Below are 115,343 nucleotides of genomic sequence, written 5' to 3'. Positions count from 1 at the left end.
GCATCGCTGCCGCAGGGCTGGCAGCCATGGACGCGTGTCGCCCGCTGGCCGCAAGCCGGCGAGACGTCCGGCGGGCGCCCGGTGCTGCGTCTGATGCTGGCGCTGCCGCGTCCCGCATCCGGAGGCGAAACGCTGCGGATGATGGTGGCGGGGCGCCTTGCAAGCGGTGGCGCCTCCGGGGCCGGCGTCCAGGTATCGGCCGCGTGCACCGGCCGCGCGTGCGCCGGCAGGAACGATGTGCAGGAACTGACGCTGACGCTGCAAGCCGGCGCACGCGAGGTGGCGCTCGAACTGCGGCCGCTCGACTTCAACGCGCCGGAAGACGAGAAGTACCGCCACCTGCGCGTCTCTGGCGGCCGGGTAAGCTGGCAGGCGCTCGCCCTGACCGACACCGGGGCCTATCCCGCCCGCGCTCCCGCATCCGCCCCGGCGCCGGTGCGGCTGGAAGACCGCAACGGCACGCCGCTGTGGAACGACGGCGCCCCGACCCAGCCGGCCATCGATGCCGGCCTGGCGCCGTTGCTGGGCGTCGGCCCTGAGCACGCCAACAGCGTCGCCGGCATGCTTGCGCGGCTGCCGTCGGCGGGCGCGCAGGTCGACGCCAGGCTCACGCTCGACCTGCCGTTGCAGGCGCTCGGCCAGCGCATCCTGGACTGCGTCGGCATGCGCCAGGGCCGCTGGGATGGCAAGGGCTGCATCGGCGGCCAGGCCGCGCCGGAAGGCCGTCATGCGGGACTGGTGATCCTCGATACCGAAACCGGTGACGTGCTGGCGGCCGCCGGCGCCGGCGCGGGAGAGCTTAACAGCGGCAACTGGGCCGAGGTGCGTGATTTCGACCGCACCAGCCCCGCGCGCAGCCCCCTGCGCCTGCCGGCTTTGCAGCACGACGGCGGCGCCCATCAAAGTCCGGGTTCAACCTTCAAGGTGGTGAGCGCGCTGGGCCTCGAAATGGCCGCCAAAACCGATCCGCAGATCGATGCGCTGCTAAGCGGCATGCCGCTGCCCGCCATCAATCGCCTGGCGTCGCAGCGGGGCTTCGGCTTCCAGACCGACGCCGCGATCTATCCGCTCAATCCCAAGCTGGCGCACATTACCAACTATCGCGAGCAGAGCCTCGACCGGCGCGCGCAGGAGGGCCGTCTCGGGCTGGCGCAGGCGCTCACCTACAGCCTCAATACCTGGTTCGCCTGGTCCGGCGAGTTGAGCGACCATAGCCTGTTCGGCCGTCCCGACGGCGGCGCGCCGGACCTGCAGGCGCTGGACGCGGACGCCCTCGATGGCGTGCGCCCGATCGTGGCGGCCGCGCACCGGCTCGGCTTCGAGCAGTCCATGCGCCTGGACGGCGGCCTGCTGCCGGCGGATTTCAACTGGCGTAACTGGGATGCGCTGCAAGCGACGCCGGCCCACATCGACACCATCCACACCCGCCATGAGCTGCGGCAGATGGCGATCGGCCTGCGCATGCAGGTCACGCCGCTGCAGATGGCGCTGGCGTCGGCGGCGGTCGGGCAGGGCAAGCTGGTGGCGCCGCGCATGCTGCTGTCGCTCGATGGCAAGGATAGCGTGGTGCCAGCCATGAGACCGATCGGCATTCGCCTGGACCGCATCAAGGCCGGCATGAAGGGAGTGGTCGATGTCGGTACCGGGGCCGGCGCCTTCGGCGGCGCGGCGCTGGCCGGCCTGCGCTCCGGTTTGTACGGCAAAACCGGCACCGCGCCCACCGGCGACGACACGGCCACCGTCTGGTTCACCGGCTGGCTGGAACCGGGCAGCCTGCCCGGCCAAACCCACCGGCTGGCGATGGCGGCCTTCGTCAGCCATTCCGACGTCACCGGTGGCGCCCACGCGGCGCCGGTGGTCGCGGCGGTGCTGTCCACGCTGGCGGGGCAGCAGCGGGAACAGAAGCGGGAACAGAAGGGGAAATAGGCTTGTAAACGGGATAATGAAAGCGGTCCGTCTGTGGCATCATTTACAAGCGTGAGCCATAGCGCCCATTTTTGTTTTTCTATCATTTACAGGACCTTATGCGGTTGCCAGGAACCCGGTATCAGGAGCACGGCTGGGAACAAGTGCGCAAGCTGTTGGGACACTGCTCGTTGCAGGCTTTCCGGCGGATTGAGATGCACCAGATGCTCGAACCAAGCCCGCACGCGGAGCTGCTCGACAGCTATACCGACGCGGTGGCGGCGGCCCTGCACGCGGGCGCGCGGTCGGCGCGTGGCGAGGCGGAGGGCAACAGCTATGGCGAGAGCGTCTACGAGCTGTCGCTCGGTTTGTTGTATGAACTGCAGGCGCATCCCGGCTTCTGGCAGGCCTTCGTGGCGACGGTGGCTGTCGAACACGCGCGCAGCGGCGCCTTCTGGCTCGACGCGGCGGCCGATGGCGTGATGCGCAAAAAGGTCAACGACATGTACGCCGGCCTGCGCGACAAGGTCGATGCCGACAACTACATCGTCACCACGGGGCGCGACTGCTCCCCCAACAAAATCTACACATACCGGATGCTGGACACGGCCTATCGCGAGATCGCCAGCTTGTTCGCCGCCTGGAAGGAACATGAGTCCCAGGTGGGGGCGATATTGGGCCGTCCGCTGGAAGGCAGCCCTATCGAAGTGCGGCAGATGAAGTCCATCGGCGGCTGCAGGGCGGAGTGGATCATCCGCTGGAGCGAATCGCTGGAACGCTTCGGCGGCGCTCCCGGTCCGCTGCATACCCGCTCCAAGCGCTTCGCCAGCCTGAAAAACAGCCCTGACAAAATCGCGGCGATGCTGGCTGAAATCGGCGACTATGAGGAATTGTCGTCGAATATGGACCGGGTGGACGACTGGCAGGGCGAAGCCGGCGAGGCGGCGTTGTGGCTGGAAGACTACTGGCGCGTGACGGGCGAATCCGAGCGGATCGAGGCGCAAGGCGGCTTGTTCGACGAGGATCGCATACTTGCCGCTGCGGCGCCGGACGGATTCGAGGCCGAGGACGAGGAGGATGCCGCTCCGGAGGGCGACGGGAACGGCCCGCCGATCCCGGATCCGGCCGTTCTGGCGGTGGAGCAGGAGGTGGCCGGCGCGCTTTCCCTGCCCCCCCGCTACATGGAATTGGCGCGGGCCGCGCAGCAAACCGGCAGCTGGATGTTGCGCGTTCTGCGCGACGAGTCGCTGCCGATATGCCTGGCCGTTTATCACAAGCTGCTGGGCGCCGCCGACGACACCTACCCGGATGTCTGGCTGGACCCGGCCACCGGCGAGCTACCGACATTGCAGCAGTTGGCGGCGTTGGACCGGATTTCGATGCCGACGCTGCGCAAGCGCCGCAACGAAGCGATCGACAAGCTGCATGCCGCCAGTGCGGAAAAATGAAGGAGAACGAATTGAATTCAGCACAAGATGAGCAGGACGCCAAGGCCCTGGATGCGCGGCTGCGCGAGCGCGCGCTGTTGGCCCGCGCCGTGCCGGACGACCGGCTGATGCTGGCCGATACGACGTTGCTGGCGGCGCTAGACGGCAGCCGTGTGCTGACGCCGAACGAGCGCCAGGCGCTGGCCGCGTCGCCGCTGACGCTGCGCCGCTTCCGCCAGTTGTCGCTGGAACGCCGAGCGGCGGTCGTCCCGGCGGCCAACGACGCGCAGTGGTCGGGCAGCACCGGCATGCTGCGCGCGGCTTCCACCACGGCGGCGCTGGAGGCCCTTGTCACCGACGACAATTACTGGACGCTGCACTTTTTGCCGCAAGATGGCGGCTGGCAGGTGATCCTGTCGCTGTCGGCGCAAGCGCCTTTCGCCGCGCGGCTGTTGAGCGAACAGCCACAGTTGCGCGTGATCGACGGCGGCGGCGCCATCGTGCTGCAGGGCCGGCTCGATGCCGACGGCGAGTGCGAACGCGCCTGGCCGTTCGACACCGCGCCGGCGCCGCATTTTCAGATGTACGGCGCTGGTTTCGCCGTCGAGCCGGTCGCGTAGCGGATCATGGGTTTTTTCACGCGCCGCCGCAAACAGGCCACCGATACCGGCGGCCTGGGAGTGGGCCTGATCGCGCTGCGGCTCGACGAGGGCGACGTCGCGCCGGCCGACAGCACGGTCGTGGTCTTCAATGCGGCGGGCCATGCGCGGCGCGCGGCGCCGGGCAAGGTGGCGTGCGAGCAGGGCAAATCGGTATTCTGTTTCCATCCCGGACCTTACACGGTGGACTTGATACCGTTTGCCGCCGCGCCCGAGTGGGGCCTGCGTTTGCGTTTTGTGATCGACGCGGCCAACCCGCGCGTGTCGCAGCAGCGCTTCGACCTGTATTTGTACAGCGAGACATCGGGGCGGCTGCAACTGGCGGGCTTCGGCGCGTCGGTGGAGGCGGCGCTGCAGGCGGAGCTGGCGCAAGGGGCGCTGGATCTGCCGCCTTGCACCTCGCTGGATGAGTGGCATGCGTTCCGCGCCGGGCTGAATCAGCTGATGTACACGCGCTACGGCGTGACCGTCGACGACTGCGTGCCGGTCGACTTGGGCGGGCAGGTCGATTTCGCCGATATACTCAAAGCCCGGGCCATGCGCGCGGCCGAAGCCGCACGTCCCGCGGCCGTCGAGATTCACGTGCTGGACGAGCAGGCGGCCGACTTGCCTTCCGCGCCAGCCGCCACGCCACCGCAGCCGCAGCCGCAGCCGCTGCCACCGTTGCCGCCCGCCGCGCGGAACGATGCGCAAGCCCTGCGCCGGCTGTTCCTGGAATTGCCCGCCCTGAGCCGCGAACTGCGATTGCTGCAACTGCCCGAAGGCTTGCCTGTCTTCGAGCGCCACCAGGCGTTGCTGCTGCGCCTTGGCATGGCAAGCCTGAACGTCACGACCATGCCGGCCCTGGCCTGGGCCGCGCCGGACCAGCCGCTGGCGGAGGAAGACCAGAATCGCCGTAGCCGCCACACGCTTATCGCCTGCGACGCGCTGGATGAGGCCTGGTCGCTGTTGGCGCGCCTTCAACTGGCGGGCCACGAACAATGGCCGCAATTGCTGGACGAAGCGGACCGCGTCTGCGCCAATCTGGAAACGGGACTGTCGCTGCGCCGCGCGCCGCGCGCGGAACGCGTGGAGCCATCGCTATGACGATCCTGTCCATCGCCGCCACGCCGACCATCGCCGAATGCCGCAGCATCCTGGCGGACGGCCGTGTCCTCACCATCACCGCCAGCCGCCGTCCGCGCGCCAATCGCGCCGAGGTCAAATGCAGCGTCCCGGGCGCGCCGGCGATCGCCGAGCGTATGCAGGAGGTGGTCCGCCTGGCGCGGCACACCGAAGTGCGTTTCGATAGTCGCGACCAGGTGGTTCTCAGCATGGATATCGCGCCGGGCGACGCGGAGCGCGACTGGGAGCTGGCGGCCGTGTTGGCCGACCGTTCCGTGCGTGGCCTGTTCCAGCCCGCGGCGGGCGTGCAAACCATCGCCCATGGCTGGTCCGACAGCTGGCATCTTGGCCAACTGTCCGGCCGCGCCGATGGCGGCAGCGCCACCGTCGGCACGATGCAAGTCACCCACCTTGGGGCCTTGACCGGCCACGCCGACCCGTCGGCCGCCGTGTCGACGGTGCGCGCCTGGTTCCCGCTGCACAGCGGGGGCGTCAACGACGAGCTGGCGTGGGTCGAGGTCAGCGTGTTCCCGATCGACGCGGACCCGGCGGCCATCGACGTATCGGCCAACGCCACGCACACCGCCGCCGCCAACAGCGAGGAGGACACCATCGCCGCGCCGGGGCTGGACCTGAGCGCGCAGCAGGACATCCGCCAGACGCTGGCCGGCGCGCGCCACTTCGACGGCAAAGGGCTGGGCCGCTGGCGCAGCGTGGTGCGCTTCGGCCAGCCGCGCTTCCAGGGCGGGTCGTACCAACTGGCGCTGGTGATGGCCGACCGCCTCGCGCGCGGCCGCGAATTCGTGCCGCGCGGGCGCATCATCGCGACAGGCTGCTCCAGCGCCTGGCACGCCGGCCGGGTCGACACCGTCCAGGGACGCGAGCCGAAGCTGGAGTTGATAATGAGACAAGTTCACGCGGGCGACCGGGTGCTGCTGCCCAAGGCCTGGGAGGAGGTCCTGCCGCCCGGATTCAGGGCCGATTTGCGCCAAAAAGGCGCGACTTTGGCCTGTATAGACCGTATTGGCATGATTTAAGCTAGCGCTGAATCGTGCGCAAGAATGAAACCGGCTTGCCCTGCTAAAATCGGCGAATGACAGGGTGGCACGGAAGATGAATCGAAGAAGGAGTCTGACATGTTCCAAATGTTTGGTTTTGGGAGCGTTAAATGCCCGCGTTGCGAGCATAAAAACGATGACCAGTCGGGCTACTGCAAGCATTGCGGTTTGACCCTGGGCGCGCCGCGCAACGAACCGGTCCTGCGCGACAACCGCTGGATTCCCGGCGACGACGAGCTGGCGGTCTATTTCGGCGTCAGCGCCCTGTCCGGCATCTTCACCAAAACGCTGCGCGTCCCGGCCACTTCGCGCGCCTACATCCTGCAAGCCGACAAGGCGACCGAAGTGCCGCAGGGCGAATACGAGATCGAAGGCTTCTTCACCCGGCTCAACCATCTGCTGCGCAACCAGAACGCCGAAATCCTGATCACCCGCAGCGCGCCGTTGCCGGTCGAGTTCTCATTCAGCGACCTGGAGACGGCGGAGCACTTGAAGATATCTGCGCGCTTCACCGTCGCCATCCGCATCGAAAACGTGCCGGCCTTCGCGCAGCACTTCATGACCGTGCCGGGCGTCGTCAGCACGCTGCACCTGCACGAATTGCTGTCGCCATCGGTGCGCCAGCTGGCGGCCGAATTTGTCGGCGGCCGTTCGATGCGCGACATGGCGCAAAACGCCGATCTGCGCCTCCAGCTGGACGAACGCCTGCAAGCGGCGCTCAAACTGCGGCTGGCCGCCTACGGCCTGGCGGTGGAACGGGTCGAGACGGCGGCGCTGCGCCACGATAAATTCGACCATAACCGCGAGCGCATCGGCACCCTGTGGCTGGTGGCCGACGAGCGCCATGTGCAGCTCGAACATGTCAAGCAGCTCGACCAGATCTACGACGAGGAGGAATGGCAGGCCATCTGGCGCGAAGAGCAGAAGATGCGCTCCGACTTCCGCCGCGCGGAGCTGCGCCAGGACGCCAGCGTCAACAAGGCCGAGCTGACGTTGAAGGAAAGCGAACGCATACAGTCGCTGCGCGCGCGCGAGGTGGAGCTATACAGCCGCGTCATGGAATCGAAAACCCGCAAGGTTGCCCTGGACAAGGGCGCCGGCACCATCCTGGCCGACCTGGAACACGAACTGGCGAAGAGCAAGTCGCACCGTGCCGGCGAGCAGGCGGATTGGGAACATGTGCGCCAACTGGCCCAGATCAAGATGCGCACCGAGCTGGAAGTGCTGCAGCAGACCGCCGCCGAGCAGCGCCAGTTGGCGCAGCAACGCCTGTCGCACCAGCTGCGCCAGCAGGCGATTGAAAACCAGATCGCGCAGGCGCTGTTGATCGAGGACGAGTCGCACCGCCGCAACGAGCTGGCGGCGCTGCGCCAACGCGAGAAAGCCGAGAAGGCGCGCGAGCTGCAAGTGGAGTCGGAAGCCCACGAGGCGCGCATTCAGGGCATGACGCTGGCCGGCGCCGCCCGCCGCCGGGAGGCCGAGCGGGTACAGGAATGGGAAGACCAGCTTGCGTTGGCGCGCCAGCGCGAGCTGCTGCGCGGCGACGCCGTCAAGGACGCCGCCAACGCGGTGCAGGTGGCCGAAATCAACCAGAAGATCGAGGAGTTGAAGCGCGCCGGCGCGCAGGCCGACTCCATCGCGCAGTACGAAAAGCTGCTGCGCACGATCGAGGCGGACGGCATCCACGCGCGCCAGAACCAGGCAAACAGCAAACAGGCCTTGCTGGACCAGCTGGCGGTCGACGAGCAGCGCCAGATCCTCAAGCAAAAGGAGCAGGAGGCCGAATGGCAGCGCGAGCTGAAAAAGCTGGAGCACGAGCGCGAAGAGAAGTTCGCGCGCTGGAAGGGCGAGTACGACGTGCTGCTGGCGCAGCAATCGCATGAGATCAAGCGCATCGAAACCATCGGCGGCTTGAGCGACACCGGCAAGGTGGCCACCGCCGCCGAGCCGAACGCGCAGGCGTTGTCGCAGATCATGAAGATGCAGATCCAGGGCGGCATGTCGGCCGAGCAGATACAGGCGCTGGCGCAGGTGGTGGCGGCCGAACATGGCATGACGCCGGCGGAGGCGTCGCAGCAGGCCTACGAGCGGGTGCTCGAGGAGCGCGCGCACCGCGACGCGGAACTGGACAAGGATCGCCGCCACCAGCTCGACCTGCTCAATGTGCAGAACGCCGCGAGCGCCAGCGCGCTGACGACCCAGAGCCAGTTGGGCATCGGCGTCGCGCGCGCCGGCGTGCCGCTGCCGGCGACGCCGAAGAGCGTAGGCTACTGCGTCAACGGCCACCCGACGCGGATAAACCACCCGGACGACAAATTCTGCGCCCAATGCGGCGTCCCGTTAACGTAGGGCGGATTAGGCGGAACGCCGTAATCGGCCATGCATGGGCCGTCGGTATGCATACATGGCCGATTACGCTGCGCTAATCCGCCCTACGTGATTTAGATGAGCGCAGGCGCCGATAGCCCGGCGTGGGTCCTAAACGCCAAACAGCAGGAACGGTTACACTTCAGTCAATGATGCAAACGGCAAGAGACAAGATCCGCGAACTGCGGGCCTTACATGATGACGGTCTGTTGAGCCTCCAAGAGTTCGACCGTCGCAAGAACGCCATCCTGGATGCGGAGTATGCGCCGCCGGGAGGCAGCGCCACGCCTGTCCAGATGCCGGTGCGCCAGGGCACGGAACTGGGCCTGATGTCGGGCCAGGAGATCGGCCCGCAAAACCGCCGCTACCGGCTGGAACGCCTGATCGGCATGGGCGGCATGGGGCAGGTGTGGCAAGCCACCGACCTGGCTACGCACGCGGAGCTGGGCCACAGCGAAATGGTGGCGCTGAAAATCCTGCCGCCGCAGCTTACGCAAAGCGCCACCCACGCCAAGCTGTTGATCGAGGAGGCCACCCAGGCGCGCAAGCTGGCGCATGAAAACATCGTCCGCGTCTACGAATGGGCGCAGGACCCGGCCACCTCCAGCTACTTCATCATCATGGAATACCTGGAAGGCCAGGACCTCGATGCCTATCTGGCCGCCCAAGGACCGCTGCCGCTGGAAGCGGTCTTCAAGCTGCTGTCGCCGGTCGGCGACGCGCTGCAGTACGCGTGGGAAAAGCACAAGCTGGTCCACCGCGACATCAAACCCGGCAACGTCTTCCTGACCCAGCGCAGCGAAATCAAACTGCTCGATTTCGGCATCGCCTCGCGCGCGCGCAGCGCCGGCAGCAGCCTCGGCTTGCAGACGCCCAACGCCGGTACGGCGGGCTATCGGGCGCCGGAAGCCGGCACGCATCAACGCCAGCCCGCACCCAAGCTCGATGTGTACGCGGTGGCCGTGATGATCTACCAGCTGCTGGAAGGCCGGATGCCGTTCGACGACATGCGGCCCGCCGACTTTCATCCATCGCCGCCGCACGGCCTGAACGAGCGTCAATGGCAGGTGCTGCAAACCGGCTTCGCGTATCAGCAGGAGCGGCGGCCGGCGTCGGTCAACGAGCTGCTGGCGCAGCTGCGCCGGGCAACCGGGCCGACCGACGAGGAACTGGCCGCGCAGGCCGCGCAAAAGGCCGCGCAACAGGAGAAGGAGCGGCAGGAGCAGCTGGAGCGCGAGCGCCAGCGTAAGAAGGAACTGGCGGCGCAGGCCGAGCAGGCCCGCCTGACCGAACAGAAACGGCAGGCGCAGGCGGTGGAAATGGCCGCGCGCCGCGAGGCCGAGGCCAAGGCCGCCGCGCTGGAAAAGGTGCGGCTGGACCAGCAGCGCCGCGCCTTGGAAGCCAAGCAGCGCGCGGAAGCGGAAGCCGCCGCGCTGGCGCGCAAGCAAACCTTGCGCGAGCAACTGCAGGCGCGCCGGGACGCCGACGCCAAGAAAGCCCGTGACGAACGCGAAGAGCAGCAGCGCAAGGCCGCGCAGCTAAAGGCGGAAGCGGCCTATCGCGCGGAGCAGGAGCGCCACCGCAAGCAGCTGGCCGAGCGCAACGCCGCCGAGCTGGCCGCGCTGATGCCGACGGCGGGCAGCCCCGTGGCGGACCCCAGCGGCGTGCTGCGCGACCGTTTTATCGACGGTACCGGGGTCGGTCCCGATCTGGTGCTGATCCCCACCGGGCGTTTCCAGATGGGGTCCCACGAACACGAACACGCGGTGGCGATCAAGGCGGGGGCGCAGAAAAACTGGCTGGACCGCGAGACGCCCCAGCACTGGGTCGGCATCGAACAGCCGATCGCGATGGGCCGCTTCCCTGTGACGGTGGGGCAGTGGCGCCAGTTCGTCCGCGCCACCGGCTGGGAATCGCAGTCCGATACCGATTGGCGCGCGCCCGGCTTCGCGCAGGACGACGACCATCCGGTGATCGGCGTCAGCTGGATGGACGTGCAACTGTATCTGCGCTGGCTATCCGAAAAGACCGGCCAGACCTATCGCTTGCCCAGCGAATCGGAATGGGAGTACGCCTGCCGCGCCGGCACCAAGACCGCCTTCAGCTTCGGCGACAGCATCACCACCGAGCAGGCCAACTACGACGGCAACTACACCTACAACGGCAGCGCGCGCGGCGCTTTCCGCCAGGGGACCAGCAAGGCCGGTACCTTCCCGCCCAACCCCTGGGGCTTGTTCGACATGCACGGCAACGTGTGGGAGTGGACCCAGGATGTGGTCCACGACAGCTATGTGGGCGCTCCGGTCGACGGCAGCGCGTGGGAAGAGGGCGGCGATCCGGTACGGCGGATACTGCGCGGCGGCTCATGGCTGTACAACCCGCGCTACCTGCGCTCCTCGGTGCGCAACGGCTACTCGGCGGTGCTGGCCAACGATATCGTCGGCTTCCGCGTCGCCCGCAAACTGGTCTAGACATGGGACTGGGGTGTATACTGCCGCCTTTTGCGGTACAACCACCAGGACCAACGATGAGCGCTTTGCCCCCATGCCCGAAATGTAATTCCGAATTCACCTACGAAGATGGCGCCCAGCTAGTGTGCCCGGAATGCGCGCACGAGTGGAGTGCGACCGCCGCCGACGCCGCCGAGGAAGGCGCGCGCGTCTATCGCGACTCGGTCGGGAACATTCTGCAGGATGGCGATACCGTCACCGTCATCAAGGATCTGAAGCTCAAGGGTGGCGGCGGCACCGTCAAAGTGGGCACCAAGGTCAAGAACATCCGCCTGGTCGACAGCGACCACGATATCGACTGCAAGATCGACGGCTTCGGCGCGATGAGCCTGAAGACGGAATTCGTCAAGAAAGTGGTGTGACGGTTCCCCGTTTAGGGGAGGCGAAACTCTCCTAAACGGTGTAAATTGTGGGTTCTGATTACCGCCCACAAGGAACACGGAATGACTATCAAAGTACTGCGCGATCAATCGCTGCCGATGCGCCACATCGTCCATGTGCGCAACCACATCGTATCGACCGACGGTTCGGTGGAAGAGGGCGGCAGCGACGCCGGCCCGTCGCCGCACGACCTGTACGACGCGGCGCTGAGCGCCTGCAAGGCGCTGACGGTGGTCTGGTTCGCCAAGCGCAAGAACATCCCGCTCGAACATGTGGAAGTGAGCATGGAGCGTGACGCCAGCGAAGAGCGCCAGGGCGTCTACCGCCTGGCCGCCACGCTGCACCTGACCGGTAATCTGAGCGACACCCAACGCGCCGAACTGCTGGCCGCCGCGCAGAAATGTCCGATCCACAAACTGATGACGTCCGTGACCACCGAAGTCACGACCGTTCTGGGATAAGCCGATGACGATCTCGAATCTGTTGAAGGGCCATGAAAAGGATCTGGGCGGCGGCTTCGTCGTGCGCCGTTATCTGCCGTCCGCCATCAAGCAGGCCGTGGGCCCGTTTATTTTCTTCGACCATTTCGGTCCGGTCGATGTGCCGCTCGACGCCGATCACGACGTGCGTCCGCATCCGCATATCGGGCTGGCGACGGTCACGTATCTGTTCGAGGGCGCGATGGATCATCGCGACAGCATCGGCACCTTCCAGCGCATCGAACCCGGCGCGATCAACTGGATGACGGCGGGTCGCGGCATCGTCCACTCCGAGCGCACCCCGAAGGATTTGGTCGGCAAGCCGCACCGCACGCACGGCTTGCAGCTGTGGGCCGCGCTGCCGGTGGCGCACGAGGAGGACGAGCCGGGCTTTTGTCACACGCCCGCCGCCGACATTCCGGAGCTGACGGTCGATGGCGCCCGGGTGCGGGTGCTGATCGGCACCGCGTTCGGCAGAACCTCGCCGGTCAAGACCTTTAGCCGCACCTTGTATCTGGATGTGATGTTGAAGGCGGGGCAGGAGCTGGCCTTGAGCGGGTTGCCGGAGGAAGCGGCGATCTATCCGGTGGGCGGCGATCTGGAGATCGATGGCACGCCGCTGGAGAAAAACAATATGGCGCTGCTCAGTACAGGCAGTACGCAGCTGGTGAAGGCGACGTCGGAGGCGCACTTTGTGGTGATCGGCGGCGAGCCGCTGGATGGGCGGCGCTTCATGTCGTGGAATTTCGTCTCGTCGAGCAAGGAGCGCATTGTGAAGGCCGGCGAGGATTGGGAGGCGCAGCGTTTTGACAAGGTGCCCGGCGAGACCGAGTGGATACCGCTGCCGGCCAAGAAGCCGGCGGGCGGGCAGTACCTGTAAATCGTGCGGATCGCCCGTAGGCCGATTTATCGCGGAGGCACGTCCGCCCTACGTGTTTCCGATGTCTGCTGGCGTTTGCTATGCACGGCCCGGAACGATGCGCTCCGCCTTCAACCGCTCGAACAAATCAAAAAACGCGTCCGGCGTGCTCTGATAGGCCAAAAAACCCGCCTTGCGGCTCTTGGTCATATCCGCGAGGACTTCCATCGGCCGGCCCAGATCCGCGTCGGTATGCCACCACGACGCCAGCTTGCCAATATCCCCCTCCGCCAGCCCGTGCCTGGCCGCTATCTCCGCCCACGCTCGCGGTGCGTCATCCATCCTGCCCTCCAACGGCTGCACCACCCCGTCGAACGGCGCCGCCTCGACGCCAAAATACTCCGCCAGCTTGGGCCACAGCCACTTCCACCGGAACACGTCCCCGTTAACCACGTTGAAGTCCTCGTTGGCGCCCGCGGTGCTGGTCGCCGCCCATTCCAGATGCGCCGCCAGCAGACGCGCATCGGTCATATCCGTCAACCCGTTCCATTGTGCCGCCGACCCCGGGAACACGAACGGCGCGCCGGACTCCTTGCACAGCGTCGCATAGACGGCCAAGGTCAACCCCATATTCATCGCATTGCCCACCGCGTAACCGATCACCGTATGCGGACGATGCACGCTCCAGCTATACCCGCCGCGCGCGGCCGCCGCGAACAAACGGTCTTCCTGCTCATAGTAGAAATTGTCGACCGGCTTGCGTCCTTGCTCCTCCCTGAACGGCGTCTCGGGCACGGCGCCGGTGGCATACGCCTCGAATGGCCCGAGGTAATGCTTCAAACCCGTCACCAGCGCCGCATGCTTCAAGGTCGCCGCGTCCTGCAAAGCGTCGAGCACATTGCCGACCATCGCGCCATTGACGCGGATGTTTTCCTTTTCGTTGGCCTGGCGCGCCCACGCGGTGAAGAACACATGGGTGACTGCACGTCCGGCGAGCGCCTGCGCGACATCATCGCGCGAGGTCAGGTCCGCGCGTACCGGCTCGACGCCGGCCAGCAGCGGCGTGCGGCCACGTGACAAGCCCAGGACCGACCAGCCGTTGCCCAGCAGCCGTTCGGCCAGCGCGCTACCCGTGACGCCGCTGGCGCCGACGATCAATGCGATGTTTTTCATGCGAAGACTCCTTCAATTAAGCGATAAGTCATGATAAGCGCGAAATGAATTCGTATTTACGATAAGATTTCAATCAATTCATGAATTTTATTCCGCTACTCGACCAATGCACGCCTCCGACCATCTCAAAGACATCGCCTACTTCGTGCAGGCCGCCGACGCCGGCAGTTTCACCGTGGCCGCCGCCCGGCTGCAGCTGAGCAGCTCCGCCGTCAGCAAAAGCCTCGCGCGGCTGGAGGCGCGCCTCGGCGTCAAGCTGTTCGAGCGCAGCACCCGCAGCCTGACCCTGACCGACGCCGGCCGCAAATACCACGAGACCTGCCGGCGCGTGCTGATGGAGCTCGGAGAGACCGAAGCCGCGCTGGCGCAGGACGCCGAGCCGGCCGGACGCCTGGTACTCGGCTTGCCGGCGACCTTCGGCCGCATGCGCGTCATGCCGGAGCTGCTGCGCTTTTGCGGACAGTATCCGAATCTGCGGCCGCAGGTCACCTTCACCGACCGTTTTGTCGACGTCCAGGAGGAGGGACTGGACCTGGCGGTGCGCATCGGCGGCCCGGCCCACTGGCCGGCGTCGTTGGGGCACGTTCACCTGGGCGACGAACGCCTGATTTTCTGCGCCACCCCGGCCTATCTGGCGCGGCGCGGCACGCCGCACTCCATCGCAGACCTGGCGCTGCACGATTGCGTTGTCTACGGGCGCGCCGACGGCACCGCTAGTCCATGGTTGTTCGCGTCGGCCGGCGGACAGACCGAGCGCCGGACCATGGAACACCGGATCATGGCCGGCGATGGCGAGGCGCAGATGACGGCGGTGCTGGCGGATATGGGCGTGGCGCAGCTGGCGACGTGGCTGGTGCGGGAGCATCTGGCATCCGGCGCGGTGGTGGAGGTGATGGCGGAGCGGGCGATCGACGGGCTGCCGCTGCACATCGTCTGGCCGCTGGCGCGCCCGATGTCGCCCAAGGTCGCGGCGCTGCTCGATCAGTTGAAGACGGAGCTGAAAATACGCTAGGCGGTATGCATGTCGTGCGCGGCGACGGTGTTGTACATGTCGGCGGCGCCGGTGCGGATGATCCAGTGCTCCGGATACGGATCGCTGGCGAAGCGGCTGTGGCGCGGAATGCGGCTCAGTTTTTCCAGCGACACGCCCGGGGCCAGCGCGGTTTCCTTGCCGGTCAGCTGGTCGAGGTGCCAGAAGCCGCCGTCGCGATGCAGCAGCAGCGGCAGCGCGGCCGCGTGCGGCGCGGCGGCAAACGATTTGACCGGATAGCCGGGATGCGTTTCCGGCATCAGCACGTAGAAGCATTCGGCGTTCGCGCCCTGGTCGATGCGGTGCAGGATCACGCCGTGCGGCATGATGGCCGACACCGACAGCACGACGATGCCCTTGATGCTGGCGCTCAGTTCAATGCGCATGCCGAGGCGCAGCGTGGTCGGCTTGTGCTTGCCCGGCCAGACGCCGTCGAGCAGGATGCCGTAGCGGGACACGTCTTCGATCTCGAAGCCCTGGCCGCAGCGGCGGATCACAGCGTGGCGGCCGGACAGGCGCCGCGTCAGGCCGTTGGTGTCCTGGCCGTCGGCGGTGTAATGGGTCAGCATGACGTCGGATTCGGGATCGACCAGCTCAAAGCGTCCCAGCACGCATTCCTCCATCGCGAACAGGCGGATCTGGCGTTGCGCTCCGCTCTCCGGCGCGGCGTTGACGAAGCTGGCCGCGCGGCTGGCGTGCGGATGCACGGCGTTGGTGACGGGGATGTCGATCTCGATCAGGTCCTCGTCCCAGGCGATGGTGGTGAAGCCCAGGTCCACTTTGCCGGCCGGCGCGTTCAGGTCCAGATGCGCGATGCCGGCGTTGCGGGCGGTGACGTCGATATCCAGGCTGTCGCCGCCTTGCGCGCTGACGCGGGCGATGGAGGCGTCGTCCGCCATCACGCGCACATTCTTGTGGGTGCTCAGGAAGATGCGGTGGATCTCGGTCAAGGTCGCGTCGAGGCGCGGCACCAGGATGACGAAGGTGCACACCCATTTGCGGGCCGCCATGCCGGTGTGCTGGCTAAGCAGCTCGATGCTGATCTGGTACTGGCCGTGCTCTTTGCCGCGCGATGAAAATTCGGCGAACACCGGGCGCCATTCGCCATTGGTGGCGCGCACGAACTGCTGGCGCGCGGCGCCGTTGGGGATCAGGTCCGATTGCAGTTGCAGCGTCAGTTGCGGCGCGCAGGCGTCGGGCATGCCGCGCAGTTCCATCTTCAGCGTTTGACGGCCGCCGGCGGCGCGCGGGTCGAAGCCGCTGATATGCAGCTGCGGGCGCTCGGATTGCGCGCGTTGCAGCGGACGGGCGTAGCCCGATGGCGCGGTGGCGGCGGCAGCGGAGGTGGGCGGGGTGGTGATGCCGGTCGCGGATGCCTGCGCGGCAGCGAGCGTCGTCGCCGGACCACTGGCGCGGGCGCTGCGCACGGCACTCAGCAGGTCATAGCTGGACGGCTCGGCTTGGGCGTGACCGCCTTCGCAAGCTTGTTCTCCAGACATGACCCAGTAGGTGCAATGCGGATGCTGGGCATTACTGCATTTTTTCATGGCGTACCGACCGATGGAATACCTGTCAGTTTATGCGGTTTACGCCATCCTTGGCAATCAAACCCGCATCCGATCGGCATATTTTTGCCCTAAGGCACATGCGGCGATCAAGACGCAACACTTACCCCTCGCCGTACCTCAAAAATGCGGCGGGATTGATGCGGCCGGCAGTGCCGTTTCGTCAAGATTGCGGCCCTCCGGCGGCGGCGTTGGTTGTGCAAATCGCAGCACGATGGCGGTGACGTTGTCGATGTGGAGGTTGGCCGGCGGATGGTCGGCATAATCATTGAACAACGCATCGAGCGCCGCGCCGGCGGAGTGTCCCGGCCGAACCATCAGCGCCGGCCAGCGCGCGGTCCAGGGCAGCGGCCGGCCGCACGACCAGAAGCCGTCGGTGGCGAGCAAATAGGTGGCGTCGGCGCGGACCCGCACCGCGCGGCGGTCGGACAGGTGCCGCAGGAACGGCGGCAGGTTGGCCGCGTCCAGCGGCAGCAGGCCATCCTCCAGCACCTGCGGATTGGCGAACGCGTTGCCGAGGATGTAGGCCTGCGAGATTTGCGGGCGGTGCTCGCCGTGCACCTGCTGCCACCATTCCTCCTCGCCCAGCAACCCGTGCATCGCGAAGCAGGTGGCCGGCACATGGTCCACCGTCAGCGGTTGGACGGTTTGCGCGGTGATCTCGTATAGCCGCGAATCGCCGGCGTGATACAGCATCGGCGCCTCGCCGGGCGGGATTTCCAGCAGCGTGAGCGTGGTGCCGGGCCGGCGGAAGCTGTCGGTATCGCCGGGCTGGCGGAAGCGTTGTTGGAGTTCGTCGTGCAGGCGGTCGAGGTGCGCGCCCAGTTCCTCCAGCGTGCCGCATGCGGGCACGCGCAGCAGGCCGGCGGCGACGGCTTCGGCGGCCTCTCGTCCGTGGCCGTGGCCGCCCATGCCGTCCATGACGGCGAGGCGCACATGGCCTCGCGGCCAGCCCTCCAGCGTCGCCGACTGGCTGGTTTGGTCGCGCAGGAATACCGCGCGTCCGGTGGCATCGACGACGAGCAGGTTGTCCTGGTTTTCCGGCACTTGCAGTTTGCTGATGCTGGCGCTGCTGCGGGCCGCGATATCGAGGCCGGGGCCGAAGTCCAGCATGTCGGTGATTCTTGTCATCGTGGCGGGCGGCGCGGCGCGGAGTCCGAAAGGCCACAGCTTAGCTGAAAAACCCGCCGCTGCGGAAGCGGGTGGTGAAGCGTGCGCGGATGGGAACGAAGGCTCGCTGCGTGGATGCGTCATTCGCCGCCCCGGCGCAGCCACAAGCTGCTGACCCAGCCCGTTTGTTCTCGGCCGTTGGCGCTGGTTGTGACCTGCCACCAGTCGCCTTCGCGCACGCCGGTGGGGGTGACGGTGGCGCCGGCCGGCACGGTGACCAGGCGCGCCGAGTGCACCCCGGCGGCGGCGCGCACGTTCAGGTCGCGGTGCACCTGGAAGGGCCGGCCGGCGATGATGTTTGACGAGAGGCTTGCCGGCGCGGATGCCGCCGTCGGCGTGACGGCCGACGACCGATCCGTGGCGCCTTCCAGCGTGCCTGCCGCAACCGGCCGCGTACCCTGGGCCGCGTACAGGATCAGGCTACCGATACCCCATGCGCCTACCACCATGATCAGCAGCGCGCGCGCGTTGGCGCGGCGCCACCATTGATTGGGCGTCAGGTAGGCGGCCAGGAATAGCGTGATTACCAGTCCCGCCGCGAACGCGCAGGCCGCGTAGAGTTGTGCCGTCTCCATCGCCGGTCCCCTCAGGCGTCGAAGCGCAGCACGTAGTGGCCGGCCACGAGATGATGACCGGCCGGCAGCAGATACGGCGCGTCGGCGCCCGTATCGCCGATGCTGGCGACGAACTCCATCTTTTCGTTCAGGTGGTACAACCCCTGGGTGGCCGCCAGCCGCCCGATCTTGTAGCCCCCGGAGGTCGCTTCAAAACTGAAAGCGTTGCGCGACAGGCCGATGCGATCGGCGCTGGCCGCGTTGACGCCGTCGGCGCGTTTGATGAAGCGGGGCGAGTCGAGCAAACGCAAGGCCGACAGCATCGGCGAATTGCGTCCGAAGGTAAAGCGCGCGCCGCCGGCGACCGCCGCGCCGACAGGCTGGGCGAGACAGAGCAGGGCGCGATAGCGGTCGGCCATTTCCGGCGCCGCCGGCAGCAGCCGGATCGCCCGCCCGTCGACCGGCGAGAACGTGGACGGCGCGTTGATGCGCTGGCGGCCTTCGGCGGTGCAGGCATACAGATCATCGGCCGCGTCGACCACGAAGCTGATGACCGGCGCCGCGTCGGCGGACAGGGCCAGCGCGCGGTCGAAAGGCAGCTCCAGTGCCTGGGCGCCGGTGTCGCGGTAGCGGCTCAGACGGGGCAGGGCCAGCGCCACCAGGTTGACGCGCTGCTGCGAGACCGGCGCGTAGGTGGCGTCGCTTTCCCCCGGCTTGTTGGCCGGCTTGTGGCTGACCGGCACCGCGGTCAGTTCCAGCGGAGCGCCGTCCGCGCGGCTCTGCCAGACCGCCGGCTTGACCGGAGTGGCATGGGCCGCCGGCGCCGGCGCCTGCATGGGCGCCGGATTGATGCTGATGCCTTCACCGGCGCTGGGCTGCATTCCAACGGGGGCGCCCGAGGCACGGGCGATCTTGAGCATCAGACGGGGGCTGCCGCCGGGCGCATCGCGCAGGGATTTGATGGTGTAGTAGCCGCTGCGCGGATCGAAGCGGCATTCGAAAGCGTCCTTGGGACGCATCTGCACCACCGGCGCCGCATCGGGACCGTCGTTGATGATCAGGATCGCGCCTTCGGGGCCGAACGGCCAGCCGCTGGCGGTCACGCTGGCCGTGCCGCCTTCGCCGCCGATCAGCGCCAGGCGCTGGTTCGGATAGATCGGGCAGACCGGGTGCCAGATCGCGCTGTCGCGCGAGACGCTGACATTGAAGAGGATTTTTTCGTCGGCAGCGGGCAAGTACACCGCGTGGCCGAACTTGACCTCGATCTCGCCCGGCGCCAGCGCCTCGGTGCCGATCACGTCGTAGCGCACCTGGTCGCCGCCGAGCAGGTCGCCGAAGTCCTTTTGATGCAATGCCGTCAAGGTCTGCGCCAGGTCGCGGGCGCGTGCGCCGCGCGTGAGGTGGTAATCGTCGTCGACATCCTCCTGGGGCAGCATCAGCGTCACATGGGAGAAACAGCGGGTGGCGGCGCGGCCTTTGTGTTCGCGCGGGCTGCGTTCCAGCAGGTCGCGCAGCAGTGGACGGCGCGAGAACAGCGCCAGACCGGGAGCCTGCCAGATCGCCTCGCCGTTGAAAACGTCGGGAATACGGCCCAGGACTTCGTGTTGGACATAGATCGGCATGATTCAGTCTCCTTCTAAAGATTGCGCGCTGATGGCACTAAACGCTAGCAGGGGGCAAAGGAAAAACAGCAGATGGCTGCCGCCGGCGGACAGAAAACTCATCGGCTGCCCCATGATCGGGAAGATCGCCAGGTTGGTCCCCCATGACAGCAGGAAGTGTCCGAGCACGAAGGCGCCGCCGCCGCACAGCGCGAAGTAGCGGAAGCGGCCGGACCAGGCCTGGCGGAAGTTGCGCGCCGTGGCGCCGACATGATGGGCGCGCAGCGCGGTCAGCACGATCCCGGTCAGGAAGGCCGCCTGCACGCTCCACAGCAGCAGCGCGCCGGCCAGGCCGTGGCGGTTGATGAAGAAGGTGGCCGCGAAGTCGTCCTGCACGGCGGGGATCTGCACCACGCCGCCGGCCGATTGGCCGAGCGCGCGCAGGCCGAGCCAGTGGTCCGCCCCCAGCCAGCCGCCTTCGCCGATGGCGCGGGCGCCCAGCAGCAGTTGCTGGCCGGTGTGCGGATGCTCGGCGGGATTGAGCCAGACCAGGAAACGGTCGGCGTAGAAGCCCCAGCGTATCAAATCATCCGTGCCGGCCAGGCGCAGGTAGACCACGGCGGCCACCGCGACCAGCGCCAAAGCGATCAGCGCGGCGGCCAGCACGCGGTGGCGGGCGGCGAGGGCATAGGCGAAGGCCATGGCGGTGCTCCACACCAGCAGCAGTATCAGCGGCGAGAAGTCGTCGATCTGCACCAGCGACAGGCCGAGTAGCGCGATGAAGAGCAGGGCCGGCGCGATCAGTTGCAGCCAGCGGGCGCGGTGGTCTGCCGGATGGCGGGTTTCGCTATGCCAGCCGAAGCGCAGCGCCAGACAGTGGGCGGTCAGCGCGGTCAGGGCCAGCTTGGCCAGTTCCACCGGTTGCAGGTCGAAGACCCCGGTCTCGTCGCCCCATAGCACCTGCGCGGCCAGCGCCGCCAGCGCGATGACGGCGAATATCGCCAGCATCCATTCGATGGTGCGTTGCCGCAGATGCGCGGTACGCGCCGCCTGGTATTGCGCCCACAGGCGCAGCAGGCCGCCCAGGCCTTCGCCTATCGCCAGCATCGCGGCGCTTTTCTGGTAATAGCGCAGCCAGGAGGTTTGTGGGGCGCCAAGGCCTAGTTCCAACTGGGCCAGCAGGCCGACGGAAAGCAGCAGGACGCCGGCGGCGGTCAGCAGCGTGAGACGCCCGGGCAAGGCCAGCCAAAGCAGCAGCGCGCAGGCGCCGAGCATCATCGACAGCGCGGCGCTGGGCGGAAGTCCCGCACGTTGCGAAATCAGGGCGGCGACGCCGGCGATCAGCAGGATCGTCGTTCCCAGCAGCTTGGCGCCGGCGGCCGCGCGGCGAAGCCACGGGCCGGGCGGGGACATCGCGCACGCCGCGCCGATGGCGACGCAGGCCAGGCAGCCGGCGATGGCGAACCACAGGACGTTGGCATGGCCGCTATTCCACAGCGAGCGCTGTTGCCACTGCCAACTGATCGCCTCCGGCAGCTTCAGATCCGGAACGCTGAACAGGCTGACATGACGGCTGGGCGTCAGCGTCAAGTGGTCGCGGCCTGGCGTCAACTGAAAACGGGTGTGGCCGACGATCATCGCGTTCACCCCGGCCAGCGACGCCTCCTGGCGGCGCAAATCGGTCTGGACGCCGGCGCCATGCACCAGCACCGAGGCGCGGTCTCCATCCGGGTTGCCGGCCGAGAGCTCCAGACGGCCGTTGGTGCGCGACAGTTGCGCGGCGCCCGGCGTGGTCTGCGCCAGTCCGAGGCGGTTGCCGCAGTATAGATTGCCGCCGAAAGCCAGCGGACGGGCGATCGTCAGCAACATCGGCACCGCGCGGTTCCACAGCGAGAGCGCTCGCCCGGACAGGCGCGCGTCCGGGCAGCCGGATTGGGGGCGGCCGTCGCGGTACAACACGGCGCCGTCGTAGCGCCACTCGTGGCCGTCGCGGGTAAAGACGATGGTGTCCGCATCCGAGGATGCGACGTTAAAGACGGCGCCATCGATCTGGAAGCTTTGCCGGGCGCGCAGCGCCACGCTGCCCATGCGCTGCTCGCCGCTGTCGCGCAGCAGGATGACCTGCTTGGACGGGCTGATATTGCGCAGCAACCAGCCGTCCTGCGGATCGCGGCGCAACGACAGGTGGCTACGGTCGGTCTGCGGCGCGGCCAGTTCCCGCTGGCCCAGCGTGATGGTCTCGCCGGGCGCCAGTGTGACGCCGATGGTGGCCGGCAGCCAGCTTGCGGGCGCGCGCAGAAGGGCCAGGGCCTGCAAGCCGAAAAGGGCGGCCAGCAGGGCAAGGGTGGCGGCGAGGCCGATGTTTTGCGCGGCGAAGCGTGCCAGCCGGGAGGCGGCATCGGCGATGATCGCGCCCGGGGGCCAAGCCGGCAGCCAGGACAGCGGCGGCCTTGCGCCGGAAGGCCCGCGCGCCGGCGCCTTGTGCAAACGCAGTGGTGTCGCCATCACGCCCCCTGGATATGGCGCCAGCCGTTGCTGGCGCTGGGGCGACGCATGGCATGAATCGGATCCGCCGGATTAAAGGTGCCCCGTGCCGGCTTCACCCCCTGGATCGCGTTGAGCATGCGGCTGATCTGAATCGCATGGCGCGGACGCTTGGCCGGATCGACATGCAGCAGCGCGCGCAGCAGCTCCAGCGCCGGATCGCGCGCCTCAACCGGTACGGCGAGGGCGAAGCGCGCCTCCTCCTCCGGCTGCAGGGCGCCGGGAATCGCGCCGCCGTGCATCTGGCGCAGCAGGTCGGCGCCGGCGGTGTGGTGCTCGCGGTAGGCCTGGCCGCAATCGGCGCAAAAGCGCAGCGGCAGGCCGCCGGTGACCATAAAGTAAAACATCGCGCCCAGCGAAAAGTAGTCGCTGCGCGGACCGGTCGCGTAGCCGCCGCCGTCGGCGGGGAAGAACTGTTCCGGCGCCTGCCAATTGGCGGTGCCGGCATACGAGTGGGCTTGCAGGCTGCCCGAATGTCGATTGGTGCCGAAATCGGCCAGCTTGACGGTGTGCGGATGCCGGTCCAGTAGCACGTTGGCCGGTTTCAGGTCCAGATAACGCCAGCCATATTGGTGCACCTTGGCCAGCGCCTGATTGATTTGGGCGATCCAGCCGAGCGCCATCGGCAGCGGCACGGTTTCTTCGGCGCTCTTGAGGGCCGCCATGTGCTGGCCCAGATCCGTCGTCATCAGCTCCAGCGCGAGCACCGGCAGGCCGTCATGCCAGCCGCTATCGAGCAAGCGCACGATATGGCGTTCGTCCCACGGCTCCAGCGACTGCAGGAACGCGATCTCGTTGTTCGCGCAGTCCACCCAGCGGTCGCGTTGGGCGGGCAGGGCGCGCGCCATCTGCTCCTGGTTGATCAACTTGATCGCGACGTCGCCGGTGGGGCCTGGGCCGCTGGCGCGCCAGATGATGCCGTAGGCCGAACCGCCGATCTGCTCGCGCAGTCGGTAGTGTCCCAGTTCCAAAGCGATGATTGCGTCTGTTGTCGTCATGATTTCCCCTCGGCGCAGGCCGTCACGGCTAGCTAGCGGAGGGAGACGAAAAACAACGGATGAAAAAAAAGCCTGTCGGATGACAGGCTTTCTATGTTGGCTACAAATTAACGGTCGTAGCGGTCATGGCGGTGGCCACGGTCGTAGCGGTCGCCGTAGTAGTACTCACGGCGCGTTTCGCGGTAGTACGGACGGGCCGGTTCCACATACACCACCCGTGGAGGCGGCGCATAGTAGCGCGGTGGTGGCGCGTAGTAGACCGGGGCCGGCTCGTAGTAGACCGGCGCGGGCTGCGAATACACGCGGGTTTCGACGTAGCGGCCGTCGCGGTAGCCGCGATGGCGGTCGCCCGAGCTGATGCTGTTGCCGACCGCCGCGCCAACCAGGCCGCCGACGATGGCGCCGTCACGGCCGCCGGCGCTATTGCCGATCGCGGCCCCCACCACAGCGCCGGCCACCGTGTTGAACCCACGGTCGCTCGCGTAGACCGACGATGATACTGTCGCTGCGGCCACTAACGCTACAGCCATAAATTTTTTACTCAACATGGTGATTCCCCTTGCTGCGGCTCGGGATCGGAATGATCCGTTGGCCAGTGATCTCACTATAAACGTCCGGGGAAAAACCGCCATTTGTTATACACATCCTTACAAAGGGGCCGTTTTGGTAATGGCTTGTAACATTTAGAGATCAAGGCGCCGGGCTTCCCACTCCGGCCGCAGCAGGCTGAATATCTGCACGTCTTGATACCGGCCGTTGATGAAGAAGCTCTGGCGCATCATGCCTTCGGCCGTGAAACCGCATTTTTGCGCGACCCGGATCGAGGCCACGTTCTCCGGCGTGGATAGCAGTTCCAGCCGGTGGTATTGGTGGACGTTGAACAGATAGTCGACCAGCAGCCCGCACGCCTCGGTGACATAACCGCGTCCGGACAGCTTGGCGTCGAACAGCCGGTAGCCGATTTCGCGCGTGACCGGCGTGCGGCTTTTGAAGTGGGTGATGACGCCGACGATGTGGTGCAGGCTGTCCTCGATGACAAACAGCTCGCTGTCGTCGGTGACGAAGCTGTTCTGCATGAACTCCTTGCGCAGCGTCTCGGGCGATTTGAAATGAAGCGAGAAATGGTCGCCGCGCGAGGGCAGGTCGTTGACCAGCGCGATGAAGGTGTTCAGATCGGTGCTGACCAGGTGGCGCACCGTGCAAATTCGACCCTTGAGCATAGGCGCTTTCTGGAGGTGTGAGGGTACATGGTAGTGCAGCGGCGATGACAAATCAACATGGATGACAAGTGCGCCACGATCGGTTATCGTTTGATTCGTTCTTGCAATTCACTCACTCTTATACAGGACCCGCATGAAATCCGCCTTTCCGTTCAAACTGTCCATGACCATCCTTGCCGGCTGCATGTTGAGCGCCGGCGCGATCGCCGCCCCGGCCAACGATCCGGCGACCCTGGCTCAGATCCGCGACAGCGCGATGAAGGAGGACTGGGCCTACGCCCGCCTGGCCGACCTGACCGATCTGGTGGGGCCGCGCCTGTCCGGTTCCGCCGGCGCGGCGGCGGCCGTCGAGCAGGTGGCCGAGGCCATGCGCAAGATCGGCGCCAAGGTCACGCTGCAGCCGGTCAAGGTGCCGCACTGGGTGCGCGGCGCCGAGACGGCGGAACTGGTCGACTACACCGGGCGTCCGGCCGGCGTGACGCAGAAGGTGGTGCTGACGGCGCTGGGCGGATCGGGCGCCACGCCCGCCGCCGGCCTGACCGCGCCGGTGATCGTGGTGCGCGATTTCGACGAGTTGAAGGCGCGCGCGGCCCAGGTCAAGGGTAGCATCGTGCTGTTCGACGTCGCCTTCGACCAGGAGATGGCCGAGCGTGGACACGCCGGTCCGGCCTATGGGCGCGGCTCCAATTTCCGCGTCAACGGCCCCAAGGTGGCGGCGGAGATGGGCGCGGCGGCTGCGCTGGTGCGTTCGGTCGGCGGCGCCGATTACCGTATTCCGCACACCGGCGTCACCGGCCTGGTGGACGGCGCGCGCATTCCGGCGGCCGCCGTGACGGCGGAGGACGCGATGCTGATGACCCGTTTGTCGGCGCGCGGTCCGATCAAGATGCATCTGACGCTGACGCCGCAGAATCTGCCGGACGCCGACAGCTACAACGTCATCGCCGACCTGCCGGGCAGCGACAAGGCCGACGAGGTGGTGATCGTCTCGGGCCACCTCGATTCGTGGGACCTGGCCACCGGCGCCCATGACGACGGCACCGGCGTCGCCGCCGCGATGGCGGTGATCGACACGTTGAAAAAGCTGAACCTCAAACCGCGCCGCACGATCCGCGTGATCGCCTGGATGAACGAGGAAAACGGCACCCGGGGAGGCAAGGGCTACTTCGAAGCCAATAAAGACAAGGTGGAGCGGCACTTCGCCGCGATCGAGTCGGACAGCGGCGGTGGACGTCCGTTCGGGGTGATCGGCAGCGTGCGGCCGTCGGTGGTGAAGTACTTCGCGCCGCTGCAAAAATCGCTGGAGCCGATCGGTGCGTCGATGTTCGACCGCCGCGACGTGACCGGCGCCGCCGATACGGGGCCGCTGGAACGCGCGGGGGTGCCGGTGTTCATGCCGCTGGTGGACGCCAGCAGCTATTTCAGCTACCACCACACGCCGGCCGATACGCTGGACAAGGTCAATCCGCTGGAGTTGAAACGCCACGTGGCGGTGATGACGGGCCTGACCTGGTATCTGGCCAATATGGATGAAAACATCGGCCGCACGCCGAAGCGCGACGACTGAGGTAGGACGCGATTCAACGGTCCCACGGTGACACGTAGGGCTAAGAGTGCACTAGAAGGCGTTCAGCGGTATCTTCAGATACCGCACGCCATTCTCCTCGGCCTCGGGCAGCTGCCCGGCGCTGATGTTGACCTGGATCGCCGGCAGTATCAGCACCGGCATGTCCAAGGTCGCGTCGCGCTTGGTGCGCATCTCCACGAACTGTTCCTCGGTCACGCCCGCGCGGATGTGGATATTCTTTTCGCTTTGCTCGGCCACCGTCACTTCCCAGCGCGCCTCGCGGCCCGCCGGCGGATAGTCGTGGCACATGAACAAACGCGTTTGCGGCGGCAGGTCGAGCAGCCTGCGCACGGAGCGGTACAAGGTGGCCGCGCAGCCGCCGGGGAAGTCGCAGCGCGCCGTGCCCACGTCCGGCATGAACATGGTGTCGCCGACGAAGACGGCGTCGCCGATCTGGTAGGCCATGTCGGCCGGCGTGTGGCCCGGCACATGCAGCGCGCGCGCCTGCAAGGCGCCGATGTCGAACACCTCGTCGGGCTGGAACAGGTGGTCGAAGCTGCGCTCTATGCCGGGCCGCTGCGGGAAGACGCGGGCGAAGGCTTGCTGCACGACCGAGATCTCGGCGCCGATGCCGGTGCGTCCGCCCAGTTGCCGCGACAGGTACGGCGCGGCCGACAGGTGGTCCGCGTGGGCGTGTGTCTCCAGTAACCAGACGACATTGAGGCGGTGCGCGCGGACGAAATCGACCACCAGATCGGCGGAAGCGGTGGCCGTGCGGCCCGATTTCGGGTCATAATCCAGAACGGAATCGATGATCGCGCAGTCGGAACCGTCATTTTCGTACACGATATAGGTGACGGTGCCCGTGGTTTTGTCGTGGAACGCTTGTATAAGTGGCTTCATGAGTTCATTATAATAAAAAATCATAACGATTACCCTAAGTGCATGTTTTTTATCTGAAGATCCTCAGGCGTGCGCATAAGCGCTATCTCTTCATGATAGTCTGTCCGAAAACAAGGAGTCAGTCATGGATAAAATTCACTACAAGGGCTGGGAAATTATTCCAACGGCCTTGCCAACCAGCGACAACAAATGGAGCGCCAGCTGCGACATCGAACGTGCCAACGCCAACGGCGTCGAGGTGTTCGAGGGCGCGACCATGCAATTCGTCCGTGAAAGCGAGGACGAGGCCATCGCCGCCGCCTGCGACGAGGCGATCCGGCAAATCGACAATATCATCGCCAACCCATTGGTGCGACTGGCCTGACTGGCCGATGACGACACTTTAGCATCCCGGGCGGCTTGTGATACCATAGTCGCATGACCCTGCTCCGAACCTTCATCGTATGGCTGCTGCTTCTGGCGCTCCCCTATCAGGGATATGCGTCGGCGGCCATGATGCTATGCCTGCCCGCCGCTCCGGCGGCGGCGGAGCAGATGTCGATGCCGGCCGGTTCGCACGACCACGCGGCGATGATGGCGGCCATGCAGGATCAACACCAGGAAGCATCTTCCGACCAGTCGGCCCATGCGGGCCACTCCCACGGCGGCATCAAATGTGGCGGCGCGGCCTGCTGCGTCGCCGGCGCGCCGTTCATGGCGCAGACGATCGCCGTGCCGGTGCTGCCGGCGGTATCCTCCGCCATTCCGTTCCACTCCGAAATCCTCCGCGCGGTCGATCTGGCCCACCCCGAACGTCCCCCTCAAGGCAATTTAGTCTGACCCCGCGACAGCTCCGTCCACGAGCTGCGCAACGCATCCCATTTCTAAATTAACCTGAGGTGTTAGACATGAATTGTCTGCATAAACTCGCCGGTGGCGCCAGCATGGCGCTGCTGCTCGGCGGCTGCGCGTCGCTGTCCGGTGACGGCGGCTTCGGCGCCGCCGCCGGCGTTAGCGAACAACGTACGGGCCTGAGCGCCAGCGTCGCCGGCCGCCTGCCGCGCAACGACGACGACGCCCGCGCGCTGGCCGCCGTCATCGACAAAAAACTGGGGCAGCCGCTGGCTGTCGACGAAGCGGTGCATATCGCGCTGCTGAACAACCGCGGGCTGCAAGCGAGCTATTGGTCGCTCGGCATCGCCGAAGCGGACCTGGTGCAGGCTGGCCGCCTGCAAAATCCGGTGTTAGATTTCAAGCGCAGCCACGGCGGCGGCGAGATCAGCATCGAACGCACGCTGACCTTCAATCTTCTCAGCCTGATCACGGCGCCGCTGGCGGGCCGCATCGAGGGACGCCGCTACGAGCAGACCAAATTGCTGGTCTCGAACGAGGCGTTGAAGGTCGCCGCCGACACCCGCCGCGCGTGGGTGGAGGCCGTGGCCGCCAACCAGAGCGCCGAATACGCGGCGCAGGTGGAGGAATCGGCGCAGGCCAGCGCCGAACTGGCGGACCGCATGCGCAAGGCCGGCAACTGGAGCGCCATGGACGTGGCGCGAGAACAGGCCTACCACGCGCAAACGGTGGCCGACGTCAGCGCCGCGCGCAAGGCGGCCGTCGCCGCGCGCGAAAAGCTGACACGCCTGATGGGGCTGGGCGGCGCGCAGACCGCGTACAAGCTGCCGGACCATTTGCCCGAGCTGCCCGCCGCGCTGCGGGAGTTGGGCGACATCGAGCAGATCGCCGTCAACGAGCGGCTGGACATCCAGGCCGCCAAGCTCGATACCGCGCACACGGCATCGACGCTGGGCCTGACCAGGACCACGCGCTTCATCAACGTGCTCGATCTGGGCGTGGTGGCCAACAGCGAAGGGGCGACCAACACGCGCGGCTATGAGCTGTCGCTGGAGATCCCGCTGTTCGACTGGGGTTCGACGCGGGTGGCGCGGGCCGAGGCGACCTATATGCAATCGGTCAATCTGCTGGCGCAGGCCGCCATCAACGCCCGCAGCGAGGCGCGCGAAAGCTACGCCGACTACCGCGCATCGTACGAACTGGCGCGCCACTACCGCGACCAGGTGGTGCCGCTGCGTAAAAAGCTGGCCGACGAAACCCTGTTGCGCTACAACGGCATGCTGATGAGCGTATTCGAACTGCTGGCCGACGCCCGCGAACAATCGGCCGCCGTCAACGGCTATATCGGCGCGCTCAAGGACTACTGGACCGCGCAAGCCAATCTCGAAGCCGCGCTTGGCGGCCGCCTCCCAACCAACAAAGGAGTAACACCATGACCACCCGCAGATCATTCCTCAGCGGCGCAGCCCTCATCGGTGCCGGCATGGTCACCAAGGCCGGCGCGGCCTCGCTGCCGGAGGCGCCGGTGCAATCGTCGGCCGCCACCGCGCCGCCGCTGGTGCCGCCCAACGGCCGCCCGTACAATCCCGTCGTCACGCTCAATGGCTGGACTTTGCCGTGGCGGATGAAGGACGGCGTCAAGGAGTTCCATCTGGTGGCGGAACCGGTGGTGCGCGAACTGGCGCCCGGCATGACGGCCAACCTGTGGGGCTACAACGGCCAGAGTCCCGGCCCGACGATCGAGGTGGTGGAGGGCGACCGCGTACGCATCTTCGTCACCAACAAGCTGCCCGAGCACACCAGCGTGCACTGGCACGGCCAGCTTCTGCCGAACGGCATGGACGGCGTCACCGGCCTGACGCAGCCCGGCATCCAGCCGGGTAAAACCTTCGTCTATGAATTCGTCGCGCGGCATGCCGGCACCTTCATGTACCACCCGCACGCCGACGAGATGGCGCAGATGGCGATGGGGATGATGGGCTTCTGGATCACGCATCCGAAAGATCCGAAGCAGCACGCGGTGGACCGCGACTTCGTCTTCCTGCTGAGCGCCTACGACATCGAGCCTGGCAGCTACACGCCGAAGATCAACACGATGCTCGACTTTAACCTATGGACGTTCAACAGCCGCGCCTTCCCCGGCATCGACCCGATGGTGGTGCGCAAGAACGACCGGGTGCGCATCCGCGCCGGCAATCTGACGATGACCAACCACCCGATCCACCTGCACGGCCACACCTTCGAGGTGACGGGGACGGACGGCGGCTGGGTGCGGCCGTCGGCGCGCTGGCCGGAGGTGACCACCGACGTCGCCGTCGGCCAGATGCGGGCGATCGAGTTCATCGCCGACGCGCCCGGCGACTGGGCCTTCCATTGTCATAAATCTCACCACACGATGAACGCGATGGGGCACGACGTGCCGACGATGATCGGCGTCGACCACACCGGCGTGGCCGAGAAGATCAACAAGCTGGTGCCGGGCTACATGGTCATGGGCGACAAGGGTGGTTCGATGGACGGCATGCAGATGCCGCTGCCGGAGAACACCTTGCCGATGATGAGCGGCGATGGTCCGTTCGGCGGAGTCGAGATGGGCGGGATGTTCACCACGGTCAAAGTGCGCGAGGGGCTGGCGCGTAACGATTACAAGGACCCTGGCTGGTATCAGCATCCGAAGGGCACGGTGGCCTACGAATGGACCGGGGACTTGCCGCCGGCGCCACGCGCACCGGGCGCGCCGCCGTCCAAACCGGCGGAGGCGATGAACGTCAAGCGCGACGCCAAGCATCACCACTAGACCGCGCTTGTTTTAAACCCGCACGGCGCGCCGTTCCGGGGGCGGACCCCGCATGGGGGCCGACCCCTCTGGTGCGCCCCAGCGGGTTCGGCGGCAGCGATGTGCTCGTGTAGAATTGGTGGACCTGACCCCGGAGTTGCCACTGGCTGCATGAAATTCTCTCTTTATCCCGAACAAACAGCATTGCTGGCGTACGTCGCCAAGTGGGCTTGTATCGCCGGCGCGATCGCCGCGCTGAGCGGCACCGCTTCGGCCTTCTTCCTGTTCTCGCTCGATTACGCGACCCGTTGGCGCGAGACGCATGCCTGGATCATCTGGCTGCTGCCGCTGGCCGGCTTCGCCGTCGGTTGGCTGTATCTGAAGACGGGCAGCAGCGTGGAAGCCGGGAACAACCTGCTCATCGACGAAATCCACGATCCCCAGAAAGTCGTCCCGCTGCGCATGGCGCCGTTGGTGTTGGTCGGCACCGTCGTCTCGCATTTGTTCGGCGCCTCGGTGGGCCGCGAGGGCACCGCCGTGCAGATGGGCGGCGCGCTGGCCGACCAGTTGACCTATGCGCTGCGCCTGCGCCACGCGGACCGCCGCATCGTGCTCATGGCCGGCATCAGCGCGGGCTTCGCCTCCGTCTTCGGCACGCCGCTGGCCGGCGCCATCTTCGGCATGGAGGTGTTGGCCGTCGGCCGCCTGCGCTACGACGCCATCTTCCCTTGCATCGTCGCCGCCGTCGCGGCCGACCAGGTGGGCATGGCCTGGGGCGTGCACCACACCCACTATGCCATGGATACGGTGGTGGCGATCGGCTTCGCCAGCGTCGCCGCCGTGCTGGTCGCGGGCATCGTGTTCGGCCTGGCCGGCATGGCCTTCGCCAAATCCACGCACGCGGCGTCGGCTTTCATGAAGCGTCATGTTTCGTACGCGCCGCTGCGGCCGATGATCGGCGGTGTGGTCGTTGCCGTCGCCGTTTGGCTGCTCGGCACGCGCTACATCGGCCTTGGCATCCCGGTGATCGTCGAGGCGTTCCAGCAGCCGCTGGCACCCTGGGATTTCTTCGGCAAGTTCGCCTTCACGGTCGCTTCCCTGGGCAGCGGCTTCAAAGGCGGGGAGGTGACGCCGCTGTTCTTCATCGGCGCCACGCTCGGCAACGCGCTCGCCCCCTTGCTGCATCTGCCTTTCCCTTTGTTGGCGGCGCTGGGCTTTGTCGCGGTGTTCGCGGGAGCGGCCAATACGCCGCTGGCGTCGACCATCATGGCGATCGAGCTCTTTGGCCCGCAGATCGGTCCCTTCGCCGCGATGGCGTGCGTGGTCGCCTATCTGTTCTCGGGCCGCTGCGGCATCTATCGTTCGCAGAAATCCGGCATGGCCAAGTACCGCGTGCCGCCGGTGCCGCGCGACCGCCTTCCTCCGCCTTCAGCCAAATGACGCCAGGCCGCCGCCCAATCCCAGCTTGTCGATCAGGCTGCGCGCGTCGAATGGCGCCCGCACCTTGATGTCGTTGTCGAAGTAGCAGTAGACGTCGCGTTTCGCGCGCGCCGGCGGCGGCTTGTCCGAGATGAGTTTTGCGTCATCCGGTTGGCCGCCCGTGCTCCAGGCGCGGATGCGGGCGGCCCAGCGCTCCAGCGCTTCGTCGTCGTAGCCGCTGGCATAGAGTTCCTCGGCGCCGTGCAGCCGCAGATACATGAAGTCCGACGTCACATCCTCGTAGTAGGGGAATTTCCCTGCGGTGTCGGCCACCACCAGCGCCACTTTGTATTTACGCAGAAGCGCGATGAACGCGGGATCGATGAAGCTGTCGTGGCGGATCTCCAGCGCGTGGCGCAGCTTGTGGTTCGCGTCGATGTCCAGCGCGACTTTGCCGTTCATGCGCGGTTCGTGCTCGCGCGCCAGGCGCTGCGCCTGTTCCAGGTCGCGCGGCAGCAGGCTGAAAAAGTGCTCCAGCCGTTCGGCGTCGAAGCGGAAGTTGGGCGGCAGCTGCCACAGGAACGGTCCCAGTTTTTCCCGCAGCGCGAACACGCCCGAGGCCATGATGTTGGCCAGCGCCTTGTCGATGCCGTCGCCCAGGCGCAGGATGTGGGTCAGGTAGCGGTTGCCCTTGTGGCTGAAGACAAAGCCGGGTGGCGTGGCCTCGTACCAGGCCGTATAGCTGGAGGGGCGCTGCAGCGAGTAGAAGGAGCCGTTCAGTTCTATCGTCGGCAGCGCGCGCGCGGCGAATTCCAGCTCGCGCGCCTGCGCCAGCCCGTCCGGATAGAACACGCCGCGCCAGCCCTGGTAGCGCCAGCCCGAGATGCCGATATAGATTTTTCCCATGACTAAATATAGCCAAATCCATCGGCTTGCGAGGCACTGTTGCCTTTCGGCAGGACTGGCCAGCCGTGAGCCGATATAACAAAAATGCGATATCTGCTTTCCCGCCAGGGCCGTTTCTTCTTTCGTACGCGGCCGTTACCATCGATCTCGTCTCTGGCACACCAACCTCACGAACGGAATCAGACATGGCGAATTACAAGAAACAGGATGCGCGCGCCTGGGCGCGGGATCATTTGACCGGCTGCAGCGCGGTCACCATTCCGAGTTACTCGGCCGACCTTAAACGGCTCAACGAGCGTGGCATCCGCCACGACATCGCGTTGGCGGCCGAATTCGGCTACAGCTACACGCTGCTGTGCTCCGAGGTGGCGATCACGCCGGAGGAGAACGCGCAGTTCACCGCCTGGGCGCGCGACACGGCCGGGCAGGGCATGGGCCTGTTCTTCCACGCCGCCTTCGGCACCCTGCAGGAGAACATCGCGGCGGCCAGGCTGGCCGAGAAGGCCGGCGCCGACATCGTGCTGCTGTCTTACCCGCCGCAGTTCTGGCCGGCGAACGAACAGCAGATCTACGACTACACCAAGGCCTTCTGCGACGCCACCGAGCTGGCGGTGATGCTGTTCCCGATTCCGTTGTGGGGCTTCGAGCGCGTGCATCCGGCCGGCATGCCGGTCGCTTTCGTGCGCAGGCTGCTGGCCGACATCCCGAACATCGTCGCGATCAAGTCCGAGCAGGGTTTCCCGCTGGTGTCGGGACTGTGCGAGATGTGGCACCACTTCCGCGACGAGGTGGTCATCAGCTGCCCGATCGAGGGCGACGCGATTCCGATGATGAGCATGATGGACCTGCAGTTTTCCGGCACCAGCAACACCCAGTGGATGCAGGACTACTATCCGAAGGCATTCCAGCTGGCGCGCGAGGGTAGATGGGAGGCGGCCATGGAGTTGTACTGGAAGGTGCATCCGGCGCGGCTGGCCAACAGCGCGGCGTCGGCCAGCTACGCGGCCGGCACCGGTGTGCTCAATCGCACGCAGTGGAAGTACCAGGACTGGCTGGCGGGCTTCAACGGCGGTCCGCTGCGGGCGCCGGCGATGCGTTGCCCGGACCGCATCATGCGGCAGCTGCGCGAAGGCCTTCGCGCCTCCGGCGTCACGCCGACCACCGATGCCGACAGCGAGTTCATGGTCGGCCGCCATCCCGCCTGAGAAAAGGAAGAACCATGCGACATCCTGAAGTGGGCAAGGCGCCCAAGGGCCTGTACATCAACGGCCAATGGCGCGACGCGTCGGACGGCGCCACCTTCGAGGTCTTCGATCCGGCCACGGAGGAGGTGTTGGCCGCGGTGGCCAGCGCCTCGATCGACGACGCGCTGGACGCGGTGGCGGCGGCGCATGCGGCTGGCCGTGCCTGGGCGGCCACCGCCCCGCGCCGGCGCGGCGAGATCCTGCGCAAGGCGTTCGAGCTGTTGATGGCGCGCCAGGAGGAGTACGCGCGCCTGATCGTGCTGGAAAGCGGCAAGGCGCTGGCCGAGGCGCGGGGCGAGGTGGCCTACGCCGCCGAGTTCCTGCGCTGGTATTCGGAGGAGGCGGTGCGCATCGTCGGCGAGGTGTCGACCGCGCCCGGTGGCGCGAACCGGATCCTGGTGGTGCGCCAGCCGATCGGCGTGGCGGTTTTTGTCACGCCGTGGAACTTCCCGGCGGCGATGGCCACCCGCAAAATCGGCCCGGCCCTGGCGGCCGGCTGCACGGTGGTGCTCAAGCCGGCGTCGGAGACGCCATTGACGGCGCTGGCCATGGCCGGCCTGTTCGAGGAGGCCGGCGTGCCGGCCGGCGTGATCAACGTGGTGCCGTCGCGCCAGTCCGGCAAGATCGTCAACGCCATGCTGCACGATCCGCGCGTGCGCAAGCTGTCGTTCACCGGCTCGACCGGGATCGGCCGCGTGCTGCTGTCGCAGGCGGCCGACAAGGTGGTCAAATGTTCGATGGAGTTGGGCGGCAACGCGCCGTTCATCGTCTTCGCCGACGCCGATCTCGATGTGGCGGTGGCGTCGGCGATGGTGGCCAAGCTGCGCAACGGCGGCGAGTCGTGCACGGCGGCCAACCGCTTCTACGTCGAACGACCGGTGGCCGGGGAGTTCGCGCGGCGCTTCGCGGCGGCGATGGCGGCGGTCAGGCTGGGGCCGGGCTTGGACGAGGGCGTGCAGCTCGGGCCGCTGATCAACCGCGACACGCTCGACAAGGTGGCGCAACTGGTCGAGGAGGCGGTCGGGCAGGGCGCGACGGTGCTCACCGGCGGCAAGGCGCGCGGCGGGCCGGGTTACTTCTACGAGCCTACCTTGTTGACCGATGTGCGCGCGGACGCCCGCATCCTGAAGCAGGAGATTTTCGGGCCGGTCGCGCCGCTGTGCGTGTTCGATACCGTCGAAGAGGCGATCGCGCTGGCCAACGACACCGAGTTCGGGCTGGTGTCGTTCGTGCACACGCGCGACCTGGCGAAGGCGTTGGCCGTGTCCGAGCGCATCGAGGCCGGGATGGTGGGCATCAACCGTGGCGTGGTGTCCGATCCGGCGGCGCCGTTCGGCGGCTGGAAGCAGAGCGGCGTCGGCCGCGAGGGCGGCCATGACGGCTTGCTGGAATATCTGGAGTCGAAGTACATCTGCGCCACATGGTAGCGGAACACCAATTACAAAAAGGAGCTAACATGATCAAGACCCTGGCCGCGATCCGCCGCAAACCCGGCATGACGCAGCAAGAATATTTCAGCTACATCCGCGACGTGCATGGCGCGCTGGCGCGGGCCAAACCGTTGGCCATCCGCCGCTACGTGCAAAACCACGTCGTCGACAGCGCCTATGGCGCCGAGGGCGATCCGGCCTACCAGGGCCTGTTCCACCGCGACTCCGTCACCGAATTGTATTTCGACGACGTCGAGGGCATGCTGCGCTCATTCACCGATGCCTATGTGCGCGACGTCGTCGGCCCGGACGGCGCCAACTTCAGCGATATGTCGACCGCGCTGGCGATGTTGGCGCGCGAGGTGGAACTCGACGTCGCGGCGCCCGCCGACGCCCCGGCGAAGGTGATGTACTTCCTGCGCAAACCGGACGCGCTGACGCCGGAGCGGTTCGCCGGGGAGCTGCGCGGCGCCGTCGATGCCGCGTTGGGCGGGATGCCGCAAGCGGCCGCCGTGCGCCGCGCCGTGCTGACCCTGGCCATCCCGGACGAAACGGGCTTGATGGCCTATTTCGGGGCCAGGGACATGCCGGGCTACGACGCGGTGGTCAGCCTGTGGTTCGACGAGGGTGAGGCGCTACCGGCCTTCCGCGCCTGGCAAAAGGTCTTTCTGGGCGAGAGCGGCCAGCCCGCTTTCCATCAGCCGTCGCAGGCCTTCGTGCTGGTGGCGCGGGAGGTGGATATTATTTGACACTCGGCGGCAGACCGGCGGACGTACAAAACGTCGCACATCGCACCGGAAAAATGCGACACTACGAGGATCGCCTTCGCCATACAACTCGATTCATCCACGGGGTACCCGCCGCATGCCGCCGATTCTCGATCCCCGCTGGGGCCTGTTCGCCAAAGTCGCCGAATTGGGCAGCCTGACCCGGGTCGCCAATGCCCTTAACAGCCCGCAGTCCGCCATCAGCCGCCAGATCGCCCAGCTGGAAACGCAATGCGGCGGCAAGCTATTCCGCCGCACCGGGCGCGGCGTGGTCCTGACCGAGTTCGGCGAAGCGATCCACGCGCGCATCCTTCCCTTGATCGCCGAAGCCGACCGGCTGGCCGACGACATCCTCACCACCAACAGCATCCCCATCGGCGAAGTGCGCGTCGGCCTGCTGCCGAGCAGCGTGTCCATGTTCGCGGGCGAGCTGTATCGCCGCGCCAGGGAGCAGTTCCCGCGGGTCCACCTGCACCTGGCCGAAGGCTCCAGCGCTCAAATGGAGGAATGGCTGGGCACCGGGCGGCTCGATCTGGCGCTGCTGCTGCGCGAGGGCCCGGTGACCGATCCCGGCGAGCCGTGCCTGCGCACCGTCGCGCTCGACCTGGTCGGGTTGGCCGACGATCCCGCCATCGCGCCGCGCCGCATCGCTTTCGCCGCGCTCGAGGGCCTGCCCCTGATACTGCCGGCCGAACCGCATGTGCTGCGCCGGCGGCTCGACGTGCTGGCGCGCGAACATGGCATTCAACTGGCGGTGGCGATCGAAGCCGACACGATCCAGCTGCAAAGGGAGCTCGCCGCCGCCGGCGCCGGCTATGCCATCGTCGCGTCGGTGATGGGGGAGGGGGGCGGGCGGGCCGACATCGGCGCCGCCCGTATCGTCCAGCCGGAACTGGTGCGCAACATCGTGCTGGGCACCACGCGGCACCGCCCCCATACGCTTGCGACGCGCGCCATCACGCGGCTGATCATCTCCTTGTTCGCCGGGCGTTAAGCGCGGCTCTCCGCTATCCGCATTTGTGAAAGCTGTTATGCCGGCGGCGCGCTTCCCCGCCGCCGCCGTGGTGGTTACCCTGTCTCGATCATAAGCCTGAAGGAGTTTGATCGATGACCGCAACCGCAATCGCCACCGCCGGTGGCCCGCCGCTGTTCCTGACCGACCATGACGTCGGTGAACTGCACAACTGGAAGGACGCTATCGAGGCGCTGCGCGCGGCCTACGCCGCCCCGATCGACGACGCCATGGTGCCGCCGCGCTCCATGGCCCGGGGCGATGGCGTCTGGCTGCGCGGTCTGAGCGCCATCTCCTCCGGCGGCCACATGGGCTGCAAACTGATCGCCGCCTCGACGCGGGCGCGCCGCGCCAGCTACCTGATCTCGTTGTTCGACCAGCAGACGACGGAGCTGGCCGCCCTGATCGACGGCAACCAGATCACCGCCATCCGCACCGCCGCGACGGCGGCGGTCGCGGTGGACGCGCTGGCGCCCCGGCGGCCGCTGCGCGTGGCAATGATCGGTTCCGGTTTCGAGGCGCGTTCGCAACTGAACGCGCTGCATGCGGCCCGCGATATCGCTTCGGTCGCGGTGTTCAGTCCGACGCCTGCCAGCCGCCAGCGCTTCGCCAGCGACTTCCAGCGCCTGCTGGGTATCGAGGTCGTCGCCGCCGACACGGCGCAACAGGCCATCGAGGGCGCCGACGTCATCGTCTGCGCCGCGCGCTCGCGCGACGAATCACCGGTGCTGCGCGGCGAGTGGCTGCGGCCCGGCGCCACCGTGGTGTCGATCGGCTCGACCTTGCCCGAGCAGCGCGAGGTCGATGTCGATGTCATACGCCGGGCGGGCCTGATCGTCGCCGACATGGTCGACGAAGTCGCGCACGACACGGGCGACATGCTGGCCGCCGCGCGCGAAGGTGTGGACTTCGGCGGCAAGCTGCATTCACTGTCCGATCTGATCGGCGGGCGCCTGCCGCCGCGAGGAGCCAACGACATCGCCGTCTACAAGTCGGTCGGCTCGGCCTTGCAGGACTTGGTGACGGCCGAAATGCTGCTGAAGCGCGCCAGGGTCGCCGGCTTGGGAACCTTGCTGCCGGTGTCGATCGCGCCGGTGCAAAAATAAGAATGGAGACTACGCCATGATCAAACTAAATATCTGCGCCGCCCGTGTGCCGCGCATGACGCACGCCGAGTATTGCCGCTACATGAAGGACACGCACGCGCGTCTGGTGATGGGTTCCAGGGCGATGTCCGGCCTGATTCGCGCCTACATCCAGCAACACGTCTTCGACGCCGCCTACGGGCCGCTGGCGACGCCGTCGCGCTACGATTCCGTCAGCCATATCATGGCCGACACCGTCGAGGACCATCTGGCGGCCACCAAAACGCGCGATTACCAAGAGGTCATCGCACCGGACGAACCGAATTTCGCGGATGGCCGCACGGCGGTATTCACAATGCTGGAGGAGAGCGCGCTGGCATTGCCTGTGGCCGGCGCCTCGCCGCATCGCCTATTGTATTACGGCGTGTGCAAGCCGGGTATCGAGCGCGTCGAGTTGCAGGAAAGCTGGATAGACGCCCATGCGCAGGTGGTGGCCGGCGACCCGAGGGTGGTGGGCTCGGTGCGCCACGCGGTGCTCAATCGGGTCAAACCCATGCCGGATGCCCAGCCGGCGTTCGACGCGATGGGCGAGCTGGGATTCCTCGATCGTAGCGACGTGCCGGCCATGCGCGATTACGTCGCGATGATGGAGGAGCGGCTGTCAAACCTGCTCGACACGGACCGCAGCTTCATGCTGCTGGCCGACGCGGTGCCGGTGCGCGGATCGTTGTAGTCGCCGCTAGCGCCGGGCGGGTTTGCATCCGGCGCTGTGTTCATTTCCGGACAGTCGGTGTTCGGGAATGGGCAACGGGCGCTCTGGCAGTCGCGAAAAAGGCGCGAAAGCCGACGATATGGGCATGGCCCGGACCTTGCTATGTTCCGGACATGCACAAAAATCTCCTCCTCGCGCTTGTCGCCACGCTCGTCCTCCATAACTTTGCCAACGCGGCCGATCTCAATATCGTCGAACAGGCTGCGGAGGGCGGCGCTGCCATTGTCGTCACCCTCGGTTTGTCGATATTGTTCCTGGCCGTCTCGATCGAGCGGCTGATGCACTTCCGCGCCCGGGCCATCGTGCCCGGCGGGCTGGTCGAACGCGTCAAGCCGTTGTGGGCGGCGCAGGATTTCACCAGGCTGCAACAGCTGCTCGCCGAAGACGACAGCACCTTGGCGCGCGTGATCGCCTACATGGTTGCGCACCGCCAGCACGGCTACGCGGTCGTCAACAGCGGCGCCGGCGACATCGCGTCGATGGAATTGCGGCTGCATCAGCAAAAGGCGTATGCGCTGGCGATTGTCGCCACGGTGGCGCCCATCGTCGGTTTGCTCGGCACCGTGGTCGGCATGATAGACGCCTTCCACGTGATCGCGTTCTCCGAGGGCATGGGCAATCCGGCCCTGCTGGCAGGCGGCATTTCGAAGGCGTTGATCAATACCGCCGCCGGCTTGTGCGTGGCCTTGCCGGCGCTGGGGATGCACCATTTCCTCAAGAACCGGCAGGCGTTTTTCGGCCTGAAGCTGGAAAGAACGATCAATAACCTGATCAACGACTGGTTCCTGCAGGGTGACGCGGCGCCGCAAAACCTGCACGTGGTGTCCCATGCGCATTAACCTGGCGGAGGACGAGCAGCCGGAAATCGGCCTGATCGCGCTGATCGACTGCATCTTCTTTCTGTTGATGTTCTTCATGGTGGCGACGTCGTTCAAGCAGCCGGATAACCGCAAGCCGCAAAAGGAGTTGCCGGTGACCTTGCCGACGTCGCAAATCAGTCTGGAGCGCGACGAGGCCGGCCCCGCGCCGCTCGTCATTGGCGTCGACAAGAACGGCAAGTTCTTCCTCGATGGCGAGCCGGTGTCGACCCAGACCCTGCACGGACGCCTGAAAACGGAGGCCGCCCGCGATCCGGGCCGCCGGATACGCATCGACGGCGACCAGCTGGCGAAATACCAGGACATCGTGCACGCGCTCGATCTGTGTCAGTTCGAACGGCTCACGAACATCTCCATGCATACGCGAAGCGCGCGATGATGTTCGGCCGGCTCGATGAATGGCAACCCACTGCCCGCCGCGAGGGTGTTCGGCGGTATGGCTTCGTGCTGGTTTCGCTGGCGGTGCACGCGCTGTTGATCGTGCTGCTCTATTACTTCGGTGCCTATCAGGTGCAGATGGCGAAGCAGCGCGAATGGGAGAGCGCCAATGCCGCTGTGGCAAGGCAGTCCGGCATCGAAAAACGCGTGATGGACATGGAGAAGATCAAGGACTTGCTGGATCAGAGCCGCCCTGGCGCGCCGCCCCCCGATGGCACCGGCGCCGTGGACGAGCCGGACTTTCGCGCCACATCGCTGCCGAAACCGCCCGAACAACTGCTTGCGGAAGCCAGGGCGCTGTCGGCCGCCATCGCGGAGGTCGAGAAGGAGCTCAAGGCGACCGAGTTGGCGAGGATCGAGAAGATTTCGCAGGCAGAGGCGCGCAAGCGGATGGCGTCGGCGCCGGAGGCCACGCCGCCGTCCCGCTCCGCGCCTCCGCCGGACGCTGCGCCGCCGGACGGCGCGCCGCCGAAATCCACACCGCCGAAATCAGCGCCGCCGAACGCCGCGCCGCCGCCAGGCGCCACGCCCGGGCAATTGGCGGCGGAAATCCAGCAGCTCGAAGCGAAGGCGCGCGCCGCGCTGGCGCAGCGGCAGCAGGATCTCGCGCGCCAGCGTAACGGCGTGAACGTCAAGAGCGGCCAGGGTGAAACCGACCAGGCCAAGGACAGCGACAGCGAGCCCGGATCGGGTATTGGCGGTGGTGGCGCCGGGGAGCAACCGGGCGGCAACGGCCTCACCAGCACTTCGCCCGGGATCAACGACAACGCCATCGAGCAGCGGATGGCCGCCTTTATCGGCCGTGATGTGCTGCCGATCGGGGCCGTCCGGAACTACAGGCGCGCCGGCGAGCCTATCTTCAATCCGGGCACCGGCCATATTCCGCCGGTCGACGCGCGCACGATGACCAAGGGCGCCGGCCGCGTGCTGGGCCGGGGCGGCGAATTTGCCGATCGTATCTATGTCAACAGCTGGTATTTGATCGGTCCGTTCGAGGGCAAGCATGGCAGCGGGCTGTTTTCCAACCATCGCTATCCGCCCGAGCAGGGCGTGGTGCTCGATGCCGTATATGCCGGCAAAGGCAACCGGCCGTTGAAGTGGCGCTATGTGAAGGCCGCCAGCTATCCGCTGGTGCCGCCGGAACCGGACGAAGACGCGGTGTACTACGGCTACACCGAAGTGATGATGGACCGCGACCAGGAGCTGACGATGTGGATAGGCGCCGACGACGACGCCCAGATTTGGCTGAACGACGTGCAGGTTTGGGCCGGCGGCAACATCAATAAGCTGTCGTTCTGGCCCGCGCTGTACGACGTTCCCAACACCCATGCGCGCGATTACAATATGACCGAGGGCAAGCGCAAGGTCCGCTTCAGGAAGGGCCGCAACAAGATCTTCTTTAAAATGGCGAACGGGCCGACGCGCCTGTTTTTCTCGTTGGTGTTGACGAAATAAGGCACGGGCGATGGCGGCCGCGCATCAACCGCGATACAGAGGGTTGCTTGCGACGTAGACCGTCACGGCGCCCGTATCGACGCCCTCGGGTGCGATCTTTTGCAGCTCGAATTGATCTTCCGCCCGCAGCGTGTCGAAATGCCAGGTGAAGGTCGTGCCGTTGACATTGAATGCCACGGTTTCGCCGTTGTTGACGTTTACCCATTTCGTGCCGGGCTTGATCATGATCTCGCGGTCGGCGAAGCCACCGCTGGCCGCGCTGCCGTAGTTGGCAAGCGTGCCGGGAGCCGCCTGTGCCAGGCCGGCGCCGACGATGGCGGTGCAAACGATCATGGTGCGCAGTGTCTTAAACATGGTATGTCCTTTTGGTTGTTGAGGGGAGACAGGACCAGTTTAAGGAGCGCGCGCTGACGGGAACATGACGCTTGAATGACAGATTTGTAATGACCCGTCTCCGGGCAGGCCGATGCGCGTTTTTTCCTTCAGCCCGTCGCCGCACACGCATATTGTCAATCATCAATTCGCTTTCACTAGTTGCTGGTTAGAATGTTCGTTATTCGTTGGGCTCCCCAATGTTTTTGGAGGAAACGACATGAATCCACGCTGCTTCGGGGAGTTTCATTGATGAGAGCCGTCTACGATGGCAACGCTGGTCGGCAGCGCGGTATTGCAGCCGTTGAGTTCGCGATCATTTTGCCCTTTCTCGTGTTGATGCTGATAATGCCGTTGTATCTAGGCCGCGTTTTTTGGCACTACACCACCATCCAAAATGCCGCGCAGGACGCCGCGCGGTACTTGTCCAAAGTTCCTGCCGCGGAGATGAGCAACCCTGCGCGAGCGCCCGCGGCAGCGGCGGTCGCGAATGCCATGGTGGCAATGGAACTGGCGGAACTGTCGCCGGGCCCATATGCGTATGCGCTGGTGATAACCTGCGATGGTAGCGCTTGCGTGGGATTCTTTAGGCCTAACACGGTTCGCGTCAATGTCTCGCTTTTAGTGCAGGACGTATTTTTCGGTGGTGTCAACCCGATGGAAATTCCGTTGGTCGCGGACGTTACTTATCCCTATATGGGGAGATAGCGCCGGTTTGTATCCGTCTCGCTGGGGGCAGCATCGCCCCAACGATGCCCCGCTGTGCGCCCAAGCTGCCGAGCCATGTCCTTGTTGACATGCGCATTGGGGCATTATTTGTGTACCGTGAAGTCGCATAATTTAATCGACTCATCCTCCCGCTCAGTGTAGATGAGGACTTTTTTAACGTAAGTGGCAAAATCTGCCCGAGCGGCGGCCTTGTGGTCCGTGCAGACAAACACCTCGCCGAGCGGCAGCTTACGCACGCTATAGCCGAACTCTCTCAACGCTACCAGCTCCCGACCGGTGACTGTCAATTGTCCCGCGAAGTCCCCCACTGAGCAGCGTATATTGCGTCTTTCTCGCGGCGAGGCCAGGTGAAACTCGGTGAACGAGTGTATTCCGCCAATGAGGAATGCGTCATTCACCAAGAGGCTCCACTTCTCGGTGTACATGATTGAGCCGCCAGCTTGGCGCTCGTTCATCTTTAATAAATTCGTACGCATGAGATCATCGATCCCTGCGGTAAGTTCGGTATTCTCAGCGACCATCCGCCCTAACACAAGCAAGTTCAAGTGGGCTTGCTGGGCACCTTGGTAGATCTTCCAGGCGATTTCGATTTCGTTGAGGGACGCGGCGTCGTAAGGCGGATTGCATGAAAAAACCGCTGCTTTGAAAGCTGTAAGGTTCGCGTACATATTTAAATATTCAAGAAGTTGAGTTCAAATTGATCAGTGCGATAGCGAACCGTTCACTGAGCGAATACGTTGACGCCGCCGCTTATCCGCTTACTAGCCATGTTTTCCGCCGCCATCGTTTTTTTTCGCGACGAATTAGACATACGGAGTGCTTCGCTGAATGGATGCGGATTCCACGTTTTTTCGATGAATGCTCGACTGGATGGGGCGTGTGGGCGAGGATGGCATAAAAAGACTGGACGAAAAAAAAGCCCACTTCCGTCTATTCTCATAGAGGGAAGTGGGCTTGCGATGCTTTATCGACTTTCGCGGTAATTTGCAAAATCAACTAAATATGGCGGCTGGTGCTCCGAGCCGGAATCGAACCGGCACGCCTTTCGGCGGCAGATTTTAAGTCTGCAGTGTCTACCAATTTCACCATCGGAGCGGCACAGCCCGATATTATGCCATGAACATGACATAACTGCCATACCGGAAGCCGGGTCGCGCCCGATGGCGCCGCCGGTCAGACGGCGGACGCTGCTTCCCCGGCCAGGCGCCGCCACGCCGGCACGTCGGCGCCCTTGATCAGCAGATACAGGCAGAACGCGCTTTCGCCGATGAACGACGGCAGCAAAATGACGGGGAACAGCATGTCCTGCAACGGCGGGTAGAGGATCATGGCGAAGCTGTTGACCAGGTAGCAGACGCCGGCCAGCTGCATCAGCCAGCCGATGGCCTTGGGGATGTAGCCGGATTTGCGGATCAGGTGGCCGACGATCAGGCATTCGACGCCGAAGAAGATCAACGCCAGGCCGAACGCGTGGGCGTGGGCGACGACCGATTGGTAGGCCAGCAGGTGCAGTTGCTGCGGATCGATCACCTTCAGGTACGCCGAGCCGGACAAGGGCGTGAGCACCGCGTGCAGGTGCAGCGCGCCGACGCTTTCGACCGCCAGCGAGACCAGGCCGAAGAAGGCCACTGCCATGGCGAGGTGCGGGTTGACCGGGCGCAGCAGCACGTACCAGATCAATGTCAGCCCGACGGCGCACAGCAGCAGCAGGTCCTGGCCGCCGACGCCGAGCCGCCATAGCCATTCGGCGGCGAGGATGGCGCGGGCGGTGGCTTCGGGGTCGCCGGAGACGACCAGCTTGCCCCGGATGACCGATTCGCCAACCAAGCCGATGACGATGATGATCAGGTAGAGCAGGCCGCCGAGGCGGGCGTAGGCTTTTATGTTGGTGGGACTGGCTGGTTGGCGCTGTTCCGACATCTTTTCTCCTCTGGACCGGGGGCCGCCGGCTGCCGCGCAGCCGGTTCCTCCTGTGGTCAGGAGATTATCATGTTGTTATGGGGGCATCTTCATACATTCTCACTTATTCATGGGCCGTCGGCGGAGCTTGGCCGATTACGCTGCGCTAATCCGCCCTACGTGGTTCCGGATGGGAGCCTGGTTTTTTGGCCAGGCTTTGTGTCCCTTTAGTCGAGCTTTAGCGCCTTGGCGACGTCTTCCCATGCCACGTACTTGAAGTTTTGCGGGCCGTCCGGCAGGCGCTTGTAGCCGTCCTGGATGACCAGCATGCCCTTCGCATAGGGGCCTCCGAAGTTGGCCGAGCTGACTTCCAGGCCGTCAGTCTCCGATGTGCCGTCGATGCCGGCCGTGAGGTTGTAGCCGACGCGGAAGCTGCCGCGCACGCGGTAGGGCGCCTTGGCGTCGAGTACCAGGTAGCTGTTGTCGCCCTGGCTGGAGACGACCAGGTAGTCGCTCTTGTCGCCGTGGTACAGGCCCATGCCTTCGACGTCGGCCACCAGTTGCGGGCCGACCGGCATGATCATCGTGAGCTTGGCCGGGGCGTCGCCGCGCGCCGCGACGGTCCAGACGCCGCGCTTTTCCTCGCCCAGGAACAGCCGATCGTTGCGGTCGTCGACGACGCAGCCCTCGGGCTGGCTGGCGACCTTGAAGCGGCGCAGCAGCTTGCCCGACATGCCTTTGCCGTCGGCGCCGGCCTCGATGCGGTACTGCAGGAAGCTGCCGTCCTTGTCGTTGATGAACGCTTCCAGGCCGCCGTCCGCCGGACGGTACAGGCACATGCCGTAGATGTCCTCGAGCCCGGTGGCGAAGGCGCCGGCCGGCGTGACGGTGCCGCCGGCGTCGATGGCGAACAGCATCACGCTGTTGTCGTCGCGCTGGGTGGCGACGGCCACGTCGAGCGTGCGCCCGCCGACGGTCACGCCCTGGCGCACGTCGACGTTGTTCAGCCGGCCGACTTCCAGCAGTTGCAGCTGCTTGCCGTTCAGGTCGTACACCAGCAGCCCCTGTTTCTTGTTGGTGCCGAGGATGCGCGCGCCGGCCGGGTCGGCCGGGTTGCGCCAGATGGCCGGGTCGTCGGCGGCGTCGCCCTGGCGCGCCACCGGCTCGGTCTGCGCGCGCGGCTCGACGATGGCCTTGGCGGTCGCCAGCGGCGGCGTCGCCGCCTGCCATGGCAGCAACCGCACCTGGCCTTTTTTGACGGCGTCGCCGCGCTGGACCAGTTTGCGGCGCGGTCCGCCCTCGGCGTCGGCGTCATAGGCCCACACGCCCATCTTCTCCTCGTTGACCAGCAGTTGATGCGTGGCGTCGTCGGCGCGGCAGTGCTTGACGTGCGGCGGCAGGGCCAGCCTGCGGACCAGCTGGCGCTGGTCGCCGTGCATCAACCATTGTTCGGCCTGGCCATCCTTGCCGATCATGAACAGATGGTCGATGCGCTGGGCGTCGCGGTACAGGCACGACGATTCGATGCCGAACGGCGGCGCCGGGAACGGCGTTTGCGCCGACAGGGTGCCGGCCTTGAGGTCGACCAGGACCGGCAGCACGTGCTCGGCATTGGCGTCGAGCACCACGGCCAGCACATCGCCGTTCGGACCTAGCGGACGCAGATCGAGCTGCTTGGCGCGCACGGCCAGCCGGGCGCGCTCCTTGCCGGCGGCGTCGAGCAGGCGCAGGCCCTGTTTGTCGATGGCGAGCCAGCCGCCGTCCGGCAGGGCGGCCAGTTCGCTGGCCTTGGCGGCGAGACCGGGCAGGGCGGCCGCGCGCGCCGCCGATGGTGCCGCGTGTGCCGTCTGCGCCAGCACGCCGCACGAGACCAGCGCGCCGAAGAGAATACCGTTGAAGATCGTTGTTTTCATTATCAGAACATGCTCACTTTGAGGCTGACTTTATAGGTGCGGCCGTATTGTTCGTATTGCGCGTTTTGGGCCTTGCTGCCCAGATAGACGTAGTATTTCTCGTTGTTCAGGTTGGCGGCCTCGAAGTTCAGCTGCACCTGTTTGCTGATCTGGTACGACAGCGAGAAGTCGACCTGTTTCTGGGCGTCGACGATGCGGTCCTGGCCGGCGTCGAGGATGTCGTCGCCCATTTCCAGCAGGTACGGCGACTTGTAGTTGAGCGCCAGGCGGGTGCTCAGCGGTCCCTGCTCGTAGCCCAGCATCAGGTTCAGCACGCGGTCCGACTGGCCCGGCATGTTGATGCTGCGCGAGCGCGTGCGGCCGGCGTCGATGTCGTAGCGGGCGATGTTGGCGTCCGAGCGGGTCAGGCTACCGTTGGCGCCGACGATCAGGCGGTTGAACGGTGCAGGGAGCATGCGCAGCGGCTGGCTGTAGGCCAGTTCGATGCCCTTGACGGTGGCCTGGTCGCCGTTGGCGTAGGACACGGCCGAGCTGTAGTCGGCCCACTGGCCGCTGCCGGCCAGGTTGGTGGTGTAGGTGAAGTTCTTGATGTCTTTGTGGAACACATAGGCCGACACGCTGCCGTCGTCGCCCAGCACGCGCTCGATACCCAGGTCGAGGTTGGTGGACTTGAGCGGTGCCAGGTCGGGGTTGCCGATGGTGGCCTCGGTGTCGCTGGCCAGGCTCACGCCCGGCGCCAGCTGGCTGAAGTTGGCGCGCACCACCGCGTGGGTCCAGGCCGCGCGCACGCTGGTTTTCGCGTCGAGGTCGTAGCGCGCCTGCAGCGACGGCAGCCAGTTGGTGTACGAGCGCTTGCGGTTGACGGCATCGAAGCTCTCTTCCTCCTCGTTGACGCGCGAACCGGCCGCGTCGAATTTGGTGTGCTCGGCGCGCACGCCGGCCAGCAGGTGCCAGGCGTCGATGTCGAAGCTGTTTTGCACGTACGCGGCGTCGATGTCCTCGTGCATGCGGTAGTCGTCGATGGTCGAGTCGACCAGCAGCCGCGCGTCGGCGCGCTTCAGGCCGGCCACCAGGCGGCGGATCGCGGCCGGATCGATGGCCTTGCCGATGCGGCCCAGCTTGTAGTCGAGGTCGTTGCCGGTGACGTAGTCGGCCAGCGCGGTGCTGGCGCCGCCGATCTGCTTGCTGCTGTACGACCACGCCTCGGTGTCGTTGGATTTTTCGCGGCGGCCGGCCTTGGCGCCGAACTTGAGCGTCGAGCTGCCTTCGCCCAGGTCGAACTTGTGGCTCAGGTCGAAGCGCACATGGTGTTCCTTGTCGGTGGCGTCGCCCTGCTTGAGCGCGATCGAGTTCAGCTTGTAGTTGGCGGCGTCGTACAGGCTGGCCGGGCCGGTCAGGCGCGGGATGTCGGTGCCGGTGAAGCCGACGCCGGCGAAGTCCTTGCTGCCACGGAAGCGGGCGTCGTTGATCGATTCCGGCGCCTCGTCGGTGGCGCGGCTGGTGCCGCCGGACAGGTCGAGCTTCCAGCCGTTCCATTTCTGTTCGGTGCCCAGCACGACCGAGCTGATGGTCTGGGTGTACTTGCGCTGGCGCAGGCGGCGCTCGCCGCGCGCCGTGGCGGTCTGGCCCTCGGCGAGGCCGTCGCCGGCGATGTTGCTGATGGTCAGGCGGTCGCGTACCTCGCTGTCACTGAAGTCGCTGATGAAGCTGCGCACGAAGTACTTGCTCAGGTTGTCGGCGTGGTAGTCGAGGTTGAGCGCGGCGGCGCGGCGCTTGCGCGTCGGCAGGTAGTCGCGCAGTTCGACGCCGGTCAGCTTGCCGTCTTCCCAGGCGCCGCCGGTTTCGACGTTGTCGGAGCCGAATTCACGCTTCTCGTAGCTGACGCCGCCGGCCACGCCCAGTTTGCCGTTCAGGAAGCGGTCGGCGAACAGCACGCTGCCGTTGGGGCTGGTCTTGCCGATGTTCTGGTCGCGGCTGGCGCCGACGGTGGCCGACAGCAGCTTGCCCGGCAGGTCGAAGGCCGACAGCGTTTTGACTTCGACGGTGCCGCCCAGCGAGTTGGCGTCCTGGTCCGGCGTCAGGGTCTTGCTGACCGACAGCGAGCGGATCAGGCCGGCCGGCAGCACGTCCAGCGCCACCGCGCGCCGGCCCGATTCGGGCGAGGGCACCAGCGCGCCGTTGATGGTGACCGAGTTCAGGTCCGGGCCGAGGCCGCGCACGCTGACGTAGCGGCCCTCGCCCTGGTCGCGCTGCAGCGACAGGCCCGGCAGGCGCGCCAGCGCTTCGGCGGCGTTCTTGTCCGGCAGGCCGCTGATGTCGTCGCTGCTGATGACGCTGACGATGTTGTCGGCCTGCTCCTGGGCGGCGATCGCATTGCGCAGGCTGGAGCGTTGGCCGGAAATCACCACGCTGTTGGCGCTGGCCGCCACGCTGGCGGCGGCGCCGTCGTTGGCCTGGGTGGTTTGCGCGCTGGCTTGCGATTGCGCGCCCAGCATCGACAACATGGACAGCACGCCGAGGCTGAGCACGGACAGGCGGCAGCCATGGCCTTGCTGCGCGGGTTGTTTGGACATTTTGTATTGTGTGGTTTTCATTCTGTGCCGTCATAGTAGGTGGAGGACGGGCGGATTCTAAGTAGTCAATGTGTCAATTGCATGACAGCTTGCCCCGACGGACGGCCAAAAGCCCGTTGGCAAGGCCGAATCCGGGCGGGATGAGCTGGATTGACCCGCTGGATGGACCCGGCACCACGGCAGTCGGTGCCGCGGCTGGAACCGCGGTGGGGGCAAGACAGCGCGACTCCGTCGGGGAACCGGTCTCTTTTGGCTGTCTCTTTCTGTCGGTTTTAGTCTCTTTCGGTCTCCTCGTCGCCCCAGAGCGTACTGGAGTAGAAAAGAGACAAAAAGAGACCGAAAGAGACAGCCGAAAGAGACGCGTTCCCGCACGGAGCGGGGAGGCATCGTCCACCATCTGTGAGCCGTTTGCACCTGTTGTTGCGTTGACGGGTGTTGCCGGGCGTCGCGGGCCGATGTCACGACGTTGTCATAAATCTCCTCTATGCTGCGGCGGCACTACCGACGCCGTCACGATGAGCCCGCCCATGCTGCAACTACACCGTTCCACCCTGATCGCGGCCGGCCTCGCTTTGCTGGCCTGCCTGTTCCTGTACGCCAGCCTCGGCGTGGCAAAATCGTTCGAACACTGGAAATGGACGGACATCGTCAGCGAAGGCGGCACCGCCGTCATGGCCGGCAGCTGGGTACTATTTACATTGAGCAGCCGTCCCGGCGGCCTGGTCACGCGCCTGCTGGCCGGCGGCCTGGCGCTGATCATGATCGGTTCCTTCGCCGATTGCATGGACGAGTTCTTCACCATCAGCAAGACGGCAAGGTGGGATCACTGGCTGGAGGGCATGGTGCCGGTCGGCATGCTGGTGGTCACGATCGGCATGTATTATTGGCGGCACGAGCAGTTCCGCCTCAACGAACATCTGCAAAAGCGCGAACGGCTGTTCCGCGATCACCGCGCCTTCGACCGCATCACCCAGTTGGCCAACGCCGACTATCTGCGGCGCCAGATCCGCCACGAGCAGGCGCGGCGGCCCGGACAGCCTTGCGCGCTGGTGCTGCTGGACATCGACGGCTTCCACCTGATCAACCGCGAATTCGGCCAGCCCGAGGGCGACCGCGTGCTGCAGGCGGTCGGCCACATGCTGTTGCTTAACCTGCGCAACGACGACTTGCTGTGTCGCTATGCCGGCGACCGCTTCGCGCTGCTGCTGCCCAACACCAGTGTGGAAGAGGCCGCGCCGCTGGCCCGGCATCTGGCGGCCATGGTCGGCCAGATGCGCCACCACGCCAAAGGCGACCGGGTCGGCATCAGCCTGCGCCACGCGTGCTCGAACGCGGATGCCGCGCCGGACGTGCTGCTGGCCGAGCTGAGCCGGGCGGTGTCGCAACCGGCGGCGGCTTGCCCGATGGCCTCGACAGCCGTGGTGGCGGCCGCGTGATCGCCTACCGGCAAATCGGCGACTGCTTCATTCCGGCGCGGCACCAGCCGGCGCTGATACTCGACTACGCCCGCAGCCGCGAGCTTGACGAGCAGGGCGACAAGGCCTTGCGCGGCACCGGCCTGCGCGGCTGGGCGATGCCGGACGCCGACATCGCCCTCAGCCCGGCGCAATACCTGCAATTGCTGGCCAACGTCATGCGCGAGCTCGACAGCCCCGACACCAGCTTCATGCTGGGCCAGCAGATGCTGCCCGGCCACTTCGGCGCGTTCAGCCACGCCTTGCTGCAGGCGCAGAACCTGCGCCAGGCGCTGGAGATCCTGTGCGCCGGCGCTGCCCGTTTGTGTCCGTTGTTGACGCCGCGCCTGCGCGAGGAGGGCGGCCTGGCCGTGCTGTACTGGACCGACGGCTTCGGCGCGCCCAGCCAGTTGCCGGCGCTGGTGGAGATGCACATGACGGCGGTGACGGCGATGTGCCGCTGGCTGGCCGGCGAGCGCCTGCCGTGGCGTTACTGCCTGAACCGCAGCGCGCCGGCGCACGTGGAACAGCACGAGGTGCACCTCGGCGGCGACCTGCGCTTCAACTGCCATCTGGACGCGATGCTGATCAAGCCGGAGTGGCTCGACAAAGCCTGGCCGCGCGGCAACGCGATGGCGGCGTCGGTGGCGCTCGACAGCGCGGCGGCCGAGGCGGGCGCCGACAGGCTGGCGCTGGCGCCGAGCCTGTTGTCGGCGCTGTATGACCACTTGCTGGCCAACATACGGCTCGGGCCGACCCTGGAGCTGAGCGCGGCCGCGTTCGGCGTCAGCGCGGCCACGATGAAGCGCCATCTGGCGCGCCACGGCAGCCATTTCCAGGCCGAGCTGGACCAGGTGCGCGCGCATGTCGCGATCCACCTGTTCCAGGCGCGCGGTTACGACAACGAAGCGGTGGCGCAATACCTCGGCTTCCACGACGCCACCAACTTCCGCCGCTCGTTTAAGCGCTGGACCGGCCTCACGCCGAGCCTGTTGCGCGACGGCCTGCTCAGCGTGCCGCTGTGATGCGTAGCCATCACGGCGTGTGCACCGGCTCCTGCACGAACGTCCCCATTCCCGCGCCCAGATAAAAACTCGGATGCGGCGGCTGGTTGTACCCCGCGTTCTGCGCCGCCACCTGCGCCCGGTACTGCGGATTGTGCATCAACGTCGGCAACCTCGTGGTCGTCGGCGCCGTGGTGCTGTAAATTAACAACGCCGTATTCGCGCTATTCCTCCACACCACCTCTTCACGCCAATCGCCCAGCAAATCGGCGCTCAACACCGGCGTCGCTTTGGTGCCGTTGTTGGAAGCCGCACCGGCATCGGCCGCGTTCACCAGCACAGTCGAACTGCTGGTCGACGGAGTCCACTTGCTGATCTGCGTGCCATCCAGCGCCTCCCGCAACAAATCCCCATCCCACCACGCCGCGAAGTTCATCTGGCTCGGCCGGTTGGTGCCGATCTGCACCCCGGTCGCGCTGCGCAGGCCGCCGCGACTGCCCCAGCATTCCTCGCCCGGATAGGCCGGATCGATGTCCATGCACACGCCGCGTCCCACGTCCACCCCCTCGCCGCTGGTGCCCCAGAGCAGCGCGCCGGTGGCCGCGTCGTGCATGCCCGTGCCGCTGCTGCCGTAGCAGCTGGGCGTCTCGTGCACCATATACACCTGCAACCCCGCCAGGTTCGGATTGAATTTCCCCACGTGCAAAGCATCGCCATGGCACAGCCCCGTCGTGTACAACAACTGCCCGTAGCTGTCGATGGTGGCCGCGCCGTAGACGATGTCGTCCTTGCCGTCGCTGTTGACGTCGGCCACGCCGAACCAGTGCGCGCCCTGGCCGCGCGCGGCGCTGCCGGCGACGTCGGTGTCGAACACCCAGCGGCTGGTCAGCGCGCCGTCGCGCCAGTCCCAGGCGGCGATGACGGCGCGCGTGTAGTAGCCACGCGAAAACACCGCGCTCGGGCGCGCGCCGTCCAGGTTGGCGACGCCGCCGAGGAAGCGGTCGACCCGGTTGCCGTAGTTGTCGCCCCAGCTCGAGACGGTGCCGCGCGCCGGCAGGTAGTTCGTGGTCTTCATCGCCTTGCCGGTCTGGCCGTTGAACACGGTCAGGAATTCCGGCCCGGTCAGGATGTAGCCGGCGCTGTTGCGGTGGTCGGCCGAGGCCGAGCCTAGCGTCGCGCCGGTGCCGTCGACGGTGGCGTCGGCCGTCTTCATCATGACCTCGGCCTTGCCGTCGCCGTCGAAGTCGTAGGCTACCATGGTCGTGTAGTGGGCGCCGGCGCGGATGTTGCGTCCCAGGTCGATGCGCCACAGCCGCGTGCCGTCGAGTCTATACGCGTCGACCAGCGTGTTGCCGGTGTACCCGGACTGCGAATTGTCCTTGGCGTTGGTCGGCTGCCATTTGACGATGAGCTCGTAGGCGCCGTCGCCGTCGAGGTCGGCCGGCGTGCCGTCGTTGATCTCGTAGGTGTAGGCCACGCCGTCGGGCGTGGTGCCGCCGGCCGGGCGCTGCACCGGCACCGTCTTGTACGGCGCCGTCCAGGTGGCGCCGGCGCCGGCGCCGCTTTGCTCGGCGCCGTTGACCACCGCGCGCACCGAATACGCGCTCGCGGCGGTGCCGGCGGCGTCGGTGTAGTTGAGCTCGGTGAGCGGGGTGCTATTGAGTTTGGTGCCGCCGCGGTAGACGTTGAACGCCACGCCGCCCGCGTCCGTGGCCAGCAGGCGCCAGCCGACGAACACGCCGCCGGACGTCTGGATAGCCACCGCGCCCCGGTCGAGCAATTCGATCTGCTTGCCGGGGGACGTGACGACGGCGCCGACCTGCGCGCAACTGGCCAGGGCCAGCGTGAAGAAGAGGGCGGGAAGCTTTGAGGAAGTCATGGATTTCACCTTTCAGTGTGGGGGAAGACAAGCTCGGCAGGCTAGGTTAGCGCAAAGACATTCATTAAAAGCATGTCCGGTATGCGATCCGATGATTACTCATCAACATGAGTAATGCGTCGCATTCCCACCACCATCGCGGTCCGAGTTAGCAAGTAATTAAGGGAACATGTAGACACTTTATTAAAAATAAATGATAATGATTCGCATTCAGCAGTTACCTTAAAATTAATCGTGCTGATTTAACCAATGCGGAGGTCCTTGATGTCGATGGAATTGCAACAAACGGTCCTAGGGGACATCTTTATCGAACACCGGGCGCAGTTGCGCCGCATCGCGCAGAAGATCGTCGGCACCTCGCACCTGGCCGACGAGGTGATCCAGGACGCCTACCTGAAGGTGGTCGAGATGACGGGCGTGCGCGACATCCTCAAGCCGTTTTGCTATTGCTGCCAGGTGGTGCGCAACATGGCGCTCGACCATTGCCGCCGCCAGGCGGTCGAGTCGTCGTACCGCATCTATCCGGACGACGGCGAACTGCCGCAGGTGTCCGGCGGCAGCATCCCCGACCACCAGCTGCACGGCATGCAGGTGATCGACGCCATCGACCGCATCCTGTGCGGCCTGCCGTCGCGCACCCGCCAGGTGTTCGAGCTCTCGCGCCTGGGCGGCCTGACCCAGCGCGACATCGCCCAGGAGATCGGCTGCTCGGCCACCCTGGTCAACTTCATGCTGCGCGACGCCACCCAGGCCATCGCCTGCTGCCGCGAGCTGGTCGACATCGGCTAGGCCACTAAACAAATCACCCGCTGTCGCGTCTTGAATAAGAGCGACCAGCATGCCGGCGCAGGAGCCGGCACCGCGAGAGGTCGCGTTCATTCACAGCACGAGGATGCGCATGACGACCAGTTGTTTTGACCGCGAAAACGAAACTTTCATTGTTCTGATCAACCACGAAGAGCAGTACTCCATCTGGCCCCATTGGAAGGCCGTGCCGGGCGGCTGGAAGGCCGTCGACGGCGTCAAGGGCGACAAGCAAACCGTGCTCGATTACGTCGAACGCGCCTGGACCGACATGCGTCCGCTGTCGCTGCGCCAGTGGATGGCGCAGCAGGGCCAGGGCGGCGACGCCAACGCCGCCGCCGTCCAGTGACCACCGCCATGGGATCGCCGCCGATCGACCTGCTGGTGCTGCCGTGCGCCGGCGCCAGCGCCACCATGTATCTGCGCTGGCGCCGCCTGCTGCCCGCATGGGTGCGCCTGGTGCCGGTGGAGTTGCCGGGCCGTGGCGGGCGCATCGGCGAACCGTACGTCGAGGATTGCGCCACGCTGGTGGCGCAATTGTGCGACGAGCACGCCGCGTCGATGGCCGGGCGCTACGCGCTGTTCGGCCACAGCATGGGCGCGCTGCTGGCGTACGGCATGGCGCAGCGGCAACGGGCGCTGTCGCGGCCGCTGCCGTGCGCGCTGTTCGCCTCCGGCAGTCCGGCGCCGTCGCGCCGCGATCCGGAACGCTACGCCGACAAGGGCGACGACGCCGCGCTGATCGCCGACCTGCGCAAGCAGGGCGGCACGCCCGAGGAGGTGTTCGGCAGCGCCGAGCTGCTGCGCCTCACGCTCGACACGCTGGGCGCCGACTACCGCGTGTGCGACAGCTTCCGGCACGCGTCGCCGGCCGGCCCAGGTACACCATTGCCCGCGCCGCTGCCGCTGCCGCTGCACGTGCTGGCCGGACGCGACGACGATATCGCCGCCGAGCGCATCGAGGCCTGGCGCCGCGAGGCCGGCGCCGCCTTCACGCTCGACTGGTTCGACGGCAGCCATTTCTTCATCCGCCAGCAGGAGGCGCAGGCGCTGGCGGCCGTCACGCGCGCGTTGGCCGACCAGCGGCGGTTTTCCGGAGTGCGCCATGCGGCCGCCGCGATCGCCTGAGGGCGCAACCGAGGAATCATCATGAATGACGCGATACAAAAATTTGAACGCAAGGCGCCGCCCGGCTCGGAGCTGCCGGTGCTGATCACCCCGGCCCACCCCGGCGAGCCGCTGCTGGACGCCTTGCCGCGCCTGCGCGAGGCGATCGAGGCGCATGTCGCCACCGTCGGCGGCGTGCTGCTGCGCGGCTTCGACGTGCCGTCGGTCGACGTGTTCCGCGGCTTCGCGGCCGGCTTCGGCCATCCGTTGCTGAGCTACGAGTTCGGCTCGACGCCGCGCACCGAGGTCGGCGGCGGCGTCTACACGGCCACCGAATACCCGTCGCACCAGTCCATCCCGCTGCACAACGAGCAGGCCTACACCCGCATGTGGCCGATGAAGGCATGGTTCCATTGCGTCACGGCGGCCCTCGAGCAGGGCGAGACGCCGATCGCCGACAGCCGCGCGATCTACCGGCGCATGCCGCCGGCCATCCGCGAGCGCTTCGCCGCCGGCATCCTTTACGTGCGCAACTACGGCGAGTTCGACGTGCCGTGGCAAAGCGTCTTCAACACCGAGCGGCCGGCCGAGGTCGAGGCGTTCTGCCGCAAGGCCGGCATCGATTGGGAATGGAAACCGGACGGCGATCTGCGCACCACCCAGCTGTGCCAGGGCGTCGAAACCCACCCCGTCACCGGCGAGAAGGTCTGGTTCAACCAGGCGCACCTGTTCCACGTCTCCAATCTGCAGCCGGAGGTGCGCGAATCGCTCGAGGACATGCTGGCGATGGAGGACCTGCCGCGCAACACCTACTTCGCCGACGGCTCGGTGATCCCCGACGGCCTGCTCGACGAGGTGCGCGCCGTGCTCGACGCCGAGACCGTGTCGTTCCGCTGGCAGGCCGGCGACGTGCTCATGCTCGACAACATGCTGGTGGCGCACGCGCGTGCGCCGTTCAAGGGACCGCGCAAGGTGGTCGTGGCCATGGCCCAATCGCACAGCAATCTGAATAGCCTTTAACTTTCTACCTTAGCGAGAGAATCCGATGACGACACCTACCGTGTCGCAGGGGGAGCTGTTTGCCCATCCTGTGAATTTTGTCGACTGCCTGAGCCGCCTGGTGGCCGAACGGCCCGGGGACACCGCGCTGATCGTCGTCACGGAGCGCGACGGCCAACTGGTCGAGACGCCGCTCACCTACGGCGCCTTCGGCGCGCGCGTGCGTTCGCTGGCGGCCGCGCTGCAGCACCGCTTCGCGCCCGACGAGCGGGTGCTGATCATGCTTGACAACGACGAGCACTACGCCGTCGGCATGTTCGCCTGCTTCCACGCCGGCGTCATCGCGGTGCCGGTGTTCCCGCCGGAGTCGGTGCGTCCGCAGCACCTGGCGCGGCTGGCCGGCATCGCCGCCGACGCCCAGGCGCGCGGCGTGCTCACGACCACCGCGCTCGAGGCGCTGGTCGGCGCGGCCGCCGGCCAGTTCGGCATCGAGTCGGTGGTGCTGGTCGACCAGATATCCGCCGAGGGCGAAGACGGGTGGGCCCCGCGCCAGCCGGCCGACGGCGACGTCGCCTTCCTGCAGTACACCTCCGGCTCGACCTCCACGCCCAAGGGCGTGATGGTCACCCACGGCAATCTGATGGCGAACGAGCGGGCCATCCGCGAGGCGCTGTCGATCGACTCGCGCGACAAGTTCGGCGTGTGGTCGCCGCTGTTCCACGACATGGGTCTGATCGGCGGCCTGCTGCAGCCGTTTTACAGCGGCATCTCCTGCGTGCTGTCGTCGCCGCGCTTCTTCCTGGAGCGCCCGTTGCGCTGGCTGGAGATGATCTCGCGCCATAAGGTAACGATCAGCGGCGGCCCCGATTTCGCCTACCGCCTGTGCCTGGACCGCATCAAGGACGCGACGACGGCGGGATTGGACTTGTCCAGCTGGCGCGTGGCCTACACCGGCGCGGAGCCGGTGCGGCATGACACGATGGACGCCTTCACCGAGCGTTTTTCGGGGATCGGTTTCAACGCCGGCGCGGTGTATCCGTGCTACGGCCTGGCCGAGGCCACCTTGATTGTCAGCGGCGGCGCGCGCGGCGCCGGCATGAAGGTGGCGCGCTTCGGCGCCGCCGCGCTGGCCGCCGCCAGGGCGGAGCCGGACGAGGAGGGCGCGGCGCTGGTCGGCTGCGGCGCCGTGCCGTCCGGGCACCGGGTCATGATCATCGATCCGCCGAGTGGCGCGGTCGCGGCGGCCGGCGGCGTCGGCGAGATCTGGGCCGCCGGCGCCAGCATGGCCGCAGGCTACTGGAACAAACCGCAGGAAAGCGCGCAGGCCTTCGTCGAGCGCGACGGCCAGCGCTGGCTGCGCACCGGCGACCTGGGATTCATGCACGACGGCCAGCTGTTCGTCGCCGGGCGCCTCAAGGACATGATCATCGTCCGTGGTCATAATATCTATCCGCAGGATGTCGAACGCGCGATCGAGTCCGAGGTCGAGGCGGTGCGCAAGGGCCGCGTGGCCGCCTTCGCGGTGCAAATCGACGGCCGCGAAGGCCTGGGCGTGGCCGCCGAGGTCTCGCGCGGGCTGCAAAAACTGGTGCCGCCGCAGGCGCTGGCCGACGCCCTGGGCGCGGCGGTGAGCGAACAATGCGGCGAGGCGCCGCAAGTGGTGGTGCTGCTCAATCCGGGCGCGCTGCCCAAGACTTCCAGCGGCAAGCTGCAGCGCGGCGCCTGCCGCCAGGGCTGGGCCGACCGCTCGCTCGACGCCTATGCGCTGTTCGAGGGCGGCACGATGGTGGTGGGCGCCGGAGCGGATGCCGCCACCGTCGCTTTGCAGGACGAAACCGCGCGTGTGCTGGCCGACTTGTGGCGTGAAGTGCTGGGGCACGACGCCACCCGTTCCTACGCCGGCGACACGCACTTCTTCGGTGCCGGCGGCAACTCGCTGGCGGCCGTGCAGCTGGCGGCGCGCATCTCGCGGCAGTGGGGCGTGGATTTCCCCGTGCGGCAGGTGTTCGAACAAGCGCGCCTGCAGGGCCAGGCGGACGCCGTCCGCGCCTGTCTGAGAAGCGGCGCCCGCGCCGAGCTGGCCGCCATCCCGGTCTTGCCGGCAGAGCGGCGCACCCTGGCTTTGCCGCTGTCCCCGGCACAGCGCCGCCAATGGTTCCTGTGGCGGCTGGATCCAAATAGCAGCGCTTATCACATTCACGGCGCCTTGCGCATCACTGGCGTCCTGCAACCGGAGGCATTGCGCCTGGCGTTGAACGGCCTGGCCGCACGTCACGAGTCGCTGCGCACCGTGTTCCCGGCGCGTCCGGATGGCGAGGCGGAACAACTGGTGCTGGCCGAAGGCACGCTCGAGCCACTGATCGCCGACCTGCGCGACACCCCGCGAGAACAACGCGAGGCGCTGGCCGCCGGCACGCTGCGTACGTTGCACGCCCAACCCTTCGATTTGAACAACGGACCGCTGGCGCGCGCCGCGCTGGTGCTGCTGGACGATCAGACGCAGATCCTGGCGCTGGAGCTGCATCACATCATCTCCGACGGCGCCTCGATGCAGGTGCTGCTGGACGAACTGGCGGCGTTATACGCCGCCGCCGTTGCGGGCACACCGGCGCAGCTGTCGCCGGTCCCACTGCAATATGTTGATTACGCGGTCTGGCTGCACGATCAACCGCAGGGTGGACATGAGCGCGAGCTGGCGTACTGGCGCGCGCGGCTCGAAGTGCCGGCCGGCGAGGCCCACCCCGTGCTGGCCTTGCCGACCGACCGCCCACGTCCGGCGGAAGCGCGCTATCGCGCGGCGCGGCATGGTTTCACGCTGTCCGGCGAGCTGGTGGCCGGCCTGCGCGCGCAGTCGGAGGCGCAGGGCGCCACGCTGTTCATGCTGCTGTTGGCGGGATTGCAGGCGGTCCTCTACCGCTATACCGGCCAGCCCGACATCCGCGTCGGCGTGCCGGTCGCCAACCGTGCACGCGCCGATCTGCGGCAGGTGGTCGGCTTCTTCGTCAACACGCTGGTGCTGCGCAACCGCATCGGCGGCCGCCTGTCGCTGACAGAGGTTCTGGCGCAGGCGCGGGAAGCGGCGCTGGGCGCCCAGGCGCATCAGGAGCTGCCTTTCGAGCAACTGGTCGAGGCGCTGCAACCGGAGCGCAGCCTGGCCCACAGCCCGCTGTTCCAGGTACTGTTCAATTATTTGACCGAAGACTATCGCGCCCTGCAACGGGTGGCCGGATGGACGGTCGAAGGCGAACCTGCGGTGGACGGCGACGCGCAGTTCGAACTGTCGGTCGAGGTGCGCGAGCGCAGCGACGGCGGCGTGCGCATCGATTTCGTCTATGCGCGGGAACTGTTCGACGCCGCCACCATGGAGCTGCTCGGCGTGCATTACGTCGCCATGCTAGACGCGCTGGCCGGCAGGCCCGCCCAGGCGGTCGGCGACGTGGCTTTGTTGACTGCCGCCGAAAGCGCGCGCATCGCCGCCTGGAGCGACGGCGGCGCCGCTCTCACCGATGTCGCCCCGGACGAATTGGTGCACCGCTGGTTCGAGCGGCAGGTGCTGCGCGCACCGGAAGCCCAGGCGCTGCGCTTCGGCGCCGAATCGCTCAGCTATGCGGCGCTGAACGCGCGCGCCAACCGACTGGCGCATCATCTGACAGGTATGGGCGTGGCGCCGGGCGCGGTGGTGGCGATCGCCATGGAGCGCTCGATCGAGATGGTGGTCGCGTTGCTGGCGGTGCTCAAGTCCGGCGCCGCCTACATGCCGGTCGATCCGGACTATCCGCGCGACCGCATCGCGTACATGCTGGACGACAGCGGCGTCGCGCTGCTGCTGACCCAGAGCCATCTGCGCGCCCGCCTGCCGGAGCGGGATGGCCTGGTGCTGCTCGATCTGGACGGCTTCGCGCCGCCGCCGGGCGCCGACCACAACCCGGACGTGGCGTTGCACGGCGAAAGCCTGGCCTACGTCATCTACACCTCCGGCTCCACCGGACGCCCTAAGGGCGCGGCCAACCGCCACCGCTCGGTGTGCAACCGGCTGGCGTGGGGCCAGCGCCACCAGCCGCTGGACGCTGGCGACACGGTGCTGCAAAAGACGCCGTTCAGCTTTGACATCTCGTTCTGGGAGTTTTTCTGGCCGCTGACGACCGGCGCGCGCCTTGCGCTGGCGGGACCTGGCGACCATCGCGATCCGCAACGCCTGGTGGCGCTCATCGCGCAGCATCGGGTGACGACGATCCACTTCGTTCCGTCGATGCTGCAAGCCTTCATGGCGTTTCCAAACATCGGCGCCTGCGAAGTCGTGCGCCGCATCATCTGCAGCGGCGAGGCCTTGCCCGCCGAGTTGCAGGCGACGGTGCTGCAGGCTTTCCCGCATGCCGGCCTGCTCAACCTGTACGGCCCGACCGAGGCGGCCATCGAGGTGACCTACTGGGATTGCCGCGACGAGGGCGCACTCGCAGTGCCGATCGGCCGTCCGCTGGCGGGGCTGCGCACCCACGTGCTCGACGAAGCCTTCAACGAGGTGCCCCGCGGCGTCGCCGGCGAGCTGTATCTGGGTGGTATAGGACTGGCGCGCGGGTATTGGCGCCGTCCGGGCCTGACGTCCGAACGTTTCATCGCCGATCCCACCGGCGCCACGGGCGAGCGCCTGTACCGCACCGGTGACCTGGTGCGCTGGCGTGCCGATGGCCAGCTGGATTACCTGGGCCGCATCGACCACCAAGTGAAGATACGCGGCTTCCGCATCGAGCTGGGCGAGGTGGAGGCGCAACTGCGCATCGACCCGGCCGTGCGCGAGGCGGTGGTGGTGGCCGAGGGAGGCCCCGCCGGCACCCGGTTGCTGGCCTACGTCTCGCCACGGCGGGGCGGACAGCTCGACATCGCGCGCTTGAAGGCGTCGCTGGCGGTGGCGCTGCCCGACTACATGCTGCCTTCGGTGATCACAGTGCTCGACACGCTGCCGCTCAACGCCAACGGCAAGGTCGATCGCAACGCCTTGCCGGCGGCGTTGCAGACGCACCAACGCACCTACGAGGCGCCGCAGGGCGCTATCGAAGAGTCGCTGGCCGACCTGTGGACCGAGCTGCTGGGCGGCCAGCGGGTAGGGCGCAACGACAATTTCTTTGAACTTGGCGGCCATTCTCTGATGGCGATGCGGATGGCATCGACCCTGGCCAGCCGCCACGCGTGCGAGATCCCTGTGCGCACGGTATTCGAGGCGCCGACGCTGGAAGCGCTGGCGGCCCGCCTGCGGGCGGCCGGCATGCCGGCCGGTGCCGAGCCGCGCGAGCGGCAGGACCGCCTGGCGCGGATGGACGATTTAATGAGTGAATTCGAGGTCTGACGCAATGAAACTGGATGAGCAAATGCTGGCCCGCCGCTTCGCGGCCCTGACTCCCGAAGCGCGGCGCGGCTTCCTTGGCAAACTGCGCGACGCTGGCCTGAGCTTCGCCGAACTGCCGATCGTCGCTGCCGACCGTGCCGGCCCGCTGCCGCTGTCCTATGCCCAGCGCGGTCTGTGGCTGACCTGGCAGCTGGACCCGGCCAGCCCGGCCTACAACATGCCCGGCGTGTTGCACTTCAGCGGAGCGCTGAACGCCGACGCGCTGCTGGCCGCGCTGCGGCGTCTGGTGGAGCGGCACGAAACCCTGCGCACGGTCTTCCCCGTCGGCGACGGCGGTGAACCGGTCCAGGCGATTTTGCCGGCCGACGCCTTCGTCGCGCAAACGCAGGATTTGACCGCGCTGCCGGAAGCGGCACGCGCCGCCGAACTGGCGCGGGTGTTGCAGGCGTTCGCCCAGGCGCCATTCAGCCTCGATAGCGAGCCGCCGCTGCGCGCCGTTCTCTGGAAAACCGGCGGCGACGAGCATGCGCTGGGGATCGTGTTGCACCACATTGCCGGCGACGGCGCTTCCGTGCGCATCCTCATCGACGAGCTGCTGGCCCTGTACCAGCGGGAGTGTGGCCAGTCCACGGCGCCACTGGAGCCGTTGCCGGTGCAGTTCGCGGACCATACGGTCTGGCAGCGCAACTGGTTCGAAGCCGGCGAGAAGGACCGCCAGCTCTCTTATTGGCGTGGACGCCTGGGCGACGCGCACGCGCCGCTGGAATTGCCGTTCGACCGCAGCCGGGGTACGTCGCAAGGGCCATCCGACGCCGGCCGCCACGTGTTCAATCTGCCGGCGGATGTCAGCGCCGGCCTGCGCACGCTGGCGCGCGAGCAGGGCGCTTCGCTGTTCATGGTGATGCTTGCGCTGTTCAAGCTGGTTTTGTGCCGCTACAGCGGCCAAGCCGACATCCGTGTCGGCGCCCCGGTCGCCAACCGCCAGCGCGCCGAGACGCATGGCATGCTCGGCTACCTGACCAATGTGCTGGTGCTGCGCACGCAAGTCGATCTGTCGGCCGGCTTTGCCGATCTGCTGGGCGCCGTCAGGGAAACCGTCCTTGACGCACACGCCGCCCCCGATCTGCCGTTCGACATGCTGGTCGAGGCGCTGCAACCGGAGCGCCAGGCCGGTGTGCATCCGCTGTTCCAGGCCAAATGCACGCAGCAAGACGACCTGCCCGCCGTATGGCGCCTGCCGAAGCTGGACGTGCGCATCGAGAGCTTGTCGGCCGGCGACGCCCACTTCGACGTCAGCCTCGATTTCATCGACAAGGCCGGCGGCATCGAGGCGGTCCTGGTGTATTCGGAAGCCCTGTTCGACGCCGCCACCATCGAACGCTTCGCACGCGCCTATGCGGCGCTGGCGGGGCAGGTCGTGCAGGGGGCTCCTTTGAGTTTGGCGCGGCTGGACATCGGCGAACCGTTGGCGGTCCTGCCGGGCGCCGATCATGCGTGGCCCCACGCGGACGTTATCGATCTGTGGAACGAGGCGGTGGGCCGCTGGCCGGACCGCAATGCCGTCACCAGCGAGGGCCGCTCTTACACATATGCGCAACTCGACGGCCATGCCGACGTCTTGGCGGCGGACCTGCTGGCGCGCGGCCTGGCGCCGGAGCGCAATGTCGGCGTTCTCGCCGGCCGTTCCTGCGAATTCGTACTGGGCTTGCTGGCCGCGCTCAAGGCCGGCATGGCCTGCGTTCCGCTTGATCCGGCCCTGCCGCGACAACGGCTGGCTTACCAGATGGAGAACAGCGCGGTGGCGGTGGTGCTGGTAGCTGGCATCCCAGGTTGGAGCATAGGACTGCCGCTGATCGAATTGTCGTTCGACGTCGCGCCGCGCGCATCGGCGCCGGTGCTGTCCGTGCCGCATCCCTCACAGGCGGCGTATGTGATTTACACCTCCGGCTCCACCGGCCAGCCCAAGGGCGTGGTCGTCAGCCGTGGCGCGCTGGCCAATTATGTGCAAGGCGCGTTGGCGCGCATGGACCTGCCGGGCGAGGCGCGTAGCATGGCGATGGTCTCGACCGTTGCCGCCGACCTGGGTCACACGGTGTTGTTCGGAGCTTTATGCTCGGGTCTCGAATTGCACCTGATGTCGGCCGAATGCGCGTTCGACCCGGACGCCTTCGCCGCCTACATGAGCCGTCACCAGGTGGACGTCCTGAAGATAGTTCCCAGCCATCTGCAAGCGCTGATGAACGCCGCCCGCCCGCAGGACGTGCTGCCGGCCAGGCGGCTGGTGCTGGGCGGTGAGGCCACCCGTTGGCCGCTGCTCGAGCGCATCGCCGCCCTGAAACCGGCCTGTCGGGTCCTTAACCACTACGGACCGACCGAAACGACGGTCGGCATCCTTACGCAGGAGGCGGATGCTGCCTTGCGCACGGCCGTCACGCTGCCGGTGGGCCGACCGCTGGCCAACGCCCAGGCCTATGTGCTGGACGACAGCCTCAATCCGGTTCCTGCCGGCGTGGCCGGAGAGTTGTACCTGGGCGGCGCCGGCGTGGCGCGGGGCTATCAGGCGCGTCCTGGTCAAACTGCGGAGCGTTTCGTCGCCGATCCTTTCGTCGACGGACGCCGCCTGTACCGCACCGGCGACCGCGCGCGCCTGCTGGTGGATGGCAGCCTGGAATTCCTGGGCCGGATGGACGATCAGATCAAAGTGCGCGGCTACCGGGTCGAGCCGCGTGAAGTGGCGCAGGCTTTGCGCTCGCTGGCGGGAGTCGCCGAGGCCGAGGTGATCGCGCGCGAGGACGATGGAGGAAATCTCCAGTTGCACGCCTACGTGGTGGTCATGGCCGGCGCGGAAGTCGATACCGGCCGCCTGCGGGATGAACTCGCGCTGCTGGTGCCCGACTACATGGTGCCGGCCGCGATCATGCGCCTGGACGCCTTGCCGCTGACTGTCAACGGAAAAATCGACCGCAAGGCGCTGCCGGAGATGGTCCGGCCCGAGTCGCGCAACGCGGACGCGCCGCAAGGCGAAGTCGAACAGGCGCTGGCCGAGATCTGGACGCAAGTGCTGCGGGTCGAAAGCGTCGGACGTCTGGACAACTTCTTCGAGCTTGGCGGGGATTCGATCCTGACCTTGCAGATCATTGCGCGGGCCCGCAAACGCGGGCTGCGCTTTACGCCCAAGCAGTTGATGGAGCGTCAGACCATCGCGGCGGTCGCCGCCGTCGCCAAGCTGGATGCAGGTGCCGCAGCTACCGACCCGGTGCCGGCGACCGAGATCCATTTCGCGCCAACGCCGGTTCAGGCCTGGTTCTTCGAACAGCGGTTCGAGGACAGCCATCATTGGAACCAATCACTGCTGCTCAGCGCCACCGAAGTCGTCGATCCTGCGCTGGTGGGGCAGGCCATCGACCTGGTGGTGGCCCATCACGACGCGCTGCGCACCCGTTATCAGCCAGGTAGCGGCGGCGCGTGGGCGCTGTCCGTCCAGGCTCCCGGCAAGTCGGTCTTCGAGCGGGTTGACCTGAGCGCGGAAAGCAATACCGCCGCCGCCGTCACCCGCGCCGCCGATCTCGCCCAGCGCGGTCTCACTCTGCAAAACCCCTTCCAGGCCCTCTGGATGGACCTCGGCGCGGGCCGCGCCGGCCGGTTGCTGCTGGTCGCGCATCACCTGGCCGTCGACGGCGTGTCGTGGCGCGTGATCCTGGAGGATCTGCAAACCGTCCATCGCCAACTGGCGCAGGGACAAGCACCCGCACTGCCCGTAGCCACCACTTCCTTCAGGGATTGGTCCGCCGCGCTGACGCGTTATGCCGCCAGCGCGGAACTTGCCGCCGAATTGGACCACTGGCGCGCCGTGGCCGGCGCAGTCGAACCGACGTTGCCCGGCAATGCCGCAGGCAGCAATACGATGGCCGACGCGCGCACCATCGCCACCTCGCTCGACGAGGCGCGCACGGCGGAATTGCTCGGCGACGTTCCGCAGGCATACCGCACCCGCATCGATGAGTTGCTGCTGGCCGCGCTGGCGCGCACGCTGTGCGCCTGGGATGGACGCGACAGCGTGCTGGTGGAGCTGGAAGGCCATGGCCGCGAGGAGCATCTGTTCGACGGCGTGGACCTCAGTCGCAGCGTCGGCTGGTTCACCACCCTGTATCCGGTCCGTTTGGCCCCGGCAGGCGGGGAGGACGTCGGCGCCAGCCTGAAGGCGGTCAAGGAACAGCTGCGTCGAGTGCCCGCGAAGGGCCTGGGCTACGGCGTTCTGCGCTATCTGAGCGATGCGGGGCGCTCGCTGGCCGATCTGGCCTACCCGCAGGTCACCTTCAATTATCTCGGCCAGCTCGATCAAAGCTTCGAAGCCGGCTCCGCGTGGCGTCTGGCGCACGAGAGCACCGGTGCCGAACGCGCGCCGGCAAGCCGCCGCCGCACGTGGCTGAGCGTCGACGCCGATGTTTATCGCGGCGAGCTGCGCGTGCGCTGGACCTACAGCGCGAACGTGCACGACGAAGTCACCGTGCGCGGACTGGCACAAAGCTTCCAGGATGAGCTGCAAGGGCTGATCGCGCATTGCCTGAGCGGAGCGCGCGGAATCACGCCGTCCGATTTCCCGCTGGCCGGGCTGACGCAGGAACTGATCGATCGCCAGCCGTTGCCGCTGGATCGGCTGGTGGACCTGTATCCGCTGTCGCCTATGCAGGCCGGGATGCTGTTCCACAGCGTATTCGATCCCTCGGGTACCGCTTATGTCAACCAGTTGCGGTTGGATCTGGAAGACCTCGACGTCGCCCGCTTCAGGGCCGCGTGGCTAACCATGATGGAGCGTCACGAGGTACTGCGTACCGGTTTCCTGCAAGGCGAAGTGCCGCTGCAATGGGTGGCGCGCTCGGTTGATCTGCCGATCGACGAACTGGATTGGACCGTCCGAGAAGACGCCGCCGTGTCGCTGGGCGCGCTGGCGCGGGTGGAACGCGAACGAGGCTTCGACCTGGCGGCACCGCCTTTGATGCGACTGACGCTGGTGCGTTGCGATGAGCGCCGCCATCATCTGATCTGGACCCGCCATCATCTTCTGCTCGATGGTTGGAGCAGCGCGCGCCTGGTCGCCGAGCTGCTGTCCTGCTATGCCGGACAAGTTTTGACGCCACAACGCGGACGCTATCGCGATTACATCGCATGGCTGCAAGAGCGGGATGGCGCTGCGCCGGAGCGCTACTGGCGCGGTTTATTGGCGGAGCTGGATGGGCCGACCCGTCTTGCCGCATCCTTTGCTGGCCAGGCCGATGGCGCGGCTCATCTCGACGGACATGTCAAACGCGTCCAGGTATTCGATGCCGCCGCGACAGCGCGCCTGTCGGACTTCGCGCGCAGCGAACGGGTCACCGTCAACACCGTGATCCAGGCGGCTTGGGCGCTGTTGCTGCACCATTGCACCGGCCAGGCGGGAGTGTGTTTTGGCGCGACCACCGCCGGCCGCCCGGCGGAGCTGGCGGATGCGGGCGAGGTGCTTGGACTGTTTATCAATACCTTGCCCGTGGTGGCAAGCCCCCGGCCGGATACGGCGGTCGGCGACTGGCTGCGCGAACTGCAGACGCAAAATATCGCCTCGCGAGAGCACGAACACACGCCACTGGTCGACATTCATCGTTGGACGCGCAGCGATGGGCAAAGCCTGTTCGACAGCATCATGGTGTTCGAGAACTACCCGGTGGACGAAGCGTTGAATGTCAAGGGCGAGGGCGCCTTGCGGATCGCTGGCGTCGAAGTGCTGGAAGAGACCAACTACCCGATGACATTGACGGTTCAGCTGGCGCAGACGCTGACCATCGGCTACGCCTTCCACCTGCGCGACTTCTCCGAGACGCAGGTGGAACGCCTGGAATCCTATTTGCGTAACCTGTTGCAGTCTATGTGCGCCTCCGGGAACCAGTGCCTGGGCCGGATCGGGATGCAAGACGCGCGGGAACGCGATCTACTCCAACAGTGGGGTATGACCTCGACACGTTATCCGGCGGAGGAAACAGTGCACCGGCTGATCGAGCGTCAGGCGCAGGCCAATCCGGAGGCCACGGCGCTGATTTACGGCGACGAGTCGCTAAGCTACGCGGAACTGAACCTGCGCGCCAACCGCCTGGCGCACCATCTGATCGAGCGGGGAGTGCGGCCGGACGTGAAGGTCGGCATCGCGGTTGAACGCTCGATCGGGATGATGGTCGGGCTGCTGGCGGTCCTGAAGGCCGGCGGCGCCTATGTGCCGCTGGACCCCGAATACCCGGCCGACAGGCTGGCCTACATGATGCAAGACAGCGGCATCCAGTTATTGCTGACGCAAAGCGCGATCAAGGATAGCCTGCCGTCGCCCGAAGGACTTCAAGTGCTGGAAATGGACACGCTGGACCTGTCCGGCGCGGCGGAGCACAACCCGCAAGTGGCCGTGCACGCCGAGAACCTGGCCTACGTGATCTACACCTCCGGTTCCACCGGCAGGCCGAAAGGCGCGCAGCTATCGCACCGCAACGTCACCCGCCTGCTCAAGGGCACCGACGCTTGGTTCAAATTCGGCGTTGACGACGTCTGGACCATGTTCCACTCGTATGCCTTCGATTTCTCGGTATGGGAAATCTTCGGCGCGCTGTGCACCGGCGGCCAGCTAGTGATCGTGCCGTTCTGGATCAGCCGCTCGCCGGAAGACTTCCTGCAGCTGCTGCGCCGCCACAAGGTGACGGTGCTGAACCAGACGCCGTCGGCGTTCGGACAACTGATGCACGTCCCGGGCCTCTACAACGAGCGCCTGGCGCTGCGCGCGGTGATCTTCGGCGGCGAGGCGCTCGATCCGCAGCGTTTGAAACCGTGGATGGCCCATTGGGGCGATCAACAGCCGCAGTTGATCAACATGTACGGCATCACCGAAACGACGGTGCACGTCACCTACCGCCGGATCACCGAGGCGGACCTGGACAGCCAGCGCAGCCCCGTTGGCGTGGCGATCCCAGACCTGGGCCTGCGGGTGCTGGACGGTGCCCTGAGTCCGGCGCCGGTCGGTGTGGCCGGCGAGCTGTATGTGGCCGGCGACGGCTTGGCGCGCGGTTATCTCGGCCGCCCCGGCCTGAGCGCGGAGCGCTTCATCGCCGATCCGTTCGGCGCCGATGGCGAGCGGTTGTACCGCACCGGCGACCTGGTTCGCTGGAATCAGGAAGGCCATTTGGAATACATGGGCCGTATCGACCACCAGGTCAAGATCCGTGGCTTCCGCATCGAGCTGGGGGAGATCGAGGGCCAACTGCTGGCGCAGGCCGGGTTACGTGAGGCGGTGGTGCTGGCTATCGACGGTCCGGCCGGCGCGCGCCTGGTGGGTTACGTCTCGGCGCAAGCCGGACAAACAGTGGTCGCGGCCGAACTGCGCGGGAAACTGGGCGAAACGCTGCCCGACTACATGGTGCCGTCGGCCATCGTGGTGATGGACGCGCTGCCGATCAACGCCAACGGCAAGGTTGACCGCAAGGCGCTGCCGGAACCGGGTTTTGAAAGCGCCGGCGAGTACGAGGCACCGCAGGGGGACATGGAAGTGGCGCTGGTCGCCATCTGGGCCGACATTCTGGGCGTCGAACGGATCGGACGTCACGACAACTTCTTTGAGCTGGGCGGCCACTCGCTGCTGGCGTTGCGCTTGCAAAGCGCGACGCAGCAACACCTGTCGCACCATCTTCCGCTGCGCACCTATTGGGAGCACCCGACACCCGCTTCGCTGGCCGAGTGGATGTCTCAATCATCCGATACCGCCGCCGAGGCGAATGATATCGAACAAATGACCACGCTTTTAGAGCAGTTGGAGTATTGAATGGCAATCAGCAAACATGACATCGCGGTGAGATTTTCCAGCCTTCCGGCCGAAAAGCAGAAGACTTTTCTAAACGCGCTGAAAGCGCAGGGCATCGATTTCGGCCAATTGCCTATCGTGCCCGCGCGGACGGCTGGCGGGAAGGCGCTGTCCTATGCTCAAATCCGCCAATGGTTCCTGTGGAAGTTGGAGCCCGATAGCACTGCATATCACGTCAGTGGGGCGCTGAGGCTAAGCGGGGAACTCGATATCGACGCGCTCAAAAGCGCGTTCGACGCGCTGGTCGCGCGGCACGAGTCTCTGCGCACGGTGTTCCGTGCCGGCGAGGGCGGCAAAGTCGAGCAAGTCATACAGGCCGCGGCCGGAGCGCATCTGGAACAGATCGACCTGAGTGGCGTGTCGGGCGATGAGCTGGCGGCACGGGTGCGTGACGAAGTGGCGCGTTTGCACCAGACCACATTCGATCTTGAGCGCGGGCCATTGCTGCGCGTTGGACTGATACGCGAAGCCGCCGACAGGCACGTGCTGGTCGCGGTGATGCATCACATAGTCTCGGACGGGTGGTCGATGGGGATCATCATCAACGAGTTCGTGGCACAGTACCGCGCCACGGTGGAAGGCTCGGTGTTCCAACTGCCAGCGTTGCCATTGCAGTACGCCGATTACGCCGCATGGCAGCGCAACTGGCTCGAAGCCGGTGAAAAGGAGCGTCAACTGTCGTATTGGAGCGCGCAGCTTGGCACCGAACACCCCGTGCTGCAACTCTCGACCGATCATCCGCGCCAGCCCGGCGGGACGTATCGCGCGGCGCGCCACGCCATCGAGCTGCCGGCGGATTTGACGCAAAGCCTGCAACGACGCGCGCAAGCACACGGCGCGACGCTGTTCATGGCGCTGCTGGCGGGAGTGCAGGTACTGCTGTCGCGGCACACGGGGCAGTCCGATATCCGGGTCGGCGTGGCGATCGCCAATCGTCACCGTGCCGAGACGGCGGGCCTGGTGGGCTTCTTCGTCAATACCCAGGTGCTGCGCAACGTCATCGACAGCAGGGAGAGCCTGACGCAAGTATTGGAGCGGGCCAGGGAGGCTGCGTTGGGCGCGCAGACCTATCAGGATTTACCTTTCGAGCAGTTGGTCGAGGCGCTGCGGCCGGAGCGCCAACTTGGCGCCAATCCCCTGTTCCAGGTCATGGTGAACCATCAGCGGCAGGAACAGGCGCTCTCGCGGCAGCTGCCCGGCCTTACGCTGGAGGACTACCCGATGGGTGGGCAGGGGGCGCAGTTTGAACTCACGGTCGATACATCCGAGGATGCCGATGGCCGGGTGCGCGTGAGCTTCACCTATGCCCGCGAACTGTTCGAGGCTGGAACCATCGCGCGCATGGGCGATCATTACCTGGCCGTGCTGCGGGCGCTGGCCGACAGCCCGGAGCAGGCTTGCGGCCAAGTGACGCTGCCGGCAGCCGCTGAACAGCGGCAACTACGGGAGTGGGGTGTGAACCCGCAGCGTTATCCGCACCTGGAACCGGTACATCGCCTGATCGAACGGCGCGTGCTGGAGACGCCACAAGCGACGGCATTGCAGTTCGGGGACGCCTCGCTGAATTATGCCGACATGAACCGGCGCGCCAACCGGCTGGCGCACCACCTCATTAAATTGGGTGTGCGGCCCGATGCGAAAGTCGGCGTCGCCCTTGAGCGCTCATTGGACATGGTGGTGGGACTGCTCGCGGTGTTGAAGGCGGGAGCGGCCTATGTGCCGCTGGACCCGGAGTATCCGGTCGAGCGCCTCGCCTACATGCTGGAGGATAGCGGCATCGCGCTGCTGCTGACCCAGGGCGCGGTGCATGAGGCGCTGCCGCCTGTGGCGGGATTGCGGGTGCTGCGTCTGGACGCGCTTGATCTTGCCGGCGAGCCGGAAGAAAACCCCCGGGTCGAGACCCACGCCGATCATCTGGCCTATGTGATTTATACCTCCGGCTCGACCGGGCGGCCCAAGGGCGTGATGGTGCGCCATGGCGCCTTGAGCCATTTCATGACCAGCATGGCGGTGGCTCCGGGCATGGCGGCCGACGACATTCTGGTCGCGGTCACCTCGCTGTCGTTCGACATCGCGGCGCTGGAACTTTATCTGCCGCTGCTACAAGGCGCACGCGTGGTCATCGCCTCGCGCGACGTCGCGCGCGACGGCGAGGGATTGGCCGGGTTGATCGCGCAAAGCGGCGCCACCGTGCTGCAATGTACACCGGCGAGCTGGCGCATGCTGCTGGCCGGCGGCTGGCGCGGTACGCCGGGACGGCGTTTCAAGGGCTTGTGCGGCGGAGAGGCGCTTCAGCAGGATCTGGCGCGGGAACTGGCGGGCATCGGTGTCGATCTGTGGAATATGTACGGTCCGACCGAAACAACGATCTGGTCGTCGGCCGGTCCGGCAGCCGATGGCTTGAATATAGGGCTAGCCATCGCCGACACCCGGCTCTTGGTGCTCGATCCCGCGCTGCAGGCGGCGCCGATCGGCGTTCCCGGCGAACTTTATATCGCCGGCGCGGGCTTGGCGCGCGGCTATCTGCACCGTCCCGGCTTGAGCGCGGAGCGCTTCGTCGCCGACCCGTTCGGCGGCGACGGCGGGCGGCTTTATCGCACGGGCGACCTGGTACGCTGGACCGGCGCGGGACAATTGGAATATCTGGGGCGCTTGGACCACCAGGTCAAGATCCGGGGATTCCGCATCGAGCTTGGCGAGGTGGAGACGGAATTACTGGCGCAGCCCGAGGTGAGGGAGGCCGTGGTTGTGGCGTCGGGCGGTGCGGGCGGCATGCGTCTGGCGGCCTATGTGGCGATGACGGCCGGTCAGGTCGTCTCGGCGGGCGAGTTGCGCGAGCGCTTGGCACGGGCGCTGCCCGACTACATGGTCCCTTCGGCGATCGTGGTGCTGGAAAGTCTGCCGTTGAACGTCAACGGCAAGGTGGATCGCAAGGCGCTGCCGGATCCTGGCCACGAGAACGCCGCCTGCTACGAGGCCCCCCACGGTGATGTGGAGGAAGCGCTGGCTGCGATTTGGGCCGAGGTGCTGGGCGCCGAACGCGTGGGGCGCCATGACAACTTCTTCGAACTGGGTGGCCATTCGCTTCTAGCCCTGAGCGTGCTGGAACGCATGCGCGTGCAAGGCATGACCGTACAGGTCCGCACGCTGTTCCAGCAACCGGTGCTGGCCGCCTTCGCCCGGTCGGTCGCGCGCGACGATGACCGGCGCGACTTGGTAGTGCCGGACAACCTGATTCCCGCGGACGCGCGGGCGATCACGCCGGAGATGCTGACGCTGATCGAACTGGATGCCGCGCAGATCGCGCGCATCGAGGCGGCGGTGCCCGGCGGCGCGGCCAATATCCAGGATATTTATCCGCTGGCGCCGCTCCAGGAAGGAATTTTGTTCCATCACATGCTTCAGGGCGAGGGCGACGCCTATGTCACGCCGCACCTGCTGGGCTTCGACAGCCGTGAAAGGCTGGAGCGCTTCGTCGCCAGTTTCAACCAGGTGATCGCGCGCCACGATATCCTGCGTACGTCGGTGTTGTGGGAGGGTTTGGCGGAGCCGGTGCAGGTGGTGCTGCGCCAGGCTGAATTGTCCATCGAGTGGTTGCCGGTCCAGGCGGGCGAGGACGCTGCCATGAGGCTGAATGACCATGTCGACCCGCTGCGCCAGCGTATCGACGTGCGTCGCGCGCCGATGGTACGCGCCGTGGCGTTGCAGGACGTCGCGCATGGCCGCTGGCTATTGCAGCTGCCGGGCCACCACCTGGTGCTGGACCATACGACACTGGAATTGATCGTCGCGGAGATTTCGCTGATCCAGCAGGGGCGCGCGGAGGAGTTGTCCGCGCCGGTGCCATTCCGCCGCTTCGTGGCGCAGTCGCGCCTCGGCGCGAGCGTGGCCGAGCACGAGGAATTTTTCGAGGCCATGCTGGCGGACGTCGACGAACCAACAGCGCCGTTCGGCGTGATCGACGTGCAGGGCGACGGCGCCGGCATCGAGGAGTCGCGGATGCCGTTACCGGCTGGATTGTCGGCCCAAGTTCGCGAGCAGGCGCGCCGCCATGGGGTTGGCGCGGCCAGTCTATTCCATTTGGCGTGGGCACTAGTGCTGTCCAAGGCCACCGGCAAGGACGACGTGGTGTTCGGCACGGTGCTGTCGGGCCGCATGCAAGGTGGCGAAGGCGGCACCCGCGCGCTGGGCATGTTCATCAACACGCTGCCGCTGCGGGTAAAGCTTGGCGCGCGCGGTGTTTTGCAAAGCCTGCACGAAACCCAGGCCGGTTTGACGGGTTTGATGGATCACGAGCATGCCAGCCTGTCGCTGGCCCAACGCTGCAGCGCGCTGGCGGGAGGCACACCGCTGTTTTCCGCTTTGCTGAATTATCGACGCGGGGCGCCGCAAACGGCAGGCGCTCGTATCGTATGGGAGGGTATGGAGTCGCTCGGCGGCGAGGAGCGGACCAACTATCCGCTGGGGATGTCGGTCGACGACCTGGGTCGCGATTTCGGACTGGTGGCACTTGCGGACCGCCGGATTGGCGCGGCGCGGATCTGCCGGTATATGCTGGCGGCGGTGGAGTGCATTGTGGATGCCTTGACGGTGGCGCCTGAGCGTGCGGTCGGCGAAGCGGAACTGTTAAGCGCGGACGAGCGCGAGCAGCTCAGGGACTGGAGCGTCAACCCGGCCAGCCATGCGAACATGGCGCCGGTGCACCAGCTGTTCGAGCGCAGGGCGCTTGAGACGCCACTGTCGACGGCGCTGCTGTTCGGCGACGAGTCGCTGACTTACACGGCGCTGAACCAGCGCGCCAACCGGCTGGCGCATCGCCTGATCAAGCTCGGTGTCGGTCCAGACGTCAAGGTTGGCATCGCCGTCGAGCGCTCGCTGGAGATGGTGGTCGGCCTGCTGGCGATCCTCAAGGCCGGCGGCGCCTATGTGCCGCTCGACCCGGAATACCCGGTCGACCGCCTGGCCTACATGATCGGGGATAGCGGCATCGCGCTGCTGCTGACGCAAAGCGCCGTCAAGGACGCCTTGCCGCCGGCAGGCGCCTTGCCCGTGCTGGACCTGAATACGCAGGACCTGGGGATGGAATCCGATCGCAATCCGGCGGTGCCGCTGCACGGCGAGCATCTGGCCTACGTGATCTACACCTCCGGTTCCACCGGCCGCCCCAAAGGCGCCGCGATCCGCCACCGCGCGCTGGCCAGCTGCATGACCTGGATGCAGCAGACCTACGCCCTGACGGCGGCCGACACGGTGCTGCACAAGGCGCCGTTCAGCTTTGACGTCTCGGCGTGGGAGATCTTCTGGCCGCTGACGACCGGCGTGCGGCTGGTGCTGGCCAATCCCGGCGACCAGCGCGATCCGGAACGGATCATCGAGCTGATTCGCCGCCATCAGGTCACCACCCTCAATTTCGTGCCGGCGATGCTGCAAGCCTTCCTCGCGCACGAGGGCATCGAGGCGCAAACGCGCCTGCGCTACGTCATTTGCGGCGGCGAGGCGATGCCGGCGGCCACGCAGGGCGAGGCGTTGCGGCGTCTGGCCGGCGTCAGCCTGCAAAACCTGTATGGTCCGACCGAGACCACGATCCACGTCACGCAGTGGACCTGCCGCGACGACGGCGAGCCGCTGGTGCCGATCGGCCGTCCGATCGCCGGGACGCGGGCCTACGTGCTCGATGGCGCATTGGGCGCCGTGCCGCAGGGCGTGGCGGGCGAGTTGTACATCGGCGGCGAACTGTTGGCGCGCGGCTATCTTGGCCGCGCCGGATTGAGCGCCGAGCGCTTCGTGGCCGACCCGTTCGGGCGCGGCGGCGAACGGCTGTACCGCACCGGCGATTTGGTGCGCTGGAACGAGGAGGGCCAGATCGAATACCTGGGCCGGATCGACCATCAGGTCAAGATTCGCGGCCTGCGCATCGAGCTGGGCGAGGTGGAGGCCCAACTGCTGGCGCAACCGGAGGTGCGCGAGGCGGTGGTGGTGGCGCACGAGGGCCCCGCCGGCACCCGGCTGGCTGGCTACGTTTCGACGCACGCCGGGCGCACGGTGGAGGCGGCGGTCCTGCGCGAGCGTCTCGGCCAGGCGCTGCCGGACTATATGGTGCCGTCGGCGATCATGGTGCTCGACGGCCTGCCGCTGAACTCCAACGGCAAGGTGGACCGCAAGGCGCTGCCGGAGCCCGAATATGAAAGCAGTGGCGAATACGAAGCGCCGCAAGGGGCAATGGAGGAAGCGCTGGCCGCCATCTGGGCCGGGGTGCTGGGCGTTCAGCGGGTCGGACGCCATGACAATTTCTTCGAACTGGGGGGCGATTCCATCCTCTGTCTCAAGGTGATTTCGCGCGCCCAGGCCAACGGTCTGGCGCTGACACCGCGACAATTCTTCGAGAACCAGACGCTGGCCGGCCTGGTGGAAGCCAGCCTGGGACAGGACGCCGCGACCGAGACGATTCCGGTGCTGCCCGAGGCGAGTCGCGCGGGTCCGATGACGGCGTCCTACGCGCAGGTGCGTCAGTGGTTCCTGTGGAAGCTGGCGCCTGAAAGCACGGCTTACCATATTAGTGGCGCGTTGACGCTGGATGGTACGCTGGATGTCGACGCCCTCAAGTCCGCGTTCGACGCGTTGGTGGCGCGCCATGAATCCTTGCGTACGCTGTTCCGTGCGGACGCCAACGGCCAGGTGAATCAACTGATTCAATCGGCCAGCGGGGCGCATCTCGAATTGATCGACCTGACCGCTGTGGCGGCTGGCGAATTGACGGAACGGGTCGGTGTGGAAACGGCGCGCGTGCACCAGACGCCGTTCGATCTGGAACATGGGCCACTGCTGCGGGTGGGCCTGATCCGCGAGGCGGTTCAGCGGCATGTGCTCGTCGTGGTGATGCATCACATTGTCTCGGACGGCTGGTCGATGGGGATCATCATCGAGGAATTCGTGGAGTTGTATCGGGCTCAAGTCGGCGGCGGCGTCGGCCAGCTGCCGACGCTGCCGGTGCAGTATGCCGATTTCGCGGCATGGCAGCGCGACTGGCTGGAAGCAGGCGAAAAAGAGCGCCAGCTGGCCTATTGGAAGCAGCATCTGGGAAATGATCATCCGGTGCTCCAACTGCCAACCAGCCACCCGCGCAAAGTGGATGGAGTCTATCGGGCGGCGAAGCATGCCTTCGCGTTGCCGCCGGAGCTGGCCAGCGGTCTGAAACTGCGCGTGCAAGCGCAAGGCGCGACGCTGTTCATGGCGTTGCTGGCCGGTGTGCAGGTGCTGCTGTCCCGTTACACGGGACAGACGGATATTCGTGTCGGGGTGCCAAATGCCAATCGTCACAGGCTGGAGACAGAGGGATTGGTCGGATTCTTCGTTAACACGCAAGTGCTGCGTGGCCGTATCGAAGGCCGGAAAAGCCTGTCGCAGGTACTGGCCGAGGCCCGCGAGGCGACGCTGGGTGCCCAAACCAATCAGGACCTGCCGTTCGAACAGTTGGTCGAAGCGCTGCAGCCCGAGCGTCAGCTGGGCGCCAATCCCTTGTTCCAGGTGCTGCTGAATCACCAGCGACAAGCGTCACAGGCCCTGGGAAAAATGCCGGGGCTCGCGCTTCAGGGGCATGCGCTGGGTGAGCAGGGGGCGCAGTTCGAGTTGACGATCGATACGATCGAAGGCGAGGACGGGCAGGTCCGCGTGACCTTCAGCTACGCGAAGGAACTGTTCGAAGCGGATGCCGTCCAGCGCATGGCGCAGCACTACGTCACGGTATTGCGCACGATGTCCGATCGACCTTCGCAGGCGGTGGAAACGGTGGAAATACTCGATCCGGCCGAGCGTGAAGTGCTCCATGTCTGGGGTGGGCGCACGGCGCGCTACCCGGCGCAGGAAGCGCTGCACCGGCTGATCGAGCGACAGGCGCAGGCCAATCCGGCGGCCACGGCGCTGATTTACGGCGACGAGTCGCTAAGCTACGCGGAACTGAACCTGCGCGCCAACCGCCTGGCGCACCATCTGATCGAGCGGGGAGTGCGGCCGGACGTGAAGGTCGGCATCGCGGTTGAACGCTCGATCGGGATGATGGTCGGCCTGCTGGCTATCCTGAAGGCCGGCGGCGCCTATGTGCCGCTGGACCCCGAATACCCGGCCGACAGGCTGGCCTACATGATGCAAGACAGCGGCATCCAGTTATTGCTGACGCAAAGCGCGATCAAGGATAGCCTGCCGTCGCCCGAAGGACTTCAAGTGCTGGAAATGGACACGCTGGACCTGTCCGGCGCGGCGGAGCACAACCCGCAAGTGGCCGTGCACGCCGAGAACCTGGCCTACGTGATTTACACCTCCGGTTCCACCGGCAGGCCGAAAGGCGCGCAGCTATCGCACCGCAACGTCACCCGCCTGCTCAAGGGCACCGACGCTTGGTTCAAATTCGGCGTTGACGACGTCTGGACCATGTTCCACTCGTATGCCTTCGATTTCTCGGTATGGGAAATCTTCGGCGCGCTGTGCACCGGCGGCCAGCTAGTGATCGTGCCGTTCTGGATCAGCCGCTCGCCGGAAGACTTCCTGCAGCTGCTGCGCCGCCACAAGGTGACGGTGCTGAACCAGACGCCGTCGGCGTTCGGACAACTGATGCACGTCCCTGGCCTCTACAACGAGCGCCTGGCGCTGCGCGCGGTGATCTTCGGCGGCGAGGCGCTCGATCCGCAGCGTTTGAAACCGTGGATGGCCCATTGGGGCGATCAACAGCCGCAGTTGATCAACATGTACGGCATCACCGAAACGACGGTGCACGTCACCTACCGCCGGATCACCGTGGCGGACCTGGACAGCCAGCGGAGTCCAGTTGGCGTAGCGATCCCAGACCTGGGCCTGCGGGTGCTGGACGGCGCCCTGAATCCGGCGCCGGTCGGCGTGGCCGGCGAGCTGTACGTGGCCGGCGACGGCCTGGCGCGTGGCTATCTCGGCCGCCCCGGCCTGAGCGCGGAGCGCTTCATCGCCGACCCGTTCGGCGCCGATGGCGAGCGGCTGTACCGCACCGGCGATTTGGTGCGCTGGAACCAGGACGGCCAGCTGGAATACCTGGGCCGGATCGACCACCAGGTCAAGATCCGTGGCTTCCGCATCGAGCTGGGAGAGATCGAGGCGCAATTGCTGGCGCAGGCGCAAGTGCGCGAGGCGGTGGTGCTGGCCCTGGAAGGTCCGGCCGGCGCGCGCCTGGTGGGTTACGTCTCGGCGCAAGCCGGACAAACACTGCTCGCGGCCGAACTGCGCGAGAAGTTGGGCGAAACGCTGCCCGACTACATGGTGCCGTCGGCCATCGTGGTGATGGACGCGCTGCCGATCAACGCCAATGGCAAGGTGGATCGCAAGGCACTGCCTGAGCCGGGCTTTGAAAGCGCCGGTGAGTACGAGGCGCCGCAGGGGGACGTGGAAGTGGCGCTGGCCGCCATCTGGGCCGACGTCCTGGGCGTCGAACGGGTCGGACGTCACGACAACTTCTTTGAGCTGGGCGGCCACTCGCTGCTGGCGTTGAGCGTCTTGGAGCGCATGCGCGCGCGCGGCATGGCGGTGCAGGTACGCACGCTGTTCCAGCAACCGGTGCTGGCCGCCTTCGCGCAGTCGGTCGCGCGCGACGAGGACCGGCGCGACGTGGTCGTGCCGCCGAATCTGATCCCCGCGCATTGCGATGCGATCACGCCAGGGATGCTGACCCTGATCGACCTCGATGCCGAACAGATCGCGCACATCGAGGCGGCGGTGCCGGGTGGCGCGTCCAATATCCAGGATATCTATCCGCTGGCGCCCCTGCAGGAAGGGATTTTGTTCCACCACATGCTGCAAGGCGAGGGCGACGCCTATGTCACCCAGCAGCTGCTGGGCTTCGACAGCCGCGAAAGGCTGGAGCGCTTCGTCGCCAGTTTCAACCAGGTAATCGCGCGTCACGACATCCTGCGCACGGCGGTGTTGTGGGAAGGCCTGGCGGAACCGGTGCAGGTGGTTGTGCGCCATGCGGAGCTGGCCATCGAGTGGCTGCCGGCCGTTGCGGGCGAAGACGCGGCAGCGAGGCTGAACGCCCATGTCGATCCGCTGCACAACCGGATCGACGTGCGGCGCGCGCCGATGCTGCGCGCGGTGGCGTTGCGCGATGTCGAGCAGGCGCGCTGGCTGTTGCAGCTGCCGAGCCACCATCTGGTCCTCGACCACACCACGCTGGAGCTGATCGTCGCGGAGATCGCGCTGATCCAGCAGGAACGTCACGCCGAGTTGCCGGAACCGGTGCCGTTCCGCCGCTTCGTGGCGCAGGCGCGCCTGGGCGTGAGCGCGGCCGAGCACGAGGCCTTCTTCACGCAGATGCTGGGCGACGTCGACGAACCGACCGCGCCATTCGGCCTTCTGGATGTGCAGGGCGACGGCGGCGGCATCGAGGAGTTGCGCCTGCCGCTGGCGGCCGATCTGTCCGAAAGAATCAGGCGTCAGGCGCGCCGCCACGGCCTCGGGGCGGCCAGCTTGTTCCACCTGGCGTGGGCGCTGGTGCTGTCGAAGGCCACCGGCAAGGACGACGTGGTGTTCGGCACGGTGCTGTTCGGCCGCATGCAGGGCGGCGAGGGCGCCGACCGGGCGCTGGGCATGTTCATCAACACGCTGCCGCTGCGCGTCAAACTGGGCGCGCGCGGCGTGCTGGAAAGCCTGCGCGAGACGCACGCCGGTTTGACCGGCCTGCTGGCGCACGAACACGCCAGCCTGTCGCTGGCACAGCGTTGTAGCGAGCTGCCCGGCGGCACGCCGCTGTTCTCGTCGCTGCTGAATTACCGCCACGGCCCGGAACAAAAGACCGATGCCGGCATCGCCTGGGAAGGCATGCAGACGCTCGGCGGCGAGGAGCGGACCAACTTCCCGGTCGGGATGTGGGTCGATGACTTGGGTCGTGACTTCCATCTGGTAGGTCAAACCGTGCGCTCGGTCGGCGTGGCGCGATTGTGCGATTACATGCAAGCCGCTGTCGAAGGCATTGTGGAGGCGCTGGACAGGGCACCGGAGCGCTCCATCGGCGAGTTGCAATTATTGACTAAGAAGGAGTGTGAACTGCTCCAGCAGTGGGGCGGAAACACCTTGCGCTACCCGACGCAGGAAACGCTGCACCGGCTGATCGAGCGACAGGCGCAGGCCAATCCGGCGGCCACGGCGCTGATTTACGACGACGAGTCGCTAAGCTACGCGGAACTGAACCTGCGCGCCAACCGGCTCGCGCATCATCTGATCGAACGGGGAGTGCGGCCGGACGTCAAGGTCGGCATCGCGGTCGAACGCTCGATCGGGATGATGGTCGGCCTGCTGGCTATCCTGAAGGCCGGCGGCGCTTATGTGCCGCTGGACCCCGAATACCCGGCCGATCGGCTGGCCTACATGATGCAAGACAGCGGCATCCAGTTATTGCTGACGCAAAGCGCGGTCAAGGACGGCCTGCCGCCCGCCGAGGGCTTGCAGGTATTGGCGCTGGACACGCTGGACCTGTCCGGCGCGGCGGAGCACAACCCGCAAGTGACCGTTCACGCCGAGAACCTGGCCTACGTGATTTACACCTCCGGTTCCACCGGCAGGCCGAAAGGCGCGCAGCTATCGCACCGCAACGTCACCCGCCTGCTCAAGGGCACCGACGCTTGGTTCAAATTCGGCGTTGACGACGTCTGGACCATGTTCCACTCGTATGCCTTCGATTTCTCGGTATGGGAAATCTTCGGCGCGCTGTGCACCGGCGGCCAATTGGTGATCGTGCCGTTCTGGATCAGCCGCTCGCCGGAAGACTTCCTGCAACTGCTGCGCCGCCACAAGGTGACTGTGCTGAACCAGACGCCGTCGGCGTTCGGACAACTGATGCACGTTCCGGGCCTCTACGACGAGCGCCTGGCGCTGCGCGCGGTGATCTTCGGCGGCGAGGCGCTCGATCCGCAGCGTTTGAAACCGTGGATGGCCCATTGGGGCGATCAACAGCCACAGTTGATCAACATGTACGGCATCACCGAAACGACGGTGCACGTCACCTACCGCCGGATCACCGAGGCGGACTTGGACAGCCAGCGGAGTCCGGTTGGCGTTGCGATCCCAGACCTGGGCCTGCGGGTGCTGGACGGCGCCCTGAATCCGGCGCCGGTCGGTGTGGCCGGCGAGCTGTATGTGGCCGGCGACGGCCTGGCGCGCGGTTATCTCGGCCGCCCCGGCCTGAGCGCGGAGCGCTTCATCGCCGATCCGTTCGGCGCCGATGGCGAGCGGCTGTACCGCACCGGCGACCTGGTGCGCTGGAACCAGGACGGCCAGCTGGAATACCTGGGCCGTATCGACCACCAGGTCAAGATCCGTGGCTTCCGCATCGAGCTGGGAGAGATCGAGGCGCAATTGCTGGCGCAGGCGCAAGTGCGCGAGGCGGTGGTGCTGGCCCTGGAAGGTCCGGCCGGCGCGCGCCTGGTGGGTTACGTCTCGGCGCAGGCCGGACAAACAGTGGTCGCGGCCGAACTGCGCGAGAAACTGGGCGAAACGCTGCCCGACTACATGGTGCCGTCGGCCATCGTGGTGATGGACGCGCTGCCGATCAACGCCAACGGCAAGGTTGACCGCAAGGCGCTGCCGGAACCGGGTTTTGAAAGCGCCGGCGAGTACGAGGCGCCGCAGGGGGACGCGGAAGAGGCGCTGGCCGCCATCTGGGCCGAGTTGCTGGGCGTGGAGCGGGTCGGACGGCAGGACAACTTCTTCGAACTGGGTGGGCATTCGCTGATGGCGGTCCAGATGGTGGCGCGCATTCAGGCGGTTATGCAGGTCGATCTGGCGATCAGGGATGTCTTCATCAACCCCACGCTGGCGGAGATGGCGTTGCTGCTGCCCGATAGCTCGCGCTCCGCATCGAACACCCGTTCACTTTCTGAAATTGACGCATTTATTGATGGTTTGGAAATCGCATAATGAATAGTTTAACCACCCAACGAATCGCTGAACGCTTTGCCCGACTGAGTCCGGAGCAGCGCCGCGCGGTATATCAGAAGATTAAGCTGGAAGGCCTGGCGATCGGGCAGTTCCCCATCCTTCCGCGCGAGGCATCGGAATCGGACGCCTGGGCGCCATCGTACGCGCAAGCGCGCCAGTGGTTCCTGTGGAAGCTGGAGCCGGACAGCACCGCTTATCACATCAGCGGCGCCTACAGGCTTGACGGACAACTCGATGGACAAGCTTTGAACTCCGCGTTTGACGCGCTGGTGGCACGGCATGAATCCCTGCGCACGCTGTTCCGGGCGGACGCCGATGGCCAGGTGACCCAGGTGATTCAGCCGGCGGTTGCGGCGAATCTCGAGCAGATCGACCTGACCGGCGTGGCGCCGGATGATCTGACGGCACGCGTCCGTGGGGAAGCGGCGCGGTTGCACCAGACGCCGTTCGATCTGGAACATGGGCCACTGCTGCGGGTGGGCCTGATCCGCGAGGCGGCCGACCGCCACGTGCTGGTGGTGGTGATGCACCACATTATCTCCGACGGCTGGTCGATGGGGATCATCATCGAGGAGTTTGTGGAGCTTTACCGCGCGCGGGTGGAAGGGCGGGCGGGCGAGTTGGACGCTTTACCGGTGCAGTACGCGGACTTCGCATTGTGGCAGCGCCATTGGCTCGAAGCCGGCGAGAAGGAGCGTCAACTGGCCTATTGGAAGGCGCAACTGGGCGACGATCATCCGGTGTTGCAGCTGCCGACCACTTATCCGCGCAGGGCCGACGGCATCTATCGCGCAGCGCGTCACCATGTCGAGCTGACCGAGGAATTGGCGTCGGCCTTGCAACGCCGTGCGCAAGGACAGGGCGCGACGTTGTTCATGGCGTTGCTGGCCGGCGTACAGGTGCTGTTGTCGCGATATACGGGCCTGGCCGACATCCGCGTTGGCGTACCGAACGCCAATCGCCACCGCGTGGAGACCGAGGGACTGGTCGGCTTCTTCGTCAATACGCAGGTGCTGAGTAGCCGCATCGACGCGCGTCAAAGTCTGGCGCAGGTGCTGGAGCAGGCCAGGGAGGCGGCACTGGGCGCGCAGACGCATCAGGATCTACCGTTCGAACAGCTGGTGGAGGCATTGCGGCCGGAGCGCCAGCTGGGCGCCAATCCATTGTTCCAGGTGATGGTAAATCATCAGCGTATGGAGCGGAAAGGGCCGGTGCGCATGCCGGGGCTGGTATTGGACGAATATGCGCTCGGCGAGCAGGCGGCGCAGTTCGAGCTGGTGGTCGACGCCACCGAAACCGCCGACGGCAGCGTGCGAGTGAGTTTTACCTATGCGAGAGAGCTGTATGACGGCGAAGCGATCGAACGCATGGGGGGCCATTACCTGGCGGTGCTGCGCGCGCTAGCCGGGTCCCCGGAACTGGCCGTGGCTGAAGTGGAATTGCTCGGAACTAGCGAACGTGATCAGCTCCATGCGTGGGGTGGGCGCACGGCGCGCTACCCGGCGCAGGAAACGCTGCACCGGCTGATCGAGCGACAGGCGCAGGCCAATCCGGCGGCGACGGCGCTGCTGTTCGGCGACGAGTCGCTGAACTACGCGGAACTGAACCTGCGCGCCAACCGCCTCGCGCATCATCTGATCGAGCGGGGAGTGCGGCCGGACGTGAAGGTCGGCATCGCGGTCGAACGCTCGATCGGGATGATGGTCGGGCTGCTGGCGGTCCTGAAGGCCGGCGGCGCCTATGTGCCGCTGGACCCCGAATACCCGGCCGACCGGCTGGCCTACATGATGCAAGACAGCGGCATCGAACTGTTGCTTACGCAAAGCGCGGTCAAGGACAGCCTGCCGTCGCCCGAAGGACTTCAAGTGCTGGAACTGGACGCGCTAGACTTGTCCGGCGCGGCGGAGCACAACCCGCAAGTGGCCGTGCACGCCGAGAACCTGGCCTACGTGATCTACACCTCCGGTTCCACCGGCCGGCCGAAGGGCGCGCAGCTATCGCACCGCAACGTCACCCGCCTGCTCAAGGGCACCGACGCTTGGTTCAAATTCGGCGTTGACGACGTCTGGACCATGTTCCACTCGTATGCCTTCGATTTCTCGGTATGGGAAATCTTCGGCGCGCTGTGCACCGGCGGCCAGCTAGTGATCGTGCCGTTCTGGATCAGCCGCTCGCCGGAAGACTTCCTGCAACTGCTGCGCCGCCACAAGGTGACGGTGCTGAACCAGACGCCGTCGGCGTTCGGACAATTGATGCACGTTCCGGGCCTCTACGACGAGCGCCTGGCGCTGCGCGCGGTGATCTTCGGCGGCGAGGCGCTCGATCCGCAGCGTTTGAAACCGTGGATGGCCCATTGGGGCGATCAACAGCCGCAGTTGATCAACATGTACGGCATCACCGAAACCACGGTGCACGTCACCTACCGCCGGATCACCGAGGCGGACCTGGACAGCCAGCGGAGTCCAGTTGGCGTTGCGATCCCAGACCTGGGCCTGCGGGTGCTGGACGGCGCCTTGAATCCGGCGCCGGTCGGCGTGGCCGGCGAGCTGTATGTGGCCGGCGACGGCCTGGCGCGCGGTTATCTCGGCCGCCCCGGCCTGAGCGCGGAGCGCTTCATCGCCGATCCGTTCGGTGCCGATGGCGAGCGGCTGTACCGCACCGGCGACCTGGTTCGCTGGAGCCAGGACGGCCAGCTGGAATACCTGGGCCGTATCGACCACCAGGTCAAGATCCGTGGCTTCCGCATCGAGCTGGGAGAGATCGAGGCGCATTTGCTGGCGCAGGCGGACGTGCGCGAGGCGGTGGTGCTGGCCCTGGAAGGTCCGGCCGGCGCGCGCCTGGTGGGCTACGTCTCGGCGCAAGCCGGACAAACAGTGGTCGCGGCCGAACTGCGCGAGAAACTGGGCGAAACGCTGCCCGACTACATGGTGCCGTCGGCCATCGTGGTGATGGACGCGCTGCCGATCAACGCCAACGGCAAGGTGGACCGCAAGGCGCTGCCGGAACCGGGTTTTGAAAGCGCCGGTGAGTACGAGGCGCCGCAGGGGGGCACGGAAGTGGCGCTGGCCGCCATCTGGGCCGACGTCCTGGGCGTCGAACGGGTCGGACGTCACGACAACTTCTTTGAGCTGGGCGGCCACTCGCTGCTGGCGTTGAGCGTCTTGGAGCGCATGCGCGCGCGCGGCATGGCGGTGCAGGTGCGTACGCTGTTCCAACAACCGGTGCTGGCCGCCTTCGCGCAGTCGGTCGCGCGCGACGAGGACCGGCGCGACGTGGTCGTGCCGCCGAATCTGATCCCCCCCGATTGCGATGCGATCACGCCGGGGATGCTGACCCTGATCGACCTCGACGCCGAACAGATCGCGCGCATCGAGGCGGCGGTGCCGGGTGGCGCGTCGAATATCCAGGATATCTATCCGCTGGCGCCCTTGCAGGAAGGGATTTTGTTCCACCACATGCTGCAAGGCGAGGGCGACGCCTATGTCACCCAGCAGTTGCTGGGCTTCGACAGCCGCGAAAGGCTGGAGCGCTTCGTCGCCAGTTTCAACCAGGTGATCGCGCGCCATGACATCCTGCGGACGGCGGTGTTGTGGGAAGGCTTGGCGGAAGCGGTGCAGGTGGTTGTGCGCCATGCGGAGCTGGCCATCGAGTGGCTGCCGGCCGTTGCGGGCGAAGACGCGGCAGCGAGGCTGAACGCCCATGTCGATCCGCTGCACAACCGGATCGACGTGCGCCGCGCGCCGATGCTGCGCGCGGTGGCGTTGTGCGATGTCGAGCAGGCGCGCTGGCTGTTGCAGCTGCCGAGCCACCATCTGGTCCTCGACCACACCACGCTGGAGCTGATCGTCGCGGAGATCGCGCTGATCCAGCAGGAACGTCACGCCGAGTTGCCGGAACCGGTGCCGTTCCGCCGTTTCGTGGCGCAGGCGCGCCTGGGCGTGAGCGCGGCCGAGCACGAGGCCTTCTTCAAACAGATGCTGGGCGACGTCGACGAACCGACCGCGCCATTTGGCCTGCTGGATGTGCAGGGCGACGGCGGCGGCATCGAGGAGTTGCGCTTGCCGCTGGCGGCCGATCTGTCCGAAAGAATCAGGCTGCAGGCGCGCCGCCACGGCCTCGGGCCGGCCAGCTTGTTCCACCTGGCGTGGGCGCTGGTGCTGTCGAAGGCCACCGGCAAGGACGACGTGGTGTTCGGCACGGTGCTGTTCGGCCGCATGCAGGGGGGCGAGGGCGCCGACCGGGCGCTGGGCATGTTCATCAACACGCTGCCGCTGCGCGTCAAACTGGGCGCGCGCGGCGTGCTGCAAAGCTTGCGCGAGACGCACGCCGGGTTGACCGGCCTGCTGGCGCACGAACACGCCAGCCTGTCGCTGGCACAGCGTTGCAGCGGGCTGCCCGGCGGTACGCCGCTGGTCTCGTCGCTGCTGAATTATCGCCACGGCGCCACCGGTCAGGCCGACAGCGGTATCGCCTGGGAAGGCATGCAGGCGCTCGGCGGCGAGGAACGCACCAACTTCCCGATGGTGATGTCGGTCGATGATCAAGGACAAGGCTTCCAGCTGTCGGGGCAAACGGTGCGCCAGGTCGGCGCGGCCCGTGTATGCGATTACATGCTGGCTGCGGTCGAGGGCATCGTCACGGCGCTGGCCATGGCGCCGGAAAGCGCCATTGGCGAAATGAATCTGCTGGCGACGGGCGAGCGCGATCAACTGCAAGCCTGGGGCGTGAACGCGGCGGCGCATGGGGACGAGCAGCCGGTGCATCACCTGATCGAACGCCGCGCGCGGGAGGCACCCGGAGCGACGGCGCTGCTGTTCGGCGGCGAATCGCTGAGCTACGCGGAACTGAACCTGCGCGCCAACCGGCTGGCGCACCACCTGATCAAGCTTGGTGTCCGCCCCGACGTCAAGGTCGGCATCGCGGTCGAACGGTCGGCCGAGATGGTGGTCGGCCTGCTGGCGATCATGAAGGCCGGCGGCGCCTATGTGCCGCTGGACCCGGAATATCCGGTCGACCGCTTGGCCTACATGATCGGCGACAGCGGAATCCAGTTGCTGTTGACGCAAAGCGCGCTGAAAGAAGGCCTGCCGCTTGCCGCCGGCTTGCGCGTGCTGGCGCTGGACGCGCTCGATCTGGCCGGCGAGGCCGGGCACGATCCGGCGGTCGCGCTGCACGGCGAGAACCTGGCCTACGTGATCTACACCTCCGGATCGACCGGACGGCCCAAGGGCGCGGCCAATCGCCACCGCTCGCTGTACAGCCGCCTGGCGTGGATGCAGCAGGCCTACGGCTTGAGCGCCGCCGACACGGTGCTGCAAAAAACCCCGTTCAGCTTTGACGTCTCGGTGTGGGAGTTCTTCTGGCCGTTGATGACCGGCGCGCGGCTGGCCGTCGCTAACCCGGGCGACCACCGCGATCCGCGCCGCCTGGTCGAACTGATCGAGCGCCATGGCGTCACTACGCTGCACTTCGTGCCGTCGATGCTGCAGGCCTTCCTCGCGCACGATGGCATCGAGGCATGCGCCAGCCTGACGCGCATCGTCTGCAGCGGCGAAGCCCTGCCGGCCGAGGCGCGCAACGGCGTCTTCAAACGCCTTCCGAAGGCGGGGCTCTACAACTTGTACGGGCCGACCGAGGCGGCCATCGACGTCACCCACAGCACCTGCCGCGACGACGGCCGGGGCCAGGTGCCGATCGGCCGGCCGATCAGCGCCACCCACACCCACGTGCTCGACGCCGGCCTGAATCTGGTGCCGGCCGGCGTGGCCGGTGAACTGTACCTGGGCGGCATCAATCTGGCGCGCGGCTACCTTGACCGTCCGGGCCTGAGCGCCGAGCGCTTCGTGGCCGATCCGTTCGGCCTCGATGGCGAGCGCCTGTACCGCACCGGGGATTTGGTGCGCTGGAACGACGAGGGGGAGCTGGAATACCTGGGCCGGATCGACCACCAGGTCAAGATTCGCGGCTTCCGGATCGAGTTGGGCGAGGTGGAGGCGCAACTGCTGGCGCAGCCGGCGGTGCGCGAGGCGGTGGTGGTGGCCCATGGCGGCGCCGCCGGCACGCGCCTGGTGGCCTACGTCTCGGCGCAGGCCGGGCAGCCGGTCGACACGGCGGCGCTGCGCGCGCGCCTGGGCGAGGCGCTGCCGGACTACATGGTGCCGTCGCTGATCGTAACGCTCGACAGCCTGCCGCTGAACGCCAACGGCAAGGTGGACCGCAAGGCGCTGCCGGAGCCGGGCCATGAAAGCCGGGAATACGAAGCGCCGCAGGGCGAGATCGAACAAGCGCTGGCCGCGATCTGGGCCGAGGTGCTGGGTGTCGAACGCGTCGGCCGTCAAGATAATTTCTTCGAGCTCGGTGGCGATTCGATTCTCAGTCTCAAAGTGATTTCGCGCTCCCGGGCCAACGGCCTGTCACTGACGCCGCAGCAGATCTTCGCCCATCAGATCCTGGCGGCAGTGGCCAGGGCCGGCGAAGGTGATCGCAAGGAGGAATCGATTCCGGTGCTGCCCGAAACCAGTCGGTCAGGCCCGCTGGCCGCCTCGTATGCGCAGGTTCGCCAGTGGTTCTTGTGGAAACTGGAACCTGAAAGCGCGGCCTACCACATCAGCCACGCGCTGACGCTGAACGGCGCACTGGATGTCGATGCCCTGAAGGCAGCCTTCGAGGCGCTGCTGGCCCGCCATCAATCCCTGCGCACCGTGTTCCGCGCCGGCGACGACGGCCAGGCGGCACAGCTGGTCGGCGAGGCGTCGGACGCCTGGTTCGAGCACATCGACTTGACAGGAACGGCGGCCGACGCTTTGACCGCGCAAGTGCGCGGCGAGGTGGCGCGTCTGAACCGCACCCCGTTCGACCTCGAACACGGCCCCTTGCTGCGTGTGGGCCTGATCCGCGAAGCGGCGGAACGCCACGTATTGGCGGTGGTGATGCACCACATCGTTTCAGATGGATGGTCGATGAACATCATCGTCGAGGAATTCGTCGAGCTGTATCGCGCGCGTCTCGAGGGGCGCGCGGCCACGCTGGCGCCGATGCCGGTGCAATATGCGGATTACTCGGCGTGGCAGCGCCAGTGGATGGAAGCCGGCGAGCGGGATCGCCAGCTAAGCTATTGGAAGGCGCAACTGGGCGGCGAGCACCCGGTGCTGCAATTGCCGACCAACCGCCCGCGCAAGGCCGATGGCGCCTACCGCGCCGCGCGGCACAAGTTCGTGCTGCCGACCGATCTGACGGGCGGCCTGCAGCGGCGCGCGCAGGCGCAGGGCGCCACGTTGTTCATGGCGTTGCTGGCCGGCTTGCAGGTGCTGCTGTCGCGCCACAGCGGCCAGTCGGATATCCGGGTCGGCGTGCCGATCGCCAACCGCCATCGCTTCGAGACCGAGGGTGTGGTGGGTTTCTTCGTCAATACCCAGGTGCTGCGCAACGTCATCGACGACAGGCAAAGCATGGCGCAGGTGCTGGAACAGGCAAAGCAAGCGTCACTGGGCGCACAGGCGCACCAGGACCTGCCTTTCGAGCAGTTGGTCGAGGCGCTGCGGCCCGAGCGCCAGCTGGGTGCCAATCCCTTGTTCCAGGTGCTGATGAACCACCAAAGGCAGCAGCGCGGTGGGGCGCGGCAGCTGCCAGGCCTGGTGTTGGAGGAGTACCTCCCTGGCGATCGCGCGGCGCAGTTCGAACTGACGGTCGACACATTCGAGGCGGCCGATGGCCTGCTGCATGTGGGATTCACCTACGCACAGGAGCTTTTCGCCGCCGAGGCGATTGAACGGATGGCGGCACACTATGTGGCGGTGCTGCGGGCGTTGGCTGAAGATCCCGGCCGCGCGGCCGGCGCCGTATCCCTGCTGGACGAGGCCGAGCGCGATCAACTGCAAGTCTGGGGCGTGAACCTGGCGGTGCATGCGGACGAGCAGCCGGTGCACCACCTGATCGAACGCCGCGTGCTGGAGACCCCCGATGCGACCGCTCTGCTGTTCGGCGACGACTCGTTGAGCTACGCGCAGCTGAACCTGCGCGCCAACCGGCTGGCGCACCACCTGGTCAAGCTTGGTGTCCGCCCCGACGTCAAGGTCGGCATCGCGGTCGAACGGTCGGTCGAGATGGTGGTCGGTCTGTTGGCGATCATGAAAGCCGGCGGCGCCTATGTGCCGCTGGACCCCGAATACCCGGCCGACCGGCTGGCCTACATGATCGGCGACAGCGGCATCCAGTTGCTTCTGACGCAAAGCGCGCTGAAAGACAGCCTGCCGCTTGCCGCCGGCTTGCGCGTGCTGGAGCTGGACGCGCTCGATCTGGCCGGCGAGGCCGGGCACGATCCGGCGGTCGCGCTGCACGGCGAGAACCTGGCCTACGTGATCTACACCTCCGGATCGACCGGACGGCCCAAGGGCGCGGCCAACCGCCACCGCTCGCTGTACAGCCGTCTGGCGTGGATGCAGCAGGCCTACGGCTTGACCGACGTCGACACGGTGCTGCAAAAAACCCCGTTCAGCTTTGACGTCTCGGTGTGGGAGTTCTTCTGGCCGTTGATGACCGGCGCGCGGCTGGCCGTCGCCAACCCGGGCGACCACCGCGATCCGCGCCGCCTGGTCGAACTGATCGAGCGCCATGGCGTCACTACGCTGCACTTCGTGCCGTCGATGCTGCAGGCCTTCCTCGCGCACGAGGGCATCGAGGCGTGCGCCAGCCTGACGCGCATCGTCTGCAGCGGCGAAGCCCTGCCGGCCGAGGCGCGCAACGGCGTCTTCAAACGCCTGCCGAAGGCGGGGCTCTACAATTTGTACGGGCCGACCGAGGCGGCCATCGACGTCACCCACAGCACCTGCCGCGACGACGGCCGGGGCCAGGTGCCGATCGGCCGGCCGATCAGCGCCACCCACACCCACGTGCTCGACGCCGGCCTGAATCTGGTGCCGGCCGGCGTGGCCGGTGAGCTGTACCTGGGCGGCATCAACCTGGCGCGCGGCTACCTTGACCGTCCGGGCCTGAGCGCCGAGCGCTTCGTGGCCGATCCGTTCGGCCTCGATGGCGAGCGCCTGTACCGCACCGGGGATTTGGTGCGCTGGAACGACGAGGGGGAGTTGGAATACCTGGGCCGGATCGACCACCAGGTCAAGATTCGCGGCTTCCGGATCGAGTTGGGCGAGGTGGAGGCGCAACTGCTGGCGCAGCCGGCGGTGCGCGAGGCGGTGGTGGTGGCCCATGGCGGCGCCGCCGGCGTGCGCCTGGTGGCCTACATCTCGGCGCAGGCGGGGCAGCCGATCGACACGGCGGCGCTGCGCGCGCGCCTGGGCGAGGCGCTGCCGGACTACATGGTGCCGTCGCTGATCGTAACGCTCGACAGCCTGCCGCTGAACGCCAACGGCAAGGTGGACCGCAAGGCGCTGCCGGAGCCGGGCCATGAAAGCCGGGAATACGAAGCGCCGCAGGGCGAGATCGAACAAGCGCTGGCCGCGATCTGGGCCGAGGTGCTGGGCGTCGAACGTATCGGACGCCAGGACAACTTCTTCGAGCTGGGTGGCCATTCGCTGCTGGCGTTGAGTGTGCTGGAACGCATGCGCGCGCGCGGCATGGCGGTGCAGGTGCGCACGCTGTTCCATCAACCGGTGCTGGCGGCGTTCGCGCAATCGGTCGCCCGCGACGAGGACCGGCGCGACGTGGTCGTGCCGCCGAATCTGATCCCTGCGAATTGCGACGCGATCACGCCGGAGATGCTAACCCTGATCGACCTCGACGTCGAACAGATCGCGCACATCGAGGCGGCGGTTCCGGGAGGCGCCGCCAACATCCAGGATATCTATCCATTGGCGCCGCTGCAGGAAGGGATTCTGTTCCACCACATGCTTCAGGGTGAGGGAGACGCCTATGTCACGCCGCACTTGCTGGGCTTTGATAGCCGCGAAAGACTGGAGCGCTTCGTCTCCAGCTTCAACCAGGTGATCGCGCGTCACGACATCCTGCGCACGGCGGTGCTGTGGGAAGGCTTGCAATCGCCGGTGCAGGTGGTCGCGCGCCACGCCGCGCTGGTCATAGAATGGCTGCCGGTATCGCAAGGTACCGACGCCGCCGAGAGGCTGAACGCCCATGTCGACCCGCTGCGCCATCGCATCGACGTGCGCCGCGCGCCGCTTTTGCGCGCCGTGGCGTTACAGGATCCAGATCGGGAACGCTGGCTGTTGCAGCTGCCCGGCCACCATCTGGTGCTGGACCACACCACGCTGGAGCTGATCGTCGCGGAGATCGCGCTGATCCAGCAGGAACGTCACGCCGAGTTGCCGGAACCGGTGCCGTTCCGCCGCTTCGTGGCGCAGGCGCGCCTCGGCGTCAGCGCCGCCGAGCACGAGGCCTTCTTCAAGGCGATGCTGGCCGATGTGGACGAGCCGACGGCGCCATTCGGCTTGCTGGATGTGCAGGGCGATGGCGGCGGCGTCGAAGAGCTGCGGCTGCCGTTGGCGGCCGGTCTGTCCGAGAAGATCAGGCGGCAGGCGCGCAGCCACGGACTGGGCACGGCCAGCTTGTTCCACCTGGCGTGGGCGCTGGTGCTGTCGAAAGCGACCGGCAAGGACGACGTGGTGTTCGGCACAGTGCTGTTCGGCCGCATGCAGGGTGGCGAAGGCGCCGGGCGCGCGCTGGGCATGTTCATCAATACGCTGCCTCTGCGCGTCAAACTTGGTGGGCGCGGCGTGCTGCAAAGCCTGCGCGAGACTCACGCCGGTTTGATTGGATTGATGGCGCACGAACATGCGAGCCTGTCGCTGGCGCAGCGTTGCAGCGGCATGGCCGGCGGCACGCCGCTGTTCTCGGCACTACTGAACTACCGCCACGGCGCCAGCGGCACGGCCGACAGCGGCGTCGTTTGGGAAGGCATGGTGTCCCTGGGAGGTGAAGAGCGAACCAACTATCCGGTCGGCATGTCGATCGACGATCTGGGCCGTGACTTCCATCTGGTGGGCCAGGCGGTCCGCTCGGTCGGCGCCGCAAAGCTATGCGAATATATGTTGGCGGCGGTGGAAGGCATCGTCGAAGCGTTGGACGGTCAATCCGGGCGCGCCATCGGCGAACTAGATTTGTTGGGCGCGAAGGAGCGGGAGCTGTTGCACGCCTGGAGTGTGAACCCGGCCAGCCATGCGAACATGGCGCCGGTGCACCAGCTGTTCGAGCGCAGGGCGCTTGAGACGCCACTGTCGACGGCGCTGCTGTTCGGCGACGAGTCGCTGACTTACACGGCGCTGAACCAGCGCGCCAACCGGCTGGCGCATCGCCTGATCAAGCTTGGTGTCGGTCCGGACGTCAAGGTTGGCATCGCCGTCGAGCGCTCGCTGGAGATGGTGGTCGGCCTGCTGGCGATCCTCAAGGCCGGCGGCGCCTATGTGCCGCTCGACCCGGAATACCCGGTCGACCGCCTGGCCTACATGATCGCGGACAGCGGCATCGCGCTGCTGCTGACGCAAAGCGCCGTCAAGGACGCCTTGCCGCCGGCAGGCACGTTGCCCGTGCTGGACCTGAATACGCTGGACCTGGAGATGGAATCCGATCGCAATCCGGCGGTGCCGCTGCACGGCGAGCATCTGGCCTACGTGATCTACACCTCCGGTTCCACCGGCCGCCCCAAAGGCGCCGCGATCCGCCACCGCGCGCTGGCCAGCTGCATGACCTGGATGCAGCAGACCTACGCCCTGACGGCGGCCGACACGGTGCTGCACAAGGCGCCGTTCAGCTTCGACGTCTCGGCGTGGGAGATCTTCTGGCCGCTGACGACCGGCGTGAGGCTGGTGCTGGCCAATCCCGGCGACCAGCGCGATCCGGAACGGATCATCGAGCTGATTCGCCGTCATCAGGTCACGACCCTCAATTTCGTGCCGGCGATGCTGCAAGCCTTCCTCGCGCACGAGGGCATCGAGGCGCAAACGCGCCTGCGCTACGTCATTTGCGGCGGCGAGGCGATGCCGGCGGCCACGCAGGGCGAGGCGCTGCGGCGTCTGGCCGGCGTCAGCCTGCAAAACCTGTACGGTCCGACCGAGACCACGATCCACGTCACGCAGTGGACCTGCCGCGACGACGGCGAGCCGCTGGTGCCGATCGGCCGTCCGATCGCCGACACGCGGGCATATGTGCTCGATGGCGCATTGGGCGCCGTGCCGCAAGGCGTGGCGGGCGAGTTGTACATCGGCGGCGAACTGCTGGCGCGCGGCTATCTTGGCCGCGCCGGATTGAGCGCCGAGCGCTTCGTGGCCGATCCGTTCGGGCGCGGCGGCGAACGGTTGTACCGCACCGGCGATTTGGTGCGCTGGAACGAGGAGGGCCAGATCGAATACCTGGGCCGGATCGACCACCAGGTCAAGATTCGCGGCCTGCGCATCGAGCTGGGCGAGGTGGAGGCCCAACTGCTGGCGCAACCGGAGGTGCGCGAGGCTGTGGTGGTGGCGCACGAAGGTCCCGCCGGCACGCGGCTTGCCGGTTACGTTTCGACGCACGCCGGGCGCACGGTGGAGGCGGCGGTGCTGCGCGAGCGTCTCGGCCAGGCGCTGCCGGACTATATGGTGCCGTCGGCGATCATGGTGCTCGACGGCCTGCCGCTGAACTCCAACGGCAAGGTGGATCGCAAGGCGCTGCCGGAGCCCCAGTATGAAAGCAGTGGCGAATACGAAGCGCCGCAAGGGGCAATGGAGGAAGCGCTGGCCGCCATCTGGGCCGGGGTGCTGGGCGTTCAGCGGGTCGGGCGCAACGACAACTTCTTCGAACTCGGTGGCCATTCGCTGTTGGCCCTGGGCGTGCTCGAACGCATGCGCGCGCAAGGCATGGTGGTGCAGGTGCGCACGCTGTTCCAGCAACCGGTGTTGGCGGCCTTCGCGCGGGCGGTCGCGCACCGGGAGGACGCGGGCGAGGTGGCCGTGCCGCCGAACCTGATTCCGGCCGATTGCGGCGGCATCACGCCGCAGATGGTCACCCTGATCGACCTCGACGCCGGCCAGATCGCCCGCATCGAAGCGGCGGTGCCCGGTGGCGCGGCCAACATCCAGGACATCTATCCGCTGGTGCCGCTGCAGGAAGGGATTTTGTTCCACCACATGCTGCAGGAGGAGAGCGACGCTTACGTCACGCCGCTGTTGTTGGGCTTTGACAGCAAACAGCGTCTGGAGCGCTTCATCGCCAGTTTCAACCAGGTCATCGCGCGTCATGACATTCTGCGCACGGCCGTCTTGTGGGAGGGCCTGGCGGAACCGGTGCAGGTGGTGGCGCGCCACGCGTCGCTCGTCATCGAGTGGCTGGAACCGGCGGGCGGCGACGCGGCCGCGAGGCTGAACGCGCACGTCGATCCGCTGCATCATCGCATCGACGTGCGCCGCGCGCCAATGCTGCGCGCGGTGGCATTGCGGGACGCGGAGCGGGACCGCTGGCTCTTGCAGCTGCCGAGCCATCATTTGGTGCTGGACCACACAACGCTGGAACTGATCATCGAGGAAATCGCGCTGATCCAGCAGGAGCGGCACGCCGAGCTGCCGGCGCCGGTGCCGTTCCGCGGCTTTGTGGCGCAGGCGCGCCGCGGCGTAAGCGCCGCCGAGCACGAGGCCTTCTTCACGAAGATGCTGGGCGACGTCGACGAGCCGACCGCGCCGTTCGGGCTACTGGACGTGCAGGGCGACGGCGGCGGCGTCGAGGAGGCCAGGCTGTCGTTGACGGCCGAACTGTCCGACGCCGTGCGCCGGCAGGCGCGCCGCCATGGACTGGGCGCGGCCAGCCTGTTCCACCTGGCGTGGGCGCTGGTGCTGTCCAAGGCCACCGGCAAGGACGACGTGGTGTTCGGCACCGTGCTGTTCGGCCGCATGCAGGGCGGAGACGGCGCCGAGCGCGCGCTGGGCATGTTCATCAACACGCTGCCGCTGCGCGTCAAGCTGGGCGCGCGCGGCGTGCTGCAAAGCCTGCGCGAGACGCACGAGGGGTTGACCGGGCTGCTGGCGCACGAACACGCCAGCCTGTCGCTGGCCCAGCGTTGCAGCGGTCTGCCGGGCGGAACGCCGTTGTTCTCGGCGCTGTTGAACTACCGTTACAGCGCCCCCAAGGACGTTTCCATCGCCGCGTGGGAAGGCATGCACGCGCTGGGTGGGGAGGAGCGCAGCAACTATCCGGTCGACCTGTCGGTGGACGACTTCGGCGACGGCTTCGGCCTGGTGGCGCAGGTCGGCAAGAGCGTCGGCGCCATGCGCTTGTGCGAGTTGATACAAGCGGCCGTCGGCGCCATCGTCGAGGCGCTGGCCGAGCGGCCTTCGCAGGCCGCCGGCGAGCTGCAAATCCTGGGCGAGGCGGAGCAGGCGCGCCTGCGGACATGGGGCGCGAACACGCTGCGCCATCCGGGCCGGGAGCCCGTGCACCGCCTGATCGAACGGCGCGCGGCGGAATCGCCGCTGGCGACCGCGCTGCTATTCGGCGACGAGTCGCTGAGCTACTCGGAGCTGAACCGGCGCGCCAACCGGCTGGCGCACCACCTGCTCGCGTTGGGCGTGCGGCCAGATGACAAGGTCGGCATCGCCGTCGAGCGTTCCTTCGAGATGGTGGTCGGCCTGCTGGCGATCCTCAAGGCCGGCGGCGCCTACGTGCCGCTGGACCCGGAATATCCGGCGGAGCGCCTGGCCTACATGGTCGACGACAGCGGCATCGCATTGCTTCTGACGCAAACGGCGGTGCGGGAGCGGCTGCCGGCGGTGGACGGCTTGCGCATGGTGGCGCTGGATAAGTTAGATGCGCTGGAACTCTCCGCGCGCGGCGACCACGATCCGCTGGTCGCGCTGCATGGCGACAACCTGGCGTACGTGATCTACACCTCGGGTTCGACCGGACGGCCGAAAGGGGTGGGCATCGCCCATCGCAGTCTGGCCGAACACGCGCAGGTGGCGGTAGGTTTCTTCGGCCTGACCCGCGACGACCGCATGCTGCAGTTCGCGACGCTTAACTTCGACGGTTTCATCGAACAGCTGTTCGCGCCGCTGGCGGCCGGCGCCTCGGTCGTGCTGCGCGGTCCCGCCTTGTGGGACAGCGCCACTTTCCACCAGGAGCTGATCGCCAAGCGCATCAGCGTGGTCGACATCACCACCGCCTATTGGCTGCTGCTGGCGCAGGACTTCGCACGCCAGGGCGTGCGCGATTACGGCGCGCTGCGCCAGCTCCACGCCGGCGGCGAGGCGATGCCGCCGGAAGGATTGCGCGCGTGGCGCGAGGCCGGCCTGTCGCACGTCAAGCTGCTGAATACCTACGGCCCGACCGAGGCGACGGTGACGGCCACCATCCTCGATTGCCAGCCGTATGTCGACGGCACGGTGCCGTTGCCGGCGCAGATGCCGATCGGCGCACCGTTGCCGGGACGCACGCTGCGGGTGCTCGACGACACGCTGCAGTGCGTGCCGGTGGGTGTGGCCGGGGAGCTGTGCATCGGCGGCAGCTTGCTGGCGCGCGGCTACCTGGGCCGCGCGGGCCTGAGCGCGGAGCGCTTCGTCGCCGACCCGTTCGACGACGCCGGCGGACGCCTGTACCGCACCGGTGACCTGGTGCGCTGGAGCGCGGACGGCCAGCTCGAATATCTGGGCCGCATCGACCACCAGGTCAAGATCCGTGGCTTCCGCATCGAGCTGGGCGAGATCGAGACGTTGTTGCTGGCGCAGCCCGAGGTGCGCGAGGCGGTGGTGGTGGCCCACGGCGGCGCCGCCGGCATGCGGCTGGTGGGCTATGTGTCGGCGCAGGCCGGACAGGCCATCGATGCGGGCGCGCTGCGCGAACGCCTCGGCCGCACGCTGCCGGACTACATGGTGCCGTCGCTGATCATGGCGCTGGCGGCGTTGCCGCAGAACGCCAACGGCAAGGTCGATCGCAAGGCGCTGCCGGAGCCGGGCCAGGAAAGCGCCGGACGCTACCAGGCGCCGCAAGGCCCGGCCGAAACGGCGCTGGCCGCCGTGTGGGCCGAGGTGCTCCGCGTCGATCGGGTCGGACGGGACGACAACTTCTTCGAACTGGGGGGCGACTCGATCGCCGCGTTGCGGGTGCTGGCGCGGGCCAGGGCGCACGCCGGCCTGTCCGCCGCCTCCGGCCTGACCTTGCAGGCCATGATGAGCCGTCCGACCATCCGTGGCCTGGCCGGCACCGCCAGCCCTGTGACCCTGTTGAACGCCAGGGTGGACGGCGTGCCGCCGCTGTTCTGCATCCACTCGGGCCTGGGCACGGTGCTCGGCTACCTGCCGCTGGCGCGGCATTTGAATGGCCGGCGTTCGGTCTACGGCATCAGCTGCCGCACGCTCAACGAACCGGCGCATCGCGACGAATCGCTCGAGCGGATGGCCGACGACTACGTGGATTACCTGCGCGAGGTCCAGCCGCAAGGGCCTTACAGCCTGCTCGGCTGGTCGCTCGGCGGCACGCTGGCGGCGCTGGTCGCGGCGCGGCTCGAGGCGCAGGGGCAGCTCGTGGCGTTCGTCTGCCTGATCGACACGTCGGTGCCCACCGCGCACGGCGTCGATTGGGTGCGCACCGATTGGCGGGACGAATACGCGCGCTTCCTGCCCGGCGGCGTGGCCTTGACCGGCGAACAGGCGGTGGCGCTGGCCGGGGTCGACGATCCGTTGGTCGACGAGCGCGGGCTGGTCGAGTGGACCCGGCCGCTGCTGGAGGCCTTGCAACGCGGCGGCGCCCACCAGGATATGCAGGCGGAACAGGTGGTCAGGATATTCCTGACGGCCGCGTGCCTGACCCTGGCCGGCGCCAATTCCGTCAAGCCGCTGCCCGTGCTGGCCGCGCCCGTGCATTGCTGGTGGAGCGCGGAGCAACCGCGCTCTGTGGTCGAGCGGCTCGACGCCGAGATGGGCGCGCCGGCCGGCGCCCGGGTGGCGCACCGCCGCGTCGACGCCGACCACGGCGCCGTGGTCGCGCATCCGGCGGTGCTGGCGGAGTTGGCTGGTCTGGCGGGGTAAAAAAAAGGGGACCGGCCTGATGGCCGGTCCTCCTTCATGCGTGGTTTGGAAGCGCTTACCAGCGATAGCTGAGCGACGCCTTCACATTGCGCGGTTCACCGTAGAAGCAGGAGAACGGGCAACTGGTGTAGAAGGTCTTGTCGGTCAGGTTGCTGACGTTGAGCGCCAGGCGCCACAGGCCGGTGGTGTAGCTGGCCATGGCGTCGATCACGGTGTAGGCCGGCGCCACCACGTCGGTGTAGGTGCTGGTGGTCTCGCCCATGTAGCGCGCACCGGCGCCGATTTTCAGGCCCGGCACGCCGAAGTCGCCGAAGCTGTAGTCGCCCCACAGCGACGCCTGGTTGTACGGCACGCCGTTGGTGCGGTCGCCGACCTGCTCGGGGAACAGCGGGCTGGCCTTGGTCACGCGCGCGTCGGTGTAGGTGTAGGCGGCGAGCACCTGGGCGTTGCGGCCGATGCGGCCGCGCGCCTCGAGTTCGAAGCCGCGTGAGCGCACCTCGCCCTGCTGGCGCGCGTAGCGGCGGTCCAGCGGGTCCTGGGTCAGCACGTTGCCCTGGGTGAGCTGGTAGGTGGCCGCCGACAGCATCAGCGCGCCGCCGGCGGGCTGGTAGCGCACGCCGGCCTCGAACTGCTCGCCCTCGGTCGGGTCGAAGCGGTTGCCGTTGCGGTCCGTGCCGCTGGTGGGCGCGAACGACTGGCTGAAGCTGACGAACGGCGCCAGGCCGTTGTCGGCCAGGTAGACCAGCCCGGCGCGGCCGGTGAAGGCGTCGCTCTTCTCATGGTCGGCCGAGCACAGCGACGGATTCTTGAAGTCGCATTCTGTCTGGCGCACCCAGTCCTGGCGCCCGCCCAGCAGCAGCACCCACTTGTCGGCGAACTTCATCTGGTCCTGGAAGTACAGGCCCATTTGCTTGTCGCGGCTACGGAAGCCGTACGAGTAGACGGCCGGGCCCAGCGCGCCGCCGTAGACCGGCGCGTACAGGTCGATCGTGCCGACGGCGCGGTCGAAGCGTTCGCTGGTGCGCTTGGTTTCGGTGTAGTCCAGGCCGACGAGCGTTTTGTGCTCGACGCCGGCCGCGCGCCAGTCGTACTGCAGCGAGGTGTCCGAGTTCAGGCGGTTGGTGTGCTCGTCGCGGTCCTCGGCGAAGCGCTTGATGCTGCGCTGGTCGGCTTCATAGTCGGCGGCCGTGCCGATCGAGGCCCAGTCCTGGTCCATGTGGTACTTGCGCAGGCTGTGGCGCAGCTTGAGGTTGTCGCTGAAGGCGTGGTCGAGGATGTAGCCGACCGAGTAGCGCTTGATGCGGAAGTGGTCGTAATCGGGTTCGCCGGTGAAGCGGTCGCGCGGGATGGTGCCGTGAATGTTGGGGCGCAGCGTGCCGGCCGCCGGCAGGTCGTCGGCGCCGTAGTTGCTGCGGTCGCGCTGGTACTCGGACAGCAGGGTCAGGCTGGTGGCGGCGTTCGGCTGCCATTTGAGCGCCGGGGCGAGGTAGGTGCGGTCGTCGCGCATGTAGTCGATGAAGGCGCCGCTGTCGCGCTGCAGGCCGGTCAGGCGGTAGGTCCAGACGCCGTCCTCGGTGAGGGCGCCGGCGAAGTCGCCCGAGACCTGCTTGCGGTCGAAGGAGCCGACTTCGACGTTCAACTCGCGCAGCGTTTCGGCGGTCGGACGCTTGCTGACGGTGTTGAGCACGCCGCCGGGCGAGGACATGCCGTACAGGATGGAGGAGGCGCCCTTGAGCACCTCGATGCGTTCGAGGCCGTAGACCTCCTGTTGGCCGTCGAAGCGGTTGACCTGGTAGTTGGTGCCGTCGCGGAAGGTCGACAGCAGCTGGAAGCCGCGCAGCGTGATCTCGTCGCCGGTGCGTTCGGCGCGCAGCGTGCCGCCCACCGAATAGCCCAGCGCCTCGGCGATGGTGCGGGCCTTGAGCATGTCGATCTGCTCGGCGCCGATCACGGTGATCGACTGCGGCGTCTCGATGATCGGGGTGTCGGTCTTGGTGCCGGTGGCGCTGCGCTTGGCCGCGTAGCCGGCCACCGCGCCGGTCGCCGTTTCCTGCTCGCCGACCACGTTGATGGTGGGCAGGGCGCTGTCGGGCTTGGGCGGGGTCGGCGTGTCGGCGGCGCCGGCGGCGGCGCTGAAAATCAGGCCGAACAGGCCTGCGCCCAGGGCGCGGGCGATCGGGGTCAATTGGGTGCCGGGCATTTCTTGTCGGTGCATATCGATGAGCTCACACATAAATAAGGTGGTGTAAAACAAGCCGGAATGGCGATGTTGCAGTTTTGGAAACTTTAAAGCGGAAAGCCGCCAGTTCGCCTAGTAGACGTTCCGGCGCGCGATTTGTTTAGGGGGACGCAAAAAAGCGCGGGATCAGTCGCCTGATCCCGCGCGGGCGGGGGCGGCGGGGCGGTGTTACAGCGCGCCGGCGGCCTCGCGCCGCTGCGCCGGCTGCGCGGCCAGCAGGGCCCTGCCGATCTCGCCGGTGCGCACGGCGGTGACCGACAGCAAGGTGTCGCTCAGGCCGTGCGAGGCCTCGCTGGCGCCCTGCAGGAAGATGGCCGGGTGGAAGTCGGCCGAGGTGCGGACCCTGTAGTCGCGGTCGGTCTCGACGTCGCCCAGCCAGCGCGCCAGCGGCGCCAGCACCGTCTTGTGGTGGGCGCGCTGGTAGCCGGTGGCCAGCACCACGGCGTCGTAGCGGTTGGTGACGGTGCGCTGGTGGTTGTTGTCGTGGAGTGTCAGATGGATGCCGTCGGCGTCCGCGCGCACCGAGCGGATCTCGTGCCGGCGCAGGAAGCGGTGGCGTTCGCTGTCGGCCACCTTCTGCTCGTAGAACACCTTGTAGATTTGCTGGATCAGGTCCATGTCCGGGCAGGCGTAGTTGGTGTGGCGGAACTCGCGCAGCATGTCGCTGCGTTCGGACGGCGAGCGGCTGAACATGTGGTCGACGAAATCGGGGTTGAACACCTCGTTGACGAAGGGGCTGTCGTCGGCCGGCTTGATGGCGCGCGCCCGCATGACCAGATCGACCCGGGGCGCGTTGGGACGCCCGTGCAGGTCCATGAAGATCTCGGCCGCACTCTGGCCTGCGCCGATGACGGCGATGTTGCGCGCGTCCGCGTTGGCGGCGATGCTTTGCAGGTAGCTATGGGAATGGAAGATACGTCCGTCGTCCTTGAATGGCAGGAAGGCTTCCGGCACGTTGACCGTGCCACCCACGCTGACGACCAGGTTGCGCGTCAGGCGCTCGCGCACCGGGCCGTCCGCCGCGCCGGTCGTGCGCGAGCGCACGCGCAGCATCGTCACCGCGCCGTCGCGCTGCTCCGGCAGCACCTCGAACACCTCCTCGCCGTAGACGCACAGGTCGTCGAACTGCGCCGCCGCCCAGGCGAAATAGTCGCTGAACTCGTGCCGGCTGGGGAAGAAGGTCTTGAGATTGATGAAATCGTGCAGGCGTCCCTTCTGGTGCAGGTAGTTGACGAAGGTGAAGGGGCTGGCCGGATTGCGCATCGTGACCAGGTCCTTGAGGAAGGAGATCTGCATATGCGAGTGGTCGAGCAGCATGTTCGGATGCCAGTGGAAGCCGGACTGGCGTTCGATGAACTGCGCGTTGATTTTGGCCCCGGCCTGGCGCTGCTCGTCCAGTGCGATCGCCAGCGCGACGTTGGACGGGCCGAAGCCGATGCCGATGAGGTCATGAATGAGCATGCCGCACTCCTGTAATGGTTATGTGGTGGCGCCACCCGGGCGCGATCGCCGGCGCCAATTGTGCCGGTCTGTGGTTGCTAGACGCTGGCGGCGGCCCTTTGTTTAGCGCTTCGGCCAAACTAAACATTTGCTTCGGCGGCGCGTCATGTATACGGGGCCGGGACCGCCGCGCGCGGTCATGCCGGTCATTTTTCCAATTTCATGGTGATGGCGCACAAATGGCAAAGACGAAGCTGGTATATATCTGGTCCTTGAGGAACGCGGCGGCCGACAAGGCCGGGCAGTACATCGATTACAAGGGAGAGCGGCGCTACATGAAGTCGCCGCTCGAATACCTGGCCGAGGCCATGAACGGCACCGCGCTGGGCGAGGCGTACTCGCTCGAGGCGGTCATCTACGACGACGACAAGGATTCGGCGCGCGACCGCGAGAAGGTCGGCGAGTACGGTTTCGCCTACCAGCCTGGCGGCCAGTGGTTCTATCCGCCGGAGCTGGAAGTGGGCGGGCGGCGCGTCAACGACTTGCTGTGCGCGATTCCGTCGACCTACCGCCGCCTGCCGCTGGACGCCACCGCCGAGCGCGCGGCCGGCAAGAGCGCCTTCGAGGCCCGTCTGCTCGACCGGCTGCTGACCCTGGGCGCGGAGCTGGTGGTGCTGGACGGCCTGATCGTCATCCTCGATGAGTTGGTGCGGCCCGGCGCGCACTACCACCGCAAGATCGTCAACATCCATCCCGGGATCACCCGCATCGAGTCGCCCTACGAGCGGCGCGGCGCCTATGCCACGCTCGACGCGCTGCATGGCGTGAAGGGCCGCAAGGTGGTCGATTGGCGCACCATGGAGACCGTGGAGGTGCCGGTGGCGGCGATGACCGGCGCCTCGTTCCACTACGTCGACAACGGCATCGATTCGGGCGAGGTGATCCACGACGTGCTGGGCACCGAGATCGCGCCGGATGACACGATCCTGGAGCTGCGCTGGAATAATTTCAACCGTAGCCTGTTCCCTGCGTTGTCGCAAGGGCTGGAAATCATGGCCGGTATCGCCCCAGGCCCCGGGCGATGACGGCCGGGTGTAGGGTCGTGGCTGTGCGGAAGGTGGTGTATGCGTTGCCGTTGTTGCTGGGCTGTCTGGCACTGGCGCCGGCGGCGCACGCCAGGCAGGACGCGGCGCCGCCGAAGGCGCTAGGAACGGCCGATGGCAAGCAAGGCGGCGCCGGCATGCAGGGCGTCGAGATACGCCGCACCACCGACGGCATTCCCCATGTGCGCGCGAACAGCTGGCGCGAGCTTGGCGTCGGCGCCGGCTATGTGCAGGCGCAGGACGCGCTGTGCACCCTGGCCGAGGCCTTCGTCACCTACGAGGGCCGGCGCGCCTGGTTCTTCGGCGCCGACGCCAAACCCGCGCGCAACTCGACCTTCGGCCGGCCGAAGAACATCGATCTGGATTTTTTCTTCCGCGCGCAGGCCGACGAGGCGATGGTGGCGCGCTACCGCGCCAGCAATCCGCCGGCGTTGAACGAACTGGTGGAGGGCTTTGCCGCCGGCTACAACCGCTATCTGGCCGACGTCCGCCAGGGCCGCCAGCGCCCGGCGGGGCGCACCTGCCTGAAGCAGCCGTGGGTGCGTGACATCGGCGCCGACGATATCTACCGGCGCATGTACGCGGCCCAGATCGCGGCCGGCTACGCCAGGTTCGTCACCGAAATCGCCAACGCCAAGCCGGCCAAGCCCGACAACGCGGGCGCGTCGGACGCCACGCAGGCGCCGGCCGACGACACGCCGTTGCGTAGCCTGCTGGCGCAAAGCGTCGGCGACCAGCCCGGCCTGGGCAGCAATATGTTCGTGCTGGGCCGCGAGGCGACCGGCGGCGACGAGGCGGTGCTGTTCGGCAATCCACACTGGTTTTGGGGTGGGCCGGACCGCTTTTACCAGATGCACTTGACGTTTCCGGGGCGGCTGGACGTGGCCGGCGCCACCTTCCTCGGCGTGCCGATCATCATGCTCGGCTTTAACGATCATGTCGCGTGGAGCCACACGGTGTCGGCGGCGCGCCGTTTCGGCCTGTTCGACGTGGCGCTTGACCCGGCCGATCCGGCCCGCTATCTGGTCGACGGCGCCAGCGAAGCGATGACGACCCGCGAGATCGGCGTCGACGTGCGCGGCGACGACGGCAAGGCGCGGCGGCTCACCCGTACCTTTTACCGCACGCGCCACGGGCTGGTGCTCGATCTCGGCGGCTACAACCCCGCCTTCGCCTGGGGTGAGCGGCACGCGATGGCGATCCGCGATGTCAACGCCGACAACTTCCGCATCTTCCGCAACTACTTCGCATGGAACCAGGCGACGTCGCTGGAAGAGTTCATCGCCATCCAGCGGCGCGAGGCGGCGCTGCCATGGGTGAACACGGTGGCGATCGGCCGCGGCGACGGCAGGGTGTGGTACGGCGACATCGGCGCCGTGCCGAACGCGTCCGACGCGTTGCGCGCATCGTGCGCAACGCCGCTGGCGGCCGGCTTCGCCAAGCTCGATCCCTATACGCCGGTGCTCGACGGCAGCCGCGCAGCGTGCGACTGGCGCGTCGATCCGGCGGCCGCGCAGCCGGGCGCGATGGCGGCCGACGCGCTGCCATGGCTGCTGCGCGATGACTATGTGGCGAACATGAACGACAGCTATTGGCTCAGCAACGCGCGCCGACCGCTGGAGGGCTATCCCTCGGTGCTCGGCGGCGAGCGCAAGCCGCTGGCGCTGCGCGGACGGCTAGGCCACCGGATGGCGCTCGATCTGCTGCGCGCGGGCGTGCCGGCCGAGACACTGGGCCGGCGCGTGATGCGCGACGTGCTGGACGCGCGGGTGTATTCGGCCGAACTGTTCAAGGACCAGGCGCTGGTGCAGGCCTGCGCGCAGCCAAGGGTGGCGCTGGACGCGGCGGCACGCAAGGCGGCGGGCGTGGCGGAGGATGCCCCGATCGGTGAGGTCGACATCGGCAAGGCTTGCGCGACACTGCGGCAATGGGCCAACAAGGGCGACGCCGGCGATCGCGGCGCGCTGTTGTGGGAAGCCTTCTGGGGGCGCCTGCAAAAGATACCGGAGGCGGAACGCTACGGCGTCGCTTTCGCCGACGGCGCTCCGCTGGAGACGCCGCGCGAGCTGCGCCTGGGCGGGGAACGGGCCGCCCAGGCGCTGGCGGCGACGGTGCTGGACTTCGGCGCCAAGGGCTGGTCGCCGGATGCGGCGCTGGGCGAGCGTCGCTATGTAAACAGTGGCGGCAAGCGCCTGCCAATGTTCGGCGGTTGTGGGTTGGACGGCTACTTCGCCATCGCCTGCAATTCCGACGGCGCCAGCGCGTTGGGGCCGGATTCGCACGCCAACAGCTACATGCAGGTGGTGCGTTTCGACGCCGCCGGGGTGCGGGCGCACACGCTGCTGGCGCACGGCCTCGATGAAACGGCGGTCGACGGCGGCCTGGGCGCGGCGCCGGTGGCGCGATACGCGCGCAAAGAGTGGCTGCGTTTCCCGTTCCGGGAAGCGGAGATCGCCCGCGACCCGGGCCTCACGCGGCTGGTACTGCTGCCGTCGCGTTAGTGGACAACACTGGGTCACAACACTGGGGTCAAGTCTGACATTCGGACACGGGCTCCGCCGTAAGGGCGTCTTCCCGGACCAGCTCGTGTCCGAATGACAGACTTGACCCCCGCGTGGGGTGGTCCGTGAAGGCGCCTTTACGGCGAGGCTTGTGTCCGAATGTCGGCACTGACCCCGCGTGCTTTGATGGTGCTAAACAAACGCTGCGCCGGCGCGTCTTGATGGTGTGTCCCGGGGCGGGGCGATGCGCGTCGTCCGACTTATATTTTTTTAAGGTGAAACCGTCTTGCTTACCTATTTGATACGACAGTCGCGGAATCTGATGATCGCCGCCGCGCTGGCCAGCATCGTCGCCGGCGTTTGCAGCGTGCTGGTGCTCACGCAGATCAACGCCGCACTGATGGCCGACACCGAGGCCCAGCGCACCGTCGTGGCCTGGCGCTTCGCCGCCTTCGCCGTGGCGGCGATGCTTAGCACCATGGTGTCGTCGGTGCTGTTCGAACGCTTGAACCAGAGCGCCCACGCCAACCTGCGGCGCTTCATTTCGGCGCGCGTGATCGCCGCCGACTACCGCCGCCTGGAGGAGGTCGGCGCGCCCAAGGTGCATTCGGCCTTGTCCGAGCACAGCACGCGGGTGGCCGACTTCTTCGTCAGCTTCCCGACCATCGTGGTCAACTTCGTCGCCGTCTCGGGCTGCCTGATCTACATGGCCTGGCTGTCGTGGCAGGTGTTCCTGGCGGCCGTGGCGGTGATCGGACTCGGTTCGCTCGGCTACCACATGGCGCACGTGTGGGCGATCCGCCATCTGGACATCGCCGCGCGCGAGCAGGACCGGCTATTCGACCATTTCCGCTCGCTGGTCGATGGCGCCAAGGAGCTGCGGCTGCACGCGGCCAAGCGGCGCCGCTTCGCCGACGAGGTCCTGGATCGATCGATCGAGTTCGTCAGGCGCGAGCGCACGCTCGGCATGTCGGTGTTCCTGGTGTCGTCGGCGTGGGGGAAATTCCTGATCTTCGGCTTCATCGGCCTGGTGCTGTTCGCGCTGGTGGGCGACGTCGGCGACCGCGCCCGCGTCATGACCGGCTTCGTGCTGGTGTTCCTGTACATGGTCGGGCCGCTGGAGGGACTGTTGATGACTTTGCCGCGCGCGAACATGGCCAAGTCCTCGGGTGCGCGCATCGACGAGATCACCCGCGAGCTCGAACACACCGAGGACGAGGCCGTTGAAGGGCCGCCGCCGCCATTGCAAAGCCTGGTGCTCAAGGGCGTGTGCCACCGCTACTACAGCGAGAGCGCCGACGAGGTGTTCACCCTGGGGCCGGTCGACCTGGCGTTCCAGCCGGGCCAGATCACTTTCCTGGTGGGCGGCAACGGCAGCGGCAAAACGTCGCTGGCCAAGCTGCTGGTGGGCTTGTACCGGCCGGAGATCGGCTCGGTCCAGCTGAACGGCGAGAAGATAGGCGACGCCAACCGCGATACCTACCGCCAGACCTTCTCGACCGTGTTCCCGGACTTCCATTTGTTCGAGCAGATCCTGCAGGCGCCGTCCGGCCAGCTGGACGCGCAGGGCAACGCGCTGCTGGAGAAGCTGCACCTGCAGCACAAAGTGCAGGTGCGCGATGGCGCCTTCACCACGCGCGCGCTGTCGCAGGGCCAGCGCAAGCGGTTGGCCCTGGCCGTCACCTATCTGGAGGACCGTCCCTTCATCGTGTTCGACGAGTGGGCGGCCGACCAGGACCCGGTGTTCAAGGAGGTGTTCTACCGCGAGCTGCTGCCGGAGCTGCGCGCCAAGGGAAAATCGCTGCTGGTGATCTCGCACGACGACCGCTATTTCCATCTGGCCGACCGGTTGATCCGCATGGAGAACGGCCAGGTGGTGGCGGTGGAGACACCGGCCGGCCGGGCGCCCGTCGAAGCGCCGTCGCTCGACCTCTCCGCCGCCGCATGACGCGCCGTGGTCTGGCCAGCGCCGCCCGGTTTGTGGCGGCGCTGGCCGCCGTGCCGTCGGCCGCTTTCGCCGCGGCCGAGGCGCTGCCGGCCGCGCTTTCGCTGCCGGCGGCGGGCGGTGGCGGCGGCGCTTCCGCGCTGGACGGCGCGACGGTCATCGATGGCTTCGTGCAGGTGGCGCCGGTCGCCGGGGCCGCGCCGAGCCGGCGCACCGAGCTGCGGCTGGCGCACGACGCCAAGTCCCTGTACGTCCACGTGCGCGCCTACGACTCCGTCCCGTCAAGTATCGTGGCGCAGCAGATGCGGCGCGACGTCGAGGGCATGCTGCAGGAGGACCGGGTCACGCTGGTGTTCGACCCGGAGGGCGGCGGCCGCAACGGCTACCTGTTCGCGGTCAACCCCAACGGCGCGCAGTTCGACGCCCTGATCTTCGACGGCGGCCGCATGCGCTTCGACTGGGACGCCTTGTGGCGCAGCGAGGCGCGCATCGAGGTCGATGGCTGGAGCGCCGACATCACGATCCCGCTGTCGGTGTTCGGCCGTGGCCGCCCGGTCGGCGCGGACGGGCTGCGCCACTGGCGCGTCAACGCCGAGCGCTGGATGCCGCGAGGCAGCGAGCGCGTGCGCCTGGCCCGCATCCAGCCCGATAAAGAGGTCTACTCGCTGGGCGACGCGCTGCCGATGCCGGCCATCGTCGCCGCGCAGGACGGCTGGGGACTGCGCATGAAGGGCTCGCTGCGCGCCACCGCCGAATCGTCGGCCGCCTCGGGCACGGGCCGCACGCGGCGCCGTCTGGAGCCGGGACTGGAACTGTTCCACGAAAGCGAGGGCGGCCTGCGTACCACCGCCGCGCTGAACATCGATTTCGGCGAGGCCGAGGCCGACGAGCGCGCCGTCAACCTGACGCGCTTCGAGCTGTTCCGGCCCGAAAAGCGGGAATTCTTCCTGCACGACGCCGGCCGCTACACCTTCGGCGGCCTGGTCGACGGCGCCGTGGTGCCGTACTACTCGCGCCGGGTGGGGCTGGACGCCACCGGGCGCGGACGCAGCCTGGACGCCGGCCTGAAATTCTCCGGCCAGGTGGCCGGCGCCGACTTCGGCGTGCTGGGCGCGCGCGTGGCCGGCGGCGCCACCGCGCCGGACCAGCCCGACCAACGGGCCGCCGACGTGGCGGTGGTGCGGCTGGCGCGTCCGCTCGACAGCCGCCACCGGGTCGGCATGATGCTCACGCGCGGCAACGCCGAGGGTACGGGCGGCAGCGGCACCCACGGCGTCGACTACCAGTTCCGCGACAGCGACTGGACACCGCCGGGCGGCGCGGGCGGCGGCAAGACGCTGGAGGTGCACGCGTGGGCGCTGGAGTCGCGCAACGCCGGCCTGGGCACGGGCCGCGCCTGGGGCGCCAGCGTCAACTATCCGAATGTCGGCCTGAACGGCGCGGCCGAGCTGCAACGCATCGGCGCCAACTTCAATCCGGCGCTCGGCTATCTGGCCGAGTCCGACGTGACGCGCGGCGAGGGCACGCTGGGCTGGTGGCACCGCACCGGCGCCGGCGAGAGCATCATTCCGGGCATGGACTGGAACTTCCGCCGCAAACAGGACGGCAGCGAGCGCTCGGTCATGCTCAACCCGGAAATCGCCTACACGGCGGCGGCCGGCGACACCGCGCTGGCCGAGGTGTTTTACGAGACCGACCGGCTGGCCGCCCCGTACAGCCCGGTGCCCGGCGTGGTCATCCAGCCGGGCAGCTATAGCTGGCGCTATCTGTATGGTTATGTCGAGACGTCGCCTTCGCGGCCGTTGTCGGCGTCCGCAGACGTGCGCGGCGGCGGCTACTACGACGGACACCGTCAGGACCAGAGCGTGTCGCTGGCGTGGAAGCCTGGCGCGCGCTGGGGCTGGCGCGCGGGCTTGACGCGCAACGCCATCCGCCTGCCGTCGGGCCGCTTCACCGTGCGCATGGCCACCTTGCGGCTGGACCACACGCCCAGCACGCGCATGGCCGAGAGCCTGCTGCTGCAATGGGATAACGTCTCGCAGGAGCTGGGCGTGAGCGCGCGCGTGCGCTGGCTGTGGGCGGCGGACCGGGAGCTGATCTTCTCGCTCGACCGCCTCGGCTACACGGGCGAGCGGCGCGATACGCTGCCCGGCCAGACCCGCGCCATGCTCAAGCTGGTGTGGAATCTGGAGCGTTAGCGGCGGCGCCCGTGGATGCGGGTTGTAGCGGGCAGGCGCCGCAGTAGCCGGTCTGCGGCAGCATATACTGCAGGCAGCATTGGCGGTGCAGATTGGCCGCCTCGGCCGGAGCGAAGTGGACCGGCGCGCGAAGGCGGGGATACAGCGGATTCGGATGGCTCGCGTCAGCGGCCGCGTCGCCACATTGATTCCACAGCGGCAGCTCAAGTAATTGCCGGCGGTCGGCAAGCAGCGCGGGAACCGGTCCCAGCATCGCCAGCGCCTGGTCGAACACCGGCTCCAGGCAGCGCGCGGCGTTGCCCCACAGGACCTTGCGCGGCAGCCCCGATACCCGGCCCAGTTCGGCGAACAGCGGGTCCAGATGATGTTGCAGCAGGGGCGCGTAGCGGGCTTGGGTGTCGGTTCCGGCCACGGAGGCGCCTTCGTGGGCGATGTAAAAACGCAGCGGTTCGCGATGCTGGTCCAGTTCCAGCCAGACTTCTGCGGCGGTCGCGGGAAAGCCGTGCCGCAGCACGCTGGCGGCGGCGACCATCGGCGGCAGCAGCGCGCGCAGATAGGCCAGGCTCCATAGCGAGGCGACCGGACGCAGGTCGCCGCCGCCCAGGTGCACGGCATAGCGGACGAGGATGCTCTTTAGCGGGCCGTCGGCGCGGGTGAGGGCGGCGACAGGGATCGCAGGGGCGGGCGGCGCGCCGCAGACCAGCGCTTCGCCATGCGGCGCGAGCGCTCCACGGAATATGGGGGCGAGCAGGCCGATCACGGCTGGCCTGCGCGGCGAGGCGCGGACGAGGGGGCGGCCAGCGCGGCCAGGGCGAAAATATCCATGTCCGGTAGACGTTTGCTGAGCACCGGTGTTTAGGCGCCGCCGAAGGAAAACGATTTATGTTTCTCTGGCTGCTCTATAATTCAAATGTTTCCATTAAGCCAAAGATGGCGCCAGGCCAACCCGATGACGTCCACCAGCCCCACATTACCTTTTCGCGCCACCACCGAACAAGCCTGCGAGTGGCTAGGCCAGCAGGGCGTGGGCGACGCGCCCTGGACCTTGGCGCGCCTGATCGAGACCGGCGTCACGCCGTACGTCTGGCTCGACTACGACGCCGCCTATCCCGAGCTGTTCGGCGACGCCAACGGCGGCTACGCGGCGCCGATCTTCTTCGAGGGCGATACCGCTCGCCTGGCAGCCGGCAGCGAGGATGTGCTCATCACCATCACCAAGGATGCGTACAAGATCGTCGCCAAGCTGCCGCCCCCAGGTTTCCGGCGCGAGCTGCACGAGTTGCGCTTTCTGAAGAAAGAGCTGGAGCAATTGGCCGCCCGGCTCAAGCGCGAGGCGGAACCGCAACCGGTCAAGACCGAAGGCGTGAAGGAATCGCAGGACGGCATAGGCCGCGACGAGATCCTGGCCGCCTTCGACGGCCTGGCCAGGCTCGATCTGGCGCAGTCGCTCGACGACGGCATCGGCATCTTCGGCGACGACGGCGCCCGCGTCAAAGGCAGCGGCGGCAAAGGCAAGAAGAACAAGCACAACACCCTGTGGAATCCCGTGACCCTGGCGCTGGGCTTGAACGAGGTGTACCGCGTTCCCGTTCCGCGCCTGAAAAAGGCTTTCGCCACGCATGATTTTCTGTATGCCTGGCGCGCGGACTGGGAGTTGTCGCTGACGCTGCTGAATAAATAAGTTCCACCCCCGGCACCACGCTTTTATCCATCGACTCTTCCAAACGGACCCTATGAGATATTTACGCTACCTATTGATGCTCGCCGCCGTCGCTTTTAGCCTGCACGCTCCCGCCCACGCGGACGAGCGCGCCGTGCGCGAACGGATTTCCTTCAATGCCGATTGGCGCTTTATCAAGGGCGAACCGACGGGCGGCGTCAGCGACGCGGCGTTCGACGACAGCCGCTGGCGCAAACTCGATCTGCCGCACGACTTCGGCATCGAAGGTCCGTTCAAGCAGGAGTACGAGGGCGAGACCGGCAAGTTGCCGTGGTGGGGCGTGGCATGGTACCGCAAGCACTTCGCGGCCCCGGCCAGCGACGCCGGGCGTAGAGTGTTCATCGATATCGATGGCGCGATGTCGCACGCGACCGTCTTTCTCAACGGGCAAAAGGTTGGCGGCTGGCCTTACGGCTACTCGTCGTTCCGGCTGGAGCTGACGCCGTATCTGAAGCCGGGCGCGCAAAACGTGCTGGCTGTGCGCATCGACAATCCGGAGGATTCGTCGCGCTGGTATCCGGGCGGCGGTATTTACCGCAACGTCTGGCTGGTGAAGACGACGCCGCTGCACGTGGTCAACAACGGCATCTTCGTGCTGACGCCGACCGTGACCGCCGACGCGGCCACCGTCGAGGTCCGCGCGACCCTGGACAACCAGGGCGCCGACGCCGAAGCCAAGGTCAGCACCGCCGTCTACGCGCTGGACGCGGCCGGCCGCCGCACCGGCGCGGCGCTGGCGCAGACGGCCGTCTCGGCCGCCGCCAAGATCACGGCCGGCAAGCAGGCGATCCTGACGCAGTCGCTGCAACTGGCGCGTCCTCAATTGTGGAGCCTGCGCTCGCCCAAGCGCTATGTCGCCGTCACCACGGTCACCGCGAAGGACCAGGTCGTCGACGTGGTCGAGACGCCGTTCGGCGTGCGCACCATCGCCTTCGACGCGGCGCGCGGCTTCCTGCTCAATGGCGAACGCGTCATGCTGCAAGGCGTCAGCCAGCACCACGATCTCGGCGCGCTGGGCGCGGCGCTGAACTTGCGCGCGCTGGAGCGCCAGTTTGAAATTCTGCAGGAAATGGGCGTCAACGCCATCCGCACCACGCATAACCCGCCGGCGCCCGAGCTGCTGGAACTGGCCGACCGCATGGGCATGTTGATCATCGTCGAGGCGTTCGACGCCTGGCGCATCCCCAAGACGAAGAACGACTACGCCACGCTGTTCGACGCCTGGCACGAAAAAGACCTGCGCGCGATGGTCCAGCGCGACCGCAACCATCCGAGCGTGATCGCCTGGAGCATCGGCAACGAGATCATGGAACAGGGCCAGCCGGAAGGCTGGAAGGTTGCCGTCCACCTGGCCGACATCGTCCGCAGCGAAGACCGCTCGCGTCCGACCACGGCCGGCTTCAACAAGATCAACTCCGGCTATGACGGCTTCCAGACCGCCATCGACGTGTTCGGCTACAACTACAAACCGGCCGAGTATGGCCGGCTGCATCAGAGCGCGCCGTACCTGCCGCTGTATGGCAGCGAAACCTCGTCCACCGTCAGCTCGCGCGGCGAGTACTTCTTCCCCGTCAGCGACGACAAAACCAAGGGCGCGTTCAACTTCCAGGTCAGCAGCTACGATCTGACGGCGCCGCCATGGGCCTGGTCACCTGATGTCGAATTCGCCGGCATCGACAACAACCCCTTCGTCGCGGGCGAGTTCGTGTGGACCGGCTTCGACTATCTGGGCGAGCCGACGCCGTACAACGACGACGCCACCAATGTGTTCAACTTCACCGATCCGGCGCAGCAGCAGGCCGCCGCCAAGGAACTGGCCGAGCTTCGCAAGATCAAGATGCCATCGCGCAGCTCGTATTTCGGCATTGTCGACCTGGCCGGGTTCAAGAAGGACCGTTTCTATCTGTACCAGGCGCGCTGGCGGCCGGAGTTGCCGATGGCCCATCTGCTGCCGCACTGGAACTGGCCGGAGCGGGTGGGGCAGGTCACGCCGGTGCATCTGTACACGTCGGGCGACGAGGCCGAGTTGTTCCTCAACGGCCAGTCGCTGGGACGCAAGAAGCGCGGTCCGCGCGACTATCGTCTGCGCTGGGATGACGTGGTGTACAAGCCGGGCACCTTGCGCGCGGTGGTGTACAAGCAGGGCAAGCAGTGGGCCGAGGATACTGTGCGCACCACCGGCGCGGCGGCGAAGCTCAAGCTGGCCGCCGACCGTAGCGCCCTGAGCGCCGACGGCAAGGACTTGTCGTTCGTGACCTTGACGATC

The 115,343-nt window shown here is 67.0% G+C and carries 63 protein-coding genes and 1 tRNA gene (2 of these 64 running past the window's edge); 43 read left to right on the top strand and 21 right to left on the bottom strand.

Features of this window, described 5'->3' with window-relative positions; translation table 11 throughout:
• The 10 genes from MRBLMU1_RS22400 to MRBLMU1_RS22355 form a co-directional block, all read left to right on the top strand.
• A protein-coding gene (locus MRBLMU1_RS22400) for a penicillin-binding transpeptidase domain-containing protein (protein WP_363505979.1) crosses the window boundary here: on the top strand, positions 1 to 1,926 show its 3' portion. Its footprint begins 1,416 nt before the window's first position; only the last 1,926 of its 3,342 coding nucleotides appear in the window; the start codon falls outside the window, past its left edge; the stop codon is at positions 1,924 to 1,926.
• 98 nt (positions 1,927 to 2,024) lie between these two features.
• A complete protein-coding gene (locus MRBLMU1_RS22395; RefSeq protein ID WP_363505976.1) occupies positions 2,025 to 3,353 on the top strand; it encodes a hypothetical protein in 1,329 nt (442 codons plus the stop codon).
• 11 nt (positions 3,354 to 3,364) lie between these two features.
• Entirely contained in the window at positions 3,365 to 3,952 is a 588-nt protein-coding gene (locus tag MRBLMU1_RS22390) for a hypothetical protein (protein ID WP_363505973.1), read from the top strand.
• Between the two features lie 6 nt (positions 3,953 to 3,958).
• Entirely contained in the window at positions 3,959 to 5,077 is a 1,119-nt protein-coding gene (locus tag MRBLMU1_RS22385) for a hypothetical protein (RefSeq protein WP_363505970.1), read from the top strand.
• Positions 5,074 to 6,132, top strand: a complete 1,059-nt coding sequence (locus tag MRBLMU1_RS22380) for a hypothetical protein (protein ID WP_363505967.1) — start codon at positions 5,074 to 5,076, stop codon at positions 6,130 to 6,132. Before MRBLMU1_RS22385 ends, MRBLMU1_RS22380 begins: the two co-directional genes overlap by 4 nt.
• Positions 6,133 to 6,231: 99 nt before the next feature.
• Positions 6,232 to 8,502: a hypothetical protein gene (locus MRBLMU1_RS22375; protein ID WP_363505964.1), complete on the top strand. Its 2,271-nt coding sequence runs from the start codon at positions 6,232 to 6,234 to the stop codon at positions 8,500 to 8,502.
• Between the two features lie 167 nt (positions 8,503 to 8,669).
• A complete protein-coding gene (locus MRBLMU1_RS22370) occupies positions 8,670 to 10,991 on the top strand; it encodes an SUMF1/EgtB/PvdO family nonheme iron enzyme (protein ID WP_363505961.1) in 2,322 nt (773 codons plus the stop codon).
• A 56-nt stretch (positions 10,992 to 11,047) separates the two neighbouring features.
• Positions 11,048 to 11,392: a zinc ribbon domain-containing protein YjdM gene (locus tag MRBLMU1_RS22365; protein ID WP_363505958.1), complete on the top strand. Its 345-nt coding sequence runs from the start codon at positions 11,048 to 11,050 to the stop codon at positions 11,390 to 11,392.
• An 81-nt stretch (positions 11,393 to 11,473) separates the two neighbouring features.
• Positions 11,474 to 11,872: an OsmC family protein gene (locus tag MRBLMU1_RS22360; RefSeq protein WP_315212678.1), complete on the top strand. Its 399-nt coding sequence runs from the start codon at positions 11,474 to 11,476 to the stop codon at positions 11,870 to 11,872.
• A gap of 4 nt (positions 11,873 to 11,876) precedes the next feature.
• Positions 11,877 to 12,770, top strand: coding sequence for a pirin family protein (locus MRBLMU1_RS22355; RefSeq protein WP_363505954.1), 894 nt, complete (start codon positions 11,877 to 11,879; stop codon positions 12,768 to 12,770).
• Positions 12,771 to 12,848: 78 nt separating this feature from the next.
• Here the strand turns inward: MRBLMU1_RS22355 and MRBLMU1_RS22350 are convergent, their stop codons facing one another.
• Positions 12,849 to 13,922, bottom strand: coding sequence for an SDR family oxidoreductase (locus MRBLMU1_RS22350; RefSeq protein WP_363505951.1), 1,074 nt, complete (start codon positions 13,920 to 13,922; stop codon positions 12,849 to 12,851).
• A gap of 106 nt (positions 13,923 to 14,028) precedes the next feature.
• Here MRBLMU1_RS22350 and MRBLMU1_RS22345 point away from each other — a divergent pair, with 106 nt between their 5' ends.
• Entirely contained in the window at positions 14,029 to 14,934 is a 906-nt protein-coding gene (locus MRBLMU1_RS22345; protein ID WP_363505948.1) for a LysR family transcriptional regulator, read from the top strand.
• Here MRBLMU1_RS22345 and MRBLMU1_RS22340 read toward each other — a convergent pair.
• The 8 genes from MRBLMU1_RS22340 to MRBLMU1_RS22305 all read right to left on the bottom strand — a co-directional run bounded on the left by MRBLMU1_RS22340 (position 14,931) and on the right by MRBLMU1_RS22305 (position 24,604).
• Complete coding sequence (locus tag MRBLMU1_RS22340; RefSeq protein WP_363505945.1) at positions 14,931 to 16,499, bottom strand: FHA domain-containing protein; 1,569 nt, start codon at positions 16,497 to 16,499, stop codon at positions 14,931 to 14,933. The two genes, MRBLMU1_RS22345 and MRBLMU1_RS22340, sit on opposite strands and share 4 nt — an antisense overlap.
• Before the next feature lie 138 nt (positions 16,500 to 16,637).
• On the bottom strand, positions 16,638 to 17,648 hold the full coding sequence (locus MRBLMU1_RS22335) for a protein phosphatase (RefSeq protein WP_363505942.1): 1,011 nt from the start codon (positions 17,646 to 17,648) through the stop codon (positions 16,638 to 16,640).
• A 119-nt stretch (positions 17,649 to 17,767) separates the two neighbouring features.
• A complete protein-coding gene (locus MRBLMU1_RS22330) occupies positions 17,768 to 18,262 on the bottom strand; it encodes an SH3 domain-containing protein (protein ID WP_363505939.1) in 495 nt (164 codons plus the stop codon).
• An 11-nt stretch (positions 18,263 to 18,273) separates the two neighbouring features.
• Positions 18,274 to 19,863, bottom strand: coding sequence for a hypothetical protein (locus tag MRBLMU1_RS22325; RefSeq protein WP_363505936.1), 1,590 nt, complete (start codon positions 19,861 to 19,863; stop codon positions 18,274 to 18,276).
• Between the two features lie 3 nt (positions 19,864 to 19,866).
• Positions 19,867 to 22,347, bottom strand: coding sequence for an FtsW/RodA/SpoVE family cell cycle protein (locus MRBLMU1_RS22320; RefSeq protein WP_363505933.1), 2,481 nt, complete (start codon positions 22,345 to 22,347; stop codon positions 19,867 to 19,869).
• A complete protein-coding gene (locus tag MRBLMU1_RS22315) occupies positions 22,347 to 23,384 on the bottom strand; it encodes a serine/threonine-protein kinase (RefSeq protein ID WP_363505930.1) in 1,038 nt (345 codons plus the stop codon). The genes MRBLMU1_RS22320 and MRBLMU1_RS22315 overlap by 1 nt, the downstream gene beginning before the upstream one ends.
• Positions 23,385 to 23,491: 107 nt before the next feature.
• Positions 23,492 to 23,914 (bottom strand): glycine zipper 2TM domain-containing protein, encoded by a 423-nt coding sequence (locus tag MRBLMU1_RS22310; RefSeq protein WP_363505927.1) that lies wholly within the window; start codon positions 23,912 to 23,914, stop codon positions 23,492 to 23,494.
• Between the two features lie 153 nt (positions 23,915 to 24,067).
• On the bottom strand, positions 24,068 to 24,604 hold the full coding sequence (locus tag MRBLMU1_RS22305) for a GNAT family N-acetyltransferase (protein ID WP_363505924.1): 537 nt from the start codon (positions 24,602 to 24,604) through the stop codon (positions 24,068 to 24,070).
• Positions 24,605 to 24,737: 133 nt separating this feature from the next.
• Between MRBLMU1_RS22305 and MRBLMU1_RS22300 the strand changes: the two genes are divergently transcribed.
• A complete protein-coding gene (locus tag MRBLMU1_RS22300) occupies positions 24,738 to 26,171 on the top strand; it encodes a M20/M25/M40 family metallo-hydrolase (protein ID WP_363505921.1) in 1,434 nt (477 codons plus the stop codon).
• A gap of 51 nt (positions 26,172 to 26,222) precedes the next feature.
• Here the strand turns inward: MRBLMU1_RS22300 and MRBLMU1_RS22295 are convergent, their stop codons facing one another.
• Positions 26,223 to 27,074 carry an MBL fold metallo-hydrolase gene (locus MRBLMU1_RS22295; RefSeq protein WP_363505918.1) on the bottom strand — a complete coding sequence of 284 codons (852 nt, stop codon included), beginning with the start codon at positions 27,072 to 27,074 and terminating at the stop codon, positions 26,223 to 26,225.
• A 124-nt stretch (positions 27,075 to 27,198) separates the two neighbouring features.
• Between MRBLMU1_RS22295 and MRBLMU1_RS22290 the strand changes: the two genes are divergently transcribed.
• The 5 genes from MRBLMU1_RS22290 (at position 27,199) to MRBLMU1_RS22270 (ending at position 32,121) form a co-directional block, all read left to right on the top strand.
• Complete coding sequence (locus MRBLMU1_RS22290) at positions 27,199 to 27,438, top strand: hypothetical protein (RefSeq protein ID WP_315212692.1); 240 nt, start codon at positions 27,199 to 27,201, stop codon at positions 27,436 to 27,438.
• A 53-nt stretch (positions 27,439 to 27,491) separates the two neighbouring features.
• Positions 27,492 to 27,893, top strand: a complete 402-nt coding sequence (locus tag MRBLMU1_RS22285; RefSeq protein ID WP_363505915.1) for a hypothetical protein — start codon at positions 27,492 to 27,494, stop codon at positions 27,891 to 27,893.
• 68 nt (positions 27,894 to 27,961) lie between these two features.
• Positions 27,962 to 29,341 (top strand): TolC family protein, encoded by a 1,380-nt coding sequence (locus MRBLMU1_RS22280; protein ID WP_363505912.1) that lies wholly within the window; start codon positions 27,962 to 27,964, stop codon positions 29,339 to 29,341.
• Positions 29,338 to 30,702 (top strand): multicopper oxidase family protein, encoded by a 1,365-nt coding sequence (locus MRBLMU1_RS22275; protein WP_363505909.1) that lies wholly within the window; start codon positions 29,338 to 29,340, stop codon positions 30,700 to 30,702. The genes MRBLMU1_RS22280 and MRBLMU1_RS22275 overlap by 4 nt, the downstream gene beginning before the upstream one ends.
• A gap of 150 nt (positions 30,703 to 30,852) precedes the next feature.
• Entirely contained in the window at positions 30,853 to 32,121 is a 1,269-nt protein-coding gene (locus MRBLMU1_RS22270; RefSeq protein WP_363505906.1) for a voltage-gated chloride channel family protein, read from the top strand.
• Here MRBLMU1_RS22270 and MRBLMU1_RS22265 read toward each other — a convergent pair.
• Positions 32,110 to 33,006 carry a DUF72 domain-containing protein gene (locus tag MRBLMU1_RS22265; RefSeq protein WP_363505903.1) on the bottom strand — a complete coding sequence of 299 codons (897 nt, stop codon included), beginning with the start codon at positions 33,004 to 33,006 and terminating at the stop codon, positions 32,110 to 32,112. The two genes, MRBLMU1_RS22270 and MRBLMU1_RS22265, sit on opposite strands and share 12 nt — an antisense overlap.
• Before the next feature lie 185 nt (positions 33,007 to 33,191).
• On the opposite strand from MRBLMU1_RS22265, the gene MRBLMU1_RS22260 reads away from it, so the two are divergent.
• From MRBLMU1_RS22260 to MRBLMU1_RS22220, 9 genes are all read left to right on the top strand, one after another.
• Positions 33,192 to 34,211 carry a dihydrodipicolinate synthase family protein gene (locus MRBLMU1_RS22260; RefSeq protein ID WP_363505900.1) on the top strand — a complete coding sequence of 340 codons (1,020 nt, stop codon included), beginning with the start codon at positions 33,192 to 33,194 and terminating at the stop codon, positions 34,209 to 34,211.
• A 14-nt stretch (positions 34,212 to 34,225) separates the two neighbouring features.
• On the top strand, positions 34,226 to 35,677 hold the full coding sequence (locus tag MRBLMU1_RS22255; RefSeq protein WP_363505897.1) for an NAD-dependent succinate-semialdehyde dehydrogenase: 1,452 nt from the start codon (positions 34,226 to 34,228) through the stop codon (positions 35,675 to 35,677).
• A gap of 29 nt (positions 35,678 to 35,706) precedes the next feature.
• The gene (locus MRBLMU1_RS22250) at positions 35,707 to 36,429 is read left to right on the top strand and encodes an EthD domain-containing protein (RefSeq protein WP_363505894.1); all 723 of its coding nucleotides are present in this window, start codon (positions 35,707 to 35,709) and stop codon (positions 36,427 to 36,429) included.
• A gap of 115 nt (positions 36,430 to 36,544) precedes the next feature.
• Positions 36,545 to 37,441 (top strand): LysR family transcriptional regulator, encoded by an 897-nt coding sequence (locus MRBLMU1_RS22245; protein ID WP_363505891.1) that lies wholly within the window; start codon positions 36,545 to 36,547, stop codon positions 37,439 to 37,441.
• Positions 37,442 to 37,554: 113 nt separating this feature from the next.
• Positions 37,555 to 38,565 carry an ornithine cyclodeaminase family protein gene (locus MRBLMU1_RS22240; RefSeq protein ID WP_363505888.1) on the top strand — a complete coding sequence of 337 codons (1,011 nt, stop codon included), beginning with the start codon at positions 37,555 to 37,557 and terminating at the stop codon, positions 38,563 to 38,565.
• Positions 38,566 to 38,581: 16 nt separating this feature from the next.
• Positions 38,582 to 39,277 carry an EthD domain-containing protein gene (locus MRBLMU1_RS22235; protein WP_363505885.1) on the top strand — a complete coding sequence of 232 codons (696 nt, stop codon included), beginning with the start codon at positions 38,582 to 38,584 and terminating at the stop codon, positions 39,275 to 39,277.
• Positions 39,278 to 39,429: 152 nt separating this feature from the next.
• Positions 39,430 to 40,155, top strand: coding sequence for a MotA/TolQ/ExbB proton channel family protein (locus MRBLMU1_RS22230; RefSeq protein ID WP_363505883.1), 726 nt, complete (start codon positions 39,430 to 39,432; stop codon positions 40,153 to 40,155).
• The gene (locus MRBLMU1_RS22225; RefSeq protein ID WP_363505880.1) at positions 40,145 to 40,573 is read left to right on the top strand and encodes an ExbD/TolR family protein; all 429 of its coding nucleotides are present in this window, start codon (positions 40,145 to 40,147) and stop codon (positions 40,571 to 40,573) included. Before MRBLMU1_RS22230 ends, MRBLMU1_RS22225 begins: the two co-directional genes overlap by 11 nt.
• Positions 40,570 to 42,087: a hypothetical protein gene (locus MRBLMU1_RS22220; RefSeq protein WP_363505877.1), complete on the top strand. Its 1,518-nt coding sequence runs from the start codon at positions 40,570 to 40,572 to the stop codon at positions 42,085 to 42,087. Before MRBLMU1_RS22225 ends, MRBLMU1_RS22220 begins: the two co-directional genes overlap by 4 nt.
• A gap of 24 nt (positions 42,088 to 42,111) precedes the next feature.
• Here the strand turns inward: MRBLMU1_RS22220 and MRBLMU1_RS22215 are convergent, their stop codons facing one another.
• Positions 42,112 to 42,441: a CzcE family metal-binding protein gene (locus MRBLMU1_RS22215; RefSeq protein WP_363505874.1), complete on the bottom strand. Its 330-nt coding sequence runs from the start codon at positions 42,439 to 42,441 to the stop codon at positions 42,112 to 42,114.
• A 270-nt stretch (positions 42,442 to 42,711) separates the two neighbouring features.
• On the opposite strand from MRBLMU1_RS22215, the gene MRBLMU1_RS22210 reads away from it, so the two are divergent.
• Positions 42,712 to 43,167 carry a TadE family protein gene (locus MRBLMU1_RS22210; protein WP_363505871.1) on the top strand — a complete coding sequence of 152 codons (456 nt, stop codon included), beginning with the start codon at positions 42,712 to 42,714 and terminating at the stop codon, positions 43,165 to 43,167.
• A 104-nt stretch (positions 43,168 to 43,271) separates the two neighbouring features.
• Here MRBLMU1_RS22210 and MRBLMU1_RS22205 read toward each other — a convergent pair whose 3' ends face one another.
• The 5 genes from MRBLMU1_RS22205 to MRBLMU1_RS22185 all read right to left on the bottom strand — a co-directional run bounded on the left by MRBLMU1_RS22205 (position 43,272) and on the right by MRBLMU1_RS22185 (position 49,573).
• Positions 43,272 to 43,856: a hypothetical protein gene (locus MRBLMU1_RS22205; protein ID WP_363505868.1), complete on the bottom strand. Its 585-nt coding sequence runs from the start codon at positions 43,854 to 43,856 to the stop codon at positions 43,272 to 43,274.
• A gap of 342 nt (positions 43,857 to 44,198) precedes the next feature.
• A tRNA-Leu gene (locus MRBLMU1_RS22200) sits at positions 44,199 to 44,283 on the bottom strand.
• Positions 44,284 to 44,361: 78 nt separating this feature from the next.
• Complete coding sequence (locus MRBLMU1_RS22195; protein WP_363505865.1) at positions 44,362 to 45,108, bottom strand: DUF4386 domain-containing protein; 747 nt, start codon at positions 45,106 to 45,108, stop codon at positions 44,362 to 44,364.
• 206 nt (positions 45,109 to 45,314) lie between these two features.
• Complete coding sequence (locus tag MRBLMU1_RS22190) at positions 45,315 to 47,000, bottom strand: phytase (RefSeq protein ID WP_363505862.1); 1,686 nt, start codon at positions 46,998 to 47,000, stop codon at positions 45,315 to 45,317.
• A 2-nt stretch (positions 47,001 to 47,002) separates the two neighbouring features.
• Complete coding sequence (locus MRBLMU1_RS22185; protein ID WP_363505859.1) at positions 47,003 to 49,573, bottom strand: TonB-dependent receptor; 2,571 nt, start codon at positions 49,571 to 49,573, stop codon at positions 47,003 to 47,005.
• Between the two features lie 527 nt (positions 49,574 to 50,100).
• Between MRBLMU1_RS22185 and MRBLMU1_RS22180 the strand changes: the two genes are divergently transcribed.
• Complete coding sequence (locus MRBLMU1_RS22180; protein WP_363505856.1) at positions 50,101 to 51,009, top strand: GGDEF domain-containing protein; 909 nt, start codon at positions 50,101 to 50,103, stop codon at positions 51,007 to 51,009.
• Positions 50,970 to 52,052 carry an AraC family transcriptional regulator gene (locus MRBLMU1_RS22175; protein WP_363505853.1) on the top strand — a complete coding sequence of 361 codons (1,083 nt, stop codon included), beginning with the start codon at positions 50,970 to 50,972 and terminating at the stop codon, positions 52,050 to 52,052. The genes MRBLMU1_RS22180 and MRBLMU1_RS22175 overlap by 40 nt, the downstream gene beginning before the upstream one ends.
• Positions 52,053 to 52,062: 10 nt before the next feature.
• Here the strand turns inward: MRBLMU1_RS22175 and MRBLMU1_RS22170 are convergent, their stop codons facing one another.
• Positions 52,063 to 53,910 (bottom strand): rhamnogalacturonan lyase, encoded by a 1,848-nt coding sequence (locus MRBLMU1_RS22170; protein ID WP_363505850.1) that lies wholly within the window; start codon positions 53,908 to 53,910, stop codon positions 52,063 to 52,065.
• A gap of 270 nt (positions 53,911 to 54,180) precedes the next feature.
• Here MRBLMU1_RS22170 and MRBLMU1_RS22165 point away from each other — a divergent pair, with 270 nt between their 5' ends.
• The 8 genes from MRBLMU1_RS22165 (at position 54,181) to MRBLMU1_RS22130 (ending at position 99,931) form a co-directional block, all read left to right on the top strand.
• A complete protein-coding gene (locus MRBLMU1_RS22165) occupies positions 54,181 to 54,699 on the top strand; it encodes a sigma-70 family RNA polymerase sigma factor (RefSeq protein WP_363505847.1) in 519 nt (172 codons plus the stop codon).
• A 109-nt stretch (positions 54,700 to 54,808) separates the two neighbouring features.
• A complete protein-coding gene (locus tag MRBLMU1_RS22160) occupies positions 54,809 to 55,063 on the top strand; it encodes an MbtH family protein (RefSeq protein WP_363505844.1) in 255 nt (84 codons plus the stop codon).
• Between the two features lie 8 nt (positions 55,064 to 55,071).
• Complete coding sequence (locus MRBLMU1_RS22155; RefSeq protein ID WP_363505841.1) at positions 55,072 to 55,842, top strand: thioesterase II family protein; 771 nt, start codon at positions 55,072 to 55,074, stop codon at positions 55,840 to 55,842.
• A 21-nt stretch (positions 55,843 to 55,863) separates the two neighbouring features.
• The gene (locus MRBLMU1_RS22150; protein ID WP_363505838.1) at positions 55,864 to 56,841 is read left to right on the top strand and encodes a TauD/TfdA family dioxygenase; all 978 of its coding nucleotides are present in this window, start codon (positions 55,864 to 55,866) and stop codon (positions 56,839 to 56,841) included.
• A gap of 25 nt (positions 56,842 to 56,866) precedes the next feature.
• Entirely contained in the window at positions 56,867 to 62,161 is a 5,295-nt protein-coding gene (locus MRBLMU1_RS22145) for an amino acid adenylation domain-containing protein (protein WP_363505835.1), read from the top strand.
• 4 nt (positions 62,162 to 62,165) lie between these two features.
• Positions 62,166 to 69,989, top strand: a complete 7,824-nt coding sequence (locus MRBLMU1_RS22140) for an amino acid adenylation domain-containing protein (protein WP_363505832.1) — start codon at positions 62,166 to 62,168, stop codon at positions 69,987 to 69,989.
• A complete protein-coding gene (locus tag MRBLMU1_RS22135) occupies positions 69,990 to 82,955 on the top strand; it encodes an amino acid adenylation domain-containing protein (protein WP_363505829.1) in 12,966 nt (4,321 codons plus the stop codon). It begins immediately after the preceding gene.
• Positions 82,955 to 99,931, top strand: a complete 16,977-nt coding sequence (locus MRBLMU1_RS22130; RefSeq protein WP_363505826.1) for a non-ribosomal peptide synthase/polyketide synthase — start codon at positions 82,955 to 82,957, stop codon at positions 99,929 to 99,931. Before MRBLMU1_RS22135 ends, MRBLMU1_RS22130 begins: the two co-directional genes overlap by 1 nt.
• Positions 99,932 to 99,986: 55 nt before the next feature.
• Here the strand turns inward: MRBLMU1_RS22130 and MRBLMU1_RS22125 are convergent, their stop codons facing one another.
• On the bottom strand, positions 99,987 to 102,146 hold the full coding sequence (locus MRBLMU1_RS22125; RefSeq protein WP_363505823.1) for a TonB-dependent siderophore receptor: 2,160 nt from the start codon (positions 102,144 to 102,146) through the stop codon (positions 99,987 to 99,989).
• 192 nt (positions 102,147 to 102,338) lie between these two features.
• A complete protein-coding gene (locus MRBLMU1_RS22120) occupies positions 102,339 to 103,631 on the bottom strand; it encodes a lysine N(6)-hydroxylase/L-ornithine N(5)-oxygenase family protein (protein WP_363505820.1) in 1,293 nt (430 codons plus the stop codon).
• 218 nt (positions 103,632 to 103,849) lie between these two features.
• On the opposite strand from MRBLMU1_RS22120, the gene MRBLMU1_RS22115 reads away from it, so the two are divergent.
• From MRBLMU1_RS22115 to MRBLMU1_RS22100, 4 genes are all read left to right on the top strand, one after another.
• A complete protein-coding gene (locus tag MRBLMU1_RS22115) occupies positions 103,850 to 104,695 on the top strand; it encodes a N(5)-hydroxyornithine transformylase PvdF (RefSeq protein WP_363505817.1) in 846 nt (281 codons plus the stop codon).
• 17 nt (positions 104,696 to 104,712) lie between these two features.
• The gene (locus MRBLMU1_RS22110) at positions 104,713 to 107,214 is read left to right on the top strand and encodes a penicillin acylase family protein (RefSeq protein ID WP_363505814.1); all 2,502 of its coding nucleotides are present in this window, start codon (positions 104,713 to 104,715) and stop codon (positions 107,212 to 107,214) included.
• Between the two features lie 286 nt (positions 107,215 to 107,500).
• Positions 107,501 to 109,162, top strand: coding sequence for a cyclic peptide export ABC transporter (locus MRBLMU1_RS22105; protein WP_363505811.1), 1,662 nt, complete (start codon positions 107,501 to 107,503; stop codon positions 109,160 to 109,162).
• On the top strand, positions 109,159 to 111,357 hold the full coding sequence (locus MRBLMU1_RS22100) for a carbohydrate binding family 9 domain-containing protein (RefSeq protein ID WP_363505808.1): 2,199 nt from the start codon (positions 109,159 to 109,161) through the stop codon (positions 111,355 to 111,357). Before MRBLMU1_RS22105 ends, MRBLMU1_RS22100 begins: the two co-directional genes overlap by 4 nt.
• Here the strand turns inward: MRBLMU1_RS22100 and fhuF are convergent.
• Positions 111,329 to 111,967 (bottom strand): siderophore-iron reductase FhuF, encoded by a 639-nt coding sequence (gene fhuF / locus MRBLMU1_RS22095; RefSeq protein WP_363505806.1) that lies wholly within the window; start codon positions 111,965 to 111,967, stop codon positions 111,329 to 111,331. The two genes, MRBLMU1_RS22100 and fhuF, sit on opposite strands and share 29 nt — an antisense overlap.
• A 339-nt stretch (positions 111,968 to 112,306) precedes the next feature.
• On the opposite strand from fhuF, the gene MRBLMU1_RS22090 reads away from it, so the two are divergent.
• Positions 112,307 to 113,038, top strand: a complete 732-nt coding sequence (locus MRBLMU1_RS22090) for a hypothetical protein (RefSeq protein ID WP_363505803.1) — start codon at positions 112,307 to 112,309, stop codon at positions 113,036 to 113,038.
• A 52-nt stretch (positions 113,039 to 113,090) separates the two neighbouring features.
• A protein-coding gene (galB, locus tag MRBLMU1_RS22085; protein WP_363505800.1) for a beta-galactosidase GalB crosses the window boundary here: on the top strand, positions 113,091 to 115,343 show its 5' portion. It continues 258 nt past the right edge of the window; the window shows 2,253 of its 2,511 coding nt (coding positions 1–2,253); it begins with the start codon at positions 113,091 to 113,093; the stop codon falls past the right edge of the window.

Origin of the sequence: Burkholderia sp. LMU1-1-1.1 (genome assembly GCF_040675865.1) — a bacterium.
Lineage (GTDB): Bacteria > Pseudomonadota > Gammaproteobacteria > Burkholderiales > Burkholderiaceae_D > Rugamonas.
This window is presented reverse-complemented; position numbering and strand designations above follow the sequence as displayed.

Coding starts and splice junctions, on each gene's coding strand:
- MRBLMU1_RS22240 (WP_363505888.1), top strand. CDS start 37,555: ATGACCGCAACCGCAATCGCCACCGCCGGTGGCCCGCCGCTGTTCCTG.
- MRBLMU1_RS22385 (WP_363505970.1), top strand. CDS start 3,959: ATGGGTTTTTTCACGCGCCGCCGCAAACAGGCCACCGATACCGGCGGC.
- MRBLMU1_RS22120 (WP_363505820.1), bottom strand. CDS start 103,631: ATGCTCATTCATGACCTCATCGGCATCGGCTTCGGCCCGTCCAACGTC.
- MRBLMU1_RS22225 (WP_363505880.1), top strand. CDS start 40,145: ATGCGCATTAACCTGGCGGAGGACGAGCAGCCGGAAATCGGCCTGATC.
- MRBLMU1_RS22285 (WP_363505915.1), top strand. CDS start 27,492: ATGACCCTGCTCCGAACCTTCATCGTATGGCTGCTGCTTCTGGCGCTC.
- MRBLMU1_RS22295 (WP_363505918.1), bottom strand. CDS start 27,074: ATGAAGCCACTTATACAAGCGTTCCACGACAAAACCACGGGCACCGTC.
- MRBLMU1_RS22190 (WP_363505862.1), bottom strand. CDS start 47,000: ATGAAAACAACGATCTTCAACGGTATTCTCTTCGGCGCGCTGGTCTCG.
- MRBLMU1_RS22335 (WP_363505942.1), bottom strand. CDS start 17,648: ATGACAAGAATCACCGACATGCTGGACTTCGGCCCCGGCCTCGATATC.
- MRBLMU1_RS22160 (WP_363505844.1), top strand. CDS start 54,809: ATGACGACCAGTTGTTTTGACCGCGAAAACGAAACTTTCATTGTTCTG.
- MRBLMU1_RS22145 (WP_363505835.1), top strand. CDS start 56,867: ATGACGACACCTACCGTGTCGCAGGGGGAGCTGTTTGCCCATCCTGTG.
- MRBLMU1_RS22330 (WP_363505939.1), bottom strand. CDS start 18,262: ATGGAGACGGCACAACTCTACGCGGCCTGCGCGTTCGCGGCGGGACTG.
- MRBLMU1_RS22255 (WP_363505897.1), top strand. CDS start 34,226: ATGCGACATCCTGAAGTGGGCAAGGCGCCCAAGGGCCTGTACATCAAC.
- MRBLMU1_RS22375 (WP_363505964.1), top strand. CDS start 6,232: ATGTTCCAAATGTTTGGTTTTGGGAGCGTTAAATGCCCGCGTTGCGAG.
- MRBLMU1_RS22310 (WP_363505927.1), bottom strand. CDS start 23,914: ATGGCTGTAGCGTTAGTGGCCGCAGCGACAGTATCATCGTCGGTCTAC.
- MRBLMU1_RS22340 (WP_363505945.1), bottom strand. CDS start 16,499: ATGAAAAAATGCAGTAATGCCCAGCATCCGCATTGCACCTACTGGGTC.
- MRBLMU1_RS22370 (WP_363505961.1), top strand. CDS start 8,670: ATGATGCAAACGGCAAGAGACAAGATCCGCGAACTGCGGGCCTTACAT.
- MRBLMU1_RS22230 (WP_363505883.1), top strand. CDS start 39,430: ATGCACAAAAATCTCCTCCTCGCGCTTGTCGCCACGCTCGTCCTCCAT.
- MRBLMU1_RS22355 (WP_363505954.1), top strand. CDS start 11,877: ATGACGATCTCGAATCTGTTGAAGGGCCATGAAAAGGATCTGGGCGGC.
- MRBLMU1_RS22195 (WP_363505865.1), bottom strand. CDS start 45,108: ATGTCGGAACAGCGCCAACCAGCCAGTCCCACCAACATAAAAGCCTAC.
- MRBLMU1_RS22235 (WP_363505885.1), top strand. CDS start 38,582: ATGATCAAACTAAATATCTGCGCCGCCCGTGTGCCGCGCATGACGCAC.
- MRBLMU1_RS22280 (WP_363505912.1), top strand. CDS start 27,962: ATGAATTGTCTGCATAAACTCGCCGGTGGCGCCAGCATGGCGCTGCTG.
- MRBLMU1_RS22125 (WP_363505823.1), bottom strand. CDS start 102,146: ATGCACCGACAAGAAATGCCCGGCACCCAATTGACCCCGATCGCCCGC.
- MRBLMU1_RS22140 (WP_363505832.1), top strand. CDS start 62,166: ATGAAACTGGATGAGCAAATGCTGGCCCGCCGCTTCGCGGCCCTGACT.
- MRBLMU1_RS22260 (WP_363505900.1), top strand. CDS start 33,192: ATGGCGAATTACAAGAAACAGGATGCGCGCGCCTGGGCGCGGGATCAT.
- MRBLMU1_RS22150 (WP_363505838.1), top strand. CDS start 55,864: ATGAATGACGCGATACAAAAATTTGAACGCAAGGCGCCGCCCGGCTCG.
- MRBLMU1_RS22170 (WP_363505850.1), bottom strand. CDS start 53,910: ATGACTTCCTCAAAGCTTCCCGCCCTCTTCTTCACGCTGGCCCTGGCC.
- MRBLMU1_RS22325 (WP_363505936.1), bottom strand. CDS start 19,863: ATGCCGATCTATGTCCAACACGAAGTCCTGGGCCGTATTCCCGACGTT.
- MRBLMU1_RS22380 (WP_363505967.1), top strand. CDS start 5,074: ATGACGATCCTGTCCATCGCCGCCACGCCGACCATCGCCGAATGCCGC.
- MRBLMU1_RS22185 (WP_363505859.1), bottom strand. CDS start 49,573: ATGTCCAAACAACCCGCGCAGCAAGGCCATGGCTGCCGCCTGTCCGTG.
- MRBLMU1_RS22180 (WP_363505856.1), top strand. CDS start 50,101: ATGCTGCAACTACACCGTTCCACCCTGATCGCGGCCGGCCTCGCTTTG.
- MRBLMU1_RS22205 (WP_363505868.1), bottom strand. CDS start 43,856: ATGTACGCGAACCTTACAGCTTTCAAAGCAGCGGTTTTTTCATGCAAT.
- MRBLMU1_RS22275 (WP_363505909.1), top strand. CDS start 29,338: ATGACCACCCGCAGATCATTCCTCAGCGGCGCAGCCCTCATCGGTGCC.
- MRBLMU1_RS22360 (WP_315212678.1), top strand. CDS start 11,474: ATGACTATCAAAGTACTGCGCGATCAATCGCTGCCGATGCGCCACATC.
- MRBLMU1_RS22265 (WP_363505903.1), bottom strand. CDS start 33,006: ATGGGAAAAATCTATATCGGCATCTCGGGCTGGCGCTACCAGGGCTGG.
- MRBLMU1_RS22395 (WP_363505976.1), top strand. CDS start 2,025: ATGCGGTTGCCAGGAACCCGGTATCAGGAGCACGGCTGGGAACAAGTG.
- MRBLMU1_RS22250 (WP_363505894.1), top strand. CDS start 35,707: ATGATCAAGACCCTGGCCGCGATCCGCCGCAAACCCGGCATGACGCAG.
- MRBLMU1_RS22305 (WP_363505924.1), bottom strand. CDS start 24,604: ATGCTCAAGGGTCGAATTTGCACGGTGCGCCACCTGGTCAGCACCGAT.
- MRBLMU1_RS22270 (WP_363505906.1), top strand. CDS start 30,853: ATGAAATTCTCTCTTTATCCCGAACAAACAGCATTGCTGGCGTACGTC.
- MRBLMU1_RS22210 (WP_363505871.1), top strand. CDS start 42,712: ATGAGAGCCGTCTACGATGGCAACGCTGGTCGGCAGCGCGGTATTGCA.
- MRBLMU1_RS22115 (WP_363505817.1), top strand. CDS start 103,850: ATGGCAAAGACGAAGCTGGTATATATCTGGTCCTTGAGGAACGCGGCG.
- MRBLMU1_RS22155 (WP_363505841.1), top strand. CDS start 55,072: ATGGGATCGCCGCCGATCGACCTGCTGGTGCTGCCGTGCGCCGGCGCC.
- MRBLMU1_RS22345 (WP_363505948.1), top strand. CDS start 14,029: ATGCACGCCTCCGACCATCTCAAAGACATCGCCTACTTCGTGCAGGCC.
- MRBLMU1_RS22315 (WP_363505930.1), bottom strand. CDS start 23,384: ATGACGACAACAGACGCAATCATCGCTTTGGAACTGGGACACTACCGA.
- MRBLMU1_RS22290 (WP_315212692.1), top strand. CDS start 27,199: ATGGATAAAATTCACTACAAGGGCTGGGAAATTATTCCAACGGCCTTG.
- MRBLMU1_RS22300 (WP_363505921.1), top strand. CDS start 24,738: ATGAAATCCGCCTTTCCGTTCAAACTGTCCATGACCATCCTTGCCGGC.
- MRBLMU1_RS22100 (WP_363505808.1), top strand. CDS start 109,159: ATGACGCGCCGTGGTCTGGCCAGCGCCGCCCGGTTTGTGGCGGCGCTG.
- MRBLMU1_RS22245 (WP_363505891.1), top strand. CDS start 36,545: ATGCCGCCGATTCTCGATCCCCGCTGGGGCCTGTTCGCCAAAGTCGCC.
- MRBLMU1_RS22090 (WP_363505803.1), top strand. CDS start 112,307: ATGACGTCCACCAGCCCCACATTACCTTTTCGCGCCACCACCGAACAA.
- MRBLMU1_RS22165 (WP_363505847.1), top strand. CDS start 54,181: ATGGAATTGCAACAAACGGTCCTAGGGGACATCTTTATCGAACACCGG.
- MRBLMU1_RS22130 (WP_363505826.1), top strand. CDS start 82,955: ATGAATAGTTTAACCACCCAACGAATCGCTGAACGCTTTGCCCGACTG.
- MRBLMU1_RS22215 (WP_363505874.1), bottom strand. CDS start 42,441: ATGTTTAAGACACTGCGCACCATGATCGTTTGCACCGCCATCGTCGGC.
- MRBLMU1_RS22320 (WP_363505933.1), bottom strand. CDS start 22,347: ATGGCGACACCACTGCGTTTGCACAAGGCGCCGGCGCGCGGGCCTTCC.
- MRBLMU1_RS22135 (WP_363505829.1), top strand. CDS start 69,990: ATGGCAATCAGCAAACATGACATCGCGGTGAGATTTTCCAGCCTTCCG.
- MRBLMU1_RS22220 (WP_363505877.1), top strand. CDS start 40,570: ATGATGTTCGGCCGGCTCGATGAATGGCAACCCACTGCCCGCCGCGAG.
- MRBLMU1_RS22365 (WP_363505958.1), top strand. CDS start 11,048: ATGAGCGCTTTGCCCCCATGCCCGAAATGTAATTCCGAATTCACCTAC.
- MRBLMU1_RS22350 (WP_363505951.1), bottom strand. CDS start 13,922: ATGAAAAACATCGCATTGATCGTCGGCGCCAGCGGCGTCACGGGTAGC.